This window comes from Candidatus Nitrospira bockiana (genome assembly GCF_965152565.1).
Genome location: NZ_OZ224215.1, coordinates 3,495,997 through 3,608,856 on the forward strand (window position 1 = coordinate 3,495,997; position 112,860 = coordinate 3,608,856).

Sequence of the window (112,860 nt, forward strand, 5' to 3'; positions counted from 1 at the left end):
TCTCGGCAAGAGTCTGAAAAACAAAAGAAAGTTTGAGGATGCTACCACCCAACTCCATACGAAGTCAATAAAAAGCCTGCAGCGGCGCCCGCTCGCCGTATGATTCACGTCACCATCCTCTCCAAGCCGGGATGCCATCTCTGTGAAGTGACTCTGAAGATCGCCCGCCGGGTGCGAGCCGATCTCACGTTCGAGATCGCCTACGTGGATATCAGCTCGAGCGACGAGGCGACCGCGCGCTATGGGACGCGCATCCCGATCGTCTTGATCGACGGCCGCGAATATTTGTCGGGGAAGATCACGGAAGGGGAACTCCGACGGGCGGTCAAAAGGGCGCGCTGGAGGAGATCTATAAGCCGGATTCTGTGCCGGCTCGGATTTCCCGAGCCGCGGTGATCATTTCTCTGGAGCTCGGGTCGCCCCGAGCTTCATGCGGCCTACCCGAGGGCGGCGGCCGGGCCGACCGCTGAGGAGCGGCACCGGTGCCCGCTCCTCCTGCCCCCCTATTTGGCCTTGCTCCAGGTGACGCTTGCCGGCCGGCCGTGTCGCCACGACCGCGGTGGGCTCTTACCCCGCCTTTTCACCCTTGCCTGAGCCGGGACCGACACGCTGAGCGTCGGGGACGGCCATCGGCGGTGTGCTTTCTGTTGCGCCGGTGTCGGATCGCTCCGCCTGGGCGTTACCCAGCACCCTGCCCTTGGAGTCCGGACTTTCCTCTCGAAGAAATCCTTCGAGCGACCACCCGATCTCCTCCTACGCGCAAGGTTGATCATAACCCTACAATGAAGATGATTCAAGCAATTGACCCTCAAGAGTCCGTTTGTTACAGTACGCGCCTTTTGTCGAGGCTCTATGTCTTCTCCGTTCGCCGGCGAGCGCATCGGCATCGACGAATCCGGAAAGGGCGACTACTTCGGCCCGTTGGTCGTCGCCGCCGTCCTCGTCAAGCCGGAATGGGAAGCCGACCTCAGGCTGATGGAGGTGCGCGACAGCAAGCGCATCTCGGACGGGCGGATTCTCGAGATCGCGCCGGACATTCGACGCCTTTGTCCCCACAGCGTCGTCGCCATCGGCCCGCAGCGCTACAACGAGCTCTACGCGCGGATCCGGAACCTCAACCGGCTGTTGGCGTGGGGGCACGCCCGGGCGCTTGAAAATATCCTCGCGCACTCGGCCTGCGGGCTCGCGATTTCCGATCAATTCGGCGATGAGCGGTTCGTTCTCAATGCGCTCTTGGAGAAGGGGAAAACCGTCCGGTTGGTTCAGCAACCCAAGGCCGAACAAGACTTGGCCGTTGCGGCTGCCTCGATTCTCGCTCGGGCTGAATTCTTGGTGAGATTGAAACGCTTGTCAGAAGAGGCGGGAGTCCCCTTGCCGAAGGGCGCCTCGACGGCCGTGGAGCTCGCGGCCAAGCTGGTGGTGCGAAAGCACGACCGTGAGTACCTCGGGAAGGTGGCGAAGCTCCACTTCAAGACCACCCAGGCGGTGCTCGCAGGGCTTGCGGACGCCTAGCCGATCCTATGTCGCTTCAGCCGCCTCCTGCGACGCGACGGCGACCGTCACCGGTTCACCTTCCCAGTAAAGGATCCGGTGACAATAGGAACAGGACTGCAACGTATCCGAGCGCTTGACCTCGGCCACGAGCTGCGGGGGGAGCTGGAGCCGGCAACCGCTGCAAATGCCGTTCTTGACCGGGGCGATCGCCAGGTCCTTGCGGCCGCCTTTCAGCTTGGCATAACGTGCAAGCAGCCCGGCATCAAGGCCCCGGCTCACGGCCTCACGTTTGTGCTCCAATTCCAAGCGCTCCCGCTTGATCCCCTCGAGCACCGCCTCGACCCGACCCTTTTCCTCCGCGAACGCCCGCTCGGCGTCAGCGACCCGGCCCTTGGCCTGATGCAGTTGCTGCTGCAGTTGCTCGATCCGCTCCATGAGCACCAGGATCTGCTCCTCCATGGCCCCTTTCTTCTTGTTGGCCATTTCGATTTCGAACAGATGCGCCTGGTACTCCTTGTTCGTCTTCAACTCGGTCAAGCGGCTGCGCAATTTCCCGACCTGGCCTTCGTGGGCTTCGAGATCACGCTCGCGGTCCCGGCGCTCCTTACCGAGCGCGTCGATCTCCGCCGTCAATGTTTGAACCTGTTGCTGAGCGTCCTTGAGAGGGGCTTCGGCGGCGTCAAGCTGAGCAGGGAGTCTTCGTTCCTGGTCCTTGATCTCGAGGATTCTGAGATCGATCGTCTGCAGTTCGATCAGTGTTGGTAGCTGCGGATGCAATGGTGCCTCATCTCTATCGCCTGTCGATCCGTCCGCTGGTGGGCCCACCAGGCCTCGAACCTGGGACCAACGGATTATGAGTCCGCTGCTCTGACCAACTGAGCTATGGGCCCCGCCGGTTCTCGGGATGTCTGTGGAAGTCGGGATTGTAATGGCGGGGCAGCCCCGTGTCAATCAGACGGCGCCCGGACGGCAGACGGCGCCCAGACGGCGCCCGTACCGGCACTTCTTCGGTCCCCGATGACAGCCGATCACCTCCCTACGCCCGGCCCTACAGGCTCTCGACGAAGCTCTTCAATTTTCGGCTACGACTCGGATGGCGGAGCTTCCGCAACGCCTTCGCTTCGATCTGCCGGATGCGCTCGCGCGTCACCTCAAAGTCCTGCCCGACTTCCTCGAGCGTGTGGTCGGTCGCTTCGCCGATCCCGAAGCGCTTCCGGAGGACCTTTTCTTCCCGCGGGGTCAACGTCTGCAGCGCATTGTTGATTTGGCGCTGTAAGTCGTACCGAATGGCCGCTTCCAACGGGGAAATGGCCTTCTTGTCTTCGATGAAATCGCCCAGATGGCTGTCTTCTTCTTCACCGATCGGGGTCTCCAGCGAAATCGGCTCCCGGGCGATCTTCAAGATCTTCCGGACCTTGTCGAGCGGCAGATCCATCCGCTCGGCGATTTCTTCCGGGTTCGGTTCCCGGCCCAGTTTCTGAACGAGGTGGCGGGACGTCCTGATCAGCTTGTTGATCGTTTCGATCATGTGCACCGGAATCCGGATCGTACGAGCCTGATCGGCGATGGCACGCGTGATCGCCTGCCGGATCCACCACGTGGCATACGTGCTGAACTTGTACCCGCGCTTGTACTCGAACTTGTCCACCGCCTTCATCAAGCCGATGTTGCCCTCTTGGATCAGGTCCAAGAACTGTAACCCGCGGTTGGTGTACTTTTTCGCGATGCTGACGACGAGCCGGAGATTGGCCTCGACCAGCTCCGCCTTGCCGCGCTTGACCTTCTCCTCGGCAAGATCCAGTTGTCGCACCGCCTCCTTGATCTCATCGGCGGACACCAGGGCCTCCTCCGTTTCGAGCTGACGGATCCTCGCCCGCGCCGCTTGATAGGTCTTCTTCAGTTCGTTCAGGGTTTCTTCCGGCAAGCCGGTCTTGCGGCGGACCGCAAGAAAGTCCCGACGCTCCCGGCACAGCCGCCTCAGCAGCTCCGCCCCGGGCTCGCCGGGCACGCCAAGCCGGCGCTGGCATTGCGCCATTTCCCGCTCGGCCGCCCGGATCTCCTGGGCCACCTCCCGCACCCGCTGCACCAAGCGCTCCTTCAGCACGACGTGCAGGTTGATCAACTCCATCTTTTCGACGAGTTGCGGCCGGATCTCCTTGATCTGGTTCTTGATGCGCCGGAGCTTGACCGGATCATGCGCGACCTGCCGGCTCTTCTCATAGAGCGCCATGATGTTCTTGGAGAGGTGGCGAACCTTGTTCAGGGCCTCCAACGTCTTTTCCTTGAGCTCCGCGTCGTCGCGTTCGACCTCTTCTTCATCTTCGAACTCTTCCTCTTGAACGGGAACGATTTCACGGACGCTGATCTTGTCGTTCTTCAATTGATCGCGCAGGGAGAGGACGAACTGGATGGTCATCGGCATCCCGAAGACCACCGAGGCGATTTCCTTCTTGCCCTCCTCGATCCGCTTGGCGATTTCGATCTCGCCTTCACGGCTCAGCAGGGCCACGCTGCCCATCTCCTTCAGGTAGAGGCGCACGGGGTCGTCCGTTCGGCTCAGCACGCCCGGCGTCAGGTCGATCTCCTTTTCCTCCTCCTCGAGCTCCTCCTTCTCTTCGACCTCATCGACGCCTTCGTCGGTTTCGGTGAGCTTCTCACGATCGCCGTCGGTCGCGTCGACGATCTCGATGTCCATCTCACCGAACATGCTCATCAAATTGGTGATCTGCTCCGAGGAGACCATGTCGGCCGGCAAGGTGTTGTTCAGCTCATCGTAGGTGAGATAGCCCTTTTCCTTCCCGATCGAGATCAGCTTCTTGACTTCCCCGAGCAACTCTTCTTTCGGCATGGTAACTCCTCGGCAACCAGTTAAGAGGTCCGAACAGGCAGACCGCCCGTTTTGTCCAGTCGCAATGCATTCACTTGAGCGTTCAGGAGGCGGGCTTCCTCCTGACGGCCGGCCTGCTCCGCCGCTCGCAGTCTGACGATCAACTCGCGCAACTCGTGCTCGCGGTGCCGCCGAGCCAGCGCCTCGAGGCACCCGTCCGCGTGGGCGCCGACGTCGTCGAAATGGCGCTCGGCCGCCGACAATTCCGTGACCGCGGCGCTGCACTCCGGATCGGCCAGCCCTTCATCGAGGATCGACTGGATCGACGGACGGCCGTCTCGATCGAGGTGGCGCAAGGCGATCTCGACGATCCGCCGGCACGCCGCATCCGTGAACCCCTCAGGATGAAGCTTTTGGACCTGCGTGCGGGTCAGGTGTCCGTGCAGCAGGAGGTACGCCACGTCCCATTCCACCACCTGCCTCCTCGGCGACGCTGGGGTCGGGGCCACGGGGCGACGCCCGGGTCGGCTCTCGTTGTCGAGCAACTCCGGATACCGCTCGATCAGGCGCTGTTGGCTGATGCCGAGCCCTTCCGCGACGCGCCGGGTACACTCCTCTTTCTCGATCCGGTTCCGGCTCTTCTGCAGGATTCGGAGGATCTCATCGACGCTTCGAATCCGGTCGTCCATCGACCGAGAGACGGTCCGTTCCAAGCTCTGATTCACGGCAAAATCGAGCAGGCTGGGAGCCGTCTCCTCCAAGCGCCGGAACGCCTCGACGCCCTGCTTTCTGACAAACGTGTCCGGATCCTCGCCTCTCGGCAACGACACCACGGTAACGCCCAGTCCGGTTCCGACGAAGAGATCGAGCGTGCGGAGTGCCGCCCGCACGCCGGCCGGATCCGGATCGAACAGCAGGACGACCTTGCCGGCGAACCGACGGATCGTCGTCAGGTGGTCAGAGGTGAGCGCCGTCCCCAGTGTGGCCGCGACGTTGGTGATGCCGGCCTGATGCAGCGCGATCGCGTCGAAGTAGCCTTCCACGATGACGAGGCGGCCGGCACGCCCCGCTGCCTCCCGTGCTCGATCCAGGCCGTATAGCGTCCGGCCCTTGCTGAAGAGGGGCGTTTCGGGTGAGTTCAGATACTTGGGCTCCCCGTCGCCCATGACCCGCCCGCCGAAGGCGACCACCCGCTTTCGCAGATCAGTGATCGGGAACATGAGGCGAGCTCGGAACCGGTCGTAGTAGGCGCCCGCGTCGTCCGATCGGCGCCCCGATTGGTCCTTGGCGATGGCAAGGCCGGCCGCGGCGATATCGCTGAGCGCGTGCCCGCTCTTCAGCAGTAGTCGAAGCAGCCCATCCCAGGCAGGGAGCGCAAGCCCGATGCCGAAGGACCGGACCGTCTCCTCGCCGATGCCGCGCTCGGCCAGATAGGCGCGCGCATCGCGCCCGACACCGTCCCACAGCTGTTGCTGAAAGATGCGTGCGGCCGCCTGGTTGATCCGTTCGAGGCGCTCCCGCAGTTTTCCATCCCCTCCGGTTGTCTGTAACGTCATGTCCGGCACAGTGATACCGAGGCGCTGCCCAAGTTCTCGTACCGTCTCTGGGAAAGTGGTGCCGTCGATTTTCATGAGGAACGTGAAGACATTCCCTCCGGCCCCGCACCCGAAACAGTGGAAGATCTGACGCGACGGACTGACCGTGAACGACGGGGTCTTCTCAGCATGAAATGGACACAAGCCTTTGAAATTTTGGCCTGTTCGTGTCAACGTCACGTAGCCGGAGACGATATCAACGAGATCGGCGCGCTCGCGGATTTGGTTGATCAGGTCTTCGGGGATCAGACTCAAGCCCATCGAGCTTCCTTACCGCGAGGACGACTGGAACCGGGACCGAACGTGCCGGCGGGCCAGAATGGACCGGTCACACTAACAAACCACCTGCTTGTCTGTAAAGACGGAAGCGGCTCATCCGGGCGGCCATGCCATCGGCCGGCCGCCTAAGAGGTGGACATGGAGATGAAAGACCGTCTGGCCGGCGTGCGGGCCGGTGTTGGTTATGAGACGATAGCCGGACGTGGCAATTCCTTTCTTTTCTGCGAGCTTCGTCGCCGCGAGCAAGAGATGGCCCACCAGCCCCGGGTCATCAGCACACTCTTGGACGGACGCGACATGGCGCTTCGGGATCACCAGAAGGTGCACCGGAGCTTGTGGGTTGATATCCTCGAAGGCCAACACACGATCGTCTTCATACACGGTCTTGGAGGGAATCTGCCTGGCGGCGATCTTGCAGAATAGGCACTCCTTCACGGATGCTTCCCCTTCTCCGGGCGGAGCCCCGGCTTGCCATGTCGGTTCGCCAGTTCGCGGTAAACCTCCTGCAAACTGATTTCGTGATACCCGAGGACGACGAGCGTGTGGAAGAAGAGATCCGCCACTTCATGGATCACTTCCTCCCGTTTGTCGTTCTTGGACCCCAGCACGACCTCACCCGCCTCTTCCACGACCTTCTTGAGGATCCGATCCTTTCCGCCTTCGAACAGCGACGACACATACGAACCGGCTTTCGGCTGGACCTTTCGATCGAGGATCGTCCCGTAGATCAGTTCCAGAATCCCTCCGCGGGCCAGCGTCGTCGTGTCCGGCGCGATCGCCCCGTTCTCTTCAAGTCGGTGAAAAAAACACGAAGGCGCGCCGGTATGGCAGGTTGGACCGAGCGGCTCGGCCTTGACGAGGACGGTATCGCGGTCGCAGTCGATGAAGACGTCTTTCACGAGAAGATAATGCCCGGAGGTCTCGCCTTTCTCCCATAATTTGCCCCGCGATCGGCTCCAAAAATGCACGTGCTTGGTCCGGAGCGTCCTGGTCAAAGCCTCGCGGTTCATGAAGCCCACCATCAGCACGGAGCCATCCTGCCAGTCCTGGATGACGGCGGGCAGCAAGCCTTGACCGTCGAACGTCAAGTCCTCCGCACTCATCCTACCACCGCCCCACTTGGCTCCAGGGGCACGACGGGCCTGACCGGGACGCCGCGCTCCCGCAGATAGGTCTTGGCCTGCGGAATCGTATAGGTCCGATAGTGAAAGATGGAGGCCGCCAGTACAGCGTCCGCTTTCCCAATCGTGAAGCCTTCGTAGAGATGCTCCAAACGCCCGGCGCCGCCCGAAGCGATGACCGGTATCGCGACCGCTTGCGAAACCGCGGCCGTCAAGTCCAGATCATACCCCTCCTGCGTGCCGTCTCGATCCATGCTCGTCAGCAGAATTTCCCCTGCCCCCGCGCGCGCCATCGCGCAGGCCCATTCGACGGCATCGAGCCCCGTCGGCCGTCGCCCCCCATGGGTGAAGACTTCCCACGTCGCGCGCCCCGTTTGTTTGGCGTCGATCGCGACGACGATGCACTGCGAGCCGAACCGTGCGGCGGCGGCCCGAACGAACTCAGGATCCTGAACGGCCGCCGTATTGATGCTGACCTTGTCGGACCCGGCTTTCAACAGGGCTCGAATATCATCGAGCGAGCGTACCCCACCCCCGACGGTCAAGGGCATGAACACCTGCTCCGCCGTCCGGGCGACGACATCGAGCAGAATTCCCCGCTCCTCGTGCGAAGCCGTGATGTCCAGAAAGCAGAGCTCGTCGGCGCCGTCGCGGTCATAGGCCCGGGCGACTTCGACCGGATCTCCGGCGTCGCGCAGGTTGACAAAGCTCACGCCCTTGACGACTCGACCGGCTTTCACATCGAGGCAGGGGATGATCCGCTTGGTCAACACGACGACACCGCCTGAATAGCTTGCCGGAGGTCCAGCTTCCCTTCATACAGCGCTTTACCCACGATCGCACCGATGACGCGAGGCCCGAGAGATTTGACGGCTCGCAGGTCCTCCAACCGTGTGATGCCGCCCGACGCTATGACGGGAACCGGCGAGTGCGCGACGATCTCACGGAGCGCTGGGAGATTGGGGCCGGTCAACATCCCGTCCGTAGAGATATCGGTATAGATCACCCCGGCGAGACGATAGGCGGCGAGGCGTCCCAGGAGATCGACCGCGGACAGATCAGACAGCGCCGTCCACCCCCGGATCGCCACCGTCCCATCGCGGGCATCGAGCCCGACGAGAATGCGATCCGGGAACTCGGCGCACGCTTGACAGAGGAGCGCCGGGTCCGAGATGGCGGCGGTGCCTAAGACGACCCGATGGACGCCGCTGGACAGGTAACGGCGCACCGTTTCGATGGAACGAACACCGCCCCCTACCTGGGTTGGGATCGAGACGGACTTCACGATCGTTTCGACCTGGGTGACGTTCCTTGGCTGCCCTCCCACGGCTCCGTCGAGATCCACCAGGTGGAGGAACTTCGCACCGAGTTGCTCCCAATGACGGGCCACCGCCGCCGGGTCGGTCGAATACACCGTCTCCTGCGACAGATCTCCCTGTCGCAACCGCACGCAGAGACCATCCTTCAGGTCAATCGCGGGGATGATCAGCATCCGCTCTCCGACGCCTTCCCGGTGCCGCGTGGTGGTTTCATCGCGCTCGGTACGGAAACTCTTCGGCAAGCCGTTCTGCGCCGTACTCGACCAACTGCTCGGCCGTCACAAATCCGCCGCCATGCTGCCAGAACCCCACGAGGTCTTCAACCAGCGGGCGCTGGCGTTCGTAATAGTTACCCGACCAGAGTCGCTGACCCTCGGGTGCGATCAGTTGGACTTCGAACCCCACAATCGCGGGATCCGCCCCCCAACGAGTCCCTTCGCGCTCCTTATAAATGAGTGCCCGGCCGACCACGGCCGCATCCGCCCCCACCGCTTTTGCAACCTGAGCGGCAAGCCGGTCGGGAGTGTCGGAAGGGATTCCGCCCAACCGCTTGATCGCGGCACGCGCCTCATCAGGCCCGATGACGGTGAGGCCCGTCAGCGCTTCGAGTTTCCGGGAAAAGATACGTGCGATCTTCTCGGGAACGAACGGCGGGACCGTCGCGGTTTCCCGGTCGAACGTATCCGCCATTGGAGGCGGCACCAGGATATTGATGTCAGAAGCCTTAGCGCCGCGAGGCACGGAAAACTCGGGGTCGCGCGAATCCAGTACCTGGGGCGTCACCAACCGTTCGAACGGCAGCACAACCACGGAACGAACCCGATGCTCCTGAACACCTGGAGATGAGACGGTCGTTACTTTCGTCGGGGCACAGGCAACCGCTCCGACCATAGCGAGAACGAGCGCCAGGCGAAACGCCGAGAGGGAGTCCGCCATCTCACCGCCACTCGGCGAAATTCTTGATAATCTGCAGCCCGGCGGTCTGGCTTTTTTCAGGGTGGAATTGACAGGCGAACACATTGTCACGCCAGATGCTCGACACAAAGGTGAACCCATAGTCGGTACGGGTCGCCACGACCGCCCGGTCCGATGGATCGACGTAGTAAGAGTGGACGAAATAGACGTGCGTGCCCGGAGTCACGCCCTTGAGCGGAGGCGCCTCACGCTCGATGAGCAGCGTGTTCCACCCCATGTGAGGCACCTTGAAGGTCCCGGTTTCCGACTTGTCCCGGGCGGCGCCGTCGAAGACGAAGCGCCTGACACGACCGGAGATGAGATCCAGGCCTTTGTGCACCCCGAACTCCTCGCTCTCCGTGAACAACACCTGCAGCCCCAGACAAATGCCCAGAAAGGGCTTGCCGGCGGTGATCCCCTGACGGATCGCGCCGAGCAAATCATAGCGGTCGAGGTTGCGCATGCAATCGGCGAAGGCCCCGACACCGGGGAGCACGACGTGCGTCGCGTCCGCGACGGCACGGGGCTCTCGGGTCACAGTGGCCTCGTGCCCGACCATCGAGAAAGCCTTTTGCACGCTTCTCAGGTTCCCCATTCCATAGTCGATGATGACGATACGCGCTGCCATGGCAAGGCTGGACCTTTGACGGAGGAGCGGTCTCCGCGACCGGCTAGGACGCCGCGGCGCTACAATGTACCCTTCGTCGAGAGGACGCCCGAGACCCGCTCGTCGAACGAAGCCGCCTGATCGAGCGCCTTTGCGAACGCTTTGAACACCGCTTCCATGATGTGATGGGGATTGCGGCCGTACGGTACATTGACGTGCAGATTGAGGCCGCCATGGGTGACGAAGGCCTGAAAGAAATCCTCAAAAAGGCCCAGATCGAAGGACTTGATGTGCCGCTGGGGGAGATCGACGTGGTAGACGAGGTAGGGCCGGCCGCTGAGATCCACCGTGACCTGAGCAAGGGTCTCATCCAGCGGCACGGAAGCCCAGCCGAAACGCCGGATCCCCTCCTTGGCCCCCAGCGCCTGCTTCAGCGCATCCCCTAGCACAATGCCGATATCCTCGACGGTGTGGTGGTCGTCGATGTCCGTATCGCCCTTCGCGTGAACCGTGAGATCGAAAAAACCGTGCTTGGCGAGGAGCTGCAGCATGTGGTCGAGGAACGGAATGGTCGTCTGAACGTGCCCTTTCCCTGAGCCGTCGAGCGTAAGATCCACGGTGATGTGCGTCTCCGTCGTCTGGCGGTCGATCGTGGCTCGGCGAGGAGCCGGTACGGGTTTCATGGTTTTCGGCTCTCCAGCGATTTGGCATGCGCATCGAGCCCTTCCATATGGGCGATCCGCAGCAACTGATCCTTCACTTTCGCCAGCTCTTCCTTACTATACGCGACGATGTTGCTCTTTTTCAGATAGTCCTCGACGGAGAGCGGAGAGAAGAACCGAGCGGTACCCCCCGTCGGAAGGACGTGATTCGGCCCGGCGATATAATCGGCGACCGCCGGAGGGGTGTAGCGTCCGAGGAACAAGGCGCCGGCGTGACGGATCCGCTCCAAGTAGTCGAAGGGACGATCGACGGAGAGCGTGAGATGCTCGGGCGCGATCTGGTTCGCGACATCGATGGCTTCTTCCATGTTGCCGACGACGAAGGCAACCGTGTGGCGGCCGAGCGATTTTGCGAGGATCTTCTCACGCGTCAGTTGCTTGATCTGTTGCTCGAGCTGCCGGGCCACCTCCTCGGCCACTCTGCGCGACGTCGTGACGAGGTAGACCTTGGCATCCTCATCGTGCTCCGCCTCGCATAGGAGATCGGCGGCGACATGGGCGGGGTCGGCTGCCCCATCCGCCACTACGAGCAATTCGCTCGGACCAGCGACCATGTCGATGGCGACAGTGCCGTAGATCAAACGTTTGGCAGTCGCGACATAAATATTGCCGGGGCCCACGATCTTGTCGACCCGCGGAATCGCATCGGTCCCGTAGGCCATCGCGGCGATCGCTTGCACACCGCCGACACGATAGACCTCATCGACCCCGGCGATGTCGGCGGCGACCAACAGGTACGGACTGATCCCTCCCTTCGTCGGCGGTGTGCACATGATGATCCGCTTGACCCCGGCCACTTTCGCAGGGATCGCGCACATGAGGACCGAGGAGGGGTAGACGGCCTTCCCCCCGGGCACATAGAGACCCACCGCATCCAACGGCAGAATCATCTGGCCGAGCGTCGCCCCGTTGTCCTGATACATCCACGTCTTGAGCCGCTGGCGCTCATGGAAAGCGGTGATCCGCCGCGCGGCAAAGCGAAGGGCATCCCCCTCCTCTTTTCGAATCTGATAGTAGGCCTCTTTGACCTGTTCCGGGCTGATACGGAACTGATCCGGCTTCAGCGCGATGCGGTCGAATTTCTTGCTGTACAGGGCCACCGCACGATCGCCGCCGCGTTCGACCGATTTCAAGATGGCTTTGACCGCCGCCTCGATCGGCGCGGCCTGAAAGTTGGATCGTCCGGCGATCCGTTTGACGGCGGCGTTGAAGCCTCGATCCGTGCTCGCAATGATCTTCATAGCGGCACCCCCTGGCCTGATCCCCGTTGCTTGACCGGCGGCTGGGCTGCCGCCGGCCGCTGCGCCTTCAGCCGGGCGATCAAATCCGTCACCCGCTCGTGCTTCATCTTCAGGCTGGCACGGTTGACGATGAGTCGTGCAGTCGACTGCGCGATGACGTCGACTTCGACGAGATCATGCGCCTTGAGCGTCTCGCCGCTCGACACCAGATCGACGATCCGATCGGCGAGCCCGACCAGCGGTGCAAGTTCGATCGATCCGTACAACTTGATAATCTCGACGGGAATGCCTTTTTGATTGAAGTACCGCTCCGTAATGTTCGGATACTTGGTCGCCACTCTGACCTTGGAGGACAAGCGATCACGAAGCTCCTGGCCACGGAGCGCGGCAACCGAAATGCGGCACCCGCCGAACCCGAGGTCCAGCGGCTCATAGACATCACGGTCCTGCTCCAGCAGCATGTCCTTACCGACGACCCCGACGTCGGCGGCGCCATATTCCACATAAGTCGGGACGTCGCTGGGTCGAACGATCAAGAGCGTCATGCCGAGCGGCTCGCAAGGGAAGACCAGGCGGCGGCTGTCGAGCGACACCCCACCGTTGGTGAGCCCGGCCAGCCGAAACAGGCGGATTGCCGGTTCCAGGAGTTTCCCTTTCGATAAGGCGACGGTGATCATCGGGTCACGCCGGTTCTCTGATGCGCTCGACCGCCGCCCCCAGGTCCCGCAATTTTTCCTCGATTCGCTCATAGCCTCGATCTAGATGGTACACCCGGGAAATCTCGGTTTTCCCCTCCGCCGCCAGGCCTGCCAGGATCAATCCGGCGCTGGCTCGCAGATCCGACGCCATGACCGGCGCACCCGTCAGTCTCGGCCTGCCATTGATCACCGCTTGGTGTCCATCGACCTTGATGTCCGCCCCCATGCGCCTGAGCTCAGGGACATGGATGAACCGGCTTTCGAAGACGGTCTCGGTGATCACGCTCGTCCCCTTCGACACCGACATCAATGCCATCATCTGAGCCTGCATATCCGTTGGAAAGCCGGGGTAGGCGAAGGTCTTGACGTCGACCCCATTCGGACGCCCGGAGGCCGTCAGTCGGATCGTTTCTTTTCCTTCCACGACTTCGGCACCGGCCTCACGCAGCTTCACGGTCACGGCTTCCAACTGTTCGGGGATGCAGGCTTCCACCGTCACCTGCCCGCCAGTAATGGCCGCAGCCGCTAAGAAGGTTCCGGCTTCGATGCGGTCCGGAATGACCTCGTGGTCCGTCCCGCGCATTTCGATCACCCCATGTACGGTGATCAAATCCGTACCAGCACCAGCGATTCGAGCGCCGCGTTTGATGAGCGAGACGGCCAAGTCGACGATCTCAGGCTCTTTGGCGGCGTTTTCGATGACGGTCGTCCCTTCCGCGAGACACGCCGCCATCATCAAGTTCTCCGTACCCGTGACCGTCGGCACATCGAGGTACAGCCGAGCCCCTTTCAGGCGTCGGGCTCGGGCACGGATATACCCATGCTCCACATGGAGTTCGGCGCCGAGCTTGCCCAGGCCAGCGAGATGCAGATCGACGGGTCTGGTCCCGATCGCACAGCCGCCGGGCAACGAGACCGTCGCCTCTCCCCAACGGGCCAAGAGGGGCCCCAAGACCAAGATCGAAGCGCGCATCCTGCGGACGAGATCGTACGGAGCTTCCGTCGAGCGAATTTCGCTGACGCTGATCGCCACGCGGCTGCCGTCCACCTCCACCGACGCCCCGAGCATGCCCAGCAATTTGCACATGGTCGTGACGTCCACCACGCGAGGGACGTTGGTGAGGCAACAGTCACCGCCCAGCAACGTCGAAGCAAGAATCGGGAGGGCGGAATTCTTTGCGCCGCCGATCCTGACCGTACCGCGTAGCGACCGTCCGCCATCGATGATGATGCGATCCATCGCTAGGATCTGCCCCCTTGTAAGGAACGACCGCGGACTGGCGGCTGATGCCCTTTTCTCATCGCCACGTCGGCGTCATGGCTTCTTTTGAGCGATCACCACTCGCTCGATTCCCTGTACATCGCGGGCGGTTCGGATATTGTAGTAATTTCCCTTGTCCCGCGCTAGCACAGAAACCGATCCCGCTTGCCCCTGCCCCACCTCGAGTGCCAGCAGGCCATCTCCGTCCAGCCAGACAGCGGCCTCCTCGAGGATCCGGCGAAAGAACGAGAGGCCGTCAGGTCCCCCGCACAATGCGAGAGGCGGCTCGAAGCGTACTTCTTCCTGGAGAAGGGCCAGGTCCGACTCGGGTATATAGGGAGGGTTCGAGACCAGTGCCGATACCCGGCCTTTGATCTCCGTGCCTATGAGCGCTTCGAATAGATCCCCATGAAGAAACCGAACGCGGTGCTGAACACGGTGGGTTTCTGCATTTCGACGGGCGATGGCCAGCGCGGCCAGCGAGATGTCGGTCGCGTAGACGTCTATGTCAGGACGACGGCTTGATAGAGCCACGGCGATACACCCGGACCCGGTTCCCAGCTCCACGACGATCGAACGGCGGCCAGGTGGGCAATGTTCCTGAACCGCTTCGACGAGTAATTCCGTTTCGGGACGCGGGATCAGGACGTCAGGACCCACCTTGAAGTCAAAGCCGCAAAACTCCTGGGAGCCGAGCAGATATTGAAGCGGTTCACGTGAGGCGCGGCGCTGGACGAGTGCCCAGACGCGCTCTAGATCGGGGGCCGGCACCGCTTCGTGCCGGTGAAGATGGAGGAACAGTGCATCCCGTCCAAGCCCATATTCGATGATCCATCTGGCCTCGCGCCTCGCACACGGGACCCCAGCGAATGACAGCGCTCTAGCCGCGTCGATCAGCAGTGTGGCCAACGTCATGGAAGAGGTCTGAAGAAACGATCTGGGGGCGGGAACGGTTCCGGGCGAGAAGCGGATCATGCGGGCTCCGCGGCCTGGGAGGCTGCCGTCTGGCTTGCCCGAAGTGCCTCGACAAGCTCATCAAGGTCACCACCCAGCACCTGCTCCAGTTTGTGGAGCGTCAACCCGATTCGATGATCCGTGATACGGTTCTGTGGATAATTGTACGTGCGGATTTTCTCGCTCCGGTCGCCGCTCCCGACCTGACTCCGACGAGACTGGGCGATCTCGGCCTCCTGCTTGTCGCGTTCCGCTTCCACGATTCGGGCGCGCAGCGTGCGCATGGCCTTGGTCCGGTTCTTCAATTGAGATCGTTCGTCCTGGCAGGTGACGACGACACCCGTCGGAATGTGGGTGATCCGAACGGCCGAGTACGTGGTGTTGACGCTCTGCCCCCCTGCGCCCGACGAACAGAAGGTATCGATGCGAAGATCCTTGGGATCAATCTGCACGTCCACTTCGTCGACCTCGGGCATCACGGCGACGGTTGCCGTAGAGGTATGAATCCGACCGCTCGCCTCAGTGGCTGGGACCCGCTGAACCCGATGAACGCCGCTCTCGTGCTTAAAGAGCCCGTACGCGCCCTTGCCTTCCACGAGCAACACTACGTCCTTGTAGCCACCAATCCCTGTTTCGTGGGCTTCGACAACCTCCACACGCATTCGCTTTTTCTCTGCATACTTGGAATACATTCGAAAGAGATCCCCGGCAAACAAGGCCGCCTCATCGCCGCCCGTTCCGGCCCGGATCTCCACGAAGGTATTCCTGTCGTCCCGGGGATCCTTGGGCTCAAGCAGTTCGAGCGCGCGCCGCTCCATTTCTCGACGGCGAGCACGCAGCTCTCGAGCCTCCTCGGCAGCGAGCTCCTGCAGCTCTGGGCCGACGCTCGCATCCTGCTGCATCTGCTCCGCATCGGCCTCCTGCTTCCGCAGTTGGTGATAGACCGTGAAGAGCTGAGCCAACTCCTCGATCTCGGTTCGCTCCTTGTTGAGCTTGTGCAGGAGGGCAGGCTGATTGAGCACGGACTCGTCACTGAGCTGACGATTCAGCTCTTCATATCGGTTCGCCACCTCTTCCCACTTGGCCAACAGAGGGGCGTCCTTCAGATCGATTGTGAACGTGTCCCCCACCCGATGCCTCTCGGAACGCCGAAGTAATCGGCGACCGCCTGATTACTTCTTCTTGGCGTACTTCTTCTTGAACCGCTCGACGCGTCCTTCCGTGTCGACGATCTTCTGAGTCCCCGTAAAAAACGGATGGCAGTGCGAGCAAATATCGACGTTGATGTTCCCCACCGTGGAACGGGTTTTGAAGGTGACCCCGCAGGCACAATGAACGGTTGCGACGCGGTAGTCCGGATGAATACCCTGCTTCATGATTCTCCTTTTGCTCGGAGCCGGGTGCCTAGGTCGCCAAGCACTTCGACTCGATCACACTCGTTCGTCCTATCGATTCATCGACTGCAGGAACTCCTGATTGCTCTTCGTGCCTTGAATCTTGTCCATCAAGAATTCCATCGCCTCCATCGTACCCAGCGGGCTCAGAACCTTGCGGAGGATCCACATCTTGTTAAGCCGGTCACGATCCACCAACAGTTCCTCTTTGCGGGTCCCTGACTGGCTGATATCAATGGCCGGGAAAATCCGTTTGTCGGCCAGGCGGCGGTCGAGATGCACTTCCATATTACCGGTGCCTTTGAACTCTTCGAAAATGACGTCGTCCATACGGCTGCCGGTATCGATCAGCGCCGTCGCCATGATCGTCAAGCTGCCTCCGTTCTCGATATTCCGGGCCGCACCGAAGAAGCGTTTCGGGCGCTGCAGTGCATTGGAATCAAGACCACCGGACAGGACCTTCCCGCTCGGCGGCGCAATCGTGTTGTAGGCCCGCGCCAAACGAGTCACGCTGTCCAACAGGATGACGACGTCACGCTTGTGCTCGACGAGACGCTTGGCCTTTTCCAATACCATCTCGGCGACCTGCGCATGTCGCTGGGCCGGCTCATCAAACGTCGAACTGATCACTTCGGCGGCCTTCACCTGCCGCTGCCAATCGGTGACCTCCTCCGGCCGCTCGTCAATGAGTAGCACGATCAAGACGATTTCCGGGTGGTTCTTGATGATCGCCCGCGCGATCGCCTGCAGCAGCATGGTCTTCCCGGTGCGGGGCGCGGCGACGATCAGCCCGCGCTGCCCCTTGCCGATCGGGGTGATCAGGTCCATCACGCGGGTGCAGTACTCTTCGGGATCGTGCTCAAGCTGAATCCGCTCTTGCGGATACAGAGGGGTCAGGTTGTCGAACAGAATCTTGTCCCGCGCCACTTCAGGGTCTTCATAGTTCACCTTTTCGACCTTGAGCAGCGCGAAATACCGCTCACTTTCTTTGGGCGGGCGGATCTGGCCCGAGACGATATCGCCGGTACGCAGGTTGAACCGGCGGATCTGCGAAGGTGAGATATAAATGTCGTCGGGACCCGGTAGGTAATTAGAATCCGGCGCACGAAGAAACCCAAAGCCGTCGGGCAGGGTTTCAAGAACGCCTTCCCCCATGATCGCGCCATTCTTTTCGGTCTGTGCTTGAAGAATGGCGAAGATCAATTCCTGTTTCCTCAGGTTGGCCGCGCCTTCGATCTTGAGATCTTTGGCGACCTCGTTCAGGTCCGCGATCGATTTCTGCTTGAGTTCAGCAAGGTGCATGGTCTTCTCCCTTTGACAAAAAGCCTAGACGCTATAACAGGTGAATACTCGGAGCAAGCCCCGGCATGTGATGTCGAACATGGACGAGTTCGTGATGAAGATACCGCAGTGAAGAGGATGGCCACCGAAGGATGGACGTTGCGCTCTATACCTCCCTCATCTTGCGCAAGACACGGCCCGGATACTGTATGATGCTCTCTCGAACGGGACCACGCCAACCGAACCGTTGTTTGATGTCAACTACGATTTGATTCGAGATCTGCCCCGGGAAGCTGTACAGGAGTGGAAGTACTGTCGGGTCGCTTCGGAAGCTGGAGTTATGATAGCCACGGCGTTTTCCATTGTCAATAGGGTTCCCACGGCAAGAGTCACCTGATGTGATGGGGCGGCAACGCTCTTGGCCGCTTCCCTGGTGCAATTGAACCCTCTTACCGTTTGTGATAAACCAGCTGCCATGGGGAATCTTGAGGAAGGCCAGAATCTCGAGCGCATCTTCACCCTCTCCGAAGCTAATCGCCTGATCCCGCAACTCGAACGCCACCTCAGCGCCATTCGACATGGTAAGAGCGTACTGATTGGCGTCAAAGATGAAATCAAGAAGGCGAGCGCTAACGCACAACTCGGCGGCGGTAGTTTTGCCGGCCCCTTGTACATTCGAGCCTTGGAGCAAATTGGCGAGCATCTTCATGCCATTCAGGAGCTTGGGGTGCTGGTCAAAGACTTGGACATGGGGTTATGCGATTTTCCCTTTCAACTGAATGGACGAATCGTCTATCTATGTTGGAAACACGGCGAATCGGAGATCCGCTGGTGGCACGACATTGATAGCGGGTTCGCGGGCCGCCAACCACTGGAGCCATAAAGAGGGCCATAATGCACTTCGTGATTTTGGGCTTCGATGGTCCGGACGGCGCCGCCAAGCGAACGGTCCATCGTCCTGCCCACCTCGCCAAGCTTGAAGCGCTCCAGGCGCAACGCCGGTTGCTGCTCGCCGGTCCATTAACCGATGGAGCGGGAAGCTTGATGGTCATCGCCGCTGAGTCCTTTGCTGAAGCGGAGGCTTTGGTTAAAGAAGACCCGTATACCATCCACGGGATCTTCGAACGAGTCGAGATCCATCCCTTTTCCCCGGTCTTCTACCCGATTCAATCGCCATAATTGGGCCTGCCGGGCGTTGTCGTCACGACAACTTTTCCCTATCACTTCTCTTGAACTGAAAATGGTCAGGGTAGTCATGCTGATGCGCCTCGGGTCCAATTGTTCGTTGACAACAGAAAACCAGCGTCGCTATACTCGCTTACTTCAACCGAGCGGGAGTATTGGTAAAATGCGAGGGAGGGCTGTGGGACGAAAGGCCTACAGGACGCCCTCTCGATGGACCATAATCCCTTCCGTGTGGGCCTTCTGCCGGCTTGCAGATAATGGTCGACAACGCTTACAGTAAGCATCAGACTTCCAATGGGTTAAGTGAATGGAGCGGTGAATTCCCATGCCTACGAAGACCGAGGAGTCGACGAGAATGAGTCAGTATCGCGTGCTACCGGGGCCAGAGCACTTTTTGCCGCCCGCCGCGGCCAGCATGGGGATCCGCCTGCCCAATCCCGGCGAAGGACACATCAATGGCGTGATTGTTCCCGAAGAGCAGGCGATGGAGGAGGCAGCACGCCAGTTTCTATTGGCAAAGGTGCCCACGATCTTTCCGGGTCCGCTCGTGCTCTGGGCCTGGAACGAAAAGGCGGCCAAGAAGGCAACAGCAATTCGTCATCTGTATGAGACAATTCGGGAATGTGTCACGCCCGATCAGAAGCCGATGCTGATCCCAATGCCTGACTATCGCCCTAAGTACCCGAAGATCAACCCGGAAATCGAGATCAATCCCAACCACCCCAATCTCACCATTTGGCACAACAAGATCGACTGCTGCATGTTCGTCGGCGTGCATTGCCATCAAGCCAACTTGTCGTTGAAGATCATCCGCGGCGGAACGTCCTGTTATACCATGGCGATGTGTGCACAGGCAGGCCATGAAGACGCAATGCTGTCGTTCCGCGATGCGACAGCCGAGAAGATCATGCGTCTTGCCGAATGGGTCAAGAAGCTGAAGGGCTCTGTCAAGTTTTCTCCTGGCGCTAGGAACGGCGGAGCTCGTTCTTAGGCGGCGCTCATGGTGGCACGGCCGCAGTGCGGCTGTTGAAAGGAGGCCGGTCCAATGGCTGACAGCAAATCCGTGATCGGAACACAGAACAAGAAGGGACAGACCTACACCGATCCTTGGTACCTCATGAACGAGGCACCGCGCAGTCCATCCTTTTTTACCGGCAGCGAGGTGATCAAGGAAGCCATTCGTCGCGCCAGCTGTGACGTCATGATTGCCTATCCGATCACACCGCAGAGCGAGGCCGCCGCGCTGATCGGTGAGTTGTTTGCTGAGGGCTATATCGGCGACTACTTCCGCGGGGAGAGCGAATTTGCGGTCATGTCCCAATGTGCCGGCGCCGCCTTCGGTGGGGCCCGGGTCTTTACCACAACGGCGGGGCCGGGCACGATGCGGGCGATGGAAAACTTCCCAATGTGGGCCGGGGCTCGGCTACCCATTCAGATGATCGTCACGTGTCGGGGCATCAACTCTCCGCTTTCGATTCAGCCGGACACGCTCGAAATCTCCTACCTGCTGAATACCGGCATGCTCGTGTGGCATGCCGAGACAGCGCAGGATTTCTTCGATTGGATCCTCAAGGGCTACATGGTATCTGAGGAGCCAGACGTCCATCTGCCCCTTGCTCTGTGCTGCGATGGATTTTTCGTCACGCACACGAAAGACGTCGTGCAGTTAACGCCGCCTGACATGTGCCTACCGCCCTACGATCCTTACCGTTCGCCAGTTCCTTGCATGGACATGGAATGTCCACCGGTCCGGATGATGCGAGATCCCTTTGTCATGAAGAGCAATTACATCAGCTATGCTACCCACGCGAGCTGGCAACAGGAAGTGTGGGCCGCGGTCGAGCGATCCCGCAAGCATTCAATCCGCTGGCTGAACGGTCTCATCGATACGGAGAATACGGATGCCGAGATCATAATCGTGGCATCCGGCACTGCGGTGTCCCAGGGGCGCGAAGCCATCAGGCTGCTCGAAGATGAAGGGGTCCGGTGCGGGTTGGTCAAGATCAAAACGTTGCGGCCGTGGCCGGGCGAGGAAATCCGCGAGGCGACCAAGCACGCGAAACATATCTTCGTACCGGAGTTCAACGTAACCGGCTGGCTTGCGAAAGAGATCCGCGCCACGATCCCGAACAGCGACCGCGTAGTGGCCGGACCTCACGTCTGTGGCGGGATGACGATGCCACCCGAAATCATCGTGTCCGAGATCAAGACCACGCTGGGGATGCAAACCGTGTCGCTGGCCGGCCGCGGGAGTTGAGAGCCGCCCGCGTACGTGACAATCTGACGACCAAGCTGCCTGTGAGGAGGCGTCCATGAGCAAAGAGCGGATCAAGATTGCGCCGGAATTTTTCGAGATCATGCCCCCGGAATACCAAGACCTGGTCAATCGGGCGACGTATGGAAAAGAAGACCGGGGCTGGAAAGACATCGGGACCGCAAAGGAACTGATCGAAGAACACTCCCTGTGTGCCGGATGCCCGGAATCAATGGCATTCCGTTACATTCTCGCCTCCTTGCCCAACCCCGAGGACACGGTCATGGTCGGCTCGACAGGCTGCACCAGCCTGGTGTTTCCCCATGTGGCCGTCCATAACATCCACTCTCTCTTCGGAAACCAAAATGCCATTGCTTCGGGACTCAAGCGGGCGCTGACGGTGCGCTTCCCCGGTCGGGTCAAAGATGTCGTCGTGCTGGCAGGTGATGGGGCCACCGTGGACATCGGACTCGACATGACGTTACAGGCGTGGTTCCGACAGGAAAAGTTCACCACCATCTGTTTTGACAACGAGCTCTATGCCAATACCGGCGGCCAGGAAAGCGGGTTGATGCAGAAAGGCTTCGTTGCGAAGATGGCGCCGGTCGGGAAAACCTTTGAGAAGGTGCGGCTGCCCGAAATCGCCCGCGAATCGGGTTGTCACTACGTCGTCAACTGCACAGTAAGCAAGCCCTCGCTCGTCGAAAAGGTGATCCGGAACGCGGTGCTCATCGCCCGTGAGATCGGTCCGACGTATTTGCAGCTGTACACGCCCTGCATCCTCGAAATCGGCAAGAACAGCATGGAAGGTCTTCAGGAGATGCGGGACTCCGAGAAGCCGACTGAACGTTTCGCGTACAAGGAATATGTCAGCGAGCCGGCCAAGCAACTGCTCGCGGAACTGGCAGCTAAAGAAAAGGAACGGAAAGCCGCCGCGAAGCAGCTTGCGGCACAGGAAGCCTAAGCAAGAACCGAGTACGCTGAGCCGGAGGTCCATATGATTAAGAAACGCTTGAACATCCGCATGTCCGGCCTGGGAGGACAGGGTGCCGTGACGGCCGCACACGTGATGGCCATGGCGGCCAACCGCGACGGCAGGTTCTCTATTTCCAACCCGTTCTTCGGAGCCGAGAAGCGAATGGCGCCGGCTGAAAGCTATTGCCGGATTGGAGTGGAACGAATTTACGACCGCGGAGAGCTTGTGTTCCCGGATGTGATCGAGGTCTTCCACCCACAGGTCATCACGATGGGCAAAAGCTACACCATGCCATTCTATTCAGGCATCAAAGAAAACGGCGTGGTGATCATCAACTCGGACGTCCCTTTGCTGTCAGATGAAGACATCAAGCGGCTCGAGGATCTCAACGTTGCCGTTTTCTATATCAAGGGGACGCAGATTGCACTTGAGATCGCGGGTACTGAACTATCCACCAACATGACGATGATCGGGTCCGTGGCCGGCATCACGAAATGCGTGTCGATGGAAGCGCTCGATGGCGCCCTTCAGGAGCGCTTCGGCAAGAAATTCGTGGCATCGGGCGGAACGGCCTCATTGGACGAAGCGATCAAGAAGAAGTTTGCCAAGAAAGAAATGCTGCTCCAGAAGAACCTGGCAACCGTCCGGCGAGCTTACGAATTGGGCGCTGAATGGGCGGAAAAGAACAACGTTGAATTGAAAGTCGGCTTCCCGGCGACCGCCTCGGCCTGAAGAACCCGAAGAAAAGGACCCTGCATGTATAACGTAGCCCAAGTTATTGAAGAAAAGTGCGTCGCCAAGAAAGGCTGCCGCCTGTGCATCATGTATTGCCCCGAAGCGAATTGTCTGGACCTCAACGTGACGAAGATGGTCGCCGAAGTGAACATCAACCGTTGCAAAGGATGCGAGCTCTGTGTTGTCGTCTGCAACGCAGCCAAGCACCAGGCCATCGAGATGCAGGCGGTGAGTGCAAGCGGAAGGCTCATGTCGCAAAAAGGGGAATCGGCGGCGTTGGGGCAGGCCTACCAGGGTTAAGCGGTACTCGGTATTGAAAACCCCATGACGCCGGCGTCATGGGGTTTTTTATTGAGGCGCACCATGGAACGTGAAGACAATATCGTCTCCTCCTTGATCATTGAGATCTCCACCCTTCTGCAGCAGTTCCCGGAAGCTTTGGAGCGGCGTGCCGTCGAAATCCAGGCAAGCGGCAAAGACACTGAGCTCGCCGGCAAGTTGATGAAGGGCGCGGATGCGATGCGAGATAGCGGCCACATCTACCTCACGTGGGCCCGTCACTACGCGGCTTTGTCCGAGGGCACCTCTGACGCCGCGGATGAAGAGGACGAAGCCGACTTTGGAATGTGACCGATCAATACGCCCAAGAAACGGCCTTGAATCATGATCGTCCTTTCGTTAGAATACATCCCCGTTTGTCCTCACCTACCACCTGCATTCCCCGGTAGCTCAGTTGGTAGAGCGATCGGCTGTTAACCGATTGGTCGCAGGTTCGAGTCCTGCCCGGGGAGCCACAGCACAGCTCAACTTGCGACCGACTGTTTCACGCTGAACCTGCTGGTGCGAGCTGCGTCCCCGGTGCATACTGCCCCTGCTAGCCCCTCAGGGTTCCCAGCTGTCTCCACCGCCCACTTCACACCGACGCAAACGAGACGGCATTGCAAGCTCCGAGAGGAGGGGGAACGAATTAACTTCGAGGCGCTCATCCAGAATAACGAAAGCAGCACGGAGGAAGGGGAAGTCAACAGCAACCCGGCACGTCCACGAACGCTGACCGCACCCACAACGAGGAAGGGACGGTACCGATCACTCCCCGATCACTTGGACGATGACTTCTCGCGTACGAGCGCGGGTATCGAAATCGAGGAGGGCGATCTGTTGCCACGTCCCGAGAAGCAAGGTGCTCTCGGCGAACGGGATAACGATGGAGGGGCCCTGGAGTTGCCCACGCAGGTGACTATGGCCGTTGTCTTCCCCGGGGTTCAGTGTATTATGTTGCCAGCGTGGGTCGGCAGGAATCAAGCGATCCCAAAAGGTCTTGGTATCGGCCCGGATGCCAGGCTCATCTTCGATGATCAATACCGACGCCGTCGTGTGCTTCACGAATACGGCCACAAGCCCAGCCCGCAAGCTGGTGCTGTCCAGTGCCTTACGCACGGGCCCGGTGATATTCTCAAACTGGCACTCACCGGGCATCTCCACACGGAAGGTGACGGTCTTCACCGGCATGCCGCACACTCCGTGGCGACCAAGTTCCTCAAGAAGTTTAGCTCCCGACGTGTCAAGGGTGCGCGCCGGGCCTGAGCAAGGATATGGTCGAAGATGCCTTCGGCGGCGAGCAACGTGAGGGCATCAAGAACAGGTTGGCTCAGAATCCCTTCCAACCTTAGCTTCTGCAGGTAATTGAAGGCTTCCTCGAGACTTTCCCCTTTTCGAGCATAGTAGTCTGAGCCACGCTGGCGATTGCTATAGGCCTCGAATTGCTCACAGGCCACCAGGACTTCGGCCAGCTCTTTGACCCAGGCTTCAGCCCCCGCAAGCTTCTCAGGATAGTAATAATAGAGCGTCACCAAGGTCATCCATCGAGACCACGTGACACCGAGATCGCGCAAGGCGGGCCTTACAGCCATCAACCGGCGAGCCAGGCGGCGAGCATAGCCGAGCCGCATCTCAACCTGTTCCCGGGTCCAGGCATCAACCGGGATTCCTTCAGCTTCCAGGTCGGCCCCGTAACGCTTCAGGAAGGCCTCGGTCTCCCGCCCATATTGAGTGTCCGGGTGAACAGCCCGCCATTCTCGCGGTCGTGTGGGAATCCCGTGCCTCCTGGCCCAGGACCACACGCTGCCGAACAATCGCCGGTCGAGCCCCGCTCGCCCGAGGTCGTGAAGCAAGCATGCAATTTGGTATTGCCTCACTCGTTCGGGAGGATGGCCGAGCCGGCTAGCAACGGCAGCACACATGCGAGCGGTGCGCACCGCATGGAGGCGATCATATCCTCGGATCACACGCCCGGGCCGCCTAGGGTCGGGATAATCGTAGAGCTTCATCAGACCCGAGACCAGTGAACGGGAAAGAAGAAGCGGGGTCCCTTGTGAATCTCTCGTCTTCGTCATCTGGCGGGAGCGCAGCATAGGACAGTTGGGATTCATCAGTCAAGACAGGTCATCGAATCTCTTCTAGCAACTCCTTCAAGGCGATTGCCTGGTTCTGCTGTTCGTTGGCGGCTGCAAAAAGCAGCGTCACCCGCCGACGACAGGCGATCCGTGCCAACGTACGAAGGGCCTCAAACCGCTCTGAGGCACGCAACTCATCACGATAGCGTCTACGAAAGTCATTCCACTTGGCCGGATCATGTCGAAACCACTTTCGAAGGTCGTCGCTCGGAGCCAGGTCCTTTCGCCACTGATCGATCCTGGCTTTCTCCTTGCTTAGCCCTCGAGGCCACAAGCGATCAGTGAGTATCCGAATGCCGTCCGGAGATATTGTCAAATGTTGTGGATTGAGGTGATTAGGCGGCGACCTTTCCTGTGTTCTTCTCTGACTGTTCTTCCTCTCGCTCGACTTGCTGCCCATCCTTGAACACACGCCCCGCCCGGACCAACGGCAGCAGCTCATGGGCATCGAGCCGGCGCCACGATTGCTGCGCCGCCTCCAGCAGCTTGAACGCCATTGTCAGGCCCGCGGTCCGCGAGCCAGCCCCCTTGGTGACACGCGTCCGGAGCTTCACCGTAGCGAACGTCGATTCAATCGGGTTGGTCGTCCGAATATGTTTCCAGTGGGCCGCCGGGAACTCGAAATGGGTCAGGAGCCGAGCGACATCGGTGGTCAGGGAGTTCACGGCTTTCGGATACTTCGCCGCATAATCCTGGGCGAACCGGTCGATCGCCTGCTCGCAGGCGGCCCGGGTGTCCGCATACATCATGTCGTGCAAGGCGCGCTTGGCCTGGGGCTGCAGCCGGGTGGGGAGCTTGTCCAACACATTGGCGATGCGATGGACCCAGCACCGCTGCTCCCGTGTCTCGGGCCAGACCTCGCGCACGGCGGCCCAGAACCCCAGTGCCCCGTCCCCGATGGCCAACGCGGGGGCCCGCATCCCCCGGCGTTTGAGGTCTCGCAGCACGGTGAGCCAACTCTCGGTGCTCTCGCGATAGCCGTCCTCGATCGCGATCACCTCTTTCGTCCCATCGGGGCGGACGCCCACCACGACTAAGGCCGCCAAGCGATCATCTTCCAGCCGAATGGTGAAATGCACCCCGTCTACCCAGATATAGATGAAGTCGCGATCCGCCAGGGGGCGCTCACGCCACTGGTCATAGTCGGTCCGCCAGGTCGCCGTCAGGCGTGTGATCGCGCTGGGCGAGAGCCCCGCCGCATCGGCGCCGAGCAGCACCGGAAGCGCCTCCCGGAAATCCCCGGTGGAGAGCCCATGGAGATAGAGCAGCGGCAGGACCGCGCTGACCTGCGGCGAGCGACGCAGGTACGGCGGGAGAATCGCACTGGTGAACTTTTGTCGGGTCCCATGCAGCACGCGTTGATCATTCACCCGCGGCGCTCGAATCGTGACCGTCCCCGCGCCCACCGTCACGCGCCGAGGCTGGGCCTGCCCATTGCGGACCACCAACGCATGGCCGCGGCTGTCGCGCGCCTCGTGGTGCTGCCGCCGGTATTCCTCCACTTCGACTTCCAACGCCGCCAGGATCATGCGGCGGGCGCCCTCGCGGGCCAAGGCATCCAGCGCCGTGGCCACCTCCGGCTCCTGCTCTTGTGCTCCCGTGGTCGTTCGGACTATCGTCATCATCGGCGTGCCTTTCCCCGGCCTGCCAGCCGGTGTGTGGGTTCGTGTTCACCCGGAAAGGTACGCCACCTCTCTCACCCCGTTCCACAACTTCCGACTATAGCTCCCCGACGCCGCTCCCTCCTCCCAAAGGAACACCCGTTGCTGGTCCCTTTCCGCGCATCAAACACATGCGAGATATGATGGACTATCCGGAACTCAGCCTCCAGCTGTTCAAGAGGGCCCACCCTCTCTTGACCCGGGCAAGACAACCGGTCTTAAAGAAGACGAGTCACTAGCCTAGCCCGCGAACCTGTGGAGCAAATCACCACTTCCGACTGTGGAACTATTCCACTCTGGTCGGTAGCCTGACAAGTCGCCCCTGTTGCAGAGAACCAGCTGCTCATGAAGGGGACGGTCAAAGCGAATGGGTGAGCGGACGGCGAGCCCTCGACTTGGAAATGCCTGATTGCAAGAGTTATGGTCGACCCGGGATCCTCGACATTGGGCCTCGTAGCGCAAGGCTGCACGGCCAAGTAAGACGATAAGGCACAAGGCCATGGCTTTCAGGCATGATGAAGAGCTTCAGAAACTAATACATTTATTTTCAATAACTTATGCCAGCAATTGAGGCTGTATCCTACACGACTGGCTGTGCTAGACTGAAAGTCCGAGTTCTTGTGGCCAAGGATTCGGGCTGCCTCTTCTCGCTGGGTGATCTCACTCAGGGGGGAGACCAAGGAGAGGCGGGGGTTGGCTCCGCCTCTCCTGTCCCGGGAAGGTTACTTTTTCTTCTTACCCGCCTTCTTTGCCGGCTTCTTCGCAGCTTTCTTTGTCGCCATCACTTCCACCTCCCTTCAGGTTAGTTCTCCCCCATCAGCTTGTTGATTGCAGGCCCTTCGAGAAGGACGAACGTCTTACAACGAACTGTCAATTGCAGCCTTATGTAGCGGTTAGGCATCCTCCTCCTGGCCTCAAAGAAGGAGACGCCATGGAAGCACGCCTCTGTATTGAGGGGTTGCCAGGAGACATCACGTGCACGGAGTTGAGGAGGTTATGCGGCATGTACGGCCGCGTCGTTTCTGCCCATGTCGTGAAGGACATGCGCGGCCGCTCATCGTCCTTCGGATACGTCGAACTGAGCAACTCCGACGAAGTGGACGACTTGATCCACGCGTTGGATGGAGCGGATTTTTTGGGATCGATCCTCTATGTCTCCAGAACAGCCCACCGAGTGTTTCAAAGGCAGTAATTATGGTCGGCCGACCGCCTGACCTTCCCGCTCATCGCCAACTTCCCGACGTCCTGCTTTCCCGGTAGTGCCTTGACCCTTGACGATGCGCTGTCGGCTCCATTCCAACTGCCCCGCCACCGCTGCCAGCCACGCAGTTTCTGCTGCAAATGCCTGTTGTTGATCCATCTCCAGTTGCTCAAGTCGTCGATTTAGGAGAGCGACTGACTGGCGGAGGTCCTCGAGATGGGCCGCAAGCCGGCTTGTTTCAGTTTCCTCGCCGATCTCGCGACGAAAACGTTGAAAGTTCTCGGTCAATACATCAATTCGGTGTGTCAGATGGGTAAGGTCTTCATTGCGGAAATGACCGATCTCGGCGCTGATCCGGCCTTGACGACTTCGAACTTCTTGATCGAGCGCATCGAGCTTGATGCGCAAGGTTTCCATTTGCTGTGGCAGTAATTGGTGTTCCAGGGTTAGAGCGTCCATTCGTTGCTCAACGCCCGTTATCCGGTTTTCGGCCTCACTTGCGCAATGCGTCAAAGCGACCAGACATAGACAGGAAGCCGTGTTAGAGAAGAGCCTGGCGTCGAGCAATGACCATATGAGGCGGCTCGACCCCTGGCCGCACTGCTTAATTTGATTCCTCATATGAGCTGAAGGCTCTCGACCTTCCGGCAAGCTGATAGCCGAGCAAGGATTCTCCGACTAACATCCAAAGCCGGTGGTGCACGTACGCGGTCCTTGCCATCTTGCTCGCGTAACTAGGAAGAGTCAGAGGCGGATCTTGTTCGATCGCTTGTCCTTGAAGGCCAACGAGCAAAGCGCTCAGGGTTAGACCATGACGCAATGTGGCTAGAGAGAGCCGAGGCAGAAGAAAAAACAGCAAGGCCGTTTCACTTCTGCAAGGAACGAAGCTGACCCCAAGCTGGTGTACCAGGAAGCTAAAAGAAGGATTGGAGGAGGCTCGGAAAGAGCGCCGACGATTGAAAGCTTCCACGCGGATGCCCGGGGACGGTCTCAGTGTGGGCTCCATCTCGCGATCAGGAATCGATTGTGTGACTCAAGTAGTGCCCATTGATAACGCCATTACCTTAGGTCAAAGGCCGAGACAGGTCAATGTCTTTTCTCTCCGCCACCGATATGCTTGAAAGCGGATGGTGAGCGGCGTCTCAACGAAAAGTCGAGGGAACCGGCGCTCTGGGGTCGGAATCGTGCTGTGAGGTCGTTGTCCCGTCCTTGGTTGTTTGGGTAAACATGTCGGTCAACCTGGCTTCAGCTTGCCGTACATAATAGTCGCCAGCGCTTGGCCCCTTTGGAATGATTTGCCGGTACAGTCCCATGGCCGTCTCGCTCCAGCCGACGTTCAACGCCGCGTCAGCAGCCTTGAGGGTGCAGGCTTGTGCCATGGCGTAAGGGTCGACAGCAAGACGACTGACAGGCGGGTCGATCAAGCCCTGCACTGGCCGGAAAAGACGGGGCACGGAGTGTTGAGGAGTTCCGCCAAAGCGATTGAGGACGGCAGCGTCATATAACAGTTCTTCAGGAGTATCGCTCTCCTGGCAATGTCTGTACACGGCCCACAATTCCTGGAAGGAAGAATCTGGACCTGCGGAAGATCTCTGAGTAAAAGGATGTTGACAGCCAATCAACAGGCAAAGCAGCACCAGGTTGGCCGGCTGGCAAAGCACACTACCAAACCTGATGACCCGCTGTGCTGGTCGTCTCAACGAATCGGCATGACCTCGAAACTTACTGTCGACCATCACTAACAATAGAGCGTGCAATGAAGGAAACAGGTGACAGCGCCCTGGCAACAGCTGGTCGATGATGGCGATCGGGCTACTCAGATTGAGCAGCGCTATCACGTATGTGGTCCATGTGTCTTGGCATATCTTGCTCAGGCCCCAGAGTTAGGGTGACTCGGCAGGCCACCGAAGGCTCCCGGAAAAATGCACGATACGTCCGACCCATAACGTCCCCTGAGTCATTGTCTCGATCACGAGGTCTGGAGCGAAGCTGGACGTTTGGTAAGAGGAACGGGTATGGACGATGGAGGCGACGACGCCGTCTGGATCAAACAACACTGCCAACGTCTCGTCGTGATCTGGCAAGCCGATGCCGCTGACATAGAGACCAACGCCGAGTAGGTACTCAGCCGGGTTGATGCGTGACCGGTGATAGCGGTAGATCCAGGATTCATGGCGATATCCCGACAGCCGAATTGCATGGCGGTCATTGGGGTCCCCCAGTCTCGCCAGCACCTGAGACTGGAGAGTCTCGCCGGGTCGAATCGATGCTACTAGGCGCTCGTCCGTGATCCTTTCATTCCCCATCGACAAGCAGGAAGATAGAAGCAGCGGGCAGAGCCAGGCCCAGGATTTCATCGTGTCCGCGCCCGAGCGCTCGCAAAAGTTTTAAGTTATCAGTGGAGGAACGGGGGCGGTATCGGTGAAGATGAAAATCAGGTGTGGGTGATCACCGCAACGGGTGATCGGTGAGTGCGAAATAGGCTTGATTGACTGATCCAACCGGTGAAATCTGCAGGAGGAACGGCGTACGCCAATCACCGTCGGCCGGGTCATGCTCTTCAGGGACGAGAATACGGCGTATGTGGGCTTGTTCCGCGGCCATAACTTTGAGAGGAACGGCGCCGACCGGACCGATATGGCCGTCCGGTGTCACGGTCCCGGTAATAGTTCGATCTGGCAGGACAAGATCGCCCTTTGCCAACGCCACCACACTCAAACCAACCATCGCCGACAAGCTCTCACCGTAGAGCGTGACACCGGGATCAAGCACCGAGAGCACGATCGTCCAGGACTCCGTGCCCAGCCCTGCCGCCCGTGCCGTCCGGTAGATCGCTTGCTCGACAGCCGTCTGGGCCATATGGGAGAACTTCCCGGGCCCCCTTTGAAACTGCACGGCAAGCCCGCTTCGATCTCGACGCTCCTCAAAAGAAATCCTGACGCTAGCGACAGCGCCCACCACTTGCTTCTCTTCTATGGTCACACCGAGAATCGGGATAAGCTGCTCTCTCAATATCGAGGCCGAAGCAGGCCGCACGCCCACAGCGAGCACCGCAAGCAGAGCTATCACCCACAAGAACGGCCAAGCCGTGATCCGGACTGCTTTCATATTGGTAAATAAACCACGCCTGGACGATTCTCGCAAGCGAGGGCGACACCTTCCTTTTCACGGTAGCGAGCAGAAGCGAGAAGTCATTGATTTCGCATTGCGCGGGCGGTGCTCGCTTTGAGCTCAAACAGAGACACTAAGGCAGGGCACCGACTAGTCCATCCGGACAGTTGCACGCCGCCGGCTTCTGGGAGGACACTAGCCAAGATTCAAGATGGGTACGGGCGGGGCGCTCATGAGCAATATCTTCTTCGTCGATGGTCTTCCCAGGAACGTGACACCTGCTCGGCTGCAAGCGGTGGCGGCGCCATTTGGGACTGTAATCGCGGTGGTGATTGCCCGCCGACCTCACTCAGGGTTTCTGCCGTTTGGCTTGGTCAGCATGGCAGCCGCGGAGGAAGCCCGTGCGGCGATCGAGGGGTTGAACGGGACAAGAATGGACGCCCATGTCGTCAGAGCCGACCTCTCGCTGTCACCACCGTTTGGATGGATGACAGAATCAGATGGGAACGACGGCGTGCAAGACGACGATGTGACTCGTCAATCTGGCAATAGAATGGTCGGCTGAGTCACGGGTCCGCGAGGCTTGGAAGGAAGGGCTTGCGATGTGCATTTCAGGATGCCTCAACGCCCGTATTGGCATCTGAGCTACGGTCGAACCAGCCTCCCTAATCGGTGATCGGGATAGAAAATTCATCAGTCTCGCGGCCATCTGGTGGAGCGTAAAGTTGTTCCCGTTAGGACGAGTGCGATTCGAGGGAAGGAAGGGCGCCTTTGGACAAAGGGATCCACGCTGATCGGCGGGCGTCAGTAGTAGTGGTATTTGCACGCTGCACGGAATGCTCGGAAATGGGAGGAGCCTCACCGCACATGGTTGTGAGCCCTCTGTCAGCCGAGCCGAGAATTTCGGCTAAGAGCCAACCCCAGGAGACGATATATAAGAATGCCAGGCCACCCAAGAAGTAACTCATTTCACCTCCAAATCGTGCTTTGAGCGACCACGTTTATACGGGACGCTTCCCATGCCGGCAATTAGACGAAAGTACTAGACTGACTACCAAAGTGCGGAGCGCCGATAAGAGGATTGTCCTTGTTCTCGATGTTTGAGAATCAACGGATCAACGACGTTCCCGCAACTGAGGCACTTCAAGGCAAGACTCTTGATGTAGGTACTTTCGCGGTCCTCAAGCGATTCCGGCACCATAAGCCCATCACATCGTGGACAAGACATGCGCACCTCCCTGTTTTCTTGAAAGACAGGGACAGCCTAAGGAAATTGAACGCCGCACACAATTGGGCGTGGGTCCTAAACCGAAAGAAGGGCAGGAAACAGCACACACCGCAAGCAATACAATCCCCTCGCAAGACAAGCACAGCTTCACCGGAAATGTGATTCTGAAGCTGGCGATTGAGCGCAGAGGTCCAGAGGGAAGGCTCCGAGCCTTTGTAAACTGCTGGAGCCGGCGACTGGGATCGAACCAGCGACCTGCGGTTTACGAAACCGCTGCTCTGCCAGCTGAGCTACGCCGGCTTCCGGTGGGCAGGACGAGGGAAAAGGGTAGGGACGAGGTGACACTATACTCAGGAGATCGGGCACGTGTCAACGTGTCGGACGCCCTTCACTCACATAGACGAGAGGTTGAGTGAGCACAGTGGGCGCCGACAGGCAGACGGGCTCCTGTAGACGCTGCCAGCGCTCTTGGGCCGCGCGTCTCACGTTCTCGCGTACGTAGTCACACAATTCTCCGATCGCAACCACCCGGTCCCGGTCGTGGTCCGCCGCCCCGCCAAGGCCCTTCAGGAGAAAATAGGTGAACAGTCCATGATTGGCGTCGTCGTATGAGATCGCCTCCTGTGTTCCGGTCGTGGCCTGAATTTGGACCATCTTCCCGCCACTGAATCGGCCCCCGGAATCCCACACGGGCACCAGCGACTTGGTGGCGTCCGCGCCCGTCGGCAGAGGCCGCAAATCTAGCAACAACACGGCCCGGCGGACGGGAAGGTTGGCTATCGCGTGGCGGATCCGCCGGATCGGATACCGGCGTCGCAGCGAGCGCGGACCTGTGTCATACGGCAACAGCAACACCTCAGCCGTCGTCTCGTCAACCTGCATCATCCCCGAGATGAACACGAACACCTCCCCTTCAACCTCCGCCTGGTGTGGAAGCCATTCCTCGAAGACTTCGACCAGGTCGTCGATCAATGCATGGTCGTCGATGAGGAGCCTCAGTTTTTCCTGAGGAACGCCCAGAAGCCTGTCGAGGTAGTCGGCGACCACTTGAGCGTCGTGCCCGGCATACCGGTACGAAGGCAGCCTGGCATCGCGGTATGCCCCGATCCCGACCGCAACCCCGATCGCCCTCCGCGGTCCTCCAAGGTTGCCACGGTCCGGAGGGCGGTCCACCTCTTCGGTCGACCTGTTACTCCCAGCCCACTCGATCACGAACTTCTTCTGCTCCGGCACGGCGCCGCCAGCCGTCGTGACCATGATGACGATCTCAACCGGCCCGCTCTCCACCATCGAGGACACCGCACCGCTGACAGTGACGCGTTTGGTTTCGTTGGGCTCGACATTCCCAATTCGGATCGTGCTGGGAAGATCATGGACAAAGGCCGGTGTGCCAGAGACCTGAAGCATGACGTCTTCGGCGCGCGAGACACCGATATTACGGATTTCCGCATTGAGTCGAAGCCGCTCGCCGCTCTCCAGGCGGCCGTCCTGTCGGTCTTCCTCAAGCAGCACGCGGAACTGCAGGATTGCCGACGAAGCCAAGACGGCGGAGGTGGGTGTACTACCGGCGTGTTTCGGGCCGCTTCCACATCCGGCGAGAAGTAAGAGGAAGAAGAGCGCGCCTGAACAGCAGGAAGTCAGGAGACGGCGCAGCATGGGGATGAGGACGAGCCAAAAGGCAAGGCACACCAGGCTGATATACCGGAAAGGGGCAAGGGAAGGCAACGCGGTCAAGCTTCGTTGACAGCGCCCTTCGCGCACGGCTAAGGTTCGCCATGCAGCGGCCTTCATCCTCCTCCTCGATGGTCACGGTCTCGCACACCCTACCGCTCGGCACGTGGCAATCGCTTGCTCGCCTCATCCGACTGTCGAATCAATCAGGCACGCTGTTGTTGATGCTCCCGACGCTGTGGGCGCTCGTGCTCGCTTCCGAGGGGCGGCCCTCGGTCAGCCTGCTGATCATCTTCACGGTCGGGTCCTTTCTAATGCGTAGTGCGGGCGTGGTGATGAACGATTTGAGCGACCGTTCGATCGATCGGCACGTCGAACGTACGCGCTCACGTCCACTTGCCAGTGGCGCCGTGACCGTCCCTCAGGCTGTCGTGCTACTAGCCGGGCTCTTGGCTGCCGCCGCCGGATTGTTATTGCTCCTCAATCCCCTCGTCATTCTCTTGAGCCCTATCGCGCTTCTACTTGCCGCCGTCTATCCGCTCACCAAGCGGATCTTCCCTCTTCCACAAGCGATGCTCGGAATGGCGTTCGGATGGGGGGTTGTCATGGCATGGGCGTCGGTCAAGAACACGGTGAATGTCTCCGTCTGGGCGCTTTATGGCGCCACGATCTGCTGGGCAATCGCCTACGACACCATCTATGCGCTACAGGATCGTGATGACGACTTGCGCCTGGGCGTCAAATCGGCGGCAATTCTCTTCGGGACTCGTGCCTGGGTGGCGGTGGCCGGCTGCCTCATCGCGATGCTCATGCTTCTCGGGATCGAAGGCTGGCGGGCAGGCTTGAACGGGGCCTTTTATGGTCTTCTGGCTGGTATCGGAGGGTTCCTGAGCCAGCAGGTGATGAGGCTACGGAAGCCCCTGGCACCCGCTGATGCTTTTCGCCTGTTCAAACAGCACGTTTGGGTCGGCTGGGCGATTTTGGCCGCGATCTGGATCGGATTCCTCTAAAGAGGAGCGGCCAGTATCGAAACGCACGATTCGTGGAGGTCTATTCAGAGACCGACGCCTTCTCGATCGCTCGTTCCGCTCTCGGAGCTTTCAGCGTCGCCAGATACATCGTCACGGCTTTGGCATCCGCATCGCTGAGGCCAAGATTGGGCATGCGGGTCTCCGGTTTCATTCCTTGCGGGTATTTGATCCAGCGGTAGACCCAGGTGGGATTCAGGCGGAACCCGGCTCGATCGAGGGCTGGCCCGACGACTCCCCCCTCTTCTCCGACCCGATGGCAAGCATTGCATCCGTATTTGTTGCTGTAGAGACGTTTCCCTTGTTCAGCCAACTTCGCGGCGTCGTGCGGAGACATGGCCAGATCCGGCCGGGGGACGGCCGGAGGCTTGGGGCGGCTGGAAAAAGCGGTCAGCATGGCTTTGGCCTTTTCGAGTTCCTTTGAAGCGGCGGCCAATGCTTCCTGCTCCTTGGCATAAGACTCGTCGTCCACTTCCACGCCCTTCTTGTCGGCCTCTTCCTGAGCTCGCTTCTCAGCCGCCTCGAAGGCCTGCCTGGCTTGATCGTACGCCTGCTGGGCCGCTTGCACATTGTTTTGTAGCTCCTTCTTTCTGGCCTCCAGGTCGTAGGTCAGCTTCATTCCATGCAACGTGCGGACGTAGGCCACAATCGACCAGATCTCTTCTTCCGACAAGGTGTACTTGAACGTAGGCATCGTCGGCACGGCAAACTCATCATCGCCGATCTTGTCCCCTACTTCAGGGGTGGTGTCCTTCATGTCCCGAGAGATCGTCGCAAAGATTTCTTGGTCCGTGAACGTCGACATCTCGTTCTTGTTCGAGAGATCCTTGGGACGCGGGTCCGGCATGCTCGCCCAGTTGTAGCCTTCGTTTTGCCGTCCATTCTCCCCGTGGCAGTGCATACAGTAATGGGTGTACAGATGCTGACCGCGTGAGACCATCTCGTTCTGAAAAAGCCCGCAGCCGGCGGCACCGACCCCGGCGACCACAACCATCAGAATCCCACTCAACACGACCTTGGGCATTCGAATTTCGGCGACCGCCCTCATGTGGACGACCCTTTCTTCAACTTTCGGATAATCACGAACTGCAGGGCGACGGCAATCGCGACCGCCATCCCTGCATACAGATAGCTGGAGTAGTCGGGCGGAGGCTCGGCTCGGAAATACCACCAAGAGGAGACGGCCTTTTGCGAGCCCTTTTCCTTCAAATCGCCGCTCTCCAACTTCTTACCGTCCCAGATGGCGAAGGCGATGTTGATGAAATCTCCCGGGCGGATTTGTGCATCGTGCGCGGTATCGGTTGTGCTGAGCGCTCGCGAAAAGACGACCTTCCAGACCCCATTCTGGTAGACCCCCTTCGCTTTGACGTCCTGGGTCTCCTGGGCCTTGAGGGTCCCGAATCCCTGCGCGGTCATGTCGACGGCCTTCCCATCCTTGTTCTTCCAGTACCAAATGTTGACCGGGCCGCCCTCAACCTGGAGCATCGGCTGACCGTGGGCAAAATGAGCCTTCTTGTCCCCAACCATAAATTCCAGTGCCGCGGCATCGTCCGGGTCCTCCGTCGGATCTTCGTACTCGAGCAGCACCGCCAGTTGATGCCCGTCGTGCAGGCCGCGCACTTTGACCGACTTCACGGTGACTTCCTGGATCCGGTTCGGCCAGTGCACTTGAGGAGAAAGAGGGAACTCCGACTGTGGAGCCTGAGACCATGCAGCGGCGGTCGGATCATCGGCCGGGAGCGTTCCGTCGACCAACGTCGCCCGTACGGCGACACTCTCCTGCCCCCATGCAGATGGAGCGACCAAGAGTGCGACGCCGACCAGCGCCGATCCGATGAGGCCTCGATACCGCCCGCTCAACACCATAGATCGTCCCTTTCTGCCACTCGTCCTGGCTCACGAACTCGAGCCGCTTACCTTCGGGTGTCCCTTAGAAACGAGCCGATGAGGCACGGGAGACCACGGCACGAACTCTTCGGGCAGGTCGCCTGTCCGATGCCCTCTGTTGGCTGGCTCATTCCCAGGTGCGCGGTTTCTGATGCGCTCCGTCGTACTCGCCCATGATGATCTTCCAAATCCACTCGTCCGGCAGCTCGACTTCCCAGCGCGGCATGGCCGATTTCCAGGGCATCCCTTCGATGGGGAGTCCCACCCCACCCTTCTTGATCCGCCAGAAGAGGTAGCTCTCCTGGAGCATGGCGATCGTAGTCGGATCCGAAAAGTTTGCGGGCGGCGGGTTGAATCCGCGCGCGGCCGGCCCTTTGCCGTCGAAGTTCCCGCCGTGGCAGGGCGAGCAGAACGCCGCGTACAGGCCCTTTCCGGTCATGACATTCTCCGGCGTATTGGGAACCGGATTCGAGAGTCCCACAAATTCTCCTGGCGGGGCCGGATGAATGGTCCGGTTCTCAGCCGGCGGCTCAGCGCTCGGCGCGGTGCTGTGGTAGGTTTGCCAGCCGACCAGCAATGGAAACAAGAGCAGGACGAGCGCACGCGCAATCTTCATCGGGCCTTCTTGGCCCTCCCCGCTCAGGAACCCGAAGATCGGCCCCCAAAAGGCCTGCGTCGACTCTCCGCTGAGCGTGGCAAAGATCAGAATACCGGTGGCTGTCAGTGCGAGGTAGAGGAAGATCAGACTGGCCGGCAAGGGGGCGGTGAACAGGGGAAGCACGAACTTGAGGAAGACGTAGATCCCAACGAGCAGAATGACCGATTTGATGAGCACCCCACCCTTCATAGTGCGATCCCTTCGTTCGTCACCGAGGTCCGACTCGCTCTCTTCACCTACCGCCGTGCACAGGGAACAAGGCCGCCGTCTGTTGAGGCTTGGCTTGCGCCGGTGACGGCTCGGCAGGCTGCGTGATCTCCGATGGACTGACCGTAATCGGCTCTCCGCTCATCTGCTGGAGAAAGGCAATGACGGACAAAATTTCGTTCTTCGAGAGTCCGATCGGGTTCTTATTGATGTACGGCATCCGGGCCGGGTATTCCTTCGGCGGTCCTTCGTGCCGGTAATCGAGATAGATGTACGCTTGTGGCTGCGTCAGGCTTTCATAGATGAACTCGCGGCTCAACTTGGCGCCAATACCCTTGAGGTCCGGGCAGCGAGCCGATTCGCTGGGCCCGATCGAATGGCACAGGGCACATTGGCCCTTGCTGAAGAAAATCTTCTGGCCGATCGCAGCCATGTCCGACGCGGTCTTAATGCTGGCCACATCGAACTTTTCCTCTGCCGGTGGGAGAGACGCCATCTGCGGAACACTCAACGCGGTGATCGAGAAGAGCCCGAGCACGATGATCACGAACCCGACGACGCGAACGAACCGCGCTGTGATGAACAGCAGAATCGCGACGCCCAGCCCGACCACGGAGATCCCGATCAACTGCAGCAGTGCGACTTCGCTCATAATCCCTCGAAACCCGTTCGGTTCGTTGCGTCCGTTTGAGACGTTTGGTGCATCACCCTTCCGCGATGCTCATCGAGCGCCGGGGAGCCACCGGCCATCGCGGGAGCGGCGCCCGCTGGAACCTTTGCTTTTTGCGCGCCTTCTTGGGCCGACTTCGCCTTGTCCCCCATGGTCGCCACCCAGAAGATGAAGGCGACGAGCATGCAGAACAAGAACGTGTTCAGCGACATGAAGGCTGCGGCATAACCGAGCGCGGGCGAGTAGGCGTACGGCGATGAATCGCGCATGACCCCGTAGATGTGCCAATGGACACGCGACGACGAGCGTGCATAGCCCATGAGGGTCATCAATAGAATGACCATCACGGCATTGAGCACCAGAGCGTACCCGGCGCGCGGCGGCATGCGCCCCCAAACCATCTCGGTCGTCGTCCGTGCACTGCGGAGCAACAGGGCGGTCAACGGGGTGATCGTCAGCATGACGAACAGGACGATGAGAACCTGGGAAGTCGAGAAATAGTTGATGCGGATGATGGCCGGCACGAAATAGCCCCAGACGCCGAGCACGATCACCGCAATGCCGGCGACGACGAGCACCGCCCCCATGATGGCTTTCGCCGCCCTGGCCCACCCGGCCGTCTCCTCCTTCCCGGCTCGCCAGTACATGATGAAGCTCATGAATGTGACAAGAATCATGAGGTTCGAGACCGTCATTTTGGCCGACATCACCCCGAATACACCGAGCAAGGGATGGTGGGTTCCGCCCATTTTCCGCGCCTCCTCGAGGCTCGCGACGAGCGAGTGCGGGGTCATCCAGACCCCGAGGCACAGAAGTAGGATCACCAGCATGGCCATGATCGGCTTGCGATACTTGACCTCAGAGCCGGGGATGCGATGCGTGATACCGAGCCAGAAATAGTAATTGGAGCCGAGGAACAGGACGCCGATGAGCATGGCTTGCAGGATGAACAGCCAAGAGAGGAAGCCGCCCATCAAGGTGATCCCCATCTGCTGGTTATATTGATAGATCTCGCGCATCAACCAGTAACCCGCGAACGGCAGCGGCAGCAGGCCGAAGACCCCGATGAAATTTCCCACGTACCCCATCCAATCGTAGTGCTCGCGATCCTCGGATGTCCTGGCCGAGAGATAGCGGATGCCCGCGTAGGCGCCGCACATGTAGCCACCGAGGACGACATTTGCGATCAGGCGGTGGATATTCACCGGCCACCACGTCGGGTTCCAAGTGGCCGCCCAGGCCCGGGCGACATCGGAGCCCTCGGAAATCACGACAGGGCTGGCTTGGAACGTCGCCCATGAGTTGGGTACGATCATGATGAAGAACGCGAAGACGTTCAGCAGGAAGCCAAGAAAGAGATGCAAGGTTTTCTTGCCGCCGTCTTGCATGGCGTCCCAGCCATACCAGTAGAGATACAGGGTGGCGGTTTCGAGCAGGAACAAGATGCAATAGACGATGAACGAGGGAAAGAAAATATCGGTCAGATACGCCATGAGCTTGGGATAGAAACCGATCAGGAGGAAGAGCAGGATACCGCCGAACAAGGCCGTGGTCGCGTAGGAGGAGGTCAGCAGTTTGGTGAACTCTTTGGCCAGCTTGTCATAGCGTTTCTCACCCGTCTTCCAGCCGACGATCTCACACAGCCACGCGAAGATCGGAACCCCGAGCACGAAGCCCGCCAACAGCAGGTGGAGTTGGGCGATGACCCAAATGATGTTCCGGCTCCCAATGCCGGGGATGTCGCGATACGCCACAGCCGCTTGTGTGGGAGCATCCTGAGCGAAACCCAGTACGGGAAGCGCAAGAAGTCCAGCGGCCACGGCGAGGGCCGTGAACGAGCGCGAGTGGAACGTGAATCGGTCGAGGAATCGTCGGGGATCGTGAGACACGTCAGTATTCATGACACTTCTCCTCCCTGTCTTGATCCCACCGAGATCAAACGCCAGGGACCGACCTAGTGTTTGTGACCATCAGCCGCGTGGGCATCGGGCTTCTCGGAGGCCACTTGGGCCTTGCCGGATTTGGCGGCGTCGGCGGGCGGCTTGGCCGCCTCTTTCAAACCTGGTTCTTTCCCCTCTTTGGCCGCGCCCTTTCCCTTCCCCTTCTCGTCCTTCTCGGTCGTCGCTTTTTCTTCGAGCGCCTGCACAGCGGCCTCTGCTTGAGCAATGACCTTTTCTGTCTTCTGGAGCGCCTCTACCGGCTTGAAGGACGGTGTGGCCTTCGCCACGTCCTTGTGATACGACTCATGGGGATGCGGGGTCGTCACGGGCATGAATGCCCAGAACAGGATGACGATCATGACCCCTACCGCCGTAAAGGTCGTCAGGACGAGCGGCTGATCGGCCGGCACACGCATCAGGTCCCACTGTCGGACGGCGGTTTGAAGCGACCCTTCCGCCGGTGTAGCTCCCGTGGCTTGCCGCTTGACCAGCGTCCCGAAAAGGAAGAGCCAACCCAGGATCAACAACACCAACATGATCGTCGAGGGCGTCCCCCACAAGGTGAGCTCGATGCCGATCCGCTCGGCAACCGGGATCTCCTTTAAGAATTCCATCACCCATGCGGCTATGGCCTTCGACAGACCGACCGTTTGGGCTTCGACCACATACAGGATCGGAAGGTAGAACGCGCTCATCAGAGCCCCCTGCCACCACAAGGTCAACCCAATGGAGTCAGGAGCCTTCAATCGGAGGCGTTCGAGGAAGACGGTTTTCGAGGCCACGTTGAGGGCCCAAATGTCGACCGGGATCGACAGAATCATCAAGAACGCGAGGCCCGCCGCCTCCCAGGGATGAATGCCCATGGCCAACAGCAGCAGGGCGATCACGAGCTTGATGGGGAACCCGGTCCAGAAGGCCGGCCACGCAACGAGCATGCCGAGCTTCACCGAGGAGATGTGTGTCGGCGACGGCGTCATGCTATTCCAAGAACTCTCGGTTGATGATGGCGGAGACGGTAAAGACGACGATGCCGATCATGACCACCAACCAGCCGACCAGTGCAATCGGGCGCTTGAAAATGTTGCGCTCCGGGCTCCGATCGATGAACGGCAGCGCCGCCAAGAACAGCATGAAGAGGCCGGGCAGGGCGACGGCACCCAGGAACTGCCCGAATTCTCCGGCGAAGATTTTCAACCGCAGCATCTGGAACAGAAACAGGAAGTACCATTCGGGCTCGGGGTGATACTCGCCGGGGTCCGGCGTTGCTTCCTCGAGCAGCACCACCGGCTCGATGAACGCCAGGCTGCAAATCGTGACGAATACCGCCGCCATGGCCACGATGTCCTTCCAGACCTGTCGCGGGAAGAAGTAATCGGTCTTCGCCTTCAATTCTTCCGGCGTCCCGCGGAACGGTCCTGCCGGCCCGGCCTTTCGGAACAGGAACAGATGCAGGCCGGCCAGCGCCATGAGCGTGGCTGGCAGGATCATCACATGGATCACGAAGAACCGGCTCAGCGTCATCTGCCCCGGTGTCGGACCGCCCTTGAGGAACCGGGCGATGAAGTCACCGATGACCGGGGTCTTGTCCATGATCTCTACCCCGACGGTGGTCGCCCAGTAGGCTCGTTGATCCCAGGGCAGCAAATAGCCCGTGAAGCCGAATCCCATCACGATGCCGAACAGGGCCAAGCCCACGAGCCAGATCATTTCGCGGGGTTTCTTGTAGGCTCCCCAGAGAAAGACCTGGGACATGTGGGCAAACACCATCACGACCATCGCCGAGGAGCCCCAGAAGTGGTAACTCAGCAGGAACCAGCCGTAATCCACTTCGTGGATGATGTACTGCGTACTGGCGTAGGCGTGATCGGCCGTCGGCACGTAGTAGAACATGAGCAGGATGCCGGTAACAGCCTGCATGATGAAGACGAACAGCAGCACCGAGCCGAAGACGTAGGCCCACCGTGACCCGCCGGGCACCGGCTCGTTGAGCATCTTGGCCTGGATCGCCTTCAGGCCGACGCGCTCATCGATGAACGCCACGACTTTTTCTAGCGCACTCGGCTCTGACGGGACCGAACGACCTGCTTCCATTCCCCACCCTCAAGCACAGCGATGAGCGCTGACCGAGGGACGACCGCTGCCGCCCTCTCGGCTCAGCATGTAGTCTTACACGATGCGAACCTGCGCCTTCGTCCCCGCCTTGAACTCCATATCGATGATTTCCACGTCCCCGCTGGCCGCCACCCGAATCGGCAACGGGTCGAGCGGTCGCGGGGCTGGTCCATCGAGCACCTTCCCCGAGGCATCGTAAATGCTGAGGTGGCAGGGACAGAGAAAAACCTGGCCGAGGACTTTGTGCGACCGCCACTTGTATCCGCAACCCAAGTGCGGGCACTTGCCGGAAAAGGCGATATACGGGACGTCCTTCTTGTTCGTCCAGATCACCTTTCCCTTCGAGTCATGGAACTCCATGTCCTTGCCCTTGTAGACGGCGTCCAAGACCTTCGGCGAGGCCTTCAACACCCACACGTTCTTTTCGATCTCAGCCTCGGGCATGAACGCTTCTTTGACCTTCTTCTTGTACTTGAATTGGACGCCGACGTCTTCGGCCTTGATCTTGTTGACGCTGCCGATCTTCAACCATGAGTTGTCGAACGGCGCGTACATGGGCTTCATCAGATACTTAAGGACGGGGAAGACCAGCGGCAAGGAAATGAGCACACCGATGGCATGCGTGAAGTTCGTGAAGAAGCTTCGCCGCTGGACGTTCTTCTCCAATTCGGGCAGCGGCACGAGCACTTCCCCGCACTCGACGTGCAGGCGGTCCTCGAGATGGGCGATCTCGACTTCGTGCGTCGTCACATAGTCCTCGCGTTTGAGGACTGGAAACTGCGCCAGATCGGCGACCGCGGCCCTCAGCTCGACGAGATCGTCGGACACGACCGTAACCTGGGTCATGGGAATCTGCCGCTCCAGCGTTCCCGCCCCGTTTCCGCCGACGACGATGTGACTGACCTCGCGGGACAAGGGATCGACGATGACGCGCGTGACCTCGCCGACCTCGCGATCGGCCGCCCGCACTTTGGATTTCAGCTTGGGTTGCATACTATTTCTTCTTGATCGGCTTGGGAGTATTCACGGCGGGATTTTTCAACGAGGCGAGAAAGGCCACCAGGGCGTCGATCTCCTTGTCTTCCATCAACTCGCGGTACTTGCTGGGCATCTTGCCCTTCTCGTATTCCTGCTCGAACCCCTCGGCCATGAACGTCTTTGGGTCGATGATCTTCGCGCGCAACTCTTCCGGCTTCATCAAGTTCCCGATGTTGTCGAGCTCCGGCCCTCGCTTCTTCCCACCCTCGCCGAACAGCTTGTGGCAGTTGTAGCACTCTTGCAGATTCCACTGCTCCTTGCCCAGCGCGACCAAGTCACCGCTGGCCGCCCCCCCGGGAACCGCCGAAGGCTTTTCGCCGTTCGCCTGCACGGAGGCGGTGGCTGCCTCGCCCCCCACGGCCTGCAGGCGCGCCATCAAGGCATCGGCCTTTTCGGACAATGCCTTTGCGCGCGCGAGCAATTCTTCGGCCTTCCCCTGCTCGGTGGCCGCCCGCTTCGCTTTCAGCAGCTTTTCGATCTTCCCCTTCTCATCCTCCGGGTCGAACTGCGGGAGGAACGAGGCGCCGCCGATGTAGACGGAGGAGACGATGACATAGAAGACGAGCAGGGCGACGACTGCTTTGGCCCCGCTCATCGGCTTCAGCGACGGGGCGTCGAGCAACATGAACACCAACGCGCCCAACATCGCATAGGCGAAGAACATGCCCTGGAAGACGGGAGGGAATGCGAACAACCTGGCTACGACGACGAGGATGATGCCGATGACGACTCCGGCAACGCCCTTCTTGATGACGTTCTTCATGTCGCGCCTCGAATAAGAGTAAGATCAAAGGATCATCGGACGATTATTTGGCGCCTGCGGGGACCGGCTTCGCCTCCGGGACCGGGCTCTTGGCTTCGGACACACGGAGCGTGACGATGATCGCAAAGCTGACGACCAGATAGAAGACCAACGTGATCCCAGTGACGTACCAAGCCGAGTAGGACAAGGTGGGCGTAAACGATTCGGCGGTGAAATCCGGGACTAAGTTATAGGTGTGGAAGTACTTCCGCAACAGCGACCGGATCGCCCCCATGAGCCCCATCGTCCAGATCATGCTGAAGGCCAGGAATACCAGCACGAACTGTGAGGCAAAATCGATTTTGCCCCACACGATCGTCCCTTGCCGGATGGCCCGGTTGTACAGGACATAGTTCACGACGGTCACGAATACCAGTGTAAAAGCCGCCGAATTCTTCGCCGGCATCAAGGCCAGGAAGCCCCAGTCGGACGGCAACTCCAAGTGCTCCGTCGCCAAGGCCTGTGTCGCGACGAACCCATGCGGCGTCATCCAGATGGCGTTCCCGACCACCACCATGAGAAAGCCGACCTTGATCACGGTCCGGGAGGACACGGTCAGCGGCACGAAGCGCCCGAGCACGACCGGGAGGAAAATCAAGGGGAGCAGCACCAGCAGGGATTTCGGATCGGGCGCCGGGAAGATCGTCCACGTGTAGGTCATCACGAACGGCAACGCAATCATGACCAGCACGGTCAGCAGCGACATGCGAACTCGTTCGACACCCTCGATGCGCTTCAGGCTGAGCCAGATATAATAATTGCTGGCCAGGAAGATCAGACCGACCATGGCGCCCTGCATCTCGAAGAACATCGAGAGCTGGTCCGCCATCATATACGGACAAATCGAGGCGTCGTAATCGCACAACTCGTACGCGTAGAGGTAACCCATGAACGGCAGGAAGAGCAGCGCGCCGACTCCGATCAGGTTACCTACGAAGCCCATCCAGTCGTAATACGCCCGATCCTCCTCCTTCTTCGCTCCCATGTACATGTAGGCGGCGATCAGGCCGGCGATGAACCCGCCGAACGTCACGTTGCCCACCAATCGGTGCAGGTTCATGGGGATCCAACTGTAGTTGTAGATCTTGTCCCACAGCGTGGCCGTCTGGATGAAGTCGACCAGCGACACGCCTTCACCGGATTTGGCCGGTGTGTTCATGAAGGAGGTCGGCCCGTCGATCACGAACAGGGTCACGGTCCCGATGATGTTCAGGAGCACGCCCAGGGCGATGTGCCGGCCCTTCTTTTCACCCTTCAGCGCATCCCATGAGTAGAAGTAGAGGTACAGGACGATCGTTTCGCCGATGAACAGAAGCGGGTAGATGACCGCAAAAATCAGAAAGAAGTGATTGATCAACCACGTCGTGAATTGCGGGTACGTCGCGAGGAGCACGAAGATGAACAACCCCCCGGTCAGCGCCGTCATACTGTAGAGGATGACCGTGACCTTCGTGACCTCCTTCGCCAGCCGGTCATAGCGAGAATCCTGCTTTCGATACCCCAGCCATTCGGAGATCACGATGAAGATTGGCGCGCCGAGGATAAAGCCGGCGAACAGGATATGAAGTTGCGCGACGATCCAAACACCCGTTCGATTCCCCGTGTACGGGAATTCGGCGGCGGGAGCGCTGGGGACTTGCGCATACGCCGCCGTCCCCAGCGCGGCCAACACACCACACATCACAAGGAGACTCACTCCCCATCGGTTCTTCATAATCCCGCCGTCTCCCAGGAGCTTGAGGTTACTTGCCTTCCCCACCGGCTGGAGCCGCAGCACTGCTCGCAGGCGCCCCAGCATCTGCCGCCGGCGCTGCACTCGCCGCGGCAGGGGCCGCGCTGCCGACCGCCACCCACTCCTTCTTGGAAGCATCCCACTCTTTACCTTTGAGCCCGAAGTTCCGCTCGAAGAGCACCAGCTTCCATCGGTCCTCGTCGGACAGCTTGCTCTTCCACGCCTTCATCTTGGTATTCGGCACTCCCTCGGAAATACGCCAGAACCAGACGGCGTCGGAGTACAGCTTCATGCGGTCGGCATTCCGAAAATCCCGAGCACCGGCCTTGACCGGCTTCCCGTCCTTTCCATGGCAGCTCGCACAATTCACATCCGGGTTCTTGGCACCGATGAAGATCTCGCGACCCTCTTCGGCCTTGGCCTCGTCGGCCCACCACCCTGCCGGCATATGCTTGTCGGCGTATTCAGCCGGTGGCGCCGGCGGCGCGACGATAGGCCCCTCCCCCCCTTCGCCGCCGCAACCCGCGAGCACCAGCCCAAGCCCTGCGACCCCCGAGAGCACCATCACCTGCATCCATGATGTGCGATTCATCTCAGACAACCCGCTCCTTTCTCTAAGGCCTCTCCAAGACTCCGGCCTCAACAAAAAGACGCTTTCGCTCAGGCCAGGCCTGGAGCAAAAGCGCCACCTGACGTTCATCGATTGCCTAGCTCTGACTGTGGTTCGATTCCCAGAAGCGATCCGAGGCCGGAACCCACTCCCGTTACTTGCGTTGACCCTTCCCTCGCTTTCCAGGCCGACGTCGTTTCCGAATTAGTTTCGTACCGGCAATCGCCGCAGCACCAGCAAGCCCCACACCAACACCATAGTAGACCCATCGCGACGGCCCGCGGCGCTGATCGCATCCGGAACCGAACGTGACGGCGACCTTGCGCTCCGTTTTCAGATCTTTTGGATCGAACTTCGCGGTGAGACGTTGTTCACGGTCACCAGCCGTCACGACGATCGGATCGCCCTGATTGTCGTTGTGCAGATGGAGCGAGATCGAATAGTATCCGTCGCTGTCGGTATACCCAATCTTTCCGTTGGAGGTCCGGGTGTCTTTCACCATGACTTCCACCCCGGAAATCGGCTGGCTATCGCTGCCGCACACGTACCCTTCCACCGTGAACCGATGATCGACCTCGTGCTCAGCAAAAACCATCTGTTCGGCCAACCCACCACACCCCAGGATGAGCACCGCCAGCCATCGAATTGTAGGAGAGGAGAGCCCACTTGAGCCGACCGCGCGCGTCACGTTCTTCACACGCGCCTCTGAACCCTCACGATCGCTCACAACCTGTATTCACGGGGCTTTAGGGCGCACCCTTCTAGCACAGATGTCATGCTTTGTCAACAAGACTGGTACGGCGGGTGATGTAACGTTGTGTGTGTAAAAGAAGAAGGGTGTAAGCTGGGTCGCTGTCCAGGCAAACCCATTCTCCAACAACGGAGGGCTTACACCCATGAGCACGCTAGCACCGTGGACCGAGCAGTTTCAACATTTCATGAGCGACGTCCGCGAGCAGTTCTGGGGCGATCTGCATCGCCACACCCGGGAGGTGTGGCAACGCAGCCTGGAGCGACTCTCGGTCGAGGCGCGGGATCGGTATCTGGGGGTGCGGGAGTATGAGCGGGACGCGAGCCGGCCGGATTATCGCAACGGCTTCTATGAACGAGAGGTCGTGACGGTGTTCGGGACGCTCCGCGTCCGCGTGGCCCGGACGCGGCGACAGGCGTTCCTGCCGCGGGGGCTCCAGCGCCTGCAGCGGCGTGCGCCGGAGGTGACCCTGCTCATCCGCGAAGCGTTCTTACGCGGGATCAGCACGCGGCCCGCGGGGCGCCTCATCGCGTTGCTCACGGAGGAGCCGGTCAGTGCCCAAACGGTCTCGCGCCTCAGTCGGGCGTTGGACCACGCCGTGGCCCAGTTTCATCAGGCGCCCCTGACCGACGACTGGCGCTATCTGTTTCTGGACGGGGTGAGCCTGCGCGTCCGACGCCCCAGCGGCCGCAAGCGCGTCCAGCTGTTAGTCGCCTACGGCATCCGGGCCGATGGGACCCGGCAGTTGCTGGCGTTTACCCGGAGCCGGGGCGAGAGCCAAGCAGCGTGGGAGGGCTTATTGCAGGATCTCTACCGGCGCGGCCTGGAGGGCCGGCACCTGCAACTCGTCGTGACGGATGGCTGTCCGGGGTTAGCGGCCGCCGTGCAGACCGTCTACCCCAGGGTCCCGCATCAGCGGTGTTGGGTGCATAAGCTGCGCAACGTACTCGGGCGTGTCCGGCGCCGGGATCATGCGGCCGTCAAGGCCGCCGTGCAGGCGATCTATCAGGCCCCCAATCGGCGGGAGGCGGAGGCCGCCGCCCGCACGTTCGCTCGGCACTGGCAGGCCGCGTATCCGACCGTGGTCGCGCGGGTGCTGGCGGATCTGCCCGAGTTGTTGGCGTTCTTCAGTTGTCCTCCGCGACTGCGGCGCAAGCTGCGCACCACCAATGCCATCGAACGCTGCTTCGTGGAAGTGCGTCGGCGGACGCGCCCGATGGTCTGCTTTGTCAATGTCCAGAGTGTGGAGCGGATTATTTACTCGATCTTCAACCGGTTTAATTTGCAGTGGCGTCAGCACACCCTTCAGGAATTTACACAAGCGGCTTGACATCACCGGTACGGCGGCGCGCGCGTCTCGTCTTAGGGAGAGACCTTAGAAATGACCGGCTCAGCGCGGCGTCGAGGCCCTCGGATGGCGCCGCCGACCGGATCAAAGATGCCCGCGTGCTCTCGCGTCGGCGGCCGCTTGTTCAGCCTCGGCCCGTCGTTGCGCGTCTTTCTTGGCCACCCACGCTTCCCAGGATTTCCCCGACGCGGTGTCCTTCCCGGTAAACGCAATGGCAGCGACCTCTGCATAAGGCACTCGTCGCATTCCCGCTTCGTGAACGGGGTAGAGCTCAAGGAACGGCTCGGCGGCTCCCGAGTCCCGGTTGAACACGAAGCCCTCGAGCTTGGCACCGGAGCGTAGCTCGAGGGTTACGTCCCCTCGATAATCAAACGCCTGCTCAATGGCTTCGGCGAGCTCTTGCGGCGAGGCCGGCCGAAACAGGCGCCCCTCGAGCGACTCGGAATCGGAGGGAAAGTGATGCGTGGTCGTCATCGAATGAGGGAAGAACGCAGCTAGCGGGAGTCAGGCAAGAGGGTCAGCTTCACGGTCCGGCCGAAACCCGACCAGGAGCCGAAGGTATCCGCGACCGCGGATGCCTCGTAACCACAGTGCACCATGCAGTCGGCGCATTTGTCGTTCCGGCCGGTGCCGTACCGCTCCCAGTTCGTCGACTCGAGCAGCTCCCGGAATGATTTGGCATAGCCCTCCTGCAGCAGATAACACGGCTTTTGCCACCCGAAGACATTGTAGGTCGGGTTGCCCCAGGGGGTACACTGATACTCGCGTTGACCCATTAAGAACTCGAGGAAGAGCGGCGATTGATTGAACCGCCACTCCCGCTTTCGGTCGCCAAGGATACGGCTGAAGAGCTGCCTGGTCTTGTCGCGCTTGAGAAAGTTCTTTTGATCGGGAGCCTTCTGATAACTGTACCCGGGTGAAACCATCATGCCTTCGACGCCCAACGCCATCATCTCATCGAAAAACGCCCGAACCCGCACGGGGTCGGCGTCGTCGAACAACGTGGTATTAGTCGTCACCCGGAAGCCGCGCTTCAACGCCTCCCGGATGGCCTTCACGGCGATGTCGTACACGCCGTCTCGGCAGACCGCATGGTCGTGGTCCTCGCGCAGTCCATCCATGTGCACGCTGAAGGTCAGATATTTCGAAGGCGCATAGTCGTCGAGCTTTCGCTCGAGGAGGATCGCGTTCGTGCAGAGGTACACGTACTTCTTCCGTTCGATCAGCCCGCAAACGATCTGCGGCATCTCCGGATGGATCAGCGGCTCGCCGCCTGGAATGCTGACCATGGGCGCGCCGCACTCGTCGGCGGCATCCCAGCATTGCTGCGGCGTCAGGCGTTTGTCCAGGATATGGTCCGGATACTGAATCTTGCCGCACCCCGCGCAGGCGAGATTGCAACGAAACAAGGGTTCCAGCATCAGGACGAGCGGGTACCGCTCCACCCCCTTGATGCGCTGGGTCAGCACGTACTTCGCGACGGTGTACATCTGCGAGATCGGAACGGCCATGGGGTCCTTTCAGATCAAAAATGAAGCGAAAAAGTACTATAAAGCCCTCAATTTTTCAAGTAAATTGTCGAGCGCTGCACCGAGTGTCCGGCCAGCCAATCAGGTGAGTGCTCATGACTGACAGCACGCCGCTCGTCTGGATCACCGGGGCAGGCGGCCTCATCGCCGACGCGCTGCTCCGAGCGGCCTTACGCCGAGATGATCCGTGGCGCGTGGTCGGGTCAAGGCATGCCACGCTCGACGTAACGGACCGGTCGGCAGTGGTGGAGATGTTCGAACGACTGCAGCCCTCAATGGTGATCCATTGTGCCGCGATGACGCGGATTGCGGCATGTGAACGAGATCCGGCGGAAGCCCATCGTGTCAACGTCGAGGCGACCGCGCACTTGGCCGACTTGGCCCGAGACATCCCGTTCGTCGTCTTCTCGACGGATCTCGTGTTCGATGGAGAAAGGGGATGGTACGACGAGGATGCCGAGGTCCGCCCGCACACGGTCTACGCAAAGACCAAGGTCGAGGCCGAACGCATCGTCCTCGCCAATCCCCGGCACACGGTCATCCGCACGTCCTTGAATGCCGGCCGGTCGGCGAACGGCAACCGCGCGTTCAACGAAGAGATGTATCGAGCTTGGCAAGCAGGGCATACCCTGCATCTGTTCACCGACGAATTTCGCTGCCCGATCCCCGCCTCCGTGACGGCCCAGGCCGTCTGGGAATTGGTCGCCCGCGGCAAGCCCGGGCTCTATCACCTTGCAGGGGCCGAACGACTTTCCCGATGGGACATCGGCGAATGCCTTGCCCGATACTGGCCGGACGTGACGGCACGACGGAAGCCCGCCTCACGGCTGGATCTCCCCGGCCCACCGCGTCCCCGGGACACCTCGCTCGACTGCGGCAAGCTCCAGCGGCTCCTCAGCTTCCGCCTTCCTGCATTTTCCGCCTGGCTCTTGTCTCACCCGAACGAGCTGTGATGGTAGATCAACCGGAGTCGATTTTTCTCCCCTTTTGACATATCCTTGTGAACACCGATCGCCGCCGCATCAAGGAGAAGAGGTGGGTCTCTCACCGCGAGCCAAGGCCTCGCTGATCGTCATCGCGCTGAGCGCGCTCGTCCTCGGTCTCCTCTGGGCGGCCGTCTTCGTCAGCCTCCGATCCCAGGATCAAGCTGTCGACGTCGCCACGATTCAAGCTCCGGTGCCGCCCTCGACTTCTCTCGTCCTTCCCCCGAGCGGCTCACCGCCGCCTGAGGTCGCGCCTTCACCGGCTTCGCCTACACCGCAGCCCCGCGAGGCACCGGCCCTTCCTCCCATGCTGACCGGAGAGGGTCCCGACACAGCGCTGGCCATGGGACCCCGCTGCCGCGCCGAGCTCGAGAAGATGTGTGAAGGGATCCAGCCGGGAGGGGGACGACGACGCAAGTGCTTCGAAGATCACCTCGGAAAGCTGTCACCGGGGTGTCAGGAGCAGATTCAGCAGCGAACGGCCCGTCTGAGCCACGCGCTCCAGCAGGTGAAGCTCCAGTGTGAGGGAGACATCAAGCAGTATTGCCGAGTCGTCCAAGGGTCAGGCGGCGGCCGCCTCGTCCAGTGCCTGAAGGAGCACTATAAGCACGTGAGCGACCGCTGTTATCAGGCGCTGGTCGACTTGCTATGACTCCTTGAGGCAGAAGTACAGCTTGACGCCCGCGACTTCGATCAGATCACCATCGTTCAAATCGGATTGGCCGCGGACCGGTCGGTCGTTGACCTGGACCTTCCTCCCCTCTTCGGACGCCGTAATGTAGTAGCCCTCGCCTCGGCGCCCGATCATGGCGGCGACCTTCGGTGCAAACCACCCCCTGAGCTTCACCGCGGCATTGTCCTGAGCCCCGATGATCGTGAGCTTGCTGTTCAGGTGGTATTCCTTGCGGTCCGTTTTTCCGCCCACGACCTGGAGCACGGCGATCCGACACGTCTCATTTCCCATCTCGCCCCGCCTTTGCCCTTTCAAGATCACCGTCTTGTCGGGATCGACGCTGTCCGGGGAGCCGTGGCGCAGTGCCTGGGCGTTGTGTTCTCGGAAGAGCAATCGGTGCTTGCCGATCGAGACGACGTCGCGGTCCTTCAGTTGCTGGCGATCGATCCGCGTCTCATTGATGAACGTCCCGTTCGTGCTCTTGAGATCCTCCAGAAAAAACACCGACTGGATCTTCACGACACGGGCATGCTGACCGGAGACGGCCGCGTCGTCGAGGACGAGCGTATTTCCGGGTTTTCGTCCGATGGTGACTTCCTCGCCTTCCAGCTCGAGCTCCGTCACGATCGACTCGTTGTAGGTGACGATGATCTTCGGTCGCTGCACCGCCGCTTCCCCCATGATTCCTCCTCTCACCGCTGTTCCGGCAAGACATGGTTCCGCAACCGCCGCCAGAAACTCGGCCGCTCCCCTTCCTCCACGGTCACGAGCACCACCGTCGTATTGTCTTCGCCGCCTGCGAGATTGGCCATCCCGATCAGTCGCTCGGCGGCGGCATGGAGGTCTTGCTCCCGCTGGATCACCCGGACGATATCCCGCGGGTTGACCCCACGTGTGAGGCCGTCCGAGCAGAGCAACAGGATGTCGCCGTTCACGACCGGCACTTCACCAAGTTCCACGTCCACTGCCCGCTCTATACCGAGCGCACGCGTGACGACATTTCGATGCGGGGCATGCTCAGCCTGCTCTTCGGTCAGGAGGCCTTGACGGACCTGCTCCATGATCAGGGAGTGGTCCGTCGTGAGTAGCTGGATCCGGTTGTCGCGAACGAGGTAGAGCCGGCTGTCCCCGACATGCGCCAGCGAGACGACCTGCCCGGCAATCCACGCCGCAACGACCGTGGTCCCCATGCCGGCATACCGCGGCTCGTGCGATTCAGCGTGCACCGTACGGTTGGCCAGGCGGATGGCGCTGGCCAGGCGATTCGTCTGAGGCAGGACCGTCTCATCGTAGTCCCCTACGAGCGGAAGGGCCGGGTCCTGAGCGGCCGTCATGACATGCTTCTGGATCATCTCGACGGCCAGGGTGCTGGCGACCTCGCCGGCATTTCCGCCGCCCATACCGTCGCACACGATGAAGAGCCCGAGTCCCGAATCGGCGTAGAAACGGTCCTCGTTCTGCGACCGCTTCAAGCCCACATCGGAAACGGCGGCATGGCGAATCTCCACGCGCTCCATCCCTCGTTAGACGGCAACCATCTGTAATGATTCGCGCAGGGCATGAGCCAGGTCGCGGGCGTATCGATATCGTCGTTCCAGCTCCTTCTCAAGGGCGCGATCGATGATGGCCTCCAACGCCGTCGGCAGGTCGGGGCGTTTGGCGCGGAGGCGCGGAGGCGGCTCATGGGCGATCTTGAAGAGCAACGAGGAGAGGTTCTCGGCCTCGAACGGCTTTTCACTCGTCAACAACTCGAACAGGACGACACCGAGCGAAAAGACGTCGGAGCGCCCGTCCACCTGCTCACCGGCGACCTGCTCGGGGGACATGTAGCTGGGTGTTCCAAGAATCGCCGTCGTCTGGCTTTTCGACGCGCTCATCATCCGGGCGACTCCGAAATCCATCACCTTGACCTTGTGGTCCTTCGTGACCATGATATTGGACGGTTTGATGTCCCGATGCACAACCCCGTGCTCGTGGGCGTAGTCCAGCGCGTCAGCGACCGTGGCGGCGAGCTCAACCGCCCGCTTCGGCGCTAGGAGCTGCCCCCTCCGGCACCAGGCGCTCAGCGTCGTACCTTCGAGGAATTCCATGGCGATGTAGCCGAGCTCCCCTTCTTCCCCGGCGTCGAAGATCGTGATGATGTTCGGGTGGGTCAGCCGGCCGGTCGACTCAGCCTCCCGGAAGAATCGATCGCGCACCTCTTTGAGATGCTCCGGGTCTTCCAAATCGAGCCGCATGGTCTTGATGGCGACACAGCGGTGGATCTTGGGGTCCTGACCCAGATAGACGATCCCCATGGATCCCCGGCCGAGCTCTCGGATGATGTGATAGCGGCCCAGCCTACGCGTGACGTCTGCCGGTTTCAGGATGAGCGTCCGCTCGCGCCCGTCGCTTAGACATACGGCCTCCGTGCCGCCCTGCTTCACACTCGGAGATGAGGCGGCCATCGCCGCCCGGGCGTTCACCCACCGCCGGACGCTGTCCCTGAGCAGCGCGACATGGCCGACCCACGTGAGCGTGAACCAGGCGGCGGCACTCATACTGGCCGCGATGAACAGCCATGGATAGGCCATCCGCCCGAGGTCTCCCAAGAGCGGCAGGAGATGCGGCACGAGCGTCTTGTGCGCGAGAAACACCATGAGCACGGCGCTGAACGGACGGACGATGTGCCGCAGGAAGCTCAGAGCGGGCTCATCGTCGGCCGTCCCGAGAAGCGAGAGGCGAGTGGCCATCCGCCAGAGCAGGTAGAGGGCGAGCCCGTTGCCCGTGATGCGCGCGGCGACGGCGGCGGTGACGGCCAGGTGCCCAAGCGTGGTCGACCGAAACAGTGGGAGCTGACTGAGAAAGGCAGCCGCGAGAGGGGCGAGGAGCATCGCAACTGCATATTGTCCAAGCCATCCCCAGGTCCTGACCATATTCCTCCTGCCCGGTCGTCCCGTCAAAGTCTATCCAAACATCTTGTCTTGTCAAAGACTTGCAATCTGAGATTCCGCACGAAATGGACCACGGGGACCTGAACGGCTGCCCGATCGACCCTGCCCTTGGGGGCTTTGATAACGCCTCGTGATCCCAGCGGAATCAGGAGGGGTTCACCGGCATCCTCGCCCCCGGCACAGGGGGCGGCGATTGGAGCGGTTCGGACCGTTCGCTGCGACCACTGTTGACTCGCGCACCCCGTTTTCCTCCGAGTCGACGCAGCGGATCACCAGGCGGTCGGACAGACAAGGCCGAAATGGCCCGCGTACCATAGGGATCAGCCATAGCGAAGGAGGTGTGCGATGGATCTGCTCAGACAAGGCTTGCTGGTCGGCTGCGCCGGACTCGCGCTTCTCATCGGAGGCGGGTCGGCTGCCGCGCAAACCGGTTCAGGAGGAACGGGCACAGGAGGCGGGTCGCCGGGGAAAGGCGGAACTCAGCAGAGCCAGGAAATGATGCATCAAGAGCGCATGAAGGAGCAGCAGCAGGGAAGCCAATCGCCACAAGGGCAGAGCTCGAGCACGCAGGAAGAAGAAAAGATGGGAAAGAAAGAGATGGGAAAGAAAGGGAAGAAGTAGCCGGTGCAGCAAGGGGCGCTCGCGGCCCCTTGCTCGTCAGCCGATGCCCCGTGGTTTCGTCCGCTCTGGCCGTCTGATCGGAATCGTGAAAGAGAAACGGCTCCCCAATCCAACCCGGCTTTCAACCCAGATCCGCCCGCCATGCAGCTCGGCCAGGCTCTTGCTGATGGCTAGGCCCAGTCCTGCACCGCGTTGATCCGGTCTCACGGACTCACCCCGATAAAACCCCTCGAAGACCCTCGGAAGTTCGCACTCAGGGATACCGCAACCGGTATCCTCGACGCAGAATCGCACCCAGCCGCCCTCCGGTTCCATTCGCACCAAGACCCGTCCCCCGGCGGGCGTGAACTTGATCGCGTTCTGGAGCAAATTGGTGAGGACCTGGTTCAACTTGTCCCGATCGACCTCGACGAGCAACGGCGTCCGAGCGTACTCCGCCAGCAACGTCAATCCCTTCGCCCTGGTCATCGGCTCGAAGACCTCAAGGACATCGGCCAAAAATTCGGGGAGTTGGACGAGCGTCAGGTTCAATTCCACTCGGCCGGCCTCGATGCGCGACAGATCGAGGAGATCGTTGATCAGACGGGTCAGCCGGTCGATATTGCATTGCACGCGGCTCAAGTAATACCCCTGGCGCTCCGTCAGTTGCCCGGTCAGTCCGTCAAGCATGTTCTCGATATACCCCTTGATCGACGTCATCGGCGTCCTCAATTCATGTGAGACGACCGAGACGAACGACGACTTTTGCCGGTTCAACTCTTGCAGCTTTTGGTTGGCCGCCTGCAGAGCCTGCGTGCGCTCCTCCACCCGGCGCTCCAGCGTGCGTGTCATCTGCTCCAACTCTTGGTAGGTCCGGGCATGGTCGACCGCGACGCTGATTTGTCCTGCGATCGTCTGGAGCAGATTCAGGTCGTCGGGCGAACAGTGATCCTTGCCGTTCCCGACGGCGATAAACCCTAGCACCTGGTGAGTCGTTTTCAACGGCAGACAGGTGCACTCGGCGACGCCGGCCGCACGCAACAGCGCCAGTACGGGGAGCTGTTTCTTCGGCACCGCCTGGCAATCACTGATCGTCAACGGCCGCCCATGAATCAACAGCTCGGCCTGAAGACTTCCGTCGTCCTTCACCGGCACTTCCAGACACTCCGCCGCCCGGGCGAGAGCCAGGGGCACCCCCGTCATGCGTGCGGCATGCGCCACACCACGGCGGGCATCGTACAGCATGAGCAGGATACGGAACGACCCCAGGTGCTCCGAAAGCACTGCGAGAATCGTCGACAGGAGACGATCCATGTCGAGGGTGGACGTGATCGCTTGGACCACCTGGTTCAAGGCCGAGAGCTGCCGGACCTGTTTGGAGATCGTCCGGACGTTCTCGCTCAACGCCCGCTCGCGCTCCTTTCGTTCGGTGATGTCCTCGGCGATGCCCGCAATCCGGTAGACTTCACCGGCGGCATCCCGGATCGGAAAGGCCCGGTCCTGGATCCAGCGGATCGTCCCCTCCGGGCGAACGATACGATACTCCTCGTTGTATTCCCCGATTCGTTGCTTGGCATGGGCGGCGTGGAAAACCCGTTCATGATCCTCCGGATGAATCGACTCGAGCCAGGAGCCCGGGGATCGGTACAAGCTCTCACAGGAACGGCCCCAAATCTGCTCGTACCCGGGGCTGACGTACAGGATGTGTTCTTTTTCGGGATCGCTCATCCAAAACACCTCCCGGATGTTCTCCACCACCTGCCGGAAGCGAGCCTCGCTGTCGCGCAGCGCCCATTCGGCACGCTTCCGTTCGGTGATATCTTGACACGTGCCGATCATCCGGATGGGCCGTCCATCCCGATCCCGTTCGACTCTCGCCCACTGGTGGCAAAGCCGCTCGACGCCGTCCCGCCGCGTGATACGGTGCTCGATTTCATAGGGGCCACCCCCGCGCAAGGCAAAGGCGACCGCCTGCACGATGGCGCTGCGGTCGTCTGGATGGACATGCTCAAAAAACAGCTCGTTGGTGACGCGGACTTCCCCGGGCTCGTACCCGAAGATCCGGAACGATTCGTCGGACCACCTCAACTCGTTTCGGTTCAAGTCCTCCAGGTCGGACAGGTCGAGCTCCCAACTGCCGAGATGGGCCATGCGCTGCGACTCGGCCAGGAGGGCTTCACTGTCCCGAAGCGCGTCTTCCGCGGACTTCTGATGCCTGTCCGTCGTCATTTCACTCCTTGCCAGACGACTGAAAACAGTGAGGCCTTCTCGAGTGGGCCCGAGAAGGCCTCGTCTGACATACCACGGATCCGACCCGAGACTTCGACGGCTGCACCGCGGCCTCCTCTGGGACGCATGAACAATGCGCCGAGGCTCAACGGTTGTCAAGGACAGGCGGCAAATCGGCCCATTGCCGGGCTCACCGGCGGCATGGACGGCGGGAAGGCCGACGATCAGATCCGTCCGTGACCCGTCGCGGCGTGAGCCGTTACCGCGCGCCGACCCGCGGCAGTTTGTTCCGTAATTGCTCGAGGATGGGTCCGCTGGGCTCCCAGCGAAACGTGCCAAGACGCTGAGCGCGGTAGAGATCCTGCCACTCGCTCCCCTCCATGGAAAGGCTCTCCCGGGTCGCGAGCGACTGCTCTTCCTGCATCCGCTGTGGATCGCGACGGCCGTCCGGCCCGAGATGGACGACAGGGAACCGCGCAATCGCGCGAACGACGGACCGGTCAGGATTGAGCCCGAAGCCCACTTCTGCAAGCCGCACCGCGCGGTCGGCACACCCTGCGAGCTCACCCCTTCCCGTCAGCAGCTCTTCATAGCGCCGGAGCGGTAGTCGATGAACGCGATCACACTCATCGACGAGGTACACCCGAAAAATCTCCTTCTTCATGGTCACCCTGCCACGGCAACGGCTGCGGCTTCGTCCACGATGTTCCGCCCCTGGGTCGTGCCGATGATCCCGTCGTAGACCGCTTGAGCCCGTTCCGACCACTGCGGGTTTCGAGGGAGACCGCGAAACGCGGCTTCCGCGGCTTTCAGCTCATCGTGCGTGAGGGAGGGAGAGGCGGTCATGGGTCCTCCTGGGTGGAGTGTGTAAGACGACTGCTTGCTCTCATCCTACCCCAGAGCCTACAGACCGTAAATTCGGGCTTCACCCTAGTACGCCGCCCGTAGGGCTCCTGCCCTTGGTGCAGCGGAGCACCATGGCCGGACGGTGGGAGGCGGCCACGGCTTCCGGTCGAGGGTGCTGCTTGCGGTACCCGGTGATCACCGGCTAGCGAATGCCGGGACCGGGGGCCAGATTCCCCGTCGCCGGGACCGGAGGAACCGGCGGGACCGGCTGATAGACGGGACCGACCTGGCGCTCGTTCAACGTCGGAGGGCGGTTCATGTCGCTCTGATATCGACCCGTTTGCCCCGCACATCCGAGGGCGAGCACGCCAAGGGCCATGAACGCAGCCCGAGCCGTCGATCTGCTGTACCAGTGCATGTTTACTCCTCTGCGATTATCGTCTCCCAGCCGGGCAGCCACGTGGAATCGGCCGGGACCGGACCGCGCGTCAGATGTCTGCGCAGTGGCCGTCAGACCAGCATGACGCTTCGGCATCCCCCCGGCTTCCGGTCCTCGCTGATCGTGAAGTCCCTGCTGGGCCGATAGAGACGTCGCGCTGCCGGAGTTAGAATCGGCCGGAGAGGACAGAGGAACCGGAGAGATGCCCAAAGAGGACGGACAGCCGACCGGCGCTCCGCACGTGTGCCTGGACCTGACGTGGGAGCAGGCGCAACTCCTTTGAGAATGCCTCTTCACCCTTGCTGAGCAGGACAGCGGCCGGCGCCTGAAGATCCTGGCATTGCATGAAGAAGTCCTCGGCGCCTTGCATCGGACGAGGGAGGCTCCCGCGTAGCATCACAATTCCGAGGGCCGGCGTGAGCACCCGACCAGAACAAGGAACGCGATGAGAACACGAACCATCGACCAGGTGGCGGATGCGCCGCGGGCCCCTCTTTACAAAACGACCCTCGTCATTTGGACCGAGTTCGACCCGGCCCCTCACGACGATCAGCAATTGCTCGCCCTGGTCGCCGTCGGCGGCGCACGACGCAGCGTTCGGCGTAGGGACCATGTCCCGCACCCGGCGAAGGATCCGGAGTGGCGGGAATCGAGGGACCGTTCGGAGTGGAACGAGCTACAGCCGACCGAGGCGTGGGTGTTCCAGACCCCTTCCGAACGCAACAACTTTCTCGTTCGGCGGTTCCCCCATCGAGAAGCGACGGAGACCTCCGGGGTCTATCGAGTCCGAGGTGGCTATGTGGTGACCGGGCTGTTGAGCGCGATCTATGTGCGGGAAGCGGAAGGAAGCGATTGACGCCCCCACGGCGCACCCCGGACGTCACGATCAGTGCGGGCGACTGAGGAGCACGTCGGTCCGAATATAGCGCCACACCAGATACCCCACGGCGAAGAGGATGACCGGACCCAGGAGGAGCGCAGCCATCAGGACCCGTAAGCTGCCCTTTGGCACCGCGGCATCATAGATGGTGAGATGGGGCACGACGAGATAGGGGTACTGAGCCAGGCCCCAGGCGAGAAACATCATGGCAAAATGACCCAACACGAAGACCTTCGTCAGGCTTTCCCACCCCTTCCACGCGCATACCACCACGATCAAGGCGAGCCCGATCATCACCAACGCGAGGACCGGCCACCACCACGACCCGCTGAGGGTCTGCCACACGAGCGGGGTCTGCGTCGGCAAGAGGACCATGATCGCGAGGCTGGCGGCGTACGCAAGGAGCGCGGCCAGCAAGACGGTGCCTCGGAGCGTCTCGCGTACAGGTTCTCTCGCCTCCGTCCACAGCGTCACGGCCGAGAGCAACATGAGCCAGCCGGCCATCAAAAGACCGGCCGCCGCAGGCAACGGCGCGAGCCAGGGACGGATGAAGCGGCCGACGTAGCCCTCCCCGGCGGCGGTAAAGCCGGCGGCCGTGGTACCCAGCATGGCTCCCAACAAGAACGCCATCAGCAGGTTGGACACGATGAAGAGCACACTCCATACGAGCCGGGGGCTTTGGCCGTACCGCACCGTACCGACGGCACGAAGCAGCACGGCGAGTCCGAAGACGGCGATCGGAACATGGAGTGATCTCAGGATCTCGACGAACGCCAAGGGGAAGGCGCAGAGCAGGACCGCCGCCACGAACAGCAGCCAGACCTGCTTCGCGGCCCAGAGCCCCGTTCCGCGCTGCAGGATCAGTCTCCGGATCTCGTGACGATGGACGCCGAATACAAGGGCATAGGTGAGCCCCATGCCCATATCCGCGCCCGCGCTCACGACGTACCGCGCGAGGGCGACGAACAGCGCCGCGGCCAGCAAGAACTCCAACGACGGCATGGCTGCATTGTCGTCGGAAATATGCGCATCGGCCATCAGCGCCACGCGCAGAAGGACGGCTTCTCGCGCCTACGAAGACCGCCTGTCTTGCACGGCCCCTAGGCCCCTGTACACGGGCCGACCCAGGGACGTGCGGTCGCTACCGCTGCCGAATGTGCTCGCTCGAAGGCAGAAGGCGGGACGGTCCGTCGGAGGCGGGATGGCGGGCGAGCGCGGAGAGGCTGAGTCGGCCGAGCCAATCGGGCAGGAGTGAGCCGACCAGCATGCCGGCCCCGGCCACGAGAAACCCGGCGAGCTGGGGCGGCCAGACCGTGTCTCGGCCGCCCCACAGCTCGAGGACGACCCACGTGGCGAGGCCCGAGACTATGGCGAGCATGGCGCCCTGACCATTCGCCCGCTTCCAGTAGAGGCCGGCGAACAAGGGGATGAAGGCGGCAACCAGGGTGACCTTGTAGGCATTCTCGACCATTCTGTAGATCGTCGCTTCCGAATGCAACGCAAAGAGAAGCACGACGGCGGCGAACCCGACCATGACGGTCCGCATCGTACGAAGGAAGACCCGGTCACTCATGTCGGGGTAGATGCCTTTGATGATGTTCTCGCTGAACGCGACCGATGGGGCCAGCAGCGTGGCCGATGAGCAGCTCATGATCGCGGAGAGGACCGCTCCGAAGAAGATGATTTGAGCGGCGGCCGGCGTGTGCTGGAGGATTAAGGTTGGCAGCACAAGTTGGGCATCCTGTTGGAGCAAGGCGCCGAATTCCCGTGGGTCCACCAGGGTCGCGGAATAGGCCAGGAACATGGGTACGAAGGCAAAGAGGAAATAAAGACCGCCTCCGAGGACGGAACCGCGCACCGCGGTCCGCTCATCCTTGGCCGATGTAATGCGCTGGAAGACGTCCTGCTGCGGGATGGATCCCAGCATCATCGTGATCCAGGCGCCGATGAACGGAATCCAGTGGCGGAGTCCGGCCTCGGGAAAGAAATCGAGCTTCCCCTCCGCAGCCGCCCGGCCGAGGACCACGTCGACTCCGCCTGCCAGGCCGCTGATGACAGAGCCGATGTACAGCATGCCGCCGATGATGACGCTGATCTGCACGAAATCCAGGATCGCGACCGAGAACATCCCCCCGAAGGTCGTATACGTGAGGACGATGGCGGCACCGAGGATCATTCCGGCCTGCTGGCTCACCGCACCGTCGGTCACGATCGCGAAGACCAACCCTAAGGCCTTGATCTGTGCCGACACCCACCCGAGATACGAGGCCACGATGCAGAGCGTGCAGAGGACCTCGACCGGCCGGTTGTAACGCAACCGATAGTAATCGCCGATGGTCAGGAGGTTCAGCCGGTAGAAGCGCCGGGCGAAAAAGAGCCCGGCAAGAATCAGACAGAGGCTGGAGCCGAAGGGGTCCGCGACGACGCCGCGCAGCCCCTCCTTGGCAAAGGTGGCGGAAATGCCCAGGACCGTTTCAGCGCCGAACCAGGTGGCAAAGACGGTGGCGGTGACCATGGGCAGCGGCAACGACCGGCCGGCGACGGCGAAGTCCTTCGTATTGTGGACCCGGGTAGCGGCATACAGCCCGATGCCGACCGAGACGAGCAGGTAGAGAATGACAAAACTCTGAATCATGCGCGGCGGGCGGAAGGTGGATAGGAACCGGGGGCGAAGCCGAGGTGGGCTTGTGTTGGGATCCGCATAGACCGTCTCTCGGGCGGTGTCGGGTTACTGAACCCGAGACCGTTCGGGCTGGGACCGAGCCCTTGGCGTACCATCGTCCCAGGCCTGGGCCTTAAGTATAGACGATGGCAAAATTCGGCGGATTCTAACGGGGCGGGGCGGAGAACGCAACTCCTCCACGGTCCTCCTGTGCTCCCCACCCTCCGGAGCCATTTGGCCCTCCAGCGGTCGCGGCGATTGCCCTGCCGAGCCTCTTCACGACCCGGCCGTTCGGCTGTGGCTACGTACGTGCTCCGCTTATGGCGGATGCCGCCCCGTGAGACGACTCTCCCGCGCCGCGCTGATAGTCCCCCGGGTGCACCGGACGATAACATTACCACAACAAGGGGGATGCCATGAGTGATCTAGAAACCTCGACGGGCGGGTGCCGGGGACACGCGCGAGGAGCGGGGTCCGGGTCCATGTCGCTTCTCATTGTCGTCCTGCTGCTGGCGATGGGCTGTTCATCGGCCGGTTCGGAGTCAGCCCGGCCGCGGGCGCTCTCCGACTCTGCCAAGCCCTCGCAGCCCCGCCCGACCAGCACCACGTCATCCGGTCCCACGGCGTCATCCGCGGGCATGCACTCCGCAATGTTGGTGCAACGTTGCCGGGTAATCGGACGGTCATTGGCACCGTCCAGGCAATCCGTGGCGGGCAGATCGAGGTGGACATCGGACATCCGCAGCCCTTGTTCCTTCCGTTGAAGCCCGGCCTCGACAAGGACCAAACGATCCGCGAAGGCGATTCCATCGAGATCACGATGAACGACCACAACGCGGTCGTGGATTACCACCCGTCCCGGGACAGGGACCGGGCGCATACGGTCCTGCACGGCCGCATCTCGGAACCGCTCACCGTCGGGCATGACAAGGCGATCCTCCAGACGCAAGAGGGCGAGCGGGGATACGCCGTCGCCTCGCGCGCCCGCAGTAAGCTGTCCGCGATTCCGGTCGGCGTCGATGCTCTGTTCTTGCTGGATGAAACGGGGCAGATCGTCGATGCACAACTGGCCGGTGAGCAGGCGGAAGACCAGCCCGGTCTTAAACCGCCCATCAAAGGCGCGCATCGCCGGATCGAGGCCATACACCTCGGCACACCCGATCAGGAGCACATCCGGGTTCGGCTGAGCAAAGACGGCAGCGAGCGGGAATTTCCCGTGCGCACGCCGATCCAGAAGCTGGACACACTGAAAGACAATGAGCCGGTGATCCTGCTCGTCGATTCGAAGGGCTATGTGGTGGAGATCGCCACACCCGAGCATCCTTCGCGGTGATCGGTCGGCGTGACCTGATCAAGGCTCGGTGAAGGCCGCACCCGGCGGCCTTCACCAAGGCGTGATGATCCAGTGATGAACCTGGATGTCTTGTCCGTCTCCCCCCGAGATCTGATCGGGTGGACCGCCTCGGCGGTGCTCGTCTTCACCATCTTCACGCAGATCACCAGGCAATGGAAAGAGGGAACGAGCAAGGGCGTGTCTCAATGGTTGTTCATCGGCCAATTGGTCGCCTCCGGGGGCTTTTTGCTCTATAGCTGGCTGATTCGGGACGCCGTCTTCATCTTCACGAACGCGCTCATGTCGCTCGGGGCGCTCCTCGGCCTGGCGATTCTCGTCTCGCATCGGGCGAAGAACCGAGATGGATCGGGGCCTCAGTCCTTCGCAGCGTGACGGCGCAGGTCAAGGAGGACTGATGGAGCACTGGTTTTCGACGAAGGCGCTGTTGTAACGCTCCGTGGGCTCCGGCGTCCTCTTGCTCCTCAGTATGATCCTGATTCCCGTGCTGATCGTCCAACTCCCTGCCGATTACTTCGCCAGTCCTGACCCATCGTGAGCCCCCTTGAGCCGGCCGCGCTCCGCTTGACACGGAAGCTCCTGAAGAATCTCATCGCGGTCCTCCTCCTCGTGCTGGGAATCGTCATGCTCGTGCTCCCCGGACAAGGTGTGCTCGCAATTCTGGTGGGCCTCACCCTTCTGGATTTTCCAGGAAAGCGGCAACTCCAATCGCGTCTGGTTCGCCAACGGAAGGTCCTCGAGAGCCTGAACGGGATCCGACGGAAATTCCACCGACCGCCGCTCCTTCCACCTACCGAGTATTGACGGCGGCCTCGCCGTGTTACGACGACCGGCTGAGACGCTGCCGGACCGCTGCGCCGCCACCTGAGTAGCGATTACCTAGATGACGGATTGTAATTGTTTCGTCGATTTACATTTCCTCGACTTCCTACTAAATTTTTCCTCCTCAACACGACCTCATGAAGGTACACCATGCCCCCTGCACGTGAACTGCTTCGATGGGTCCACCTTGCAGACGACATGACGTTCCACGAGTTCGCCGACGCGTTGCCTCAGATCGTCTGGTCGGCTTCGGCGGACGGACGGATCGATTTCTTCAACAAGGCGTGGTTCGAATGGACGGGCCTGCCGCGACAGACGGTCGGCACTTCGGCATGGCTGGACATCGTCCACCCTGAGGATGTGACAGCCACGAAGGAGGTCTGGGAAGCCTGTGTGCGATCGGGGCGGGAATATCGGATCGAGTACCGTCTGAAGGACCGCCGTACCAACGGATACCGCTGGCATCTTGCCCAGGCCTTACCATTTCGGTTGACCGGAGCCGACACCTTGCGGTGGTTCGGCACGTGCACCGACATCGATGAACAAAAACGCTTGCAGGAAGCGCTGGCGAGCAGCGAAGCCGCTCTTCGCCGGAGTGACGAACGTTACCGCTCCTTGGTCAGCGTGTTGACCTCGGTGGTGTGGATGACGGACGCCTCCGGGGCCTTTGCGTTTCCTCAGGTGGATTGGAATCGATATACCGGTCAAACGTGGGAGGGACAGCGCGGATGGGGGTGGTTGGACATGATCCATCCGAAAGACCGCGAGCTGGTGGTCGAAACCTGGAAACACGCGGTCAAGAGCCACACGACGTACAAGATCGAGGGTCGCATCTGGAGTCAGGCCCACAGGGGCTATCGATACTTTGAAGCAAGGGCGGTTCCGTTATGCGATGCCGACGGCACGGTGCGGGAATGGGTCGGGACGATTACCGACGTCCATGACCGCAAATCGATGGAAGTCGAACTGTTGACCTCCAATGAGGCGTACCGGCAGGTGCTCGAGAAGCTGAAGCAGTCGCAAAGCGAGTTAGAGGACAAGCTCCGCGAACTGGAGGCGTTCCACGATGTGGTCGTCGGGCGAGAGCTCAAGATGATCGAAATGGAGAAAGAATTGAACCGGTACCGCGCCTTGCTGCCGAATTCGGCCTAGGTCACGGCTCTCCGAACCATTGACGGGCGAGTTCGATGATGTGGGGAGGGTCGACGGGAGCCAGCACGTAACCTCGCGCCCCCGCACCCACGGCGCGCAACGCCGTTCCATGCTCACTGGTCACGACGATGACGGGAATGGCCGGCTCTGAGGTGATGAAGTCCCCTAACTGTTCCAGTTGGCCATCCTCGCCGGGCCGAACCTCCAACACGATCCCGTCCAACCTCGGCTCATCCGCAACCACCCACGGTGGAGCCCTCCGCTCCGTCACCAGATAGCCTACGCCTTCAAACAGCTCCCGGAGGCGCCCGGCGAGAGGCTGGTCTGCGATCACGGCAATATGTTTCGACACGTGCAGACCCCCCTCTGTGCCGCATGATAAAGGACGGCATGACGGAGTACAACCACGTAGATACCGTCACGTAAAACCAGAGAGGAGGACAACTGAGAAGGAGGCTTGGGTTCTCATCCCAGAAGGCGCGGGCAAAGAGGCGGGGGTGGTGATCCGGCATGGGATGGGCGGCGCCAACGAGGCCCGCACGCGGAGCGCCTGGGTCGCAAGCCTCTCAGCGGTGGACGCTAGCCTGCGGGCCGTCGCCGATCTGCATCAGGAGCAAGAGGACATCACCTGCTCGAACCCGTTCTTTTTCCTGGAGATCACGGAGCGACAGGACTTCTCCTTGCCGATAGATCCGCAGAAGGATGTTCGGGAGGAAGTCGGCGGCTGCCTTCCCGATCTCCTCAGGCTTGGCCGGTCGCTCGGTCAGCGTGATCCGCCCGCCGGCCGTCAGCAAGTCTTCCAGATATTCCACCAGATGCATCTGATCGACGGCCGCCGCGAGGATATACCCGCCGAAGGTCGAGGGCGAGATCGTGACGCTTGCCCCACCCTGACGCAGCAGCTTGATGTTTTCTTCTTCGTTGACGCTGACCATGATCCGCACGTCCGGATTCAGGTGGCGGGCCGTCAGCAGGATCAGCGCCGCTGTATCATCGCGCCCGACGGCGATGATGGCCGCCTTCGCCTTCGCCAGCGCCGCTCCCTGGAGCACCGCCTCGTTCGTGGCATCGGCACGAAGCGCGATCACGCCCTGCTCGATGGCCGCCTTCACGCGATCTTCGTTGGGATCGATGACCACGATCTTCGAGGCGCTGGTGCCCTTCGCGATCAATTCCTTGACGGCTGAGAAGCCCGTGTATCCGAATCCGCACACCAGCACGTGGCCCGACAACGATCCTTGGATGCGCCTCATCCGATAGCCCTCCAGATACTGGCGGATCACCAACTCATAGGCGGTCCCTAAAAAAATGAACCAAATGAAGATGCGGATCGGTGTGACGAAGAAGGTGTCGATCAACCGTGCACGGGGCGTGATGGGGACGATATCGCCGTACCCGACGGTCGTAATCGTGACCATGCTGAAATAGAGGACGTCAGCGAAGGACACCTCACCGTCGGTCGAATCGCGCAACCCACCACGGTCCAACCAGAGAACCAGGATCACCATGCCGATCAGCGCGAGTACGAGGCCGATGCGCATAAGAATGGTCTTCCCCGGAGCAAGGTCGGCCGGGGTGAACAGGGTTCGCGAGCGAAAGGACTTCGTTAACGCCTTCATTGAGGCTTCACTGGGCAGGGGGCTGCGCTTTCCTGTCGGCGTGCCGAAGGTCATCGCTCCTCCTCGGTGGACTGAGTCTACTGGAACACGGGAGGGAAACCGAGAGGGAAAGCCGCGTGCCGCGAGAGATGACGAACCGGATGCCACGATCACTGCACCTGGCCGGCCTGGTTTGGCCTGGCTCGCAACAGCCGTCGCCGAGCTGTTCATCGTCTTCCTGTTCCAGCGGCTCGGACGCGCGGACTCATGAGATCTCTCACGGCCGCGCAACGCCAGCAGGTTGCAAATATCGACCGGTACAATCACAATGCCCGGGAAACTCGGATGACCCTCGAAACGGCTCTCACAATCCTCCTCTATATGGCCGCCGGCTGGATGGCGCTGCTTGGCGTCGGTAGGATTCAGGCCTGGCGAGAGACCCGTCAGCACGACGACCTCTGGACGGGGATCATCGACGCGCTCGCCGCCACGGTCGCCATCGCGTATCTGACGTGGTGGCCGTTGCTGCTCGCCCTCACCTGGCGGTGGATTGCGCCGCTCGCGCCGCGCAAACGGAAGGACGACGGGCCCGGCTGAGAATCCCGCACGGGTCGACACGCCTCCGACGGGATCCCACCAAGAAGAGCCTCTCTTCTAGTTCTTAATTGAAGAGAATCGAAACTCCACCAACGGCATGGTGCGTGATGAGTTGGTTGCTGGCCGAAAATGAAAGGGTTCCTGCCGTGAATTCCTGTTCTGGTTTGAAGTAAGTCACGCGATATTCGGCAAAGAGACCGACCCTTTTCGTTATCAGGAACTTGCCGCCGCCTCCGCCCTTGAAGCCCACGGTTGCCGTCCTTGCTTCAGTAAAGCCGGGCTCTTTCCATGTCGAGAAAAAGATAGCGGGACCGACTGCCAGGTAGGGGTAAACACGACCGTTGGGGAAGTCTTCGTCCACGGCAACGGGCCATCGCAGCATAAGATCCAATGACACTCCGATGTGGCGCTGCTCAGTTTCGCCAGTCGTGGTGAGCGTTGCACAGACGGCGGCGCACGCCTGCATAGTCTGCGGTTTGATATTGGTCGTGAAATAGAAACCGTCGATCGCAAAGCCCATGTAGCGAAGATGCGGCAGCCAAATCCCGGCGCGACCGCCCCCGACAATGGAGCTGCTGAATCTCACGTCTTTTAATGTTGCGGTACCCAGACCAGCAACAGGCACCTCCACGTCAGTATTATTGGTGAATGAACCACCCATATACAGATCGACAAAAGGTTCTGCGAGGGCCTCCTTCGACCCCAGCGTCAAGGCACCGAAGAGTATGAGTAGACAGGGCACGTAAGAGATGGATTTTGTCATGCTGTCTCCAGGGTTGTGAAAGCCGGTGCGAGTCTGGATTAAAGGACTTGCCGTATCTGTTCCGTACGTGGTGTCGTGAGGACCGCGACGCCGCAAACAGGCTGTGCCGTCGAGGGGGACGCTCTGCCAAGGGTCGAATTAAAGGAATGGGCGCGTTCGCGGTGCCTTGCTCCAGGACAGGATGAGGACCTTCAATTAGAGATCTTCCTCCGGAGCAGCCCCATCGACGGGCGGCGTAGCATCTCTCGTTCGGAGTACACCTCCGCGCACAGGAGCAATGCACGCGGCATGGTTAGCGTGGGATGGAGGCGCCGGGCGGGTTCGAACCGCCGCATCGCAGTTTTGCAGACTGCTCCCTTAGCCACTTGGGTACGGCGCCCTGGAAGGGCATTATAACGACCGCAAGGTTGCAAGACAATGGAAGGCGATGAGGATGGACCCCCCAGGGTGGGCCGATGAAACGGGCAGATAGCGATCTGCTGCTGCGAGCGAAGAGCCGGGAGTGGAATTCACGAACGTTTGTTTGGAAGGACGGGGATTTCCCGTGCGAGCGTCGAAGGCTTCTCGACGGCAGGCGACTCCATGGCGCCGCCGTTCCGTCCATTGGCATGCGGGGTGCTTGCCGCACTACCGCCGGCCTCCTGTTCCTTGGCTAGAATCTCGACTTCCTCAATCAACGTCTCCATCAGCTCGGCCGTCGGGACTTTACGTACGAGCTTGCCCTTCTTGAACAGAATCCCGACGCCCTCGCCGCCGGCAATCCCAATGTCGGCTTCCTTGCCCTCCCCGATGCCGTTGACCACACACCCGAGCACGGACACGTTGAGCGGCGTTTTGATGTGCCCCAAGCGCTTCTCCAGCTCATTGGCCATCCGCACCACGTCGATCTCGACCCGTCCGCACGTCGGGCACGCGATCACGTTGATGCCCCGGTGGCGGAGCTCGAGCGACTTCAAAATTTCAAACCCGACTTTCACCTCCTCCACGGGATCGGCCGCAAGCGACACGCGGATGGTATCACCGATGCCGTTGGAGAGCAGCCACCCCAAGCCGATCGCCGACTTCACCGCGCCCGTCAGGACCGTCCCCGCTTCCGTGATGCCGAGGTGGAGCGGGTAGTTCGACTGTTGGGCAAAGAGATAATAGGCGTCGACTGCCATATGGACGTCGGAGGCTTTGAGCGAGACCTTCATATTCGTGAACCCGACGTCTTCGAGGGCATGCACCGCGTTGAGGGCGGATTCCGACAGGGCTTCAGCGGTGGGATACCCGTACTTCTCGAGCAAGTTCCGTTCGAGCGAGCCCCCGTTCACCCCCACACGCAGCGGGATGCCCCGGTCATTGACCGCCTTGATGACCTCCGTCACCTTCCACCAGGCACCGATGTTGCCGGGGTTGATGCGGACGCAGTCGACGACTTTGGCGGCTTCGAGCGCGAGTCGATGGTCGAAATGAATGTCGGCGATCAGCGGCACCGCCATCGCGGCCTTGATCTTCGGCAGCGCTGCCGCCGCCTCCATGTCCGGGACGGCCACCCGGATGAGCTCGCAGCCGACCTCCTCCAAGCGCCGGATCTGCTCGATCGTGGCGGGCACATCCCGCGTGTCCGTCGAGCACATCGATTGCACCGAAATCGGGGCGCCCCCGCCGATCTTCACGTTGCCCACGGTGATTTGCCGTGTCTGTCGCCGAGTGATGTACATGTCGTCCCGCTGTCGCCGTCCCTGATCCGTTCAGCTCAGTACGGCTGTTTACTCCGCGCTTCGAGCCGCTCGCTCAACTTCCCTGTTCATCCCCTAAGACATCACGACGCCCACGAGAGGCGGCGAGCACGTCGCCTTTCCGCTGCAGCGCCACGCCCCTCGCATCACCCTTCGCCAGCAAGGCCTTGACGGCATCGTAGATACCGTCCGCCGTCAGCCCGTACCGCTCGCGCAGCAGATCCTGGGGGCCCTGCTCGATGTACCAATCCGGGAGGCCGATGACCTTCGTGCGCAGATGCGTGATGCCCTGATCCGAGAGCGATTCGAGCACGGCGGAGCCGAATCCGCCCATGCGGGCCCCCTCCTCCACCGTCACCAGATGCTTGACCCGCCGCGCCACCGCTCCAATCAGCTCGTGATCCAGCGGCTTCACGAAGCGGGCATTGATGACCGCCGTCGAAATGCCTTCCTGCTCGAGACGCTCAGCCGCCCTCACGGCCTCCCACACCGTGACCCCGATCGCGACGAGCGCGACGTCCTGACCGTCCTTGAGCAGCTCCGCTTTGCCGATCGGGAGCGGGGTCAACTCAGGATCCATCCGCACGCCGAGACTCACGCCGCGAGGATAACGAACGGAGGCCGGACCGTCATAGTCCAAGCACGTCTTGACCATGTGCTGGAGCTCGTTCTCGTCCTTCGGCGCCATCACCACCATGTTGGGGACGTGACGGAGGTAGGCAAAGTCAAAGGCGCCATGATGCGTCGTGCCATCCTCGGCCACGAGCCCACCACGGTCGATGCAGAAGGCGACGGGCAGGTTTTGGGTGGCGACGTCGTGGACCACTTGGTCGTAGGCCCGCTGGAGGAACGTCGCGTACATGGCGACGACCGGACGCATCCCTTGAGCGGCCAACCCGGCGGCAAACGTCACCGCGTGTTGCTCGGCGATCCCCACGTCGTAGAGGCGATTCGGAAATTCCTTTTCGAACGCCGTCAAGCCCGTGCCCTCGCACATGGCGGCGGTGATCGCCACCACTCGCTGGTCTTGACGGGCGATCCTGGTCAGGGCTTCGATGGCAATCGCGGTGTAGGAAGGGCGGGCGGCCTTCTTGGCCGGCTGACCGGTCTCCCGCACGAACGCCGGGCACGCATGGAACCAGACAGGGTTCTTCATGGCCGGCTCGTACCCCAGGCCCTTTTTCGTGATCACGTGCAGGAGCACCGGCCCTTTGAGCTTGAGGACGTTCTCAAGCGTCGGGAGCAGGTGCTCGAAGTTGTGACCGTCGATGGGACCGACGTATTGGAAGCCGAGCTCTTCGAACAGCAGCCCCGGGAGGATCAACCCCTTGGCCAACTCCTCCGCGCGCTTCGCCATCTTCTGCATCGGCTGCCCGATTTGGGGAATAGCACGCAGGAAGTGCACGGTTTCTTGTCGGATCCGCGTGTAGAACTCGCCGGTAAAGGTGCGGTTGAGATAGGCGGAGATCGCGCCGACGTTTTTTGAGATCGACATCTGATTGTCGTTGAGGATCACCAAGAAGTCTTTGCCGAGCCCGCCTGCGTGGTGGAGCGCCTCGAGGGTCATTCCGGCCGTCAATGCCCCGTCGCCGACGACACAGGCGACCTTGTAGTGCTCGTGCCGTTGGTCCCGGGCCTCGACCATGCCGAAGGCGGCCGAGACGCCGGTGCCTGCATGGCCGGCATTGAACGTATCGTACTCGCTCTCCTCGCGCTTGCAGAAGCCGCTCAAGCCGCCGTATTGCCGCAGCGTGTGGAACTGTTCTCGGCGCCCCGTGAGCAGCTTGTGCGCATAGGCTTGATTGCTCGTATCCCACACGATCTTGTCACGGGGGGTCTTCAGCAACGAGTGGAGCGCCACCGTGAGCTCCACCACGCCCAAGTTCGAGGCGAGGTGGCCGCCCACATTGGAGACAACCGAGATGATCTCCTCGCGAATCTCCTGGCAGAGGGCTGGGAATTGGTCCGGAGACAGACGTTTGAGATCTGCCGGGCTGTGAATCGTCTTCAGCAACGACATAAGGCTCTCCTCTTCAGGTGCGGATCACGGTCGGAGTCGGCTAGCACGGTTATCTGATGGGGGATGGGCTGGCATCACCGCGAAGACCGGCTCAGTGTCCCATACCACCCCTGTTCTGTCAAGCAGTTACGTACGGGGCGGCGCAATTCCGTGTCATCAAAATGGGAAGTCCAATCCGGCGAACACCGCCCCGCCCTCGCTGCTGTATCCGTAATCGACGCGGCCGACGATACTCGGCCGCACAATCCCTCGGAACCCGATCCCCGGTGTAATCTCATAATCCTGAAGCGCCCGCTTGCGAAAGGTGCTGAAGACTTTGCCGGTGTCCACGAACGGAGCGATCTCGAACTCGGCCGCCACGTTCATGACGCGGATGCGCATCACGTGGATGCGTTGCTCGAAACTGAGGGCCACCAGGTGATCGTCGATGAATCGATCCACGCCGTAGCCCCGAAGGTTGTTTTGTCCGCCCAGGGAACTGCGTTCGTAGAACGGCACCTCCTTCCCGAAGGTCGTTTGAATTTCGCCTCGGATCACGAAGATGACGCGTTTGGAATCGCTCGGTACCAGCTTCTTGAACTCCAACCCATAGCGGTAGTAGAGCGGGTGATCGCCGTTGCGAAGGTTGTTGTTCAATTCAGCATAGGCGCTGACCTGCGAACCCGCGGTGGGGGTCACGAGGCTGTCGCGCGTGTCATAGTGGAACGTGATCCGGTGGCCGAGAATCGACCCTCCTTCCATGCCGGTCACGTCCGGAAACAGCGCCCGCGAGAACGGGAGGTCGGTCGCACCCGGCTGCACCCGCACTTCCCGGTACCGCTGGCCGATGGCCACCTGCGTCACTTCGTTCAAATACACCCCGAACTTCCAATTGGCCCGGACCTCCCGGGCGGTATAGTTGCTCTCGTTGCGTTCCGGGGTGTTCTGACCGATCCCGAAGAAGCGCACCGTGGCATTCTTGAAGAACGAAGCGCCGACACTGAGCGCGTAGCGGCCGTTCTTGAAGGCCGGATCAGTGTAGCTGAAGAGCACCTTCCGTTCGATTTCCTCGGTAAAGGACCCGATGAACCGAAGCTCGCGCCCCCCCGTGTCGTATCGAAACACATTGAGAGCCCCGCGGGCGCCGACGATCGAGTTGACAACGAACATTGGCGCGATGACATAGCGCAACTCCCCTTCTGGGGTCGTGACCAGCGTGGGGACGATAAACCCGGCGTCGCTCCCGTCATTCTTGCTGGTCGAGACCGAGGGAATGGGGAAGTAGGAAACGTCGGCATCGGCTCTTCCCGCCGCTCCGACCAATGCCAGCCCCAGCACGGCCAGACGAAGAGCGCTGCACCGCCATGCCAATCGTGTCATGACACCTGAGCACGACTACGGCGACGCGATCTTGATCGACTTGCTGCGCAGTTTTTCCACGAGGTCCTGGTAGGAAGACGCGTGGATGATCTTGCTGAATTGCCCGCGGTAATTGCTCACGAGGCTGATGCCGTCGAGCACGATGTCATAGACCCGCCACTCCCCGCCTTTGTTCAACATCCGATAGTCCATTGGAAATTCGGCCTTCCCGGCCGCCACCTTCGTCCGGACCTCGGCGAACCCGTCCTGCAGGCGCTCGTTCACATACTGGATCTGTTCGCCGGAGTAGGCTTCGATACGCCCGATATACGTGTTGGTCAACAATGACCGGAACAGATCGACGAACTCCTGCCGCTGCTTCTCATCCAGCTTGCCCCACTGTTGGCCGAGCGTGCGTTTGGCCATCTCCTCGTAACTGAACCGGTCGCCGATGGCGCGTTCGATCAGCTGGCGCCGTTCTTCCAACCGCTCCGGCTTCTTCATCTCCTTGTCCTGGAGGACTCGCAGCACTTCGTCGATGGTCGCTTTCACGGATTCGGTGGCGCTTGCCGCCGCAGCGAGCGAGACCTGAAAGAGGAACAGGACCGCCGCCAGCCCGCCCGCCATGAACCTCAGGACAGAACGCCTCGGTTGATTCCAATAGGTCTGTGGCATGCCGTCTACACCTCCTGGATGGGGATAGGGCTGAGGACAGCGGGTTCAGCGTCGTAAGGGACAGCCGACGAATGGCCCGCCGTCACTTCACGCTTCCATGGATGAACTGACCGATCAACTCCTCGAGATCGAGCCCGGATTCCGTGTCGCGGATCTTACTGCCCGGCTTGAGGGGCTCGCCGGCGCCCCCGGGAGAGAGCGCCAAGTACTTCTCGCCGATGATCCCGCGAGTCTTCACCGATGCAATGGCGTCATCGTACAACCGGACCCCATCGTGAATGGCGAGAATGACAGAAGCCCGATCCTCTTTCAACCGTATAGCCCGCACCCGTCCCACCTCGACGCCGGCGATCTCGACGGGCGCGCCCGTCTTCAAACCCGAGGCGGTGTCGAATTCGGCTTCCACTTCATACTGCCCGCCGCCGATCACCTCCAGCTTCCCCAGCTTGATCGAGAGATAGGCCAGGCAGACGATGCCGACCGCGACGAAAACGCCGACCACCAACTCCAGCTTCGTGTTCTCCATAGCTCCTCTGCTCCCGACGTGGCCACAACTGCGCGCGACACACGGAACGGAAGGCTCCGCTCAACGGTCGTCGGCGGCCGGAGCCCGGGGCGCTTCCCCACCGGTCCGCACCGAGATGAATTCGCGGATCCCGGGGTCCGATGTCCGCACGAATTCGCGCGCCGGCGCCATCAGCGCGATCCGACCTTCCTTCAGCATCGCCACGTAATCGGAAATGTTGAAGATTTCCGGGATTTCATGGCTCACCATCACGCCGGTAAATCGAAACTTCCGCTGCAGTCCCACGATCAACTCGTGAATCGTATGGGACATGAGTGGGTCCAGCCCCGTCGTCGGCTCGTCAAACAAGATGATCTCCGGCTCCATGATCAGCGCCCGCGCCAGCCCGGTCCGTTTCTTCATGCCGCCGCTCAGCTCGGCCGGATACTTGTGCCCCATTCCGGCCAAGCCAACCTGTTCCAGCTTCTCCTCCACTCGCGGCCGGACGTCGGCATCGGGCAGGTTCAGCTTCTCACGCAACGGAAAGGCGACGTTCTCGAACACGGTCAACGAATCGAACAGCGCGGCGCCCTGAAAGACCATGGCAAAGCGCTTGCGCACGTCATTCAGGGCTCGTCCCTTCAGCCCCGAGATTTCAACCCCATCCACCCAGACTTCTCCGCGATCCGGCTGCAGCAACCCGATCATGTGCTTGAGGAGGACGCTCTTCCCCTCCCCGCTGCGCCCGATGATGGTCGTCAGCTTACCCGCTGGAATCGTCAGGGTGACGCCTCGCAAGACGGGCTGCCCTCCGAGGCTCTTATGGACGTCGACGAGTTTGATCACCGCAATATTCGCGTGATGAGTGACGACCAGGGTCGAAGAGAAACGTACGCACGAACAAATCACGGCCTCTCAGCGGTCGATCGTCGTCCACGGATCACCATCACTCGCGTTTTAGAGGAGAACCGAGGTCAGGAAGTAGTCCCACACGAGGATCAGCACGGATGACAGGACGACTGCTTCGGTCGTGGCTGTCCCCAGCCCTTCCGCGCTCATCTTCGTGTAGTAGCCCTTGTACGAGCAGACCCAGGTGACGATGAGCCCGAAGCTGATGGATTTCCAAATGCCGCCGTACACGTCCTTCCATTCCACCGCCGATTCGATGGAGCTCCAATACGAGCCGGAGCTGACGCCCAGCAAATCGACGCCGACCAGATAGCCGCCGTAAATGCCGACGACGTCGAACATGGCGACCAACAAGGGGACGCCGATCAGGCCGGCGACGAGTTTCGGCGCGATCAAGTACTGCTGCGGATTGACGGCCATGGTATCCAGAGCATCGATCTGTTCGGTGATCCGCATGATCCCGATCTCCGCGGTCATCGCGGATCCGGCGCGGGCCGTCACCATCAGCGAGGCCAGCACGGGGCCGAGCTCCCGAATCATGCTCAGCGCGACGGCCGATCCGAGCAGGGCTTCGGATCCGAATTTTCTGAGCGTATAGTACCCTTGAAGACCCAGCACCATGCCGGTGAACATCGCCGTCAGCACCACGACGAACGTGGATTTGAAGCCGATGAAATGAAGTTGTTTGAGCATCTGGAACGGCCGAAACGGCGGACGGACCAGCCACCCGATCGTCGTGACCAGGAACAGCAACATCCGGCCCATTTCCCCGATCAGAAACAGGGTCGTACGCCCCAATCGTTCCAAGAGGACGATCATCTCAGCCACTCTTCGCGATGACAACCAGGGCGCATCATGCCACCTGATCCAGGAATTTTTCAAACGCGGCGGTCAGCCGCGCCGACGCCGCGGCGGCTTGTCGGCGGAGGCGCCACAGCCCCGCCAGACTGGCCGGATGATGAAGCATCTGCGCCGCCTCCCGCCACCAGCCGGACGGTTGGAGAAGCAGGTTGAAATCGAGCGGAAGGTCCTCATCGACCAGATCCGACGCCGCTCGAATGATGATGAAAGGAACGCGGCGCTCCGCGGCGGCCATGGCGAGCGCCGCACTCTCCATGTCCACCCCGATCGCGTGCGTCCTCTCCGCGACACGGCGTTTCTCGTCCGCACGGCACAGCACTCGCCTGGTACTGACGAAGCCCCCGACGTGGGCGGGCATCCCCGCTGTGGCGGCCGTGGCCAGCGAGACCAGATGCGGGGCACACCTCAACGGCTCCTCCCAGGCCCCCGGCTCGTCGCCTTCGCTCACCGCGCTGCCGATCAAGAGATCGCCGGGCTGGGCCGGAACCAAGGCGCACGCGAAGCCGGAGGAGACGGCGACATCCAACGCCGACTCTTCAAAGACCCGCCGGCCGACCACCTTCGCCTTGGCGTGCCCGACGCCCGTTTGAATCACCTGCACGCGACACCGCCCCCGAAGACCGACGATCACCGGGCGCGACCCTGCGACCGACTCGAGTTGGATGGCTTGTTGGACCGCCCGGGACTCCCAACGCGTGGCCGTGAAGATACCGACCTGCGTCAACGGAAACCCCAGCGTTCATCGGGGGAATGGCTAGAGGACATGAGGCCGTTAGGCGTCCGGCCTGAGCGACCCTGTTTCAAACGCCGCCCGGCGCAACTCATCGGCCCGCGCTTGCCCGCGGGTCCGGATATTGCGGTACATGGCAAGCGCCCAGAGAGGAAAGTACTGACAATACCAGTGATAGCGAAGATAGAAGACCCTCGGAAAACCGGTACCCGTGTGTTTGATCTCTTCCCACGAGCCGTCCTCCCGCTGGTGTTTCAACAGATAGTTGATGCCGCGGACGACGCTGATCGAATCGAACTCGCCCGCGGAGAGCAAGGCGAGCAACGCCCAGGCGGTTTGTGAAGGCGTGCTCTCTCCGCGCCCGCATTCGGCCTGATCGGCGTACGATACACAGGATTCCCCCCAGCCGCCGTCGGCATTCTGTTTCGATTCGAGCCAGGTCACCGCGCGCTGGATATAGGGAGCGGACATATCCTCGCCGATGGCTCGAAGGCCGGCGAGGACGGACCAGGTGCCGTAGATGTAATTGACGCCCCAGCGGCCGTACCAACTCCCGTCCACCTCCTGCTCCCGGCGTAGGAACTCCAAGGCCGGCCGTACCGCCGGGTGGCGACGATCGTAACCCAGCGCTCCGAGCAACTCCAGGCAGCGCCCGGTCAAGTCGGAGGTCGGCGGATCCAGCAGGGCGCGATGGTCCGCGAACGGAATCAGGTTCAAAACCATCTTGTTGTTGTCCTTGTCGTAGGCGCCCCATCCGCCGTTGGCGCTCTGCATGGCCATCACCCACCGATATCCCCGGCCGATCGACTCCTTGAGCTTCCGCCGGTCGGCGAGGTCGACCTTTGCCAACGCCATCAACACGACCGCGCTGTCGTCGACGTCCGGGTACAGCTCATTTTCGAACTGAAAGTACCAGCCCCCGGGCTCGGCGTTCGGGGCCGAAACCTTCCAATCCCCGATCGCGTGCGTCTGTCGCGAGATGAGCCACTCGGCGGCCTTGACCAACGCCGGGTGGTCCTGCGGCAGCCCCGCTTCGATGCCGGCGTTGATCAAGAGCGCCGTATCCCAGATGGGTGAAAAGCAGGGCTGCAGATGCAGCGCTTCCATCTTGCCCTGTTCGATCTGCACCGCATCGTAGACTTCCAGCTCCTCGATCTCCTTGAGCGCTTTGGTGATCAAGGGATGATCGACCGCGTATCCGAGGCATCGCAGCGCCAGAATGGAATTCGCCATGGCGGGGTAGATGGCGCCGAGGCCGCCGCTCCCTTGCATATGGGCGAGCATCCAATCCGCGGCCCGCTGCACGGCGGCGTCGCGGAGCGAGCGGAGCGGCATCCGATCATAAATTTTCAGCAGGCGGTCGACGGTGATGAAAAAATTCCGCCAGGTGCACACCGCGGCGTCCTTCTTGAGCGGAGGCACCGCCCGATAGTCCATGAGGTGCCGTGGGACCACGTACAACTCGTCGATTCCCTGCTCCTTGGGGATGCGGCAGACAGGACGGTGTGAGAAGACGATCAGCAAGGGAATGAGGACGGCCCGGCTCCAGTACGAGATCGCATAAATGCTGAAGTAGAACCACTTCGGGAGGAGCATGATCTCGGGCGGCATGCTCGGCACACCACGCCAGTCGTACTGATCGAACAGGGTCAGCGCGATCTTCGTGAACACGTTCGCCGCGGCGACGCCGCCCTGGGCAAGAATCGCCTCGCGGGCGCGGACCATGAACGGCTCGTCCTGAGAGACCCCGGCGAGCTTCAACGCAAAGTAGGCTTTGACCGAGGCACTGATCTCGGCGGGACCGCCGTAGTAAATCGGCCATCCGCCCTCGGGCAACTGCGTCGCTTGAAGATAGCGCACCGCTTTGCGCTCGCGTTCCGGATCGACGAGATTCAAGAACCGCCGGAGCATCAGGTACTCCGACGTCAGGGTGGTATCCGCCTCGAGTTCGGCCACCCAGAAGCCCGCTTCATGCTGGCGCTTCAGCAGCCAGTGCTTGCTCCGGCGGATCGCCTCATCGATGAATTCGGCGTGGCCGACCGAGGCGGCCGCCCGTCGGATCGTCGGATCGGGATGGACGACCGGGTGGGGATTGTGAGAGACCAACCGCAAGACCGGGGCGCCTAAACGGGACGTCTTGAGCCGTCGCGGCATCGACGCGAACAGGCTATCGGACAAACGAATAATGAGACTCTTCAGGAGCTTCATCCCGCCTCGTTTACCGGCCAATGATAAAAACTGTCAGGGAAGGAGAAAGGCGTCGGGCCGAGGAGCGAGACCGACGGCCGAACCGGTCAAAATTCATTTTCACAACGGGGGGTTATAGCAAAGGGGCGATGACGTGTCAAGCAACCGGCACGTACAATCCCTTTAGGGCCCCTTTGGTACCGCTCACTGCAACCGGCGCCGGGCTCATGTGTCACGCCGGTTGCAACTCGGCCAGCCGTACCGACACCAGCTTCGATACGCCGGGCTCCTCCATCGTCACTCCGAAGAGCGAGTCCGCGATCGACATGGTGCGCTTGTTGTGCGTGATCACGATGAACTGCGCCGAGCTCGAGAGCTCACGCAAGACGCCGGTGAATCGCCCAATGTTCTCTTCGTCCAGCGGGGCGTCGATCTCGTCGAGAATACAGAAGGGGGTCGGCCGGATCAGAAAGCTCGCAAAGATCAAGGCCATCGCCGTCAATGTCTTTTCGCCGCCAGAGAGCATCGCGATGCTCTTGAGCCGTTTCCCCGGCGGCTGGGCCACGATGTCGACACCGGGCTCTTCAGAAGCGGGGCCGCCTTCGGGGTCCGGTTGAGGCTCGGTCAACACCAATTCGGCCCGCCCACCCGGGAAGAACCGCGCGAAGACCTCCACGAATTTCTGCTGCAGCTCGTTGAAGGTCTCCAGAAACATTTCCTTGGTCGTCCGGTTGATGCGGTTGATGATCTCTTTCAGCGAGGCCACCGATTTGGAGAGATCCTCTTCCTGCGTCGTGAGGAATCGGTGCCGCTCCTCCAATTCGCGATGTTCCTCGATGGCCGCCAGGTTGATGGGCCCCAAGCGATCCAGACGTTCCCGGATCTTTTGGAGCTGCTCCCGAACCGTGGCGGTCTCCACTCCGTCGGCCGGCTCCGGCTCCTGTGCCAGAGCGGCTGTCACCGACAGTTGATACGTTCCCGTCAGGGTGTTTTCCCGCAGGGACAGCTCGGTTGAGACCTCGGCGCGGCGGACCTCGATCGCCGTCCGCCTCTCACGGCACGCGCCGAGCGCGTGCCGCACCGACGCCAATTGCTTCTCGATCTCCTGAGAGATCTGGACGTCCCGATCATAGCGCTCCTGCGCTTCGACATGCTCGTGCCGGATCAGGGCCGCGCGCTGATCGAGCTCATGGAACAGCGCTTCATGCTTGTCTCGTTCGACCCGGCTTTCCTCTAGCGAGACGGTAAGGGCCGCGAGGTGCTCGGTAAGGGCCGCGGCCCGACGCACTTGGGCCTCCTGCTCCTCGGACAGGCGCGCCAGGTCGGCCCGCCCGTGGCCCAGCTTCGCTTCCGCCGAAGCCAGGGCCGTCCGGGCTTCCGTCAGGCGTTGCTGCAGGGCCTGGCTTTCTTCTTCACACGCGCGGAGGCGGCTCTGAATCTCCACCAGGCCCGCCTCGCGGCCGGCGTGTTCTTCCTTGACCCGAAGAAGCTCGGCGTTCGTCTCTTCGATCTCCCGGTGGAGCCGATGCCGGTCCTCTTCCTGAGCCCGAAGCTCACCGCGGATCGTCTCCAGACGACCCTTCAGATCTTCGACCGTCCGTTGGAGCGAGGTCTCGTCCTTGGCGAGGCTCAGCACCCGGATTTCCGCCTCTCGGGCGGCGCGTTCCAACCCCTCGAGCGCCTCACGCGTCGCCTTCGCCTGCTCCAGCAGGAGCGAGAGCTTGCCACGCTGCTCCTGAAGCGACGTGGTCAGCTCCGCCCTGGCCTCCTCCAAGCGTTGCACCTCCCGACGGCGGAGCAGGAGCCCGCCGCTCGATCCGGCGGTTCCTCCCGACACGACTCCTGCGGGGTCGAGCACTTCGCCGTCGATCGTCACCAGCGTGGGACCGTCGGGTGCCGACCACAGGCCTCGGCTCCACTCTTCGACCGCGACCTCCAGAGAATTGACGATGACCATGCCTTGGAAGAGGGCCTTGAGGACGTGCTGGGATTCGGTGTCCGCCCGCAGGAGATCGACCGCTCGACCGACGACGCCGGGCCGATCGGCAAGGGACGGCCACCAGGACTCGTCCTGGAGCGACTTCTCGGCGTAACGCGGCTGAACGGGGACGAAGGTGCCACGGCCGATGTTGTTCGCGTTCAAGAACTCGATGGCCCGGCGAGCCTGTCCAGGGTCGGTGACGAGCCACGCCCGTAACCGGTCCCCGAGCATCGCTTCGACGGCCCGCTCGAGGCCCGGTGGCACGATCAGCCATTCCGCCACCGATTCTTTGACGCCGCCGCAGGCGGCCCGTAGCGAGGAGCGTTCTTCCTCCCCTTCCCGTCCATACCCCATCTCCTCCCGCAGCACGCCCTGCAGCGCCTTCAGCCGGGACTCGACAGCCGCCAATTCTTCTTGCTGCCGGCCTATGGTCTGCTCCGTCTCGTGCACCTGGCCATCGATCAGCCGGATCTCTCGACCGGCCGCCGCCTGCTGCTCGCGGAGCTCCTGCACGGTACGTTCGCCTTCCTGTCGGCCCGACAAGGTCTGCTCGAAGCGATCGATCGTCGCCGCGTGCTGCGCCTCGACCTCACCCAACTCCTGCCGTAGGCGCTCGAGGCGCCGCTGCACCAGCTCATCCTGCGCGCCCAGCGCCGAGAGCCGGTTTTCAGCGCGTGTCACCTGGACGGTGAGACCGATGAGCATCTGCCGCGCCTGCTCTTCTTCGGCGGCTCCCGCGGCCCGCCGAGCGGCGATCCCTTTGGCCTCTTCACTCAACTGCCCACAGACCGCCGTGCCCGCCTGGACGTCCGCCTCGTCGCGGGCCAACCGCTCGCGCAGCGATTCGATGGCAATACGCGTCCGCTCGCCTTCCGCACTGAGCCGGGCCAACTCCTCGTCGGCACTGGTCCGCTGTTGCTCATAGAGCGTCAAGCGGCCTTTGGCGACTTCCATCGCCGTGAGCGCTTGCGATTGCTGATGCTCGACTTGGCTCAGGGCCTCACGAATCCGGCTCAGTCCTTCCATGCCCGCAACCAACCGCAGCTTCGCGCCCTCCAGCTGCTCCTCGAGTTGTCCCTGTTCGGTCAACTGCCCGGCTTCCTGAGCCTCGACCGCCCCCAATTCGGCTTCGACCTCGGCACGCGCGGCGATCAGGGCGCGGCACTCCTGGACCAGGAGGCGGATTTCCAACGTCCTCGCCTCCTCCTGGAGACGCTGATAGTTGTGGGCCTGTCTAGCCTGCCGCTCCAGCGAGTTCAACTGGCGCTTGACCTCGGCGATGATGTCCCGGACCCGCAGGAGATTTTGCTGGGTCGAGTCGAGCTTTCTGAGCGCTTCGGCCTTCTGCTTCTTGTACCGGACGATCCCGGCTGTCTCCTCGATGAGCTCGCGACGGTCCTGAGGGGTCGCATTCAAGATCTGCTCGATGCGTCCCTGCTCGATGATCGTGTGTCCTTTCGTCCCCGCGCGGCTGTCGAGAAACAGGCTGCGGATGTCCTTGAGGCGGCACGGCGTCTTGTTGATCAAATATTCACTGTCGCCGTTCCGGTACAGACGCCGGGTGATCATGACCTCGTCGCACTCACCGAGCTGACTGGGGATCGACGGGAGGCCCTTGATCCGTTCTTCCTCGATCCCGCTCATGACGAGCGAGACTTCCACCATGCCCAGCGGCTTTCGACTTTCCGTTCCGTTGAAAATGACGTCTTCCATCCGCTCGCTTCGCAGGGTCTTCGCGCTCTGCTCCCCAAGCACCCAAAGAATCGAGTCCACGACGTTACTCTTTCCGGTTCCGTTGGGACCGACCACGGCCGTGACGCCTTGGGGGAACTCGATCTTGGCTTCAGCGAACGACTTAAACCCTGTCAATTCGAGGGATTTCAGATACATCCACTCCTCCTTGATGCGGATGACCGACCGTGCGCGGCAAGAAAGGCCGACGATGGTCTGCTCGTCGGCGGCCCTTCTACCATAGGGGCAAGGCAAAAGCAAAAGAAAACACTGCGGGCAGGGTCGGATTGGTAAGCCAACCCCTATATATGGCTATGCGGTCGGAGTGGTCAACGACGGCTGCAGATGGTCAGGCGTTGGCGCCTTGCGAGGTCTTGACGGTGACGAGTTCTTTGGGGAGCAGGAATTCGACATCTTCTTCAATGACGGTCAGCTCTTCCAACTGTTCCGCCCCATGATCCTTGAGGTAGGCGACCACTTCGGTCACGAGGACTTCTGGAGCCGAAGCGCCGGCGGTGATGCCGATCGCCTGGGCGTGCTTGAACCAGTCTGGATTGATGTCTCGGTACGAATCGATGAGGTAGGAGGCGATGCCGCAGTGCTCGCCGAGCTCCCGAAGCCGATTGGAGTTCGAGCTGTTCGGTGAGCCGATCACCAGGATCACGTCCACGAGCTTGGACAATTCCTTGACCGCGTTCTGGCGATTTTGCGTGGCGTAGCAAATGTCTTCCTGGTGCGGCCCCTTGATCCCTGGAAACCGCCGGTTGAGCGCGGCGACGATATCGCGGCATTCATCGACGCTGAGCGTCGTCTGCGTGACGTAGGAGAGGTGGTTGCGGTTGTCCACGCGGAGCTTTTCGACATCGGCGACCGACGAGACGAGATGAAACTTGTCGGGGACCTGGCCGAGCGTCCCGATCACCTCCGGGTGGCCGGCATGGCCGATCAAGATCAGCTCGTAGCCCATGTTGTAGTCCCGATTCACTTCGTTGTGGACTTTGATGACGAGCGGACAGGTGGCGTCGATGACCTTCAGGTTCCGCCGCTTCGCTTCTTCCCAGACCTCCTTGGCCACCCCATGGGCGCTGAAGATGACGATGGCGCCGTCCGGAACTTCATTGAGCTCTTCGACGAAGACCGCGCCCTTGTCGCGTAGGGTATTGACGACGTGGCGGCTGTGCACGATTTCATGTCTTACGTAAATCGGGGCCCCATAAGCCTTGAGCGAAAGATCGACGATCTCGATCGCTCGGTCCACTCCTGCGCAGAACCCCCGTGGTTTCGCCAAATAGATTTTCATCGGCCTCCGGTGCTCAGATCGCGGCCCTCGATCCAGCGTACGATACGTCAGCGTCCCTCGCATCGTCAATCAGGAATTCGGGGTTCCGGGACCCAGGATAGCCGCGTGCCCCTCTTCTTCTCCCGTTCGACCTGCTCGATCTTTCCCTATCCTGATGCGGTTTCCGCACGCCCGAGTGCCCGGTTGTATTCTTGTGAGACGCCGCGAATCTCGCGGCGGATATAGAGGGACAGGACTGCGCCGGCGCAGACGACCAGCCCGATTTCCGCCCATGACGCCAAGAGGTCCTGGGCCATCCAGATCGTCATGCCGCCAAGGGCCGGTCCCAGGACGGCCATCGTGACGATGCGCTTGACCCGTTCCTCGAATTTCCGGACCGGTTCACGATCGGCTCCCTTCCCGGCCGGCGGCCGTCGTACTGTCTCGCCTGCGACGCCGTAGTCGGTGACGCCTTGTTCATGTCCGTTGATCATTCCACCACCCTGACCAGCGCGGGACACACTCGTTCCCGGGTTCATCGTGCAGAAGCACCGACCAAGGCAGGAGTGCTGCCTTCGTCTTTCGGCAGCACCGAGTGTGAAGTGCTACGCGGAATACAGGCTGACGCTACGCTACTACCGAATCCGCGGAATTTCAAGAGAGAGTTGCGAGCGAAGCCCCCTCATGTCTTGCACGGCCGGTTCGACCCCGCCGCTTGACTCCTCTCCCGTATTGTCTTTACGCTGTCCCCGATGGCCGGCACGCCCGCCAAGAAGATCCTCATCGTCGAAGACGAGCGGGATATTCTCAATCTCGTCAAAATCTATTTGGAGAAAGAAGGCTACCGGACGTGCACCGCCACGACCGGCCTCGAAGGCCTACGCCAGGCCAAGGCTGAACGTCCCGATCTCATCGTGCTCGACCTCATGCTGGCGGAAATGGACGGCCTGGAGGTCTGCAAGCGCATCCGGAGCGATGCACAATTGTCGCGCACGCCGATCATCATGCTGACCGCGAAGGCGGAGGAAGCGGATACCGTGATCGGCCTCGAGCTCGGCGCCGACGACTACGTGACAAAACCCTTCAGCCCGAAGGCGCTCATCGCCCGCGTGAAGGCCTTGTTCCGGCGTTTGGACCGTGCCGATGAGGGCCCGGCCCGGCTGAGCTATGGGCCGATCGCCATGGATCTCGCACGACACGAGGTGACGGCCGACGGTCAGGAGATCGTGTTGACCGCGAAGGAATTCGGGCTGCTCGAACACCTTCTCCGAAACCCGGGTCGGGTCCTTACTCGGGATGCGTTGCTCAATTCCGTCTGGGGATACGACTATTACGGGACGACCCGCACGGTCGATGTCCACGTCAGGCGACTGAAACAGAAGATCCCGGCCCTCAACGAAGCCATCGTCTCGATCAAGTCGTTGGGGTACAAACTCAAGGACATCTCCTGAATCGGCGCGCGATCGATCACGACCACTGAGCCACCGGCGCCCTTGAGCCGCCCGTCCTCAGCGCTTCACGTCATCATCACGGTACGAGAGACGTGTCCGTTCGCTGGAAAGTCACCCTCAGCGCGCTCTTTGCCGTCACGCTCGGACTCTTGATCGCCGGTTGGTTGGCGCTGCGGTCGATCGAGCGGCTCGAGATCGCCCGCCTGCAGGAAGCCCTGACCGCCAGGGCCGGCTTGGCGGCGATCGTGCTCCAGTCCCCGTTCCAGCCCGATGCGGATGCCTCGGGCCTTCAAGCCATCGCCAAGGAGCTCAGCCGGCAAGCGCTCGCCCGGGTCACCGTCATCAGACCCGACGGAGTCGTCGCCGCGGACAGCGACACCCCGGACTCCGCGCTCGGCGGACTCGAAAATCACCGCGGGCGGCCGGAGGTCGAGGCGGCTCTCTCCCGGGGGATGGGCACGGACATCAGAGTCAGTGCGACGACCGGGCAACGCTTGTTCTATCTCGCGCTCCCCATCCGATCCGGGGACGAGGTGCTCGGTGTCGTCCGACTGGCCTTGCCGATGGTCGCACTCGAAGCCCGTGTCCACGAGCTGCAGCAGGGATTGGCGATCGCGTTCGGCATCGCGCTGGCCGTCGCCGCGTTCCTCAGCGTGCTGCTGTCCCGAGGGTTGACCCAGCCGTTGTCGGACATGGCGGCCGTGGCCCGGCAGCTCGCGGCCGGGTCTCTCGACCAGCGGATTCACGTCACGAGCCGTGACGAGGTGGGCGTGCTTGGCACCACGCTCAATCGAATGGCCGAACAACTCGAATCGACGATTCGAGCCGTGACGGAAGACCGCGCCCAACTCCTTGCCGTGCTCACCTCGATGGCCGAAGGCGTCTTGGTGCTGGATTGCCGCGGGTGGATCCTGCAGGCGAACCCGGCGTTCGAGCGAATGTTTCAGATTCAGGAGACCCGGTCGCGAGGACGTCCCTATTCGGACGTGATCGGCCATCCGGACTTCAACGAGTTCGTCTCAACGGTCTTACGGAGCCGCGAGAGTCGAAGCGGGGAGATTACGACGGCGGCAGGACGAACGCTTCGTATCGAAGCGACGGTTTCAGGATGTCAGCGCGACAACGAGGCCTGCGCCATTCTGGTCTTCCACGACATCTCCACCATTCGCCGGCTGGAAAAAGTGAGGAAGGATTTCGTCGCCAATGTCTCTCATGAACTGCGCACGCCGCTGACCTCGATCAAGGGGTACGTCGAGGCCCTCCTCGACGGAGCAAAAGACGACCCTGAGGAGTGTCTGCGCTTTCTCGACATCATCCTGAAGCAAAGCGACCGCCTGAATCTGATCCTCGAAGACCTGCTGCAGCTGTCGCAGATCGAATCCGGGCAGGTTCTCTTCAAGCAGGACGTGGTCCCCCTGGCTTCGGTCGTCGAACGCACGGTCTCGCTCATCCACCCGCTTGCCGACAAGAAAGGCCATCGGCTCGTCATCGACCTTCCGGAGGGATTGCCGTCCGTGTGTGGAGACGCCGAGCGTCTCGTCCAGGTCTTGACGAACTTACTGGACAACGCCGTGAAATACACGCCCGAGGGGGGGCTCATCGAGGTACGAGCCCGGCGGCTCCCGGCTGCGGCACCCGGCCCCAGCGACGGCGTCGAATTGGTCGTCGCCGACAACGGCATCGGCATCCCGGAGGCCGACCGGCCGCGGGTCTTTGAACGATTCTACCGTGTCGATAAAGCACGCTCCCGGGAGCTGGGCGGCACCGGGCTCGGATTGGCGATCGTCAAGCACATCGTGGAAAACCACGGCGGACAGGTGTGGGTGGAGGGGAACGAGCCGGCCGGAAGCCGGTTCGTGATCCGGCTACCGGCGGCGTCGGGAACCGGGGAGCCGCTCACGCAAACAGGGAAATGAGGAGATAGAGCCCCGTTGCCAGGAGCCCGGCACCGGGGAGCGTAAACAACCACGCGTAGAGAATCCGCGCCGTCACCCCCCAGCGCACCGCCGAAAACCGCTTGATCGCACCCACGCCCATCACGGATGAGGTGATGGTATGGGTCGTGCTGACCGGCAACCCGATATGGGCGGTCGCCAGGAGCACGGCGGCGGCGCCGGTTTCTGCCGCAAAGCCATGCACCGGCTCAAGCTTCACGATCCGCATACCGAGGGTCCGCACGATCTTCCAGCCCCCGACCGTCGTTCCGAGCCCCATTGCGAGGGCGCACGCCGTGATCACCCATCCGGGGACTTCGGGTTTGTCGATTTGACCGGACGACAAGAGCGCAAGCGTGATGATCCCCATCGCCTTCTGCGCATCGTTCGCCCCGTGACTGAACGCCATGAAGCCGGCGGACAGGAGCTGCAATCGGCTGAATAGGCGGATCGCCAAGCTGCGGGCCGTTCTGAAGAAGGTCCAGGTGATGAACACCATCAGAGCCAACCCCGTGAGAAACCCGAACAGCGGGGAGAGCACCATGGCTTCGAGAACCGAACGAAGCCCGCTGAACTTGACTACGCTCCATCCACCGTGAGTGAGCCCCGCCCCGACCATACCTCCGATCAGTGCATGCGACGAACTCGTCGGCAGCCCCAACAGCAGGGTGAAGAGGTTCCACAGGATCGCCCCGCCCAGGGCCGAGGCGACCACGTCTTGGGTGATGGCGCCGGGATCGACGATGCCGGCGCCGACCATCTTGGCGACCGCCGTGGACATGAACGCGCCCGCGACATTCAGCGCGCCCGCCATCACGACCGCCACCAAGGGACTCAAGACGCGGGTCGAGACGACGGTCGCGATGGCGTTCGCGCTGTCGTGCCAGCCGTTCGAAAAATCGAACAGCAGCGCCAGTACGACGACCACCAATAACATGCCGCTGAGGTCAGGAAACATGCAGAAGGAGTGATGAACGTTGAGTGATGAATGATGAATGGAAGGCGACCGGGAGCAGTGCTGACCGCGCGATGGATAATGGGTCGTCGACGGGTGTGACGAGCGAGCGACGAGAGAACGTGCCTGCCCCCCCAGGCGGAACGCTCTTCCCTCCGTTCCGGCATTCATCACTCATCATTCATCACTCGTCTTAGATGTGCTTGAGCGCGATCCGCTCGAGGATGTTGGCGACATCCTCACAGCGGTCCGTCCCTTCTTCGAAGTTCTCGTAAATCTCTTTCCACTTGATGACGGCGATGGGGTCCTTTTCCTGGTCGAAGAGGGTCGAAATAGCGTCCCGGGTGATGCGGTCCGCTTCGTTCTCGAGGCTGTTCACCAAGACGCAGCACTCCGTCACGTCCGCATGCGGCTTTCCGAGCCGATCGATGGCGGCGCCGACCGCCACGGAGGACTGCCAGAGGATGTTCGCCAACTTCACGGCCGGCTGGCTGGGCGTCATGATCTTGAAGACGACGAACCGATCGGCGACCGCTTCGACCAGGTCGAGGATGTCATCGAGCGCGCTCGCGAGCCCATGGATGTCCTCCCGGTCGATCGGCGTGATGAACGTCTGGTTGAGTTTCTTGACGATGTCGTGCGTGATCGTGTCCCCGATGTGTTCGATGTCCTTGATCCGCCTGGCCTGCTCGACGGGATCGTGGAAATGCTCCATCATGTCCTTCAGGAGCCGGCTCCCCTCGATGACGTTGTGGGCGGCCTTCTGAAACATCTCGAAGAATGCCGTCTCGCGCGGAATCAGCCCGAACAGCAGCCGTTTCATGCCCGCTCCTTTTACCAGCGCAACAATCCTGCCGCCCAGGTCACCCCGCCGCCGAACGTCCCGAGCAGGACGAGATCACCGGGTCGCACCCGTCCTTCACGATGCGCCGCGTCCAGTGCCATGGGCAAGGAAGCGGATGAGGCATTCCCGAGTCGTTCGATGACCGAGTAGACCTGCCCGGGGACGAGGCCCACGCGACGGGCGACCGCGTTCAACAGGCGACCGTTCGCCTGATGAAAAATCGCGTGCTTGACGTCGGGGATCGTGTAGCCGAATTCCTTCAGCAGATCCGTCACGGCTTCGGTTAACCGCCGGACCGCGACCCGATACAACGCTCCTCCTTGCATCCGAAGGACATGCTGGCCGCGCTCCAGCGTCCCACGCGTCATCGGACACCGGGAGCCGCCGGCGGCGATGCCGATGAGCCCATGCTTGGTGCCGTCGGCAAAAAGCCGGATGCCGAGGATCCCTCGTCCCTGCGCGGCCTCGGCTTCCACGAGGGCGGCGCCGGCCCCATCCGCGAAGATCATCGCCGTCGCTTCGTCGCTGCAGTCGAGAAACTTGGACTTGATTTCGGCGGCCACGACCAAGCATCGGCGGAACTGCCCACTCCGGAGGAACCGATCCGCCATGGAAAGCCCATAGAGAAAGCCGGAGCACGACGCCGAGAGATCGAAGGCTGCGGCTCCCTTGATACCCAGACGTCCCTGGATCAGGCACGCCGTGGACGGAAACGCCATGTCCGGGGAGGTGGTCGAAACGAGCACGGCATCGACCGTGCTGGGGCTCACCCCTGCGGATTCGCACGCACGCCTGGCCGCCTGCTCCGCCAAATCCGAGGAAGCCTCCTCCTGGCGGGCCCAAAACCGTTGCCTGATGCCCGTCAGCCGGTAGACCGCGTCGGAGTCGAGCCCGAAGGGTTGCCGCACCTCATCGTTGGTCACCGCCCGTTGAGGCACATACGATCCGGTCCCGATGATGCGGCTGGTCATGAAAGTCTTGTAAGAAAATGGTTGAGGGAAGATGATCGGTTCCGCGCACGGGATTATAGGGACCACTGCCGTAGGCGTCAATCACAGTTGCTTTTGTCGGGCCCTTTTGCTAGCGTGCTAGACTGTACGTATGAAAATGTCTGCCTTCTCCTACCGCGTCCTCATTGTCCCGGTAATTGCGTCGTTCCTCTTCTCGTTCGGCTGTTCCAGCCGCTCGCCAGCGACCAAATCCGGGAACCAGCCGCTGAGCTCGACCGATGAACAGATCTTTATCGGAGATACCGTCGAGAAGAACTATGATCCGAACGTGATCATGAAGCGGGCCGAGTCCTTCTTCGAGAAGGAGGATTATCCCGAAGCGATCATCGAGTATCAGCATTTTCTCGATCTGCACCGCGCGCACATGCTCGCTCCCTACGCCCAATACAAGCTGGCGGAGAGCCACTACAAGCAGATCAAGACGATTGATCGTGACACCGATCCAATTTACAAGGCTCTCGAGGCCTTCGAGAAGTTGCGCCGGGATTTCCCGGGCAGCCGGTATGATGCGGAAGCCCTCGAGCGGATACAATCGTGCCATCGCTACATTGCCGAGACGTATCTGTTCGTGGGCCGGTTCTACTACCGGCGCGAGGCGTATCTGGCGGCCGCCCATCGATTTGAAGCGATCTTGAAACACTATCCCGACATGGACATCGCGGGAGACGCCCTCTATCATCTCGCGCTCACCTATAAAGAAATGGGCGCAGACGATTGGGCCCGTGAAAAGCTGTTGGCGTTCGTGGAACGCTACCCGCACAGCGAGAACGCGGAGCCCGGACGCAAGCTCCTTGCCAAGCTCTCCCCCAAATCCAGCGATACGCTGGCCCGCAATGCTTCTCCGGCCGACGCATCCACCCCGGGTCCGGTGTCCCTGCACGCCGGGGCAGTACAGGATGCCCTCGGTGCCGCAAATTCCGCTCCGAGCGGTTCCCTCGGTGTCGTACCTGATCAGGCGCCAATGACGACACTCTGCCGGCTCGGCCTCTGGTGCTGAGCCTGCCCCTTGCCCCTGTTCAATTCGAACGACCTGGGTTTCCGGACCTCGCCCCTCTCCCGGTTGGCGTGGGCTGACGACCATGCAAGCGGCGCTCCGGTGAGAGACTACAGCAGCGTCGAGCGGCGGACGGCGAAATAATCAGGCGGGTGGCAAGGATCCGTCAGGGAACGGGAGCAGCAACGGAACAGCGGTGATCTCGAACGGCATCGTCACGCATCATGGGCACCGTAGCCTTTCACTGTCCGACGTACCAGCCGATTCCATAGCGCTCCAAGAAACTGGTGATCATCGTCAGCGAGTTCGCGTAGATCATCACTCCTACGACGACGAGGAACACGCCGCTCACCGTCGAGACCCCCCAGAGATAGCCCCGAACCTGTTTGAAGTACGATAGGAAGCGATCGACGCCCAGCGCCGTGGCGAACAACGGCAGTCCGAGGCCGAGCGAGTAGGACGCCAGAAGCGTCACCCCGTTGGTCAGTGACTCGGTGGTGCTCGCATAGAGCAGGATCGTGCCCAACACCGGGCCCACGCAAGGGGTCCAGCCGGCAGCAAAGGCCACCCCGATCAGAAATGAACCCAGATAGCCAGCCGGGCGGCTGCTGAAATGGATCCGCTTTTCCGTCGTCAAGAACCGCAGGTTCAGGACCCCGAGCAGATAAAGACCGAAAATGATGATCAAGATGCCGCCGATGCGGCGTATGTGGTCCTGATAGGTGATCAGCACCTGCCCCACCAGGCTAGCCGACGCCCCGAACGCGATGAAGACCGACGAGAAGCCGGCGATGAACAGGAGCGAATTGAGCACGATCGTCTTGCGGAACCGTTGCCGTTCCGAGGCATCGGCCAATCGCTCGACGGAAAGCCCGGTGATGTAGGAAATGTACGACGGGACGAGCGGGAGCACGCACGGGGATACGAATGACAACAGGCCCGCCGCGAAAGCCGCGAAGAGCGATATCTGATCGAGATTGCTCATGGCGTCCGGATGAGGGTCTGGATCAATTGCTTGGCCTCCGGACTGTACCAATCCCGGGCCCCGAAGATTCGATGAGTGATGATACCACGTCGATTCACGAGGAACGTCATCGGAAGAGTCCGGGTGCCGTACATCAGGCCGATGCGAAAATCCGAGTCGTGCAGAATCGGGAACGTCAGGCTCAGCTCATCGCGAAACGGCCGGGTCACGGAGGGGCCCTGCGCATCCGTCGACACCGCCAGAATCTCGAAATCGCGTCGCGGGAACTCGCGGTAGAGCTGCTCCATGGCGGGCATCTCGATCCGACAGGGGCCGCACCAGGTCGCCCAGAAGTTCAGCATGACGACGCGGCCCTGGTAACTGGACAGCGCGACAGGCTGCCCATCGAGGTTCCGCAACTGGAAGTCCGGCGCCGGCCCGCCGATCCTGACCCCCGATCGCTCCTGCGCCTGGATCGTCGCCGACTCCGCCCGGGAATCGTCGCCGCCCCCGTCACAGGCGCTGGCCGCGACCACGAGCATCAGCAGACACATCGTGCCCCTGAATCGGAAATGTTCCATGCCTGCCTACGTGGCCGGGACGACCTGGAGAGATTTCGGCTGCTTCTTGAGCAAGGTCGTGATGGTGTGCAGGTTGTCGAGGATGGTCCAGTCACGCGGGCCGATCACCTTTTCGCGCAGGATGCCCTGTTGATCGATGATGTAGGTCTCCGGCACACCCATCAGCTTGTACCGCTTATCGGTTTGTCCCCAGGAGTCGACCAGGATCGGGAAGGTCAAGTTCATGCTCTTGACGAACGGCGGGATGTCCTTCTTGGTCGTGACACGGTCGATGCTGACTGCCAGCACGACGAAGTCGTCATGCTCGAAATTCTTGTACAGCACCTCCATCGACGGCATCTCCTCACGGCACGGCTTGCACCAGGTCGCCCAAAAATTCAGAAAGACGACCTTCCCTCGAAAGTCGGACAGCTGAACCGTCTGGCCCTCTAAGTTCGGCAGACTGAAATCGGGCGCTTCTTTCCCGACCGTCAGCGGTTCGTACTTCGCGCTTTGCATCCAGACGATGCCGAACGCCACGACCAGGATCACCATCGATATCAGGACGATGACGAGCTTCGACCGGGCCCGCGGCGAGTCGGCCTGGGCCGGTTTTGTCAGGATTTGCTCAGTCATAGTACAGATGGAAGTTGCGGCTCAGGTTGGGCAGAGTGCTCATGAGCTTCACTCTAAGCCGTCCTTCAGGCATACGCGTGCAGACCGGAGAGAAGGAAGTTCACGCCCCAGAAGCAGAAGATCACCATCAGAAAACCGAACACCGCGTAGATGGCGGCGCGGCGGCCCTCCCAGCCGTGCGTCATGCGCGCATGGATATAGGCGCCGTAAATGAGCCAGACGATCAGCGACCAGGTTTCCTTGGGGTCCCAGCTCCAATAGCCACCCCACGCGTAGTTGGCCCACATGGCGCCGAGGATGATCCCGAACGCGAGCAATGGAAAGCCGACCATGACGGCCTTGTAGCCCAGCTCATCGATCGTCTCCAAGTCCGGAAAGGACGCGTAGAGGCGGGACTGAGTCCCGCGTCGCTCGGCCCGCTCCTTCAGCAGATACATGACCCCTAACCCTCCGGCCATGGCAAACGCCGCATAGCTCGTCAAGGTCACCGACACATGAATGTAGATCCAATAGCTGTTGAGCGCGGGCACGAGGGGTTCGGCGGTTTGATAGCGGTAGGGCAAGAGCGAGGCCGCCCCCATGGCGATGAACCCGATGCCGACGACGAACGCACCGATGGCCTTGATGCGGTACCGGAACTCCAGCAGCACGTACCCGAGGATGATCGCCCAAGATACATAAGCCATGGCCTCGAATTGGTTCGACCAGGGGGCGAAGGTCCCGGACAATTGCATCCGCTCGTACGCCCGGGTGACTAAGGCGAGCGTGTTCACCATCCAGCCGAACACCGTCACGATCGTGGCCACCTGCCCGATTTGAGCGGCCCACCCGGACTCTCCCGTGCCGTACCCCGTGGGGAGCCCGGCGGGCGCCAACTCCATCGTCGGACGCTTTGCCACCATGTACGCGACATACAAAATCAGGGCCGCCAGGTACAGCCAGAACGTCATATCGAAGAGAAACAAAGAACGAGCCATGGGAACCTCCGACGTAGCTGTCACCGTTCAGTGGTCGTGCCGCATGGGATGTCTGAACCGATCAGGCGATCCTGGCCAGACACGGCTTACACGCCCAGCTTCTGAATCCGTTCACTCAGCTTACGAAACTCCTTTTGAAAGTCGATCTGGCTCTTGTGAGTGGTCCCGCCGACATGGACGGTCACGCCTCGCTCGCCGGGAATGATCTTGGCCCAGAGGCGCCGATGATAGATGAATGAGGAGAGCGTGATCCCGACCACGATCATGGTGGAACCGATCCACACAATATTGACGCCCGGATCTTTCGTGATTTGCAACCCGGTGAACTTCATCGGCTGATAGCCGACCAACTCAAAGCTGTACTTCGACTCTTTGATGTCGAACAGGTCCGGGTAATGATAGAAGATCCACGGCGTCGTCTTCACTTGGCCTTCGGTCACGGCCAGCCGAATGGCCGGATTGGCATGCTCGACCGTCTTCGAGTACACCTTTTTCTCGGCCGAATTGAAACCGAAATCCGCCACAAAATCCATCACAGCCAGCTTCAACCCCAATTGATCGACCGCCGTTTCCTTCTGCCAGTCCAGGTCGACCGTACCGACGACCTTGTCGGTCTCCTTCTCCTTGATGTTGATCCGCGCCTTTTCCACACGATCCCAGGCATCGCCGTAACTGGATTGATAGAACCAAATGCCCTTGTGCACGAGCGGGTCATTCACGGTGATGGTCTTCGTGACGACCTTCTGCCCCTGCTCCAGGACCGTCAAGGTGCTGTTATAGGATTTGACGGCGCCGTTGTCGTGGTAATCGATCCAGAATTTGTCGACGTGCAGATCGAAGTTGCCCTTCGGGATGTGGTACGTCTGTCCCTCCAAGCAGACGCCGAACTCCTGGAACCCGTACAGGCTGCCGATCAGACCGCCCAGCACGATCACGGTCGCACTCAAATGCGCCATGTGTGCGCCGACTCGGCCGACGATGCCCTTTGTGGCGTACACGGTCGCCTCGTCGGGCTGGTTCTTGGCGAGAACCCGGTAGCCCTTTTCGGCCAACAGTTGCGCGAGGCCTTCGGCGACCTGCTCCTTGGTGCCCGAAACCGGCACCTCAAACGTATGCTTGAGGTTCTTGATGAACGGCAGCGAGACGTTCACCTTGTCCTGTCTCATGGAGCGCCAGACGGCCGGAAACCGTTTGTAGAAACACGTCAGCGAGTTGATGCAGAGAAGGGCGAGCAGGCTCGTGAACCACCAGGTGTGGTACACGTCGGTGAAACCCAGCCGGAGGAACCAACGATAGGCTTCTTCGCCGTATTCCTTGATGTAGACTTCCGGCCGCTCGCCCTGCTGGATAACCGTCCCGATCGTCGCGGTAATAGCCAGGACGATGAACAGGAACATGGCAAGCTTGATCGAGGCAAAGAAGGTGACCAACTCGGTCTGAATTTCCTGCCATCCCAAACCAGGCGAGCGCCGGTCGGCCTCGGGTTCGACCACGATCTGTTGCCGTCCGTTCATGAAACCGCCGCCCGTCACCTTTCAGCTTGGAAAGACAGAAGGTTATGCGCTTCGACGATGAGGATCACGAGCGCAAACGAACTTGGGGGGATCGGGCTACTGTCTCCGACCTCTCGACGTGGCTCGATCGGACTGAGCGGAACGATCAAGCGGAAGTATCTTACAAGTCGGCTCAAATCAGTGTCAAGCTAAGGGGCACCGGGGGAGCGGGCCCCCCGGGCGTCTGCATGCTCCGAAAGTCTGATTGACAAGTGAAGGCACACTGATTTAATTGTTGAGCCTTCTTAAGGAACTCCACAGGCCGCTGAAAAGGCTCACTCCCTTTCACCTTTAGACCATGAGGCGCCGATGAGGAATAACTATCTCTTCACGTCCGAGTCCGTGACCGAGGGGCACCCGGACAAGATCGCCGACCAGATTTCCGACGGGATTCTCGACGCGATTATCGGACAGGACAAGCACTGCCGGGTCGCGTGTGAAACCATTCTCACGACCGGCATCGCGTTTGTCGCCGGGGAAATTTCGACCAAAGCATATGTCGAGATCCCAGACATCATCCGGACGGTGATCAAGGATGTCGGCTACACGGATGCATCCTGGGGATTCGATTATCACACCTGCTCGGTGATCACTTCCATTCACCAGCAGTCGGGCGATATCGCCATGGGCGTGGACTCGGGCGGCGCCGGAGACCAAGGCCTCATGTTCGGCTACGCCTCCAACGAAACCGAAGAGCTCATGCCGATGCCGATCGTGCTCGCACACCGGCTCACTCGACGTCTCGCGGAGGTTCGCAAGAAGAACATCCTCCCGTGGGTTCGCCCCGACGGGAAATCCCAAGTGACCGTGGAATACAAGAACGGGAAGCCCGTTCGTGTCGACACCATCGTCGTCTCCACCCAGCACAGCCCGGACATTACCAGCAAGAAGATCGAGAGCGAGATCATCGAAAAGGTGATCAAGCCGGTGATGCCGAAGGGGATCTTCGATCCGGTCAGCGTCAAGTATTACATCAATCCCACTGGTCGTTTCGTCGTCGGAGGCCCGATGGGCGATACCGGGCTTACGGGCCGGAAGATCATCGTCGACACCTATGGCGGCGTGGGCAGCCACGGCGGCGGCGCGTTCTCGGGCAAGGATCCGACAAAAGTGGACCGCTCGGCCTCGTATATGGCCCGCTACATCGCCAAGAATATCGTGGCGGCCGGCCTGGCCGACAAGTGCGAGGTGCAGTTGGCCTACGCCATCGGAGTGGCCGATCCCGTTTCGATCCTGATCGACACGAAGAACACGGAAAAGACGAACGTGGATCTGCTCGACAAACTCGTCCGCAAGCACTTTCCCATGACTCCGCGCGGCATCATCGATCACCTGAAGCTTCGACGGCCGATCTTCAAAAAGACGGCCGCCTATGGGCATTTCGGCCGTAGCGAACCCGAATTCACGTGGGAACGGACCGATAAGGCAAAGATCCTCAAGAAAGAAGCCGGCCTGTAAGGCCGGCCCTGACCACCGGAGGGGACGGATGGCCATCCGTCCCCTCTTTTTATTGAGCACCGAGATCGGAGGACGCAGTGGATTACGATGTGAAAGACATGTCCTTGGCTGAACAGGGCAAGCTGAAGATCGAGTGGGCGGAAGCGAGCATGCCGGTCCTCCGGTTGATCAAGAAGCGCTTCAAGCGCGAGCAGCCGCTGAAGGGGATCCGGGTGACGGCCTGCCTCCACGTGACAACCGAAACCGCAAACTTGATGAAAACGCTCCAGGCAGGGGGTGCGGAAATTCGTCTTTGCGCTTCGAATCCGCTCAGCACTCAGGACGACGTGGCCGCTTCACTTGTTCAGCACGATGGCATCGCCGTGTTTGCCATCAAAGGCGAAGACAACAAGACCTACTACCAGCACATCGAGTCGGCGATCGCCCATCAGCCGCACATTACGATGGATGACGGGGCGGACGTAGTTTCGACCCTGCACGCAAAGCGCAAGAATCTCTTGAAACACGTGATCGGCGGAACCGAGGAAACCACGACCGGCGTCATTCGCCTTCGCAGCATGGCCGCACGAAAGATCCTGAAGTTCCCGGTCATCTCCGTCAACGACGCCGATACGAAGCATCTCTTCGACAATCGATACGGCACGGGGCAGAGCACCATGGACGGTATCGTACGCGCAACGAACCGTCTGATCTGCGGCTCCAAAGTCGTCGTCGCCGGCTATGGATGGTGCGGGCGCGGGATCGCGATGCGGGCGAAAGGCATGGGAGCGGATGTCATCGTGACGGAGGTCGACCCGGTGAAAGGCCTCGAAGCGCTCATGGACGGGTTCCGGGTCATGCCGATGGCCGACGCGGCGCCGATCGGTGACTTTTTCGTCACCGTCACCGGTAACTGCCGGGTGATCAGAGCGGAGCATTTTGCGGCCATGAAGGACGGGGCCATCGTCTGCAACTCCGGGCACTTCAACGTTGAGATCGACATTCCCGCACTCGAGAAGCTAAGTCGCAAGCGACGCATCATCCGGAGCGGCGTCGAAGAGTTCACGCTGCGGAACGGGCACCGCGTGAGCTTGCTGGGTGAAGGACGGCTGGTGAACCTGGCGACCGCCGAAGGCCATCCTTCGAGTGTGATGGATATGAGCTTTGCCAACCAGGCGCTGGGCGCCGAGTATCTGGTCAAGCACTACAAGAAGCTGGAAAAGAAGGTCTATCCCGTCCCGGCCGTTATCGACAAAGAGATCGCACGGCTCAAGCTCGCCGGCATGGGAGTCGTGATCGATAAGCTGACGAAGGAACAGGAAAAATATTTGGCGTCTTGGGAGATGGGCACGTAGAAGACGCAGCCTCATATATCTCGACCATTATCGACCGTATCGTTCGGCTGTCGGATACACCCACTGTGCGAAAGGGCTGCCCGCCCAACGGCGGGCAGCCCTCGTCACAACGACGACACACGCGCGTTCATCTGCGCGGCATGCCGCCTGCCATCCACCTGCCTTCGCCGCTCAAGTTTCCGGCAGGTTCGGGTATCACGCGCCGCCTGCGTCCCGGCCGGCCTGACCCGCATTGTGACGCTCGGCATCTGGCAATGGTGTCCCGCGCATATCACCTGGGCGGCGGATGTGACAGTGCGGCGTAACAGCCGGTGAATCTCACCCCAACCGGGTTTGCTCGATCGAAGAGACGGGAGTACAGTAACATGATCACTCACGCTCCCTCCGTTCGTGCTCGTTCGGATGCCTCAGATGGACAAGATTCACATCGGGCTCTCCGGCTACTCGTACAAGCCTTGGCAGGGTCCCGGCCGTTTCTATCCTCCCGGCCTCAAGCCGGCCGAATTCCTCCGTTACTATGCCGAGCACTACGATACGGTTGAACTGGACGGGATTTGGTATCGCCTCCCGACGGAAAAAACGGTCCTGTCGTGGATCGACCAGACACCGGACACGTTTCTGTTTTCCCCTAAAGCGCATCGTCAGATCACCCACCTGCACCGGCTGCGTCCTGATGCGCTTGCCTATGTCCGGCTGATGCTCGATCGGCTTGCACCGCTCATCGAACGCCGCCGCCTGGGGTCGATCCTGCTTCAACTCCCACCGAATCTTTTGCGCGATACCCCGCGTCTACAAGCATTTCTCGAAGGATTGCCGGCGACCGTGCGCTGGGCGATGGAGTTTCGTCATCCCTCCTGGCACACGCCTGAAGTGGAAGCGCTGCTGAAGCGGCACGGCGTTGCCTGGGCTGCCGTCGAAACCGACGACGGCGCTCCGGAATGCCGCGCCACTGCCGACTTCTGGTACGTCCGACTCCGGCGGAGCCAATACGACGAGGCAGGACTCGAGCAGTGGGCGCAACGGCTCAAGGAAGCTGCCGGCCGGGGTGCGACCTGCTTTCTTTACTTCAAGCACGAAGACGAAGGGTCACCTTGGATTTGGGCGGATCGGCTCGCACGGCTGATCGGTCAGTGACCTCACCTCCGCCCCCTTTCCGGTGGTAAGCCCTTCTCGATCCCGTTATAATTCCCGCTCCGGAAGCGCAACTCGCCGAGACGTTTATGAGCCAAGCCGGACCCCACGACTCCGCCCTGGCCCGCACACTCATCCTGGATGAGATATTCGACCTTGCCTTGTATCGCGAGCTCCGCGCTCTCGCGACCGGCCCTCTGCGGAACCTCCTCGATGAGCTGATCCAGATCGAAACCGGGCACGTCGCATTCTGGCAAAACTTCTTCGAAAGTCCATTAACATCGCTCGACTTGCCTCGCCGGATCAAGCTGCGGATTCTCCTGATCGCCTGCCGGCTGTTCGGCGCACCGGCCATCCATCTCGTGCTCGAGGCCATCGAGGTGTACGGGGTTCGCAAATATCTCTCCATCTGGAAGGCCTACCGCGACCGGCCGCTCGGCACCGCCGTCCGCGGTATCCTCATCGACGAATTCAAGCACGAGGACGTCATCGTCAGCCAAATGACCGAGCGCAAGATCAATCCGGAGCGGATCCGGAATATCTTTCTCGGGTTGAACGACGGATTGGTGGAGATCCTGGGCGCCGTCAGCGGCTTCTTTGGCGCATTCGGAGACGCGGTCACCGTGCTCATTGCAGGGACGACGACCGCCGTGGCCGGGTCGCTGTCCATGGCGGCCGGGGCCTATGTCGCGCTCAGCTCCGAGCGAGAGGTCGAGCGTATGGAAGAAGACAAGAAGCGGTTCTTAGGAGAGGCGTCGCTGCCCGGCCAATACGATGACCGGCCACGCCAGGAGCCAGGAGACAACCGGCCGTTTGGGTCGGCCTCGCTGGTCGGCGGAAGCTACTTCGCCGGGGCCATGGTCCCCCTTCTTCCGGTCGCACTGGGGGCCACCGACGCGCTGTTTTCCCTTCTCACCGCCGGCACGGTGATCATCCTGGTGTCGATGTTGCTCGCCTTCCTCTCAGGGATGGAGATCAAGCGGCGCATCGCGACGAATGTGATCATCATCGCGGCAGCGGTGGGCGTCACGTACGTCATCGGCCGGGTGGTCAAGGATGTTCTCGGCATCGCCGTCTGACGACCACGCTCACGCCCTTTTCACACTATCGTCCCGCCGCTCCCGGATCCACGACGATCAGCTTGACGTGCTCCGGAACCGGGGCGGCATCCGGAACCCCGATGAACTGGATCGGGCGCTCCCCCTTGAGGTGCTCAGGCGTCAGGACATAGGTCCCTCGCAGGCTGGCGGTCCAGACCGCCTTGGCCGCAATACGGTCGCCTCCACTGAAGAGATAGGCACATCCTCCAATCACCGTGCCCAGCCCCGCGTACGTCAACTTCGCCAAGCCATACGGAATCGTGGCGAGGACGCTGGCCGCACCGAATCCAAAATCGGCCGGAGGGGCTCCTCGCGCCTGGTCTTCACTGTGGACTGATGCCCGTGCAGAACCAGAGGCCAGCGGTGCCAGCAGCAGACCGACCGCGACGATCAGCACCATTCCTCGGCTCCAACAGCTTCGCACCTGCCTGCTCTGATGGCTGGGCATACGCGTCCTCCATGATTGGTCCAGGCCATGCCTCGAAACCGGCCGGCCGGAAGGTTGAACGAGCGGTGCGGTGGCCCTACGATAAACACGCTGGAAAGATGAAGGAAGCTTATGCCAAATCCCCCGCTCCCGATCCAATTTCAGAACCGGAGGCGAGGACTAGTGAACCGTGGGAGCCTAGTCCTCCCATCTGCTAGACGGGAATGACCGGCAGCTCCCGCCGTGGCTCCGCTTCATGCTGGATGCGCTGGCGCTCGGCCTTCGATTGCCTCATGACCACCTCCAGCACTTCATCGCTGATCTGCGTCAGGCTTGCCGCCTCGTCCTTCATCGCACCGTGCTCGACTGCCCGCGACAGCACTTCGGCATTGGTCGGACCTCGGCGGCCGCCGAAGAACGGCTTGAGGATCAGGTACAGCACATCACGAAGGGGCATATATCTGAGAAATCGGCGTAGCAGACGGGCGGTTTGCAGGGGATGGTGCAGGAGCTTGTAGAGAAATAGGCGGCGGAGCCCTGCCGCGCGTTGGGCGTGAATGACCGGGCCGGGAAGACAGGTCGGATCGATTTCCGAGCACTTGAAGTACTTGTACCAATCGGCGGCATCGTCCACCAGTCCGCGCTTGACGTACTCCTGCCAGAGCGGCGTCCCTCGATACACGCACAGCCGGTTGAAGCCGAACGTGTCCAACGGCAATTCGGAGGCGAACCGGAAGGTCGCCTTCATGTCCTCGATCGTTTCGTCGGGACTGCCGACGACGAAGAATCCATGCACGATCTCGATCCCCGCTCGTTTGGCATTGTGGACCGCCGTGCGCACGTCATCGAGCGTCTGCTCCTTTTGCAGGCGGTCGAGCACTTTCTGGCTGCCGCTTTCCACCCCGAACATGATCGTGCGGCAGTGCGCCTTGGCCATGGCCGGGAAGAGATGCTGAGCCACCGAATCGACGCGGCCTTCGCATCCCCATTGAATCGTAATGCCTTCATCGCAGATCCCCTTACAGATCGCCTCGATACGCTTCGGCTGCAGCAAAAAATGGTCGTCCACGAAATAGACGGAGCCGTATCCCAGATCCCGAAGGTGCTTGAACTCGTCCACAACGTGCTGCGCGCTCCGTGCCCGCCACTTCCCTTCGTTGAACAGAGGAATATCGCAGAAGACGCACGGCCAGGGACAGCCGCGGGACGTTTGCATAGTGGTGAATCGCTCCATCGACAGGACGGCCGGCACATCGAGCGGCATGGACTCGATAAAATCCAGGGGTAAGCTCTCCCGATCCGGAAACGGCCACCGGTCCAGATGCCGCTCGATCGACTGATTGGGGTTGTGTATGACGCGTCCATCCTTGGCCCACGTCACACCGGGAACCGTCCCTGGATCCTCCAAGCGCTCCAACAGATCGAGCAACAATTGCTCTCCGTCTCCCCGACATACGAAATCGACTTCCGGGCACTGCAGCTTCACGAGTTGCGCGTTCAGCGTGGCGAAGACGCCGCCGAAGGCCATCAGGACCTCGGAGTGTGCGGCTCGGATTTGCCTGGCCAGGATCTTGGCGTAGGGATAGCTCGTCGTACTCAGAAAACTCAGCCCTACGAGCGCCGGGCGCCGCCGTCCGATCTCCTCGATGATGACGCCGTTGGGGGTGTCCGGGTTCGCCTGGTCGAACATGATGCACTCGTGACCCGCTTGCTTCACCACCGCGGACAACGACATGATGCCGATGGGCGGGAAGCCCATGATGCGGAGCTTCCCATTGGCACCCCGACTCGACGCGGGGACGGCATAGAACTGCGGGTCGCGCACGTGGATCAAGAACACAAGCATGACGACTCTCCTTTTCGGGCAACCACACTCGTTCTCTGGGGGAACAGGGAAACGATCGGAGAGTCGGACGAGAAGGATGGCGTGGTTGGAAAGTTGATGACGATCCCCGGGTGTAGCGAACCTTACTACATGGGGTAGGGTAGCACGAAGGCAGGGAGAAGAAAAGCGAAATTCCCGCATGCCGGGAGAACCCCGGAGGGAAGGCTGCAAGCGCCAGGGAGACGCGAGGGAGAAGAAGTGGCGGGGGCTATTGGCCCAAGGCTGCCCTCACGGTTGCGCCGATCTCTGCCGGATTCTTGACGACCCGTACCCCGGCGGCTTCCAGCGCCTTCATCTTCTCGGCGGCGGTGCCCTTACCACCGGTAATGATCGCCCCCGCGTGTCCCATGCGACGGCCGGGAGGCGCCGTGATTCCTGCGATGAAGCCGATGACCGGCTTCTTGATGTGTTCCTTGATGAAGGCCGCGGCCTTTTCCTCGGCATCGCCGCCGATCTCACCGATCATCACGACCGCCTCGGTCTCGGGGTCTTTTTCGAAGAGGGGGAGCACATCGACGAAACTCGTCCCGTTCACCGGATCACCGCCGATCCCGACACACGTCGTCTCCCCCAAGCCCAGGTTCGTGAGCTGGTGTACCGCTTCGTACGTGAGGGTGCCGCTTCGGGACACGACGCCGACCTTCCCGCGCTTGTGGATGAAGCCGGGCATGATGCCGATTTTGCACTCATCCGCGGTAATGACCCCAGGGCAGTTGGGGCCGATCAAGCGCACCTCGCGGCCGCGCAATGCACGCTTCACCTTCACCATGTCGTTCACGGGAATGCCTTCCGTGATGCAGATGATCAGCCGAATGCCGGCATCCGCGGCCTCCAAAATCGCATCGGCCGCGAACGGCGGCGGCACGAAGATGAGCGAAGTGTCGCACTGCGCCTTCCGGACGGCCTCTCGGACCGTGTTGAACACGGGGATCCCTTCCACCTCCTGCCCCGCCTTCCCCGGCGTCACACCCGCGACCACCTGCGTTCCATACGCCTTACATTGGGTGGCATGGAAGGACCCTTCCTTCCCCGTAATGCCCTGCACCAGCACCCGTGTCGCCTTATTCACTAAGATGCTCATAGGCCCCCTAGGACGGCAAAGATGAAAATGAATGTTCCAATCGGTCTTTCAGCTTGAGTTCAGACTCACCCTGCCTGGTTGAAGTCAGAGTCTTCCTTCCACTCGTCTCGCTCCCACACATCACGCGAAACTGGAGCCGACTGCCCTTCGTCAGCCGAAACCCTCTTTTCCCTCCCGCTTCTTCCCTTTCTCGCCCCTCTCCCGCGGCGATCTTCACTCTTGGCGGGTGGCGACGAACTGGGCACCCGGCCGCGCGCAGCGGAAGGGGTCCTACCGGCGGATGGGTGGAGGGATCACGGCTAGGCTGTTCCTCGACAGGACCCGCCGCTTCACGCCGTCGCCGCCTTCTTCTTCTTTCCCGTCATGGCCACGATCTTCTGCGCCGCCTCCCACAGGTCCGTGGCCACATCGACCTTCAGGCCCGACTCGAGCAGCAGCTTGCGCCCTTCTTCGGCGTTCGTCCCTTGGAGCCGGACCACGACCGGCAGCTTCAACTGCACTTCTTTGGCTGCTTCGATCACGCCGTGGGCAATGCGCTCGCACCGCACGATGCCGCCGAAGATATTGATGAAGATGCCTTTGACGTTCTTGTCCTTGAGAAGGATGCGAAAGCCCGCCGCCACCGTCTCTTTCGTCGCTCCGCCCCCGACGTCGAGAAAATTCGCGGGCTCGCTCCCGGCAAGCTTGATGACATCCATCGTCGCCATGGCCAAGCCCGCCCCGTTCACCATGCAGCCGATGTTGCCGTCCAGCTTGACGTAGTTCAGGTTGTTCTTGGTCGCCTCGATTTCCAGCGGCTCCTCTTCGTGCAGATCGCGCATGGCCCGCACCTCGTCATGCTTGAACAGCCCGTTGTCGTCGAACGAGACCTTGCCGTCCAACGCGACCAACTTCTTGTCGGTGGTAATGACCAGCGGATTGATCTCCACCAACGCAGCGTTCTTCTCCATGAAGAGCCGGTACAGATTGCCGAGCATGGCGACGAATGGGGCCAGGACCGCCGGCTCGATCGTGTGGAGGCCGATGCCGAACGCGAGATTGCGGCCGTTGTATCCCTGAAACCCGACCGCCGGGTCGATCTGCTCCTTGACGATCTTCTCGGGGGTGTGGGCCGCCACTTCTTCGATTTCCATCCCCCCCTCGGTGCTGGCGATGAAGACCGGCCAGCCCGACTCACGGTCCACGAGGAGACTGAGGTACAGCTCCTTGGCGATGCCCGCGCCCTCTTCGATCAGCAGCCGGCGCACTTTGCGGCCTTTGGGTCCGGTCTGATGAGTGACCAGGGTCTTCCCGAGCAAGTCCTTCGCCAACCCTGGCACGTCTTCCCTGTTTTTGGTGATCTTGACCCCGCCGGCCTTCCCCCGACCACCGGCATGGATCTGCGCCTTGACGACGTAGACGGGACTGTTGAGTTGCTCCGCCCACTTCTCCGCCGCGCGGGGGGACTTGATTTCCTTGCCCCTCGGCACGGGCACGCCGAATTGTGCAAACAACTGCTTGGCTTGAAATTCATGAATGTTCATCGAAGAGGTCCCTTGGAGGATGATCGGTTAACGTGAGAGGAATGAGAAGGACGGCTTCTGACTCAGGCCCTACCCCTTTACCCCATCCCCTTTGGCCCTACTCTTTCTTGGCGTATTGCGGCAGCACCATCGGCGAGATCACGTCGGAGGAGACGCCGTGCTTGCGTGCTTCCGCCCTGAACCGGGCGAGATGCTCCAGGGTCAATTTCCCTTGAGGAAGGGAGCCGGCACGCCCGGCCGCGGTCGTCCCCGCGCGCTTCCCGAACACCATCAGATCGAGGAGCGAATTGCCCATCAACCGGTTCCGTCCGTGCAGACCACCCGAGGCCTCGCCGGCGACGAACAGGTTGCGGATGTCCGATTCCCCATTCACGTCGATGTGCACGCCGCCGTTCTGGTAGTGCAAGGTGGGATAGATCAGGACCGGGTCTTTCGCGATGTCGATCCCGAACCGTTCGTACTGTTTCACCATTGCCGGGAAGTGCTTGGCCAGCGTGCCCGGGCCGTGTTCGGCTTCCAGCAGCGGGGTGTCGAGCCAGACGCCGACGCGCCCCGACATCGTCCGGATCCCCCGCCCCTCTTCGCATTCCCGGATGATCGACGAGGAGACGACGTCGCGGGTATCCAACTCATTCACAAAGCGTTCGCCGCGGGCGTTGACCAATTGGCCGCCCTCCGAGCGAATCCCTTCCGTGACGAGCGCCCCGATCAATTGCTCGGGGTAGACGGCTCCCGAGGGGTGGTATTGGAAGGTGTCGATGTGTTTGAGCTTGGCTCCCAGGCGATAGGCCATCGCCAACCCATCGCCCGTCGCCCCATAATGATTGCTCGTCGGAAAGCCTTGGATGTGCAGCCGGCCGATGCCGCCGGTCGCGAGGATCACGGCTTTCGCGGCCACCACGATGAAGCGCTTGTTGTCGAGGTCCCTGAGGACTGCGCCGGTGCAGGTCCCGTTGCCGTCGCTCAACAACTCGACCGCCGCGCTGAACTCCAGCAACTGGATCTTCTGATTCAGCACTTCGTCCTTCAGCACCCGCATGATCTCGAGGCCGGTATAGTCCGAACAGGTCAGCAACCGAGGTTTCGAGCTTCCGCCGCCTTTTTTCACGTGGAGATTCCCGTCGTGATCCCGATCGAAGAGCACGCCCAATTCAAGAAGCCACTTGGCGATGGCCGGGCCTTCCTCCACCATGACCCTGAGGAGGTCATGGTCGTTTTTCATGTGCCCGCCCTTCAAGGTATCGAGGAAATGCTGGATCGGAGAATCATCGGAGGCGACGGCGACTTGCATGCCGCCTTGCGCCATCACGGTATTGGAATCGCCGAGCCGCAGCTTGGTGGCGAGGATGACCTTGGCGCCTTGAGCATGTGCGTGGAGCGCCGCGGCGCAGCCCGCCCCGCCGCCGCCGATCACGAGCACGTCCGTGGCGTAGTGCGGCGTCAAATCGAGATCGGGTGGGACGGGGCTTTCGCCTTCGAGCAGCGCAGCCAATTCTCGTACCGTCCGCTCCCCGGCATTCGGGCCGAACTTGATGGGGCGGTAGGCGCGTTCCCGATGGTCGGGATGATACTTTTTGATCAGGGTATCGCGTTCGGCAGGCGAGTATTTCGGAATCGTCTGGGTCCGGCGGGTATCGCGGGTCTTGTGAACGATCTTTTGGAGTTCGTGTATATCCATGGCTGAAGAAGCTGTCAGCAATCCGCTCTCAGGTTACAAAGGAAAAGTTCTACTTCATGTCGGAATTGCCGAAGCTGAAAGCCGAAGGCTAAGAGCTGACAGCTACTTGAGTTCCGCGCAGACGTCCTTGAGTTGCTGCTCACTCATGGACAGGACCTGGTTCCACTCGGCATCGTAACGCCCCTCTTCGATCTCTTTGATACGGTGGTAGAGTCGCTCCGGCTTTTCGGCATAGTGCGCGCCCTGTGCACGGCTGGCGTAGAGACCAACCAGGTTGGGAGCGATGTCGGCGATGCACACCGGCGCACAGAGACCGCACATCACACAATCCATGAACAACTCCGACGTCGCCTTGAAGTCGCCGAAGACCGCCCGCCACACCCCTTCCCGGACATCGATGCCTTGCGGGCACGCCTCCGTGCAGGCATTACAGTTCCGGCAGAGCGGAGCCTCGGGGTACAGCGTGAACAGATCTTGCTTGGGATCCTCCAACTTCTGAATGTCGTAGGTTGCCTTCCGAGCCGGAAACGGGGGAACCATGGAAAACGACATCCCGTCTTGGACGGCTGTTTGGCAGGCCAAGCAGGTTTTCACCTTGGGGTCGTCTTTGGTCCGATAGTAGGTCGCACACGCGCCACAGAATCCGCCCAGGCAGCCGACCCCACGGACGACTTCTTGGCCCGTATACCAGAGCGCCTTGATCACCGTGATCCCCTCCGGCACTTCGTATTTCTTGCCGGCGATCTCGACCGTGACCATCTTCGGCCGGAGTACTTCCTCCTGGTCGATCACGTTTTGCGTATCGAACTGTGTTTCGGGTGACATGGATTCACAGATGGAAGCGCTCAGCCGTCAGCATCATCAGCCCTGAGCTGAGCGCTGACGGCTGCTTGCCGACCGCTGGTTACATGTTCTTGATGATTTCCGTGCCGTACTCCGAGCACTTGATTTCCTTGACGTCCGTTCGGCCCTCTTCCTTCATCAGCCGGGCGAAGTCGTAGGTCACCGTCCCGTTGCTGATCGCCTTGGACATGCCCTTCTCGATCAGACGCGCCGCTTCCCCCCAGCCCATGTACTCGAGCATCATCACGCCGGAGAGCAACACGGCGCCGGGGTTCACCTTGTCCTGGCCCGCATACTTCGGCGCCGTCCCGTGAGTGGCTTCAAAGCAGGCGTGACCGGTCACGTAGTTGATGTTCGCGCCAGGGGCGATGCCCAGCCCGCCGACTTGGGCCGCGAGAGCATCGGAGATGTAGTCGCCGTTCAAGTTCATCGTCGCGATCACATCATACTCGGCCGGACGCGTCAGGATCTGCTGGAGGAAGTTGTCGGCGATGGCGTCCTTGATCAGCAGCTTCCCGGCCGGGGGATTGCCGCCGCAATCGTCCCAGGACACGGTCTTGTCCGGGAACTCCTTCTTCGCCAACTCATACCCCCACTTCCGGAACGCGCCCTCGGTGAACTTCATGATGTTGCCCTTGTGGACCAAGGTCACGCTCTTGCGCTTGTTCGCGAGCGCCCAGTTGATCGCGGCACGAACCAGCCGATGCGTGCCTTCTTCGCTGATGGGCTTGACGCCGATGCCCGATGTCTGCGGGAAGCGGATCTTCTTGACGCCCATTTCCTTCTGGAGGAACTCGAGGACCTTCTTGACTTCGGGCGTCCCGGCTTCCCATTCCACGCCCGCGTAGATATCCTCGGTGTTCTCACGGAAGATCACCATATCCACGTTCTGAGGCTTCTTGACCGGCGCCGGGACGCCCGTGTACCACTTCACCGGGCGCTGGCACACATACAGGTCGAGAATCTGGCGGAGGGCGACGTTGATGCTCCGGAACCCGCCGCCGACCGGGGTGGTCAACGGCCCCTTGATGCCCACGAGGTACTCCCTGAAGGCGTTCGTCGTGTCGTCGTGCAGCCACGTGTTGGCACCATACACCTCGTTGCACTTCTCGCCCGCGTAGACTTCGAACCACTCGATCTTGCGTTTCCCGCCATAGGCCTTCTCGACCGCCGCGTCGAACACCCGTACCGAAGCTCGCCAGATGTCAGGCCCCGTCCCATCCCCCTCGATAAAGAGCACGATCGGGTTGTCGGGCACTTGGAGCTTCATGCCCGGTCCCATGGTGATCTTCTGTCCCTTCGTCGGTGGTTTCAGCTTCACGTAGCTGCTCATGGCCGTTTCTCCTTTCGGGCCCACGGATGTTAGTTCAATGCGTTCAACGCGGATCCAGCCTTGAACCAGGCAATCTGCTGCTCGGTCATGCTGTGATTCGCCTGGATGCTGAGACGCTGGCCGTTCGGCTTGTCGATGACGACGGACACGGCCTTGCCCGGCGCGAGATTCGCAAGCCCCGTCACGCTGATGCGATCGTTCTGCTCGATCTTGTCGTAGTCCTTCGGATCCGCAAACGTCAAGGCGAGGATCCCCTGCTTCTTCAGGTTCGTCTCGTGGATGCGCGCGAAACTCTTCACCAGCACCACTTTCACGTTCAGGTAGCGAGGCGACATGGCCGCGTGCTCCCGGCTGCTGCCCTCGCCATAGTTCTCGTCGCCCACCACGACCGATCCGATACCGTTGGCTTTGTACCGGCGCGCAATTTGGGCGATGGGCAATCCCGACTCGCCGCTCAGCACGTCCGTTCCCTTGCCCACCTCTGGGAAGAAGGCGTTGTTCGCCCCCAGGAACATGTTGTCGCTGATCTTGTCCAGATGACCGCGGTATTTGAGCCAGGGCCCGGCGGGGGAGATATGATCGGTGGTGGTCTTGCCTTTGGTCTTGATCAACACCGGCAGCTTGATGAAGTCTTGCCCATCCCACCGCGGGAACGGCTGGAGCAGTTGGAGTCGTTCGCTGTTCGGCGGAATCTCGACGGCCAGCCCCTCCCCATTGTCGGCCGGCGGGACGTACCCTTCCTCACCGCGCGCGAACCCTTTGGCCGGCAATTCCTCGCCCTGCGGCGGCTCGAGCTTGAACGGCTGACCGTCGGCGGCGTTCAACGTCCCACGGACGGGATCGAAACCGAGATCGCCGGTGAGCGCGTAAGCCGTCACGACCTCCGGGCTGGCCAGGAAAGACATCGTCTCGTTGATGCCGTCGTTTCGGCCGGGGAAGTTCCGGTTGAAGGAGCTGACGATCGCATCAACACGTCCCTTCACCCCGTCCGCCCGTTTCCACTGCCCGATGCAAGGGCCGCACGCATTCGCGAGCACCGTCGCGCCCATTTGCTCGAACGTCTCCAGGAAGCCGTCTCGCTTCATCGTATGGTAGATCCGCTCGGAGCCGGGTGTCACCAGAAACGCCGTCTTCGCTTTGAGCCCGGCCTTCAATCCTTGCCGGGCCACGTGGGCCGCGCGGCTGATGTCTTCGTACGACGAGTTCGTGCAACTGCCGATCAGGGCCGCCTTGAGCTCGACCGGATACCCTTTCTCTTTGGCTTCAGCCGCCATCTTCGAGATGGGCCTGGCCAAGTCCGGCGTGTGGGGCCCTACGACATGCGGCTCGAGCGCCGACAGGTCGATTTCGACGATTTGATCGAAGTACTTCTGGGGCGCTTGGAGCACCTCGGGATCGGCCACGAGCAAATCGCGATTGGCCAACGCCAAGTTGGCCAACTCGGCCCGGTCGGTCAAGTTCAGATAAGCGACCATCTTCTGATCGAACGGGAAGATCGACGTCGTCGCCCCCAATTCGGCCCCCATATTGGTGATGGTGCCTTTCCCCGTCGCGCTGATCGTCTCGGCACCCGGTCCGAAGTATTCGACGATCTTGTTCGTCCCACCCTTCACCGTCAGCAGCCCGCAGAGGTAGAGAATCACGTCCTTGGGCGACGCCCAGCCGTTCAGCTTGCCCGTCAACCGCACGCCGATGAGCTTCGGGTGCAGGACTTCCCAGGGTAGTCCCGCCATCACCTCGCCGGCATCCGCGCCGCCGACCCCGATGGCGAGCATGCCCAAGCCGCCGCCGTTGGGGGTATGCGAATCGGTGCCGATGATGAGCCCGCCAGGAAACGCATAATTCTCCAGGACGACTTGATGGATGATCCCGGCCCCCGGCTTCCAGAAGCCGATCCCGTATTTCTTGGCCGCCGACGCCAGGAAGTTGTAGACTTCTCTGTTCTCATCCATCGCGCGCAGCAGGTCTTTTTCGGAGCCGACCTCGGCGCGGATCAAGTGATCGCAATGGATGGTGCTCGGGACCGCCACCTTCTTTTTTCCGGCCTGCATGAACTGCAGGATGGCCATCTGGGCGGTCGCGTCCTGCATGGCCACCCGGTCCGGACGGAGCGCGAGCATCGCCTTCCCGCGCTCCCACACCTGCGTGTCGAGGTTGTCCGCGTGGGCGACGAGAATTTTCTCGGTGAGC

General features: G+C 61.2%; 108 protein-coding genes, 4 tRNA genes, 1 other RNA gene and 1 pseudogene (1 of these 114 only partly in view). 31 read left to right on the forward strand and 83 right to left on the reverse strand.

Features of this window, described 5'->3' with window-relative positions:
• Window positions 1-99: 99 nt before the first annotated feature.
• Window positions 100-267: pseudogene (locus ACWHYV_RS17050) on the forward strand (glutaredoxin family protein); the annotation flags it as partial.
• Window positions 268-336: 69 nt separating this feature from the next.
• Here ACWHYV_RS17050 and rnpB read toward each other — a convergent pair.
• Window positions 337-754, reverse strand: an RNA gene (gene rnpB / locus ACWHYV_RS17055) — RNase P RNA component class A.
• Window positions 755-852: 98 nt separating this feature from the next.
• Between rnpB and rnhC the strand changes: the two genes are divergently transcribed.
• Window positions 853-1,512 carry a ribonuclease HIII gene (rnhC, locus tag ACWHYV_RS17060; RefSeq protein WP_447977694.1) on the forward strand — a complete coding sequence of 220 codons (660 nt, stop codon included), beginning with the start codon at window positions 853-855 and terminating at the stop codon, window positions 1,510-1,512.
• Between the two features lie 6 nt (window positions 1,513-1,518).
• Here the strand turns inward: rnhC and ACWHYV_RS17065 are convergent, their stop codons facing one another.
• The 18 genes from ACWHYV_RS17065 to rho all read right to left on the reverse strand — a co-directional run bounded on the left by ACWHYV_RS17065 (window position 1,519) and on the right by rho (window position 17,768).
• Window positions 1,519-2,271: a zinc ribbon domain-containing protein gene (locus ACWHYV_RS17065; RefSeq protein WP_447977695.1), complete on the reverse strand. Its 753-nt coding sequence runs from the start codon at window positions 2,269-2,271 to the stop codon at window positions 1,519-1,521.
• Between the two features lie 36 nt (window positions 2,272-2,307).
• Window positions 2,308-2,384: transfer RNA gene (locus ACWHYV_RS17070), tRNA-Ile, on the reverse strand.
• Between the two features lie 158 nt (window positions 2,385-2,542).
• Window positions 2,543-4,342 carry an RNA polymerase sigma factor RpoD gene (gene rpoD, locus ACWHYV_RS17075; protein WP_447977696.1) on the reverse strand — a complete coding sequence of 600 codons (1,800 nt, stop codon included), beginning with the start codon at window positions 4,340-4,342 and terminating at the stop codon, window positions 2,543-2,545.
• A gap of 20 nt (window positions 4,343-4,362) precedes the next feature.
• The gene (dnaG, locus tag ACWHYV_RS17080; RefSeq protein WP_447977697.1) at window positions 4,363-6,177 is read right to left on the reverse strand and encodes a DNA primase; all 1,815 of its coding nucleotides are present in this window, start codon (window positions 6,175-6,177) and stop codon (window positions 4,363-4,365) included.
• Window positions 6,178-6,288: 111 nt separating this feature from the next.
• Window positions 6,289-6,630 (reverse strand): histidine triad nucleotide-binding protein, encoded by a 342-nt coding sequence (locus tag ACWHYV_RS17085; RefSeq protein ID WP_447977698.1) that lies wholly within the window; start codon window positions 6,628-6,630, stop codon window positions 6,289-6,291.
• Window positions 6,627-7,298 carry a bifunctional phosphoribosyl-AMP cyclohydrolase/phosphoribosyl-ATP diphosphatase HisIE gene (gene hisIE, locus ACWHYV_RS17090; protein WP_447977699.1) on the reverse strand — a complete coding sequence of 224 codons (672 nt, stop codon included), beginning with the start codon at window positions 7,296-7,298 and terminating at the stop codon, window positions 6,627-6,629. The genes ACWHYV_RS17085 and hisIE overlap by 4 nt, the downstream gene beginning before the upstream one ends.
• Window positions 7,295-8,089 (reverse strand): imidazole glycerol phosphate synthase subunit HisF, encoded by a 795-nt coding sequence (hisF, locus tag ACWHYV_RS17095; protein WP_447977700.1) that lies wholly within the window; start codon window positions 8,087-8,089, stop codon window positions 7,295-7,297. Before hisF ends, hisIE begins: the two co-directional genes overlap by 4 nt.
• The gene (hisA, locus tag ACWHYV_RS17100) at window positions 8,083-8,808 is read right to left on the reverse strand and encodes a 1-(5-phosphoribosyl)-5-[(5-phosphoribosylamino)methylideneamino]imidazole-4-carboxamide isomerase (protein WP_447977701.1); all 726 of its coding nucleotides are present in this window, start codon (window positions 8,806-8,808) and stop codon (window positions 8,083-8,085) included. Before hisA ends, hisF begins: the two co-directional genes overlap by 7 nt.
• Window positions 8,809-8,845: 37 nt before the next feature.
• Window positions 8,846-9,571: a hypothetical protein gene (locus tag ACWHYV_RS17105; protein ID WP_447977702.1), complete on the reverse strand. Its 726-nt coding sequence runs from the start codon at window positions 9,569-9,571 to the stop codon at window positions 8,846-8,848.
• A 1-nt stretch (window position 9,572) separates the two neighbouring features.
• Window positions 9,573-10,217 carry an imidazole glycerol phosphate synthase subunit HisH gene (gene hisH / locus ACWHYV_RS17110; protein ID WP_447977703.1) on the reverse strand — a complete coding sequence of 215 codons (645 nt, stop codon included), beginning with the start codon at window positions 10,215-10,217 and terminating at the stop codon, window positions 9,573-9,575.
• Window positions 10,218-10,276: 59 nt separating this feature from the next.
• Window positions 10,277-10,879 carry an imidazoleglycerol-phosphate dehydratase HisB gene (gene hisB, locus ACWHYV_RS17115; protein ID WP_447977704.1) on the reverse strand — a complete coding sequence of 201 codons (603 nt, stop codon included), beginning with the start codon at window positions 10,877-10,879 and terminating at the stop codon, window positions 10,277-10,279.
• Window positions 10,876-12,159, reverse strand: a complete 1,284-nt coding sequence (gene hisD / locus ACWHYV_RS17120; protein ID WP_447977705.1) for a histidinol dehydrogenase — start codon at window positions 12,157-12,159, stop codon at window positions 10,876-10,878. Before hisD ends, hisB begins: the two co-directional genes overlap by 4 nt.
• Window positions 12,156-12,836, reverse strand: a complete 681-nt coding sequence (hisG, locus tag ACWHYV_RS17125) for an ATP phosphoribosyltransferase (protein ID WP_447977706.1) — start codon at window positions 12,834-12,836, stop codon at window positions 12,156-12,158. Before hisG ends, hisD begins: the two co-directional genes overlap by 4 nt.
• 4 nt (window positions 12,837-12,840) lie before the next feature.
• The gene (gene murA, locus ACWHYV_RS17130) at window positions 12,841-14,097 is read right to left on the reverse strand and encodes a UDP-N-acetylglucosamine 1-carboxyvinyltransferase (protein ID WP_447977707.1); all 1,257 of its coding nucleotides are present in this window, start codon (window positions 14,095-14,097) and stop codon (window positions 12,841-12,843) included.
• A 75-nt stretch (window positions 14,098-14,172) separates the two neighbouring features.
• Window positions 14,173-15,033, reverse strand: a complete 861-nt coding sequence (gene prmC, locus ACWHYV_RS17135; protein WP_447977708.1) for a peptide chain release factor N(5)-glutamine methyltransferase — start codon at window positions 15,031-15,033, stop codon at window positions 14,173-14,175.
• 56 nt (window positions 15,034-15,089) lie between these two features.
• Complete coding sequence (gene prfA, locus ACWHYV_RS17140) at window positions 15,090-16,163, reverse strand: peptide chain release factor 1 (RefSeq protein ID WP_447980742.1); 1,074 nt, start codon at window positions 16,161-16,163, stop codon at window positions 15,090-15,092.
• A gap of 81 nt (window positions 16,164-16,244) precedes the next feature.
• A complete protein-coding gene (rpmE, locus tag ACWHYV_RS17145) occupies window positions 16,245-16,448 on the reverse strand; it encodes a 50S ribosomal protein L31 (protein ID WP_447977709.1) in 204 nt (67 codons plus the stop codon).
• 69 nt (window positions 16,449-16,517) lie between these two features.
• Window positions 16,518-17,768, reverse strand: a complete 1,251-nt coding sequence (rho, locus tag ACWHYV_RS17150; RefSeq protein WP_447977710.1) for a transcription termination factor Rho — start codon at window positions 17,766-17,768, stop codon at window positions 16,518-16,520.
• A gap of 397 nt (window positions 17,769-18,165) precedes the next feature.
• Between rho and ACWHYV_RS17155 the strand changes: the two genes are divergently transcribed.
• The 9 genes from ACWHYV_RS17155 to ACWHYV_RS17195 all read left to right on the forward strand — a co-directional run bounded on the left by ACWHYV_RS17155 (window position 18,166) and on the right by ACWHYV_RS17195 (window position 23,691).
• Window positions 18,166-18,630: a DUF2203 domain-containing protein gene (locus tag ACWHYV_RS17155; protein WP_447977711.1), complete on the forward strand. Its 465-nt coding sequence runs from the start codon at window positions 18,166-18,168 to the stop codon at window positions 18,628-18,630.
• An 11-nt stretch (window positions 18,631-18,641) separates the two neighbouring features.
• Window positions 18,642-18,926, forward strand: a complete 285-nt coding sequence (locus ACWHYV_RS17160) for a YciI family protein (RefSeq protein ID WP_447977712.1) — start codon at window positions 18,642-18,644, stop codon at window positions 18,924-18,926.
• Between the two features lie 361 nt (window positions 18,927-19,287).
• Window positions 19,288-19,923: a carbon monoxide dehydrogenase beta subunit family protein gene (locus tag ACWHYV_RS17165; protein WP_447977713.1), complete on the forward strand. Its 636-nt coding sequence runs from the start codon at window positions 19,288-19,290 to the stop codon at window positions 19,921-19,923.
• A gap of 54 nt (window positions 19,924-19,977) precedes the next feature.
• Window positions 19,978-21,189 (forward strand): transketolase C-terminal domain-containing protein, encoded by a 1,212-nt coding sequence (locus tag ACWHYV_RS17170; RefSeq protein ID WP_447977714.1) that lies wholly within the window; start codon window positions 19,978-19,980, stop codon window positions 21,187-21,189.
• Between the two features lie 55 nt (window positions 21,190-21,244).
• Window positions 21,245-22,150 (forward strand): thiamine pyrophosphate-dependent enzyme, encoded by a 906-nt coding sequence (locus ACWHYV_RS17175; RefSeq protein WP_447977715.1) that lies wholly within the window; start codon window positions 21,245-21,247, stop codon window positions 22,148-22,150.
• Window positions 22,151-22,183: 33 nt separating this feature from the next.
• On the forward strand, window positions 22,184-22,894 hold the full coding sequence (locus ACWHYV_RS17180; RefSeq protein WP_447977716.1) for a 2-oxoacid:acceptor oxidoreductase family protein: 711 nt from the start codon (window positions 22,184-22,186) through the stop codon (window positions 22,892-22,894).
• A 24-nt stretch (window positions 22,895-22,918) separates the two neighbouring features.
• Window positions 22,919-23,197, forward strand: coding sequence for a pyruvate ferredoxin oxidoreductase (locus ACWHYV_RS17185; protein WP_447977717.1), 279 nt, complete (start codon window positions 22,919-22,921; stop codon window positions 23,195-23,197).
• A gap of 63 nt (window positions 23,198-23,260) precedes the next feature.
• Window positions 23,261-23,527: a hypothetical protein gene (locus ACWHYV_RS17190; protein ID WP_447977718.1), complete on the forward strand. Its 267-nt coding sequence runs from the start codon at window positions 23,261-23,263 to the stop codon at window positions 23,525-23,527.
• Window positions 23,528-23,615: 88 nt separating this feature from the next.
• A tRNA-Asn gene (locus tag ACWHYV_RS17195) sits at window positions 23,616-23,691 on the forward strand.
• Between the two features lie 292 nt (window positions 23,692-23,983).
• Here the strand turns inward: ACWHYV_RS17195 and ACWHYV_RS17200 are convergent.
• The 4 genes from ACWHYV_RS17200 to ACWHYV_RS17215 all read right to left on the reverse strand — a co-directional run bounded on the left by ACWHYV_RS17200 (window position 23,984) and on the right by ACWHYV_RS17215 (window position 26,975).
• Window positions 23,984-24,406 (reverse strand): secondary thiamine-phosphate synthase enzyme YjbQ, encoded by a 423-nt coding sequence (locus ACWHYV_RS17200; RefSeq protein WP_447977719.1) that lies wholly within the window; start codon window positions 24,404-24,406, stop codon window positions 23,984-23,986.
• Window positions 24,397-25,068, reverse strand: coding sequence for a hypothetical protein (locus ACWHYV_RS17205; protein ID WP_447977720.1), 672 nt, complete (start codon window positions 25,066-25,068; stop codon window positions 24,397-24,399). The genes ACWHYV_RS17200 and ACWHYV_RS17205 overlap by 10 nt, the downstream gene beginning before the upstream one ends.
• A gap of 271 nt (window positions 25,069-25,339) precedes the next feature.
• Window positions 25,340-25,750: a DUF488 domain-containing protein gene (locus tag ACWHYV_RS17210; protein ID WP_447977721.1), complete on the reverse strand. Its 411-nt coding sequence runs from the start codon at window positions 25,748-25,750 to the stop codon at window positions 25,340-25,342.
• Window positions 25,686-26,975 carry an IS256 family transposase gene (locus ACWHYV_RS17215; protein ID WP_447976757.1) on the reverse strand — a complete coding sequence of 430 codons (1,290 nt, stop codon included), beginning with the start codon at window positions 26,973-26,975 and terminating at the stop codon, window positions 25,686-25,688. The genes ACWHYV_RS17210 and ACWHYV_RS17215 overlap by 65 nt, the downstream gene beginning before the upstream one ends.
• 1,039 nt (window positions 26,976-28,014) lie before the next feature.
• Between ACWHYV_RS17215 and ACWHYV_RS17220 the strand changes: the two genes are divergently transcribed.
• The gene (locus ACWHYV_RS17220; protein ID WP_447977722.1) at window positions 28,015-28,203 is read left to right on the forward strand and encodes an RNA recognition motif domain-containing protein; all 189 of its coding nucleotides are present in this window, start codon (window positions 28,015-28,017) and stop codon (window positions 28,201-28,203) included.
• On the opposite strand, the gene ACWHYV_RS17225 is transcribed toward ACWHYV_RS17220, so the two are convergent.
• From ACWHYV_RS17225 to ACWHYV_RS17235, 3 genes are all read right to left on the reverse strand, one after another.
• The gene (locus ACWHYV_RS17225; RefSeq protein WP_447977723.1) at window positions 28,204-28,671 is read right to left on the reverse strand and encodes a hypothetical protein; all 468 of its coding nucleotides are present in this window, start codon (window positions 28,669-28,671) and stop codon (window positions 28,204-28,206) included. It lies immediately after the preceding gene.
• Window positions 28,672-29,354: 683 nt separating this feature from the next.
• A complete protein-coding gene (locus ACWHYV_RS17230; protein ID WP_447977724.1) occupies window positions 29,355-30,050 on the reverse strand; it encodes a hypothetical protein in 696 nt (231 codons plus the stop codon).
• 610 nt (window positions 30,051-30,660) lie between these two features.
• Window positions 30,661-31,320: a S16 family serine protease gene (locus ACWHYV_RS17235; protein WP_447977725.1), complete on the reverse strand. Its 660-nt coding sequence runs from the start codon at window positions 31,318-31,320 to the stop codon at window positions 30,661-30,663.
• Window positions 31,321-31,555: 235 nt separating this feature from the next.
• Between ACWHYV_RS17235 and ACWHYV_RS17240 the strand changes: the two genes are divergently transcribed.
• Complete coding sequence (locus ACWHYV_RS17240; protein WP_447977726.1) at window positions 31,556-31,888, forward strand: RNA recognition motif domain-containing protein; 333 nt, start codon at window positions 31,556-31,558, stop codon at window positions 31,886-31,888.
• Window positions 31,889-32,775: 887 nt separating this feature from the next.
• On the opposite strand, the gene ACWHYV_RS17245 is transcribed toward ACWHYV_RS17240, so the two are convergent.
• Window positions 32,776-32,851, reverse strand: a tRNA-Thr gene (locus ACWHYV_RS17245).
• Window positions 32,852-32,920: 69 nt separating this feature from the next.
• Entirely contained in the window at window positions 32,921-34,063 is a 1,143-nt protein-coding gene (locus ACWHYV_RS17250) for a hypothetical protein (protein ID WP_447977727.1), read from the reverse strand.
• 290 nt (window positions 34,064-34,353) lie between these two features.
• Between ACWHYV_RS17250 and ubiA the strand changes: the two genes are divergently transcribed.
• A complete protein-coding gene (gene ubiA, locus ACWHYV_RS17255; RefSeq protein WP_447980743.1) occupies window positions 34,354-35,232 on the forward strand; it encodes a 4-hydroxybenzoate octaprenyltransferase in 879 nt (292 codons plus the stop codon).
• Between the two features lie 40 nt (window positions 35,233-35,272).
• Here the strand turns inward: ubiA and ACWHYV_RS17260 are convergent, their stop codons facing one another.
• The 12 genes from ACWHYV_RS17260 to ACWHYV_RS17315 all read right to left on the reverse strand — a co-directional run bounded on the left by ACWHYV_RS17260 (window position 35,273) and on the right by ACWHYV_RS17315 (window position 47,603).
• Window positions 35,273-36,298, reverse strand: a complete 1,026-nt coding sequence (locus ACWHYV_RS17260; RefSeq protein WP_447977728.1) for a c-type cytochrome — start codon at window positions 36,296-36,298, stop codon at window positions 35,273-35,275.
• Complete coding sequence (locus ACWHYV_RS17265) at window positions 36,295-37,116, reverse strand: ethylbenzene dehydrogenase-related protein (protein WP_447977729.1); 822 nt, start codon at window positions 37,114-37,116, stop codon at window positions 36,295-36,297. The genes ACWHYV_RS17260 and ACWHYV_RS17265 overlap by 4 nt, the downstream gene beginning before the upstream one ends.
• Window positions 37,117-37,264: 148 nt before the next feature.
• Window positions 37,265-37,984, reverse strand: coding sequence for a c-type cytochrome (locus ACWHYV_RS17270; RefSeq protein WP_447977730.1), 720 nt, complete (start codon window positions 37,982-37,984; stop codon window positions 37,265-37,267).
• A 43-nt stretch (window positions 37,985-38,027) separates the two neighbouring features.
• Window positions 38,028-38,654, reverse strand: a complete 627-nt coding sequence (locus ACWHYV_RS17275; protein WP_447977731.1) for a c-type cytochrome — start codon at window positions 38,652-38,654, stop codon at window positions 38,028-38,030.
• The gene (locus ACWHYV_RS17280) at window positions 38,651-40,573 is read right to left on the reverse strand and encodes a cytochrome ubiquinol oxidase subunit I (protein ID WP_447977732.1); all 1,923 of its coding nucleotides are present in this window, start codon (window positions 40,571-40,573) and stop codon (window positions 38,651-38,653) included. Before ACWHYV_RS17280 ends, ACWHYV_RS17275 begins: the two co-directional genes overlap by 4 nt.
• Before the next feature lie 53 nt (window positions 40,574-40,626).
• The gene (locus ACWHYV_RS17285; protein WP_447977733.1) at window positions 40,627-41,547 is read right to left on the reverse strand and encodes a hypothetical protein; all 921 of its coding nucleotides are present in this window, start codon (window positions 41,545-41,547) and stop codon (window positions 40,627-40,629) included.
• Window positions 41,548-41,590: 43 nt separating this feature from the next.
• Window positions 41,591-42,703, reverse strand: coding sequence for a cytochrome b (locus ACWHYV_RS17290; protein ID WP_447977734.1), 1,113 nt, complete (start codon window positions 42,701-42,703; stop codon window positions 41,591-41,593).
• A 75-nt stretch (window positions 42,704-42,778) separates the two neighbouring features.
• Window positions 42,779-43,717, reverse strand: coding sequence for a QcrA and Rieske domain-containing protein (locus ACWHYV_RS17295; RefSeq protein ID WP_447977735.1), 939 nt, complete (start codon window positions 43,715-43,717; stop codon window positions 42,779-42,781).
• Between the two features lies 1 nt (window position 43,718).
• Window positions 43,719-44,525, reverse strand: coding sequence for a c-type cytochrome (locus ACWHYV_RS17300; RefSeq protein WP_447977736.1), 807 nt, complete (start codon window positions 44,523-44,525; stop codon window positions 43,719-43,721).
• Between the two features lie 43 nt (window positions 44,526-44,568).
• Window positions 44,569-46,278: a cytochrome ubiquinol oxidase subunit I gene (locus ACWHYV_RS17305; RefSeq protein WP_447977737.1), complete on the reverse strand. Its 1,710-nt coding sequence runs from the start codon at window positions 46,276-46,278 to the stop codon at window positions 44,569-44,571.
• Window positions 46,279-46,306: 28 nt separating this feature from the next.
• Window positions 46,307-46,888, reverse strand: coding sequence for a c-type cytochrome (locus tag ACWHYV_RS17310; RefSeq protein WP_447977738.1), 582 nt, complete (start codon window positions 46,886-46,888; stop codon window positions 46,307-46,309).
• A 172-nt stretch (window positions 46,889-47,060) separates the two neighbouring features.
• Entirely contained in the window at window positions 47,061-47,603 is a 543-nt protein-coding gene (locus ACWHYV_RS17315) for a carboxypeptidase-like regulatory domain-containing protein (RefSeq protein ID WP_447977739.1), read from the reverse strand.
• 199 nt (window positions 47,604-47,802) lie between these two features.
• On the opposite strand from ACWHYV_RS17315, the gene ACWHYV_RS17320 reads away from it, so the two are divergent.
• Window positions 47,803-48,987, forward strand: a complete 1,185-nt coding sequence (locus ACWHYV_RS17320) for an IS256 family transposase (protein ID WP_447977236.1) — start codon at window positions 47,803-47,805, stop codon at window positions 48,985-48,987.
• A 102-nt stretch (window positions 48,988-49,089) separates the two neighbouring features.
• Here ACWHYV_RS17320 and ACWHYV_RS17325 read toward each other — a convergent pair whose 3' ends face one another.
• Together ACWHYV_RS17325 and hpnH are read right to left on the reverse strand one after the other, a co-directional pair.
• Window positions 49,090-49,479, reverse strand: a complete 390-nt coding sequence (locus tag ACWHYV_RS17325) for a hypothetical protein (RefSeq protein WP_447977740.1) — start codon at window positions 49,477-49,479, stop codon at window positions 49,090-49,092.
• A 20-nt stretch (window positions 49,480-49,499) separates the two neighbouring features.
• Window positions 49,500-50,516 (reverse strand): adenosyl-hopene transferase HpnH, encoded by a 1,017-nt coding sequence (gene hpnH / locus ACWHYV_RS17330; protein WP_447977741.1) that lies wholly within the window; start codon window positions 50,514-50,516, stop codon window positions 49,500-49,502.
• Between the two features lie 113 nt (window positions 50,517-50,629).
• Here hpnH and ACWHYV_RS17335 point away from each other — a divergent pair, with 113 nt between their 5' ends.
• Both ACWHYV_RS17335 and ACWHYV_RS17340 read left to right on the forward strand, forming a co-directional pair.
• Window positions 50,630-51,487: an SDR family oxidoreductase gene (locus ACWHYV_RS17335; protein WP_447977742.1), complete on the forward strand. Its 858-nt coding sequence runs from the start codon at window positions 50,630-50,632 to the stop codon at window positions 51,485-51,487.
• Window positions 51,488-51,569: 82 nt separating this feature from the next.
• On the forward strand, window positions 51,570-52,169 hold the full coding sequence (locus tag ACWHYV_RS17340) for a hypothetical protein (protein WP_447977743.1): 600 nt from the start codon (window positions 51,570-51,572) through the stop codon (window positions 52,167-52,169).
• On the opposite strand, the gene ACWHYV_RS17345 is transcribed toward ACWHYV_RS17340, so the two are convergent.
• From ACWHYV_RS17345 to ACWHYV_RS17355, 3 genes are read right to left on the reverse strand one after another with little or no spacing between them, the layout of a single operon-like run.
• Window positions 52,164-52,871, reverse strand: coding sequence for an FHA domain-containing protein (locus tag ACWHYV_RS17345; protein WP_447977744.1), 708 nt, complete (start codon window positions 52,869-52,871; stop codon window positions 52,164-52,166). The genes ACWHYV_RS17340 and ACWHYV_RS17345 overlap by 6 nt on opposite strands.
• 11 nt (window positions 52,872-52,882) lie before the next feature.
• Complete coding sequence (locus ACWHYV_RS17350; RefSeq protein WP_447977745.1) at window positions 52,883-53,707, reverse strand: Stp1/IreP family PP2C-type Ser/Thr phosphatase; 825 nt, start codon at window positions 53,705-53,707, stop codon at window positions 52,883-52,885.
• A 6-nt stretch (window positions 53,708-53,713) separates the two neighbouring features.
• On the reverse strand, window positions 53,714-55,105 hold the full coding sequence (locus tag ACWHYV_RS17355; RefSeq protein ID WP_447977746.1) for a serine/threonine-protein kinase: 1,392 nt from the start codon (window positions 55,103-55,105) through the stop codon (window positions 53,714-53,716).
• Window positions 55,106-55,468: 363 nt separating this feature from the next.
• Here ACWHYV_RS17355 and ACWHYV_RS17360 point away from each other — a divergent pair, with 363 nt between their 5' ends.
• Window positions 55,469-55,744: a hypothetical protein gene (locus tag ACWHYV_RS17360; protein WP_447977747.1), complete on the forward strand. Its 276-nt coding sequence runs from the start codon at window positions 55,469-55,471 to the stop codon at window positions 55,742-55,744.
• A gap of 36 nt (window positions 55,745-55,780) precedes the next feature.
• Here ACWHYV_RS17360 and ACWHYV_RS17365 read toward each other — a convergent pair whose 3' ends face one another.
• From ACWHYV_RS17365 to ACWHYV_RS17380, 4 genes are all read right to left on the reverse strand, one after another.
• The gene (locus ACWHYV_RS17365; RefSeq protein WP_447977748.1) at window positions 55,781-57,952 is read right to left on the reverse strand and encodes a PAS domain-containing protein; all 2,172 of its coding nucleotides are present in this window, start codon (window positions 57,950-57,952) and stop codon (window positions 55,781-55,783) included.
• A gap of 259 nt (window positions 57,953-58,211) precedes the next feature.
• Window positions 58,212-58,616, reverse strand: coding sequence for a hypothetical protein (locus ACWHYV_RS17370; protein WP_447977749.1), 405 nt, complete (start codon window positions 58,614-58,616; stop codon window positions 58,212-58,214).
• Window positions 58,617-58,618: 2 nt separating this feature from the next.
• Window positions 58,619-58,798 carry a hypothetical protein gene (locus ACWHYV_RS17375; protein WP_447977750.1) on the reverse strand — a complete coding sequence of 60 codons (180 nt, stop codon included), beginning with the start codon at window positions 58,796-58,798 and terminating at the stop codon, window positions 58,619-58,621.
• 202 nt (window positions 58,799-59,000) lie between these two features.
• On the reverse strand, window positions 59,001-59,216 hold the full coding sequence (locus ACWHYV_RS17380) for a hypothetical protein (protein WP_447977751.1): 216 nt from the start codon (window positions 59,214-59,216) through the stop codon (window positions 59,001-59,003).
• A gap of 466 nt (window positions 59,217-59,682) precedes the next feature.
• On the opposite strand from ACWHYV_RS17380, the gene ACWHYV_RS17385 reads away from it, so the two are divergent.
• Window positions 59,683-60,093 carry a hypothetical protein gene (locus ACWHYV_RS17385; RefSeq protein ID WP_447977752.1) on the forward strand — a complete coding sequence of 137 codons (411 nt, stop codon included), beginning with the start codon at window positions 59,683-59,685 and terminating at the stop codon, window positions 60,091-60,093.
• A gap of 30 nt (window positions 60,094-60,123) precedes the next feature.
• On the opposite strand, the gene ACWHYV_RS17390 is transcribed toward ACWHYV_RS17385, so the two are convergent.
• Together ACWHYV_RS17390 and ACWHYV_RS17395 are read right to left on the reverse strand one after the other, a co-directional pair.
• The gene (locus ACWHYV_RS17390; RefSeq protein WP_447977753.1) at window positions 60,124-61,155 is read right to left on the reverse strand and encodes a cytochrome d ubiquinol oxidase subunit II; all 1,032 of its coding nucleotides are present in this window, start codon (window positions 61,153-61,155) and stop codon (window positions 60,124-60,126) included.
• 103 nt (window positions 61,156-61,258) lie between these two features.
• Window positions 61,259-62,752, reverse strand: a complete 1,494-nt coding sequence (locus ACWHYV_RS17395) for a sodium:solute symporter family protein (protein WP_447977754.1) — start codon at window positions 62,750-62,752, stop codon at window positions 61,259-61,261.
• 472 nt (window positions 62,753-63,224) lie between these two features.
• Between ACWHYV_RS17395 and ACWHYV_RS17400 the strand changes: the two genes are divergently transcribed.
• The 4 genes from ACWHYV_RS17400 to ACWHYV_RS17415 all read left to right on the forward strand — a co-directional run bounded on the left by ACWHYV_RS17400 (window position 63,225) and on the right by ACWHYV_RS17415 (window position 66,104).
• Window positions 63,225-64,112 (forward strand): hypothetical protein, encoded by an 888-nt coding sequence (locus ACWHYV_RS17400; RefSeq protein ID WP_447977755.1) that lies wholly within the window; start codon window positions 63,225-63,227, stop codon window positions 64,110-64,112.
• A gap of 75 nt (window positions 64,113-64,187) precedes the next feature.
• Window positions 64,188-64,505, forward strand: a complete 318-nt coding sequence (locus ACWHYV_RS17405) for a SemiSWEET family transporter (RefSeq protein ID WP_447977756.1) — start codon at window positions 64,188-64,190, stop codon at window positions 64,503-64,505.
• A 249-nt stretch (window positions 64,506-64,754) separates the two neighbouring features.
• Complete coding sequence (locus ACWHYV_RS17410; protein WP_447980744.1) at window positions 64,755-64,934, forward strand: hypothetical protein; 180 nt, start codon at window positions 64,755-64,757, stop codon at window positions 64,932-64,934.
• 168 nt (window positions 64,935-65,102) lie between these two features.
• Window positions 65,103-66,104, forward strand: a complete 1,002-nt coding sequence (locus tag ACWHYV_RS17415) for a PAS domain-containing protein (RefSeq protein ID WP_447977757.1) — start codon at window positions 65,103-65,105, stop codon at window positions 66,102-66,104.
• Window position 66,105: 1 nt separating this feature from the next.
• On the opposite strand, the gene ACWHYV_RS17420 is transcribed toward ACWHYV_RS17415, so the two are convergent.
• Both ACWHYV_RS17420 and ACWHYV_RS17425 read right to left on the reverse strand, forming a co-directional pair.
• The gene (locus ACWHYV_RS17420; protein WP_447977758.1) at window positions 66,106-66,456 is read right to left on the reverse strand and encodes a hypothetical protein; all 351 of its coding nucleotides are present in this window, start codon (window positions 66,454-66,456) and stop codon (window positions 66,106-66,108) included.
• Between the two features lie 214 nt (window positions 66,457-66,670).
• On the reverse strand, window positions 66,671-67,723 hold the full coding sequence (locus tag ACWHYV_RS17425) for a potassium channel family protein (protein WP_447977759.1): 1,053 nt from the start codon (window positions 67,721-67,723) through the stop codon (window positions 66,671-66,673).
• Window positions 67,724-67,969: 246 nt separating this feature from the next.
• Between ACWHYV_RS17425 and ACWHYV_RS17430 the strand changes: the two genes are divergently transcribed.
• The gene (locus tag ACWHYV_RS17430) at window positions 67,970-68,299 is read left to right on the forward strand and encodes a hypothetical protein (protein ID WP_447977760.1); all 330 of its coding nucleotides are present in this window, start codon (window positions 67,970-67,972) and stop codon (window positions 68,297-68,299) included.
• A gap of 64 nt (window positions 68,300-68,363) precedes the next feature.
• Here ACWHYV_RS17430 and ACWHYV_RS17435 read toward each other — a convergent pair whose 3' ends face one another.
• The 14 genes from ACWHYV_RS17435 to ACWHYV_RS17500 all read right to left on the reverse strand — a co-directional run bounded on the left by ACWHYV_RS17435 (window position 68,364) and on the right by ACWHYV_RS17500 (window position 85,493).
• Window positions 68,364-69,062 (reverse strand): hypothetical protein, encoded by a 699-nt coding sequence (locus tag ACWHYV_RS17435; RefSeq protein ID WP_447977761.1) that lies wholly within the window; start codon window positions 69,060-69,062, stop codon window positions 68,364-68,366.
• Between the two features lie 303 nt (window positions 69,063-69,365).
• Window positions 69,366-69,441, reverse strand: a tRNA-Cys gene (locus ACWHYV_RS17440).
• A 130-nt stretch (window positions 69,442-69,571) separates the two neighbouring features.
• The gene (gene ispG / locus ACWHYV_RS17445; RefSeq protein ID WP_447977762.1) at window positions 69,572-70,765 is read right to left on the reverse strand and encodes a flavodoxin-dependent (E)-4-hydroxy-3-methylbut-2-enyl-diphosphate synthase; all 1,194 of its coding nucleotides are present in this window, start codon (window positions 70,763-70,765) and stop codon (window positions 69,572-69,574) included.
• A 73-nt stretch (window positions 70,766-70,838) separates the two neighbouring features.
• Window positions 70,839-72,803 (reverse strand): 1-deoxy-D-xylulose-5-phosphate synthase, encoded by a 1,965-nt coding sequence (gene dxs / locus ACWHYV_RS17450; RefSeq protein ID WP_447977763.1) that lies wholly within the window; start codon window positions 72,801-72,803, stop codon window positions 70,839-70,841.
• A gap of 156 nt (window positions 72,804-72,959) precedes the next feature.
• Window positions 72,960-74,162: a BamA/TamA family outer membrane protein gene (locus tag ACWHYV_RS17455; RefSeq protein ID WP_447977764.1), complete on the reverse strand. Its 1,203-nt coding sequence runs from the start codon at window positions 74,160-74,162 to the stop codon at window positions 72,960-72,962.
• A 15-nt stretch (window positions 74,163-74,177) separates the two neighbouring features.
• Window positions 74,178-74,816 carry a Tgt2/MlaC family protein gene (locus ACWHYV_RS17460; RefSeq protein ID WP_447977765.1) on the reverse strand — a complete coding sequence of 213 codons (639 nt, stop codon included), beginning with the start codon at window positions 74,814-74,816 and terminating at the stop codon, window positions 74,178-74,180.
• A gap of 82 nt (window positions 74,817-74,898) precedes the next feature.
• Window positions 74,899-75,342: an outer membrane lipid asymmetry maintenance protein MlaD gene (gene mlaD, locus ACWHYV_RS17465; protein ID WP_447977766.1), complete on the reverse strand. Its 444-nt coding sequence runs from the start codon at window positions 75,340-75,342 to the stop codon at window positions 74,899-74,901.
• A 60-nt stretch (window positions 75,343-75,402) separates the two neighbouring features.
• On the reverse strand, window positions 75,403-76,167 hold the full coding sequence (locus tag ACWHYV_RS17470) for an ABC transporter ATP-binding protein (protein WP_447977767.1): 765 nt from the start codon (window positions 76,165-76,167) through the stop codon (window positions 75,403-75,405).
• A 111-nt stretch (window positions 76,168-76,278) separates the two neighbouring features.
• Entirely contained in the window at window positions 76,279-77,049 is a 771-nt protein-coding gene (locus ACWHYV_RS17475; protein WP_447977768.1) for an MlaE family ABC transporter permease, read from the reverse strand.
• 34 nt (window positions 77,050-77,083) lie between these two features.
• The gene (locus ACWHYV_RS17480; protein WP_447977769.1) at window positions 77,084-77,815 is read right to left on the reverse strand and encodes a phosphorylase family protein; all 732 of its coding nucleotides are present in this window, start codon (window positions 77,813-77,815) and stop codon (window positions 77,084-77,086) included.
• 48 nt (window positions 77,816-77,863) lie between these two features.
• Window positions 77,864-80,029 (reverse strand): squalene--hopene cyclase, encoded by a 2,166-nt coding sequence (gene shc / locus ACWHYV_RS17485; RefSeq protein WP_447977770.1) that lies wholly within the window; start codon window positions 80,027-80,029, stop codon window positions 77,864-77,866.
• Window positions 80,030-80,240: 211 nt separating this feature from the next.
• Window positions 80,241-83,879, reverse strand: coding sequence for a chromosome segregation protein SMC (gene smc / locus ACWHYV_RS17490; RefSeq protein WP_447977771.1), 3,639 nt, complete (start codon window positions 83,877-83,879; stop codon window positions 80,241-80,243).
• 190 nt (window positions 83,880-84,069) lie between these two features.
• Entirely contained in the window at window positions 84,070-85,020 is a 951-nt protein-coding gene (gene ispH / locus ACWHYV_RS17495; RefSeq protein ID WP_447977772.1) for a 4-hydroxy-3-methylbut-2-enyl diphosphate reductase, read from the reverse strand.
• A gap of 146 nt (window positions 85,021-85,166) precedes the next feature.
• On the reverse strand, window positions 85,167-85,493 hold the full coding sequence (locus tag ACWHYV_RS17500) for a hypothetical protein (RefSeq protein ID WP_447977773.1): 327 nt from the start codon (window positions 85,491-85,493) through the stop codon (window positions 85,167-85,169).
• 258 nt (window positions 85,494-85,751) lie between these two features.
• On the opposite strand from ACWHYV_RS17500, the gene ACWHYV_RS17505 reads away from it, so the two are divergent.
• Complete coding sequence (locus ACWHYV_RS17505; protein ID WP_447977774.1) at window positions 85,752-86,450, forward strand: response regulator transcription factor; 699 nt, start codon at window positions 85,752-85,754, stop codon at window positions 86,448-86,450.
• A 92-nt stretch (window positions 86,451-86,542) separates the two neighbouring features.
• The gene (pnpS, locus tag ACWHYV_RS17510; RefSeq protein ID WP_447977775.1) at window positions 86,543-88,366 is read left to right on the forward strand and encodes a two-component system histidine kinase PnpS; all 1,824 of its coding nucleotides are present in this window, start codon (window positions 86,543-86,545) and stop codon (window positions 88,364-88,366) included.
• Here the strand turns inward: pnpS and ACWHYV_RS17515 are convergent.
• The 3 genes from ACWHYV_RS17515 to ACWHYV_RS17525 form a co-directional block, all read right to left on the reverse strand.
• Window positions 88,347-89,342, reverse strand: a complete 996-nt coding sequence (locus ACWHYV_RS17515; protein ID WP_447977776.1) for an anion permease — start codon at window positions 89,340-89,342, stop codon at window positions 88,347-88,349. The two genes, pnpS and ACWHYV_RS17515, sit on opposite strands and share 20 nt — an antisense overlap.
• A gap of 190 nt (window positions 89,343-89,532) precedes the next feature.
• Window positions 89,533-90,150, reverse strand: a complete 618-nt coding sequence (locus ACWHYV_RS17520; RefSeq protein ID WP_447980745.1) for a DUF47 domain-containing protein — start codon at window positions 90,148-90,150, stop codon at window positions 89,533-89,535.
• A 23-nt stretch (window positions 90,151-90,173) separates the two neighbouring features.
• Complete coding sequence (locus ACWHYV_RS17525) at window positions 90,174-91,154, reverse strand: 3-oxoacyl-ACP synthase III family protein (protein WP_447977777.1); 981 nt, start codon at window positions 91,152-91,154, stop codon at window positions 90,174-90,176.
• Window positions 91,155-91,284: 130 nt separating this feature from the next.
• On the opposite strand from ACWHYV_RS17525, the gene ACWHYV_RS17530 reads away from it, so the two are divergent.
• Entirely contained in the window at window positions 91,285-92,190 is a 906-nt protein-coding gene (locus ACWHYV_RS17530) for an outer membrane protein assembly factor BamD (protein WP_447977778.1), read from the forward strand.
• Between the two features lie 238 nt (window positions 92,191-92,428).
• Here ACWHYV_RS17530 and ACWHYV_RS17535 read toward each other — a convergent pair whose 3' ends face one another.
• The 5 genes from ACWHYV_RS17535 to resB form a co-directional block, all read right to left on the reverse strand.
• On the reverse strand, window positions 92,429-93,172 hold the full coding sequence (locus ACWHYV_RS17535; protein WP_447977779.1) for a cytochrome c biogenesis CcdA family protein: 744 nt from the start codon (window positions 93,170-93,172) through the stop codon (window positions 92,429-92,431).
• The gene (locus ACWHYV_RS17540) at window positions 93,169-93,732 is read right to left on the reverse strand and encodes a peroxiredoxin family protein (RefSeq protein ID WP_447977780.1); all 564 of its coding nucleotides are present in this window, start codon (window positions 93,730-93,732) and stop codon (window positions 93,169-93,171) included. Before ACWHYV_RS17540 ends, ACWHYV_RS17535 begins: the two co-directional genes overlap by 4 nt.
• A 6-nt stretch (window positions 93,733-93,738) precedes the next feature.
• On the reverse strand, window positions 93,739-94,347 hold the full coding sequence (locus ACWHYV_RS17545) for a TlpA disulfide reductase family protein (protein WP_447977781.1): 609 nt from the start codon (window positions 94,345-94,347) through the stop codon (window positions 93,739-93,741).
• A gap of 65 nt (window positions 94,348-94,412) precedes the next feature.
• Window positions 94,413-95,324, reverse strand: coding sequence for a c-type cytochrome biogenesis protein CcsB (gene ccsB / locus ACWHYV_RS17550; RefSeq protein WP_447977782.1), 912 nt, complete (start codon window positions 95,322-95,324; stop codon window positions 94,413-94,415).
• Window positions 95,325-95,410: 86 nt separating this feature from the next.
• A complete protein-coding gene (gene resB, locus ACWHYV_RS17555) occupies window positions 95,411-96,838 on the reverse strand; it encodes a cytochrome c biogenesis protein ResB (RefSeq protein WP_447977783.1) in 1,428 nt (475 codons plus the stop codon).
• Window positions 96,839-97,186: 348 nt separating this feature from the next.
• Here resB and metK point away from each other — a divergent pair, with 348 nt between their 5' ends.
• The 4 genes from metK to ACWHYV_RS17575 all read left to right on the forward strand — a co-directional run bounded on the left by metK (window position 97,187) and on the right by ACWHYV_RS17575 (window position 101,879).
• Window positions 97,187-98,335: a methionine adenosyltransferase gene (gene metK, locus ACWHYV_RS17560; protein WP_447977784.1), complete on the forward strand. Its 1,149-nt coding sequence runs from the start codon at window positions 97,187-97,189 to the stop codon at window positions 98,333-98,335.
• 77 nt (window positions 98,336-98,412) lie between these two features.
• Window positions 98,413-99,669: an adenosylhomocysteinase gene (gene ahcY / locus ACWHYV_RS17565; RefSeq protein WP_447977785.1), complete on the forward strand. Its 1,257-nt coding sequence runs from the start codon at window positions 98,413-98,415 to the stop codon at window positions 99,667-99,669.
• 411 nt (window positions 99,670-100,080) lie between these two features.
• Window positions 100,081-100,803 (forward strand): DUF72 domain-containing protein, encoded by a 723-nt coding sequence (locus ACWHYV_RS17570; RefSeq protein ID WP_447977786.1) that lies wholly within the window; start codon window positions 100,081-100,083, stop codon window positions 100,801-100,803.
• Between the two features lie 86 nt (window positions 100,804-100,889).
• A complete protein-coding gene (locus ACWHYV_RS17575; protein ID WP_447977787.1) occupies window positions 100,890-101,879 on the forward strand; it encodes a VIT1/CCC1 transporter family protein in 990 nt (329 codons plus the stop codon).
• 25 nt (window positions 101,880-101,904) lie between these two features.
• Here ACWHYV_RS17575 and ACWHYV_RS17580 read toward each other — a convergent pair whose 3' ends face one another.
• The 8 genes from ACWHYV_RS17580 to ACWHYV_RS17615 all read right to left on the reverse strand — a co-directional run.
• On the reverse strand, window positions 101,905-102,300 hold the full coding sequence (locus ACWHYV_RS17580) for a hypothetical protein (RefSeq protein WP_447977788.1): 396 nt from the start codon (window positions 102,298-102,300) through the stop codon (window positions 101,905-101,907).
• Window positions 102,301-102,541: 241 nt separating this feature from the next.
• Entirely contained in the window at window positions 102,542-104,173 is a 1,632-nt protein-coding gene (locus ACWHYV_RS17585; RefSeq protein WP_447977789.1) for a B12-binding domain-containing radical SAM protein, read from the reverse strand.
• A 247-nt stretch (window positions 104,174-104,420) separates the two neighbouring features.
• The gene (sucD, locus tag ACWHYV_RS17590) at window positions 104,421-105,293 is read right to left on the reverse strand and encodes a succinate--CoA ligase subunit alpha (RefSeq protein ID WP_447977790.1); all 873 of its coding nucleotides are present in this window, start codon (window positions 105,291-105,293) and stop codon (window positions 104,421-104,423) included.
• 329 nt (window positions 105,294-105,622) lie between these two features.
• Window positions 105,623-106,816: an ADP-forming succinate--CoA ligase subunit beta gene (gene sucC / locus ACWHYV_RS17595; protein ID WP_447977791.1), complete on the reverse strand. Its 1,194-nt coding sequence runs from the start codon at window positions 106,814-106,816 to the stop codon at window positions 105,623-105,625.
• Window positions 106,817-106,913: 97 nt separating this feature from the next.
• Entirely contained in the window at window positions 106,914-108,494 is a 1,581-nt protein-coding gene (locus tag ACWHYV_RS17600) for an FAD-binding protein (protein WP_447977792.1), read from the reverse strand.
• A gap of 102 nt (window positions 108,495-108,596) precedes the next feature.
• Window positions 108,597-109,319, reverse strand: coding sequence for a 2Fe-2S iron-sulfur cluster-binding protein (locus ACWHYV_RS17605; protein ID WP_447977793.1), 723 nt, complete (start codon window positions 109,317-109,319; stop codon window positions 108,597-108,599).
• A gap of 79 nt (window positions 109,320-109,398) precedes the next feature.
• A complete protein-coding gene (gene icd / locus ACWHYV_RS17610; protein WP_447977794.1) occupies window positions 109,399-110,670 on the reverse strand; it encodes an NADP-dependent isocitrate dehydrogenase in 1,272 nt (423 codons plus the stop codon).
• Between the two features lie 29 nt (window positions 110,671-110,699).
• On the reverse strand, window positions 110,700-112,860 hold the 3' portion of the coding sequence (locus ACWHYV_RS17615; protein ID WP_447977795.1) for an aconitate hydratase. 86 nt of this gene lie beyond the right edge of the window; only the last 2,161 of its 2,247 coding nucleotides appear in the window; its start codon lies beyond the right edge, outside the window; its stop codon occupies window positions 110,700-110,702.

What these genes read in the sequence shown, in the direction of transcription:
- rnhC (WP_447977694.1), top strand. Translation starts at nt 853, where the DNA reads ATGTCTTCTCCGTTCGCCGGCGAGCGCATCGGCATCGACGAATCCGGA.
- rpoD (WP_447977696.1), bottom strand. Translation starts at nt 4,342, where the DNA reads ATGCCGAAAGAAGAGTTGCTCGGGGAAGTCAAGAAGCTGATCTCGATC.
- dnaG (WP_447977697.1), bottom strand. Translation starts at nt 6,177, where the DNA reads ATGGGCTTGAGTCTGATCCCCGAAGACCTGATCAACCAAATCCGCGAG.
- hisIE (WP_447977699.1), bottom strand. Translation starts at nt 7,298, where the DNA reads ATGAGTGCGGAGGACTTGACGTTCGACGGTCAAGGCTTGCTGCCCGCC.
- hisA (WP_447977701.1), bottom strand. Translation starts at nt 8,808, where the DNA reads ATGCTGATCATCCCCGCGATTGACCTGAAGGATGGTCTCTGCGTGCGG.
- ACWHYV_RS17105 (WP_447977702.1), bottom strand. Translation starts at nt 9,571, where the DNA reads ATGGCGGACTCCCTCTCGGCGTTTCGCCTGGCGCTCGTTCTCGCTATG.
- hisH (WP_447977703.1), bottom strand. Translation starts at nt 10,217, where the DNA reads ATGGCAGCGCGTATCGTCATCATCGACTATGGAATGGGGAACCTGAGA.
- hisB (WP_447977704.1), bottom strand. Translation starts at nt 10,879, where the DNA reads ATGAAACCCGTACCGGCTCCTCGCCGAGCCACGATCGACCGCCAGACG.
- hisD (WP_447977705.1), bottom strand. Translation starts at nt 12,159, where the DNA reads ATGAAGATCATTGCGAGCACGGATCGAGGCTTCAACGCCGCCGTCAAA.
- hisG (WP_447977706.1), bottom strand. Translation starts at nt 12,836, where the DNA reads ATGATCACCGTCGCCTTATCGAAAGGGAAACTCCTGGAACCGGCAATC.
- murA (WP_447977707.1), bottom strand. Translation starts at nt 14,097, where the DNA reads ATGGATCGCATCATCATCGATGGCGGACGGTCGCTACGCGGTACGGTC.
- prmC (WP_447977708.1), bottom strand. Translation starts at nt 15,033, where the DNA reads ATGACGTTGGCCACACTGCTGATCGACGCGGCTAGAGCGCTGTCATTC.
- rpmE (WP_447977709.1), bottom strand. Translation starts at nt 16,448, where the DNA reads ATGAAGCAGGGTATTCATCCGGACTACCGCGTCGCAACCGTTCATTGT.
- rho (WP_447977710.1), bottom strand. Translation starts at nt 17,768, where the DNA reads ATGCACCTTGCTGAACTCAAGCAGAAATCGATCGCGGACCTGAACGAG.
- ACWHYV_RS17160 (WP_447977712.1), top strand. Translation starts at nt 18,642, where the DNA reads ATGCACTTCGTGATTTTGGGCTTCGATGGTCCGGACGGCGCCGCCAAG.
- ACWHYV_RS17165 (WP_447977713.1), top strand. Translation starts at nt 19,288, where the DNA reads ATGAGTCAGTATCGCGTGCTACCGGGGCCAGAGCACTTTTTGCCGCCC.
- ACWHYV_RS17170 (WP_447977714.1), top strand. Translation starts at nt 19,978, where the DNA reads ATGGCTGACAGCAAATCCGTGATCGGAACACAGAACAAGAAGGGACAG.
- ACWHYV_RS17175 (WP_447977715.1), top strand. Translation starts at nt 21,245, where the DNA reads ATGAGCAAAGAGCGGATCAAGATTGCGCCGGAATTTTTCGAGATCATG.
- ACWHYV_RS17180 (WP_447977716.1), top strand. Translation starts at nt 22,184, where the DNA reads ATGATTAAGAAACGCTTGAACATCCGCATGTCCGGCCTGGGAGGACAG.
- ACWHYV_RS17185 (WP_447977717.1), top strand. Translation starts at nt 22,919, where the DNA reads ATGTATAACGTAGCCCAAGTTATTGAAGAAAAGTGCGTCGCCAAGAAA.
- ACWHYV_RS17190 (WP_447977718.1), top strand. Translation starts at nt 23,261, where the DNA reads ATGGAACGTGAAGACAATATCGTCTCCTCCTTGATCATTGAGATCTCC.
- ACWHYV_RS17200 (WP_447977719.1), bottom strand. Translation starts at nt 24,406, where the DNA reads ATGCCGGTGAAGACCGTCACCTTCCGTGTGGAGATGCCCGGTGAGTGC.
- ACWHYV_RS17210 (WP_447977721.1), bottom strand. Translation starts at nt 25,750, where the DNA reads ATGGGCAGCAAGTCGAGCGAGAGGAAGAACAGTCAGAGAAGAACACAG.
- ACWHYV_RS17215 (WP_447976757.1), bottom strand. Translation starts at nt 26,975, where the DNA reads ATGATGACGATAGTCCGAACGACCACGGGAGCACAAGAGCAGGAGCCG.
- ACWHYV_RS17220 (WP_447977722.1), top strand. Translation starts at nt 28,015, where the DNA reads ATGTACGGCCGCGTCGTTTCTGCCCATGTCGTGAAGGACATGCGCGGC.
- ACWHYV_RS17225 (WP_447977723.1), bottom strand. Translation starts at nt 28,671, where the DNA reads ATGGACGCTCTAACCCTGGAACACCAATTACTGCCACAGCAAATGGAA.
- ACWHYV_RS17235 (WP_447977725.1), bottom strand. Translation starts at nt 31,320, where the DNA reads ATGAAAGCAGTCCGGATCACGGCTTGGCCGTTCTTGTGGGTGATAGCT.
- ACWHYV_RS17240 (WP_447977726.1), top strand. Translation starts at nt 31,556, where the DNA reads ATGAGCAATATCTTCTTCGTCGATGGTCTTCCCAGGAACGTGACACCT.
- ubiA (WP_447980743.1), top strand. Translation starts at nt 34,354, where the DNA reads ATGGTCACGGTCTCGCACACCCTACCGCTCGGCACGTGGCAATCGCTT.
- ACWHYV_RS17260 (WP_447977728.1), bottom strand. Translation starts at nt 36,298, where the DNA reads ATGAGGGCGGTCGCCGAAATTCGAATGCCCAAGGTCGTGTTGAGTGGG.
- ACWHYV_RS17265 (WP_447977729.1), bottom strand. Translation starts at nt 37,116, where the DNA reads ATGGTGTTGAGCGGGCGGTATCGAGGCCTCATCGGATCGGCGCTGGTC.
- ACWHYV_RS17270 (WP_447977730.1), bottom strand. Translation starts at nt 37,984, where the DNA reads ATGAAGGGTGGGGTGCTCATCAAATCGGTCATTCTGCTCGTTGGGATC.
- ACWHYV_RS17275 (WP_447977731.1), bottom strand. Translation starts at nt 38,654, where the DNA reads ATGAGCGAAGTCGCACTGCTGCAGTTGATCGGGATCTCCGTGGTCGGG.
- ACWHYV_RS17280 (WP_447977732.1), bottom strand. Translation starts at nt 40,573, where the DNA reads ATGAATACTGACGTGTCTCACGATCCCCGACGATTCCTCGACCGATTC.
- ACWHYV_RS17285 (WP_447977733.1), bottom strand. Translation starts at nt 41,547, where the DNA reads ATGCTCGTTGCGTGGCCGGCCTTCTGGACCGGGTTCCCCATCAAGCTC.
- ACWHYV_RS17290 (WP_447977734.1), bottom strand. Translation starts at nt 42,703, where the DNA reads ATGGAAGCAGGTCGTTCGGTCCCGTCAGAGCCGAGTGCGCTAGAAAAA.
- ACWHYV_RS17295 (WP_447977735.1), bottom strand. Translation starts at nt 43,717, where the DNA reads ATGCAACCCAAGCTGAAATCCAAAGTGCGGGCGGCCGATCGCGAGGTC.
- ACWHYV_RS17300 (WP_447977736.1), bottom strand. Translation starts at nt 44,525, where the DNA reads ATGAAGAACGTCATCAAGAAGGGCGTTGCCGGAGTCGTCATCGGCATC.
- ACWHYV_RS17305 (WP_447977737.1), bottom strand. Translation starts at nt 46,278, where the DNA reads ATGAAGAACCGATGGGGAGTGAGTCTCCTTGTGATGTGTGGTGTGTTG.
- ACWHYV_RS17310 (WP_447977738.1), bottom strand. Translation starts at nt 46,888, where the DNA reads ATGAATCGCACATCATGGATGCAGGTGATGGTGCTCTCGGGGGTCGCA.
- ACWHYV_RS17320 (WP_447977236.1), top strand. Translation starts at nt 47,803, where the DNA reads ATGAGCACGCTAGCACCGTGGACCGAGCAGTTTCAACATTTCATGAGC.
- ACWHYV_RS17325 (WP_447977740.1), bottom strand. Translation starts at nt 49,479, where the DNA reads ATGACGACCACGCATCACTTTCCCTCCGATTCCGAGTCGCTCGAGGGG.
- hpnH (WP_447977741.1), bottom strand. Translation starts at nt 50,516, where the DNA reads ATGGCCGTTCCGATCTCGCAGATGTACACCGTCGCGAAGTACGTGCTG.
- ACWHYV_RS17335 (WP_447977742.1), top strand. Translation starts at nt 50,630, where the DNA reads ATGACTGACAGCACGCCGCTCGTCTGGATCACCGGGGCAGGCGGCCTC.
- ACWHYV_RS17345 (WP_447977744.1), bottom strand. Translation starts at nt 52,871, where the DNA reads ATGGGGGAAGCGGCGGTGCAGCGACCGAAGATCATCGTCACCTACAAC.
- ACWHYV_RS17350 (WP_447977745.1), bottom strand. Translation starts at nt 53,707, where the DNA reads ATGGAGCGCGTGGAGATTCGCCATGCCGCCGTTTCCGATGTGGGCTTG.
- ACWHYV_RS17355 (WP_447977746.1), bottom strand. Translation starts at nt 55,105, where the DNA reads ATGGTCAGGACCTGGGGATGGCTTGGACAATATGCAGTTGCGATGCTC.
- ACWHYV_RS17360 (WP_447977747.1), top strand. Translation starts at nt 55,469, where the DNA reads ATGGATCTGCTCAGACAAGGCTTGCTGGTCGGCTGCGCCGGACTCGCG.
- ACWHYV_RS17365 (WP_447977748.1), bottom strand. Translation starts at nt 57,952, where the DNA reads ATGACGACGGACAGGCATCAGAAGTCCGCGGAAGACGCGCTTCGGGAC.
- ACWHYV_RS17370 (WP_447977749.1), bottom strand. Translation starts at nt 58,616, where the DNA reads ATGAAGAAGGAGATTTTTCGGGTGTACCTCGTCGATGAGTGTGATCGC.
- ACWHYV_RS17375 (WP_447977750.1), bottom strand. Translation starts at nt 58,798, where the DNA reads ATGACCGCCTCTCCCTCCCTCACGCACGATGAGCTGAAAGCCGCGGAA.
- ACWHYV_RS17380 (WP_447977751.1), bottom strand. Translation starts at nt 59,216, where the DNA reads ATGCACTGGTACAGCAGATCGACGGCTCGGGCTGCGTTCATGGCCCTT.
- ACWHYV_RS17385 (WP_447977752.1), top strand. Translation starts at nt 59,683, where the DNA reads ATGAGAACACGAACCATCGACCAGGTGGCGGATGCGCCGCGGGCCCCT.
- ACWHYV_RS17390 (WP_447977753.1), bottom strand. Translation starts at nt 61,155, where the DNA reads ATGGCCGATGCGCATATTTCCGACGACAATGCAGCCATGCCGTCGTTG.
- ACWHYV_RS17395 (WP_447977754.1), bottom strand. Translation starts at nt 62,752, where the DNA reads ATGATTCAGAGTTTTGTCATTCTCTACCTGCTCGTCTCGGTCGGCATC.
- ACWHYV_RS17405 (WP_447977756.1), top strand. Translation starts at nt 64,188, where the DNA reads ATGAACCTGGATGTCTTGTCCGTCTCCCCCCGAGATCTGATCGGGTGG.
- ACWHYV_RS17410 (WP_447980744.1), top strand. Translation starts at nt 64,755, where the DNA reads ATGCTCGTGCTCCCCGGACAAGGTGTGCTCGCAATTCTGGTGGGCCTC.
- ACWHYV_RS17415 (WP_447977757.1), top strand. Translation starts at nt 65,103, where the DNA reads ATGCCCCCTGCACGTGAACTGCTTCGATGGGTCCACCTTGCAGACGAC.
- ACWHYV_RS17425 (WP_447977759.1), bottom strand. Translation starts at nt 67,723, where the DNA reads ATGAAGGCGTTAACGAAGTCCTTTCGCTCGCGAACCCTGTTCACCCCG.
- ACWHYV_RS17430 (WP_447977760.1), top strand. Translation starts at nt 67,970, where the DNA reads ATGAGATCTCTCACGGCCGCGCAACGCCAGCAGGTTGCAAATATCGAC.
- ACWHYV_RS17435 (WP_447977761.1), bottom strand. Translation starts at nt 69,062, where the DNA reads ATGACAAAATCCATCTCTTACGTGCCCTGTCTACTCATACTCTTCGGT.
- ispG (WP_447977762.1), bottom strand. Translation starts at nt 70,765, where the DNA reads ATGTACATCACTCGGCGACAGACACGGCAAATCACCGTGGGCAACGTG.
- dxs (WP_447977763.1), bottom strand. Translation starts at nt 72,803, where the DNA reads ATGTCGTTGCTGAAGACGATTCACAGCCCGGCAGATCTCAAACGTCTG.
- ACWHYV_RS17455 (WP_447977764.1), bottom strand. Translation starts at nt 74,162, where the DNA reads ATGACACGATTGGCATGGCGGTGCAGCGCTCTTCGTCTGGCCGTGCTG.
- ACWHYV_RS17460 (WP_447977765.1), bottom strand. Translation starts at nt 74,816, where the DNA reads ATGCCACAGACCTATTGGAATCAACCGAGGCGTTCTGTCCTGAGGTTC.
- mlaD (WP_447977766.1), bottom strand. Translation starts at nt 75,342, where the DNA reads ATGGAGAACACGAAGCTGGAGTTGGTGGTCGGCGTTTTCGTCGCGGTC.
- ACWHYV_RS17475 (WP_447977768.1), bottom strand. Translation starts at nt 77,049, where the DNA reads ATGATCGTCCTCTTGGAACGATTGGGGCGTACGACCCTGTTTCTGATC.
- shc (WP_447977770.1), bottom strand. Translation starts at nt 80,029, where the DNA reads ATGAAGCTCCTGAAGAGTCTCATTATTCGTTTGTCCGATAGCCTGTTC.
- smc (WP_447977771.1), bottom strand. Translation starts at nt 83,879, where the DNA reads ATGTATCTGAAATCCCTCGAATTGACAGGGTTTAAGTCGTTCGCTGAA.
- ispH (WP_447977772.1), bottom strand. Translation starts at nt 85,020, where the DNA reads ATGAAAATCTATTTGGCGAAACCACGGGGGTTCTGCGCAGGAGTGGAC.
- ACWHYV_RS17500 (WP_447977773.1), bottom strand. Translation starts at nt 85,493, where the DNA reads ATGATCAACGGACATGAACAAGGCGTCACCGACTACGGCGTCGCAGGC.
- ACWHYV_RS17505 (WP_447977774.1), top strand. Translation starts at nt 85,752, where the DNA reads ATGGCCGGCACGCCCGCCAAGAAGATCCTCATCGTCGAAGACGAGCGG.
- ACWHYV_RS17515 (WP_447977776.1), bottom strand. Translation starts at nt 89,342, where the DNA reads ATGTTTCCTGACCTCAGCGGCATGTTATTGGTGGTCGTCGTACTGGCG.
- ACWHYV_RS17525 (WP_447977777.1), bottom strand. Translation starts at nt 91,154, where the DNA reads ATGACCAGCCGCATCATCGGGACCGGATCGTATGTGCCTCAACGGGCG.
- ACWHYV_RS17530 (WP_447977778.1), top strand. Translation starts at nt 91,285, where the DNA reads ATGAAAATGTCTGCCTTCTCCTACCGCGTCCTCATTGTCCCGGTAATT.
- ACWHYV_RS17535 (WP_447977779.1), bottom strand. Translation starts at nt 93,172, where the DNA reads ATGAGCAATCTCGATCAGATATCGCTCTTCGCGGCTTTCGCGGCGGGC.
- ACWHYV_RS17540 (WP_447977780.1), bottom strand. Translation starts at nt 93,732, where the DNA reads ATGGAACATTTCCGATTCAGGGGCACGATGTGTCTGCTGATGCTCGTG.
- ACWHYV_RS17545 (WP_447977781.1), bottom strand. Translation starts at nt 94,347, where the DNA reads ATGACTGAGCAAATCCTGACAAAACCGGCCCAGGCCGACTCGCCGCGG.
- ccsB (WP_447977782.1), bottom strand. Translation starts at nt 95,324, where the DNA reads ATGGCTCGTTCTTTGTTTCTCTTCGATATGACGTTCTGGCTGTACCTG.
- resB (WP_447977783.1), bottom strand. Translation starts at nt 96,838, where the DNA reads ATGAACGGACGGCAACAGATCGTGGTCGAACCCGAGGCCGACCGGCGC.
- metK (WP_447977784.1), top strand. Translation starts at nt 97,187, where the DNA reads ATGAGGAATAACTATCTCTTCACGTCCGAGTCCGTGACCGAGGGGCAC.
- ACWHYV_RS17570 (WP_447977786.1), top strand. Translation starts at nt 100,081, where the DNA reads ATGGACAAGATTCACATCGGGCTCTCCGGCTACTCGTACAAGCCTTGG.
- ACWHYV_RS17575 (WP_447977787.1), top strand. Translation starts at nt 100,890, where the DNA reads ATGAGCCAAGCCGGACCCCACGACTCCGCCCTGGCCCGCACACTCATC.
- ACWHYV_RS17580 (WP_447977788.1), bottom strand. Translation starts at nt 102,300, where the DNA reads ATGGTGCTGATCGTCGCGGTCGGTCTGCTGCTGGCACCGCTGGCCTCT.
- ACWHYV_RS17585 (WP_447977789.1), bottom strand. Translation starts at nt 104,173, where the DNA reads ATGCTTGTGTTCTTGATCCACGTGCGCGACCCGCAGTTCTATGCCGTC.
- sucD (WP_447977790.1), bottom strand. Translation starts at nt 105,293, where the DNA reads ATGAGCATCTTAGTGAATAAGGCGACACGGGTGCTGGTGCAGGGCATT.
- sucC (WP_447977791.1), bottom strand. Translation starts at nt 106,816, where the DNA reads ATGAACATTCATGAATTTCAAGCCAAGCAGTTGTTTGCACAATTCGGC.
- ACWHYV_RS17600 (WP_447977792.1), bottom strand. Translation starts at nt 108,494, where the DNA reads ATGGATATACACGAACTCCAAAAGATCGTTCACAAGACCCGCGATACC.
- ACWHYV_RS17605 (WP_447977793.1), bottom strand. Translation starts at nt 109,319, where the DNA reads ATGTCACCCGAAACACAGTTCGATACGCAAAACGTGATCGACCAGGAG.
- icd (WP_447977794.1), bottom strand. Translation starts at nt 110,670, where the DNA reads ATGAGCAGCTACGTGAAGCTGAAACCACCGACGAAGGGACAGAAGATC.